The 113,326-nt window shown below is 72.8% G+C and carries 108 protein-coding genes (2 of these 108 only partly in view); 34 read left to right on the top strand and 74 right to left on the bottom strand.

Going from position 1 to position 113,326, the window contains the following annotated elements:
* Positions 1 to 1,732: the 5' portion of an AAA family ATPase gene (locus tag QJ852_01065; protein ID WGX97037.1), read on the bottom strand. It extends 503 nt beyond the left edge of the window; only the first 1,732 of its 2,235 coding nucleotides appear in the window; the start codon lies at positions 1,730 to 1,732; its stop codon lies off the left edge, out of view.
* Positions 1,733 to 1,911: 179 nt separating this feature from the next.
* Here QJ852_01065 and QJ852_01060 point away from each other — a divergent pair, with 179 nt between their 5' ends.
* Positions 1,912 to 2,535, top strand: a complete 624-nt coding sequence (locus tag QJ852_01060) for a TetR/AcrR family transcriptional regulator (protein WGX97036.1) — start codon at positions 1,912 to 1,914, stop codon at positions 2,533 to 2,535.
* Positions 2,536 to 2,547: 12 nt separating this feature from the next.
* On the opposite strand, the gene QJ852_01055 is transcribed toward QJ852_01060, so the two are convergent.
* Positions 2,548 to 3,429, bottom strand: coding sequence for a TIGR03619 family F420-dependent LLM class oxidoreductase (locus QJ852_01055; GenBank protein ID WGX97035.1), 882 nt, complete (start codon positions 3,427 to 3,429; stop codon positions 2,548 to 2,550).
* A gap of 51 nt (positions 3,430 to 3,480) precedes the next feature.
* Positions 3,481 to 6,003, bottom strand: a complete 2,523-nt coding sequence (locus QJ852_01050) for a LuxR C-terminal-related transcriptional regulator (protein ID WGX97034.1) — start codon at positions 6,001 to 6,003, stop codon at positions 3,481 to 3,483.
* A 196-nt stretch (positions 6,004 to 6,199) separates the two neighbouring features.
* Here QJ852_01050 and QJ852_01045 point away from each other — a divergent pair, with 196 nt between their 5' ends.
* From QJ852_01045 to QJ852_01030, 4 genes are all read left to right on the top strand, one after another.
* The gene (locus QJ852_01045; GenBank protein WGX97033.1) at positions 6,200 to 8,179 is read left to right on the top strand and encodes a sigma-70 family RNA polymerase sigma factor; all 1,980 of its coding nucleotides are present in this window, start codon (positions 6,200 to 6,202) and stop codon (positions 8,177 to 8,179) included.
* Between the two features lie 32 nt (positions 8,180 to 8,211).
* Positions 8,212 to 10,143: an FAD-dependent oxidoreductase gene (locus QJ852_01040; protein ID WGX97032.1), complete on the top strand. Its 1,932-nt coding sequence runs from the start codon at positions 8,212 to 8,214 to the stop codon at positions 10,141 to 10,143.
* 100 nt (positions 10,144 to 10,243) lie between these two features.
* On the top strand, positions 10,244 to 10,807 hold the full coding sequence (locus QJ852_01035) for a SigE family RNA polymerase sigma factor (protein ID WGX97031.1): 564 nt from the start codon (positions 10,244 to 10,246) through the stop codon (positions 10,805 to 10,807).
* Entirely contained in the window at positions 10,804 to 11,451 is a 648-nt protein-coding gene (locus QJ852_01030; protein ID WGX97030.1) for a hypothetical protein, read from the top strand. Before QJ852_01035 ends, QJ852_01030 begins: the two co-directional genes overlap by 4 nt.
* Here QJ852_01030 and QJ852_01025 read toward each other — a convergent pair.
* Complete coding sequence (locus QJ852_01025; GenBank protein WGX97029.1) at positions 11,448 to 12,083, bottom strand: hypothetical protein; 636 nt, start codon at positions 12,081 to 12,083, stop codon at positions 11,448 to 11,450. The genes QJ852_01030 and QJ852_01025 overlap by 4 nt on opposite strands.
* Positions 12,084 to 12,222: 139 nt before the next feature.
* On the opposite strand from QJ852_01025, the gene QJ852_01020 reads away from it, so the two are divergent.
* Positions 12,223 to 12,816 (top strand): hypothetical protein, encoded by a 594-nt coding sequence (locus QJ852_01020; GenBank protein ID WGX97028.1) that lies wholly within the window; start codon positions 12,223 to 12,225, stop codon positions 12,814 to 12,816.
* Positions 12,817 to 12,902: 86 nt separating this feature from the next.
* Here the strand turns inward: QJ852_01020 and QJ852_01015 are convergent, their stop codons facing one another.
* Positions 12,903 to 13,664: an enoyl-CoA hydratase-related protein gene (locus QJ852_01015; protein WGX97027.1), complete on the bottom strand. Its 762-nt coding sequence runs from the start codon at positions 13,662 to 13,664 to the stop codon at positions 12,903 to 12,905.
* Between the two features lie 207 nt (positions 13,665 to 13,871).
* Complete coding sequence (locus tag QJ852_01010) at positions 13,872 to 15,062, bottom strand: RimK family alpha-L-glutamate ligase (protein ID WGX97026.1); 1,191 nt, start codon at positions 15,060 to 15,062, stop codon at positions 13,872 to 13,874.
* Positions 15,063 to 15,098: 36 nt separating this feature from the next.
* On the opposite strand from QJ852_01010, the gene QJ852_01005 reads away from it, so the two are divergent.
* The 11 genes from QJ852_01005 to QJ852_00955 all read left to right on the top strand — a co-directional run bounded on the left by QJ852_01005 (position 15,099) and on the right by QJ852_00955 (position 26,485).
* Positions 15,099 to 15,596 (top strand): RimK/LysX family protein, encoded by a 498-nt coding sequence (locus QJ852_01005; GenBank protein ID WGX97025.1) that lies wholly within the window; start codon positions 15,099 to 15,101, stop codon positions 15,594 to 15,596.
* Entirely contained in the window at positions 15,583 to 16,548 is a 966-nt protein-coding gene (locus QJ852_01000) for a succinylglutamate desuccinylase/aspartoacylase family protein (GenBank protein ID WGX97024.1), read from the top strand. Before QJ852_01005 ends, QJ852_01000 begins: the two co-directional genes overlap by 14 nt.
* Positions 16,549 to 16,688: 140 nt before the next feature.
* Positions 16,689 to 18,203 (top strand): molybdopterin-dependent oxidoreductase, encoded by a 1,515-nt coding sequence (locus QJ852_00995; protein ID WGX97023.1) that lies wholly within the window; start codon positions 16,689 to 16,691, stop codon positions 18,201 to 18,203.
* A gap of 62 nt (positions 18,204 to 18,265) precedes the next feature.
* Positions 18,266 to 18,961 (top strand): fasciclin domain-containing protein, encoded by a 696-nt coding sequence (locus QJ852_00990; GenBank protein WGX97022.1) that lies wholly within the window; start codon positions 18,266 to 18,268, stop codon positions 18,959 to 18,961.
* Positions 18,962 to 19,011: 50 nt separating this feature from the next.
* A complete protein-coding gene (gene sigK / locus QJ852_00985; GenBank protein ID WGX97021.1) occupies positions 19,012 to 19,620 on the top strand; it encodes an ECF RNA polymerase sigma factor SigK in 609 nt (202 codons plus the stop codon).
* On the top strand, positions 19,617 to 20,351 hold the full coding sequence (locus QJ852_00980; protein ID WGX97020.1) for an anti-sigma factor: 735 nt from the start codon (positions 19,617 to 19,619) through the stop codon (positions 20,349 to 20,351). The genes sigK and QJ852_00980 overlap by 4 nt, the downstream gene beginning before the upstream one ends.
* Positions 20,351 to 22,366 carry a DUF1365 family protein gene (locus QJ852_00975; protein ID WGX97019.1) on the top strand — a complete coding sequence of 672 codons (2,016 nt, stop codon included), beginning with the start codon at positions 20,351 to 20,353 and terminating at the stop codon, positions 22,364 to 22,366. Before QJ852_00980 ends, QJ852_00975 begins: the two co-directional genes overlap by 1 nt.
* Complete coding sequence (locus tag QJ852_00970; protein ID WGX97018.1) at positions 22,363 to 23,643, top strand: class I SAM-dependent methyltransferase; 1,281 nt, start codon at positions 22,363 to 22,365, stop codon at positions 23,641 to 23,643. Before QJ852_00975 ends, QJ852_00970 begins: the two co-directional genes overlap by 4 nt.
* Positions 23,640 to 24,881: a cyclopropane-fatty-acyl-phospholipid synthase family protein gene (locus QJ852_00965; protein WGX97017.1), complete on the top strand. Its 1,242-nt coding sequence runs from the start codon at positions 23,640 to 23,642 to the stop codon at positions 24,879 to 24,881. Before QJ852_00970 ends, QJ852_00965 begins: the two co-directional genes overlap by 4 nt.
* Entirely contained in the window at positions 24,878 to 25,714 is an 837-nt protein-coding gene (locus QJ852_00960) for a DUF1295 domain-containing protein (GenBank protein WGX97016.1), read from the top strand. Before QJ852_00965 ends, QJ852_00960 begins: the two co-directional genes overlap by 4 nt.
* 9 nt (positions 25,715 to 25,723) lie before the next feature.
* Positions 25,724 to 26,485 carry a tyrosine-protein phosphatase gene (locus QJ852_00955; protein ID WGX97015.1) on the top strand — a complete coding sequence of 254 codons (762 nt, stop codon included), beginning with the start codon at positions 25,724 to 25,726 and terminating at the stop codon, positions 26,483 to 26,485.
* Between the two features lie 110 nt (positions 26,486 to 26,595).
* Here the strand turns inward: QJ852_00955 and QJ852_00950 are convergent, their stop codons facing one another.
* The 18 genes from QJ852_00950 to QJ852_00865 form a co-directional block, all read right to left on the bottom strand.
* Positions 26,596 to 27,219, bottom strand: coding sequence for an MBL fold metallo-hydrolase (locus QJ852_00950; GenBank protein WGX97014.1), 624 nt, complete (start codon positions 27,217 to 27,219; stop codon positions 26,596 to 26,598).
* The gene (locus QJ852_00945) at positions 27,216 to 28,319 is read right to left on the bottom strand and encodes an S-(hydroxymethyl)mycothiol dehydrogenase (GenBank protein ID WGX97013.1); all 1,104 of its coding nucleotides are present in this window, start codon (positions 28,317 to 28,319) and stop codon (positions 27,216 to 27,218) included. Before QJ852_00945 ends, QJ852_00950 begins: the two co-directional genes overlap by 4 nt.
* On the bottom strand, positions 28,316 to 28,705 hold the full coding sequence (locus tag QJ852_00940) for a hypothetical protein (GenBank protein ID WGX97012.1): 390 nt from the start codon (positions 28,703 to 28,705) through the stop codon (positions 28,316 to 28,318). The genes QJ852_00945 and QJ852_00940 overlap by 4 nt, the downstream gene beginning before the upstream one ends.
* A gap of 238 nt (positions 28,706 to 28,943) precedes the next feature.
* Positions 28,944 to 30,071, bottom strand: coding sequence for a YihY/virulence factor BrkB family protein (locus QJ852_00935; GenBank protein ID WGX97011.1), 1,128 nt, complete (start codon positions 30,069 to 30,071; stop codon positions 28,944 to 28,946).
* Between the two features lie 44 nt (positions 30,072 to 30,115).
* Entirely contained in the window at positions 30,116 to 31,036 is a 921-nt protein-coding gene (locus tag QJ852_00930) for an AEC family transporter (GenBank protein ID WGX97010.1), read from the bottom strand.
* Between the two features lie 163 nt (positions 31,037 to 31,199).
* Positions 31,200 to 31,757, bottom strand: a complete 558-nt coding sequence (locus QJ852_00925; GenBank protein ID WGX97009.1) for a hypothetical protein — start codon at positions 31,755 to 31,757, stop codon at positions 31,200 to 31,202.
* 70 nt (positions 31,758 to 31,827) lie between these two features.
* Positions 31,828 to 32,997 carry an acyl-CoA dehydrogenase family protein gene (locus QJ852_00920; protein WGX97008.1) on the bottom strand — a complete coding sequence of 390 codons (1,170 nt, stop codon included), beginning with the start codon at positions 32,995 to 32,997 and terminating at the stop codon, positions 31,828 to 31,830.
* Positions 32,994 to 34,970, bottom strand: a complete 1,977-nt coding sequence (locus QJ852_00915) for a biotin carboxylase N-terminal domain-containing protein (GenBank protein WGX97007.1) — start codon at positions 34,968 to 34,970, stop codon at positions 32,994 to 32,996. Before QJ852_00915 ends, QJ852_00920 begins: the two co-directional genes overlap by 4 nt.
* 11 nt (positions 34,971 to 34,981) lie before the next feature.
* Entirely contained in the window at positions 34,982 to 36,580 is a 1,599-nt protein-coding gene (locus QJ852_00910) for an acyl-CoA carboxylase subunit beta (protein WGX97006.1), read from the bottom strand.
* Positions 36,577 to 37,047: an SRPBCC family protein gene (locus tag QJ852_00905; GenBank protein ID WGX97005.1), complete on the bottom strand. Its 471-nt coding sequence runs from the start codon at positions 37,045 to 37,047 to the stop codon at positions 36,577 to 36,579. The genes QJ852_00910 and QJ852_00905 overlap by 4 nt, the downstream gene beginning before the upstream one ends.
* Positions 37,047 to 38,198 (bottom strand): acyl-CoA dehydrogenase family protein, encoded by a 1,152-nt coding sequence (locus tag QJ852_00900; GenBank protein WGX97004.1) that lies wholly within the window; start codon positions 38,196 to 38,198, stop codon positions 37,047 to 37,049. Before QJ852_00900 ends, QJ852_00905 begins: the two co-directional genes overlap by 1 nt.
* A gap of 94 nt (positions 38,199 to 38,292) precedes the next feature.
* Positions 38,293 to 40,008 (bottom strand): DUF1446 domain-containing protein, encoded by a 1,716-nt coding sequence (locus tag QJ852_00895; GenBank protein ID WGX97003.1) that lies wholly within the window; start codon positions 40,006 to 40,008, stop codon positions 38,293 to 38,295.
* Positions 40,005 to 40,805: a TIGR03084 family metal-binding protein gene (locus QJ852_00890; GenBank protein ID WGX97002.1), complete on the bottom strand. Its 801-nt coding sequence runs from the start codon at positions 40,803 to 40,805 to the stop codon at positions 40,005 to 40,007. The genes QJ852_00895 and QJ852_00890 overlap by 4 nt, the downstream gene beginning before the upstream one ends.
* Positions 40,802 to 41,428 (bottom strand): TetR/AcrR family transcriptional regulator, encoded by a 627-nt coding sequence (locus tag QJ852_00885; protein ID WGX97001.1) that lies wholly within the window; start codon positions 41,426 to 41,428, stop codon positions 40,802 to 40,804. Before QJ852_00885 ends, QJ852_00890 begins: the two co-directional genes overlap by 4 nt.
* 115 nt (positions 41,429 to 41,543) lie before the next feature.
* Positions 41,544 to 44,165 (bottom strand): ABC transporter permease, encoded by a 2,622-nt coding sequence (locus QJ852_00880; GenBank protein WGX97000.1) that lies wholly within the window; start codon positions 44,163 to 44,165, stop codon positions 41,544 to 41,546.
* Positions 44,162 to 44,881, bottom strand: coding sequence for an ABC transporter ATP-binding protein (locus QJ852_00875; GenBank protein ID WGX96999.1), 720 nt, complete (start codon positions 44,879 to 44,881; stop codon positions 44,162 to 44,164). The genes QJ852_00880 and QJ852_00875 overlap by 4 nt, the downstream gene beginning before the upstream one ends.
* Positions 44,878 to 45,006 carry a hypothetical protein gene (locus tag QJ852_00870; protein WGX96998.1) on the bottom strand — a complete coding sequence of 43 codons (129 nt, stop codon included), beginning with the start codon at positions 45,004 to 45,006 and terminating at the stop codon, positions 44,878 to 44,880. The genes QJ852_00875 and QJ852_00870 overlap by 4 nt, the downstream gene beginning before the upstream one ends.
* Positions 45,003 to 45,626: a PadR family transcriptional regulator gene (locus QJ852_00865; protein ID WGX96997.1), complete on the bottom strand. Its 624-nt coding sequence runs from the start codon at positions 45,624 to 45,626 to the stop codon at positions 45,003 to 45,005. The genes QJ852_00870 and QJ852_00865 overlap by 4 nt, the downstream gene beginning before the upstream one ends.
* Positions 45,627 to 45,767: 141 nt before the next feature.
* On the opposite strand from QJ852_00865, the gene QJ852_00860 reads away from it, so the two are divergent.
* On the top strand, positions 45,768 to 46,391 hold the full coding sequence (locus tag QJ852_00860) for a hypothetical protein (protein ID WGX96996.1): 624 nt from the start codon (positions 45,768 to 45,770) through the stop codon (positions 46,389 to 46,391).
* Between the two features lie 7 nt (positions 46,392 to 46,398).
* Here the strand turns inward: QJ852_00860 and QJ852_00855 are convergent, their stop codons facing one another.
* The 3 genes from QJ852_00855 to QJ852_00845 are packed head-to-tail and all read right to left on the bottom strand — an operon-like array spanning position 46,399 to position 47,837.
* Entirely contained in the window at positions 46,399 to 47,133 is a 735-nt protein-coding gene (locus QJ852_00855) for a hypothetical protein (GenBank protein WGX96995.1), read from the bottom strand.
* A gap of 40 nt (positions 47,134 to 47,173) precedes the next feature.
* Positions 47,174 to 47,575 carry a PIN domain-containing protein gene (locus QJ852_00850; GenBank protein ID WGX96994.1) on the bottom strand — a complete coding sequence of 134 codons (402 nt, stop codon included), beginning with the start codon at positions 47,573 to 47,575 and terminating at the stop codon, positions 47,174 to 47,176.
* A complete protein-coding gene (locus tag QJ852_00845; protein WGX96993.1) occupies positions 47,559 to 47,837 on the bottom strand; it encodes a hypothetical protein in 279 nt (92 codons plus the stop codon). Before QJ852_00845 ends, QJ852_00850 begins: the two co-directional genes overlap by 17 nt.
* A gap of 54 nt (positions 47,838 to 47,891) precedes the next feature.
* Here QJ852_00845 and QJ852_00840 point away from each other — a divergent pair, with 54 nt between their 5' ends.
* A complete protein-coding gene (locus tag QJ852_00840; protein WGX96992.1) occupies positions 47,892 to 48,653 on the top strand; it encodes an SDR family oxidoreductase in 762 nt (253 codons plus the stop codon).
* Here the strand turns inward: QJ852_00840 and QJ852_00835 are convergent.
* The 8 genes from QJ852_00835 to QJ852_00800 form a co-directional block, all read right to left on the bottom strand.
* Positions 48,637 to 49,722, bottom strand: a complete 1,086-nt coding sequence (locus QJ852_00835; GenBank protein WGX96991.1) for a VanZ family protein — start codon at positions 49,720 to 49,722, stop codon at positions 48,637 to 48,639. The two genes, QJ852_00840 and QJ852_00835, sit on opposite strands and share 17 nt — an antisense overlap.
* 177 nt (positions 49,723 to 49,899) lie before the next feature.
* Positions 49,900 to 50,580: a histidine phosphatase family protein gene (locus QJ852_00830; protein WGX96990.1), complete on the bottom strand. Its 681-nt coding sequence runs from the start codon at positions 50,578 to 50,580 to the stop codon at positions 49,900 to 49,902.
* On the bottom strand, positions 50,580 to 51,653 hold the full coding sequence (locus tag QJ852_00825; GenBank protein ID WGX96989.1) for a phosphotransferase family protein: 1,074 nt from the start codon (positions 51,651 to 51,653) through the stop codon (positions 50,580 to 50,582). The genes QJ852_00830 and QJ852_00825 overlap by 1 nt, the downstream gene beginning before the upstream one ends.
* Before the next feature lie 5 nt (positions 51,654 to 51,658).
* Positions 51,659 to 52,438, bottom strand: coding sequence for an SDR family NAD(P)-dependent oxidoreductase (locus QJ852_00820; GenBank protein ID WGX96988.1), 780 nt, complete (start codon positions 52,436 to 52,438; stop codon positions 51,659 to 51,661).
* Positions 52,435 to 53,694, bottom strand: a complete 1,260-nt coding sequence (gene rocD, locus QJ852_00815) for an ornithine--oxo-acid transaminase (protein ID WGX96987.1) — start codon at positions 53,692 to 53,694, stop codon at positions 52,435 to 52,437. The genes QJ852_00820 and rocD overlap by 4 nt, the downstream gene beginning before the upstream one ends.
* A gap of 53 nt (positions 53,695 to 53,747) precedes the next feature.
* Complete coding sequence (locus tag QJ852_00810) at positions 53,748 to 54,941, bottom strand: LCP family protein (GenBank protein WGX96986.1); 1,194 nt, start codon at positions 54,939 to 54,941, stop codon at positions 53,748 to 53,750.
* A gap of 130 nt (positions 54,942 to 55,071) precedes the next feature.
* A complete protein-coding gene (locus tag QJ852_00805) occupies positions 55,072 to 57,270 on the bottom strand; it encodes a 3-hydroxyacyl-CoA dehydrogenase NAD-binding domain-containing protein (GenBank protein WGX96985.1) in 2,199 nt (732 codons plus the stop codon).
* A 185-nt stretch (positions 57,271 to 57,455) separates the two neighbouring features.
* Complete coding sequence (locus tag QJ852_00800; protein ID WGX96984.1) at positions 57,456 to 58,667, bottom strand: acetyl-CoA C-acetyltransferase; 1,212 nt, start codon at positions 58,665 to 58,667, stop codon at positions 57,456 to 57,458.
* Positions 58,668 to 58,731: 64 nt separating this feature from the next.
* Here QJ852_00800 and QJ852_00795 point away from each other — a divergent pair, with 64 nt between their 5' ends.
* Complete coding sequence (locus QJ852_00795; protein WGX96983.1) at positions 58,732 to 59,484, top strand: MerR family transcriptional regulator; 753 nt, start codon at positions 58,732 to 58,734, stop codon at positions 59,482 to 59,484.
* 129 nt (positions 59,485 to 59,613) lie between these two features.
* Here QJ852_00795 and QJ852_00790 read toward each other — a convergent pair whose 3' ends face one another.
* The 9 genes from QJ852_00790 to QJ852_00750 all read right to left on the bottom strand — a co-directional run bounded on the left by QJ852_00790 (position 59,614) and on the right by QJ852_00750 (position 69,138).
* Positions 59,614 to 60,618, bottom strand: coding sequence for an alpha/beta hydrolase fold domain-containing protein (locus tag QJ852_00790; GenBank protein ID WGX96982.1), 1,005 nt, complete (start codon positions 60,616 to 60,618; stop codon positions 59,614 to 59,616).
* Between the two features lie 68 nt (positions 60,619 to 60,686).
* Positions 60,687 to 62,150, bottom strand: coding sequence for a DEAD/DEAH box helicase (locus QJ852_00785; GenBank protein ID WGX96981.1), 1,464 nt, complete (start codon positions 62,148 to 62,150; stop codon positions 60,687 to 60,689).
* Positions 62,151 to 62,274: 124 nt separating this feature from the next.
* A complete protein-coding gene (locus tag QJ852_00780) occupies positions 62,275 to 63,438 on the bottom strand; it encodes a CaiB/BaiF CoA-transferase family protein (protein WGX96980.1) in 1,164 nt (387 codons plus the stop codon).
* A 176-nt stretch (positions 63,439 to 63,614) separates the two neighbouring features.
* The gene (locus QJ852_00775) at positions 63,615 to 64,847 is read right to left on the bottom strand and encodes a M15 family metallopeptidase (protein ID WGX96979.1); all 1,233 of its coding nucleotides are present in this window, start codon (positions 64,845 to 64,847) and stop codon (positions 63,615 to 63,617) included.
* 71 nt (positions 64,848 to 64,918) lie between these two features.
* The gene (locus tag QJ852_00770) at positions 64,919 to 65,542 is read right to left on the bottom strand and encodes a TetR family transcriptional regulator (protein ID WGX96978.1); all 624 of its coding nucleotides are present in this window, start codon (positions 65,540 to 65,542) and stop codon (positions 64,919 to 64,921) included.
* A 71-nt stretch (positions 65,543 to 65,613) separates the two neighbouring features.
* Complete coding sequence (locus QJ852_00765) at positions 65,614 to 65,808, bottom strand: ferredoxin (GenBank protein WGX96977.1); 195 nt, start codon at positions 65,806 to 65,808, stop codon at positions 65,614 to 65,616.
* Between the two features lie 4 nt (positions 65,809 to 65,812).
* Positions 65,813 to 67,312, bottom strand: coding sequence for a fatty acid desaturase (locus QJ852_00760; protein WGX96976.1), 1,500 nt, complete (start codon positions 67,310 to 67,312; stop codon positions 65,813 to 65,815).
* A gap of 160 nt (positions 67,313 to 67,472) precedes the next feature.
* Positions 67,473 to 68,810, bottom strand: a complete 1,338-nt coding sequence (locus QJ852_00755; GenBank protein WGX96975.1) for a cytochrome P450 — start codon at positions 68,808 to 68,810, stop codon at positions 67,473 to 67,475.
* Positions 68,797 to 69,138: a hypothetical protein gene (locus QJ852_00750; GenBank protein WGX96974.1), complete on the bottom strand. Its 342-nt coding sequence runs from the start codon at positions 69,136 to 69,138 to the stop codon at positions 68,797 to 68,799. Before QJ852_00750 ends, QJ852_00755 begins: the two co-directional genes overlap by 14 nt.
* A gap of 171 nt (positions 69,139 to 69,309) precedes the next feature.
* Here QJ852_00750 and QJ852_00745 point away from each other — a divergent pair, with 171 nt between their 5' ends.
* Both QJ852_00745 and QJ852_00740 read left to right on the top strand, forming a co-directional pair.
* The gene (locus QJ852_00745; GenBank protein WGX96973.1) at positions 69,310 to 70,554 is read left to right on the top strand and encodes a histidine kinase; all 1,245 of its coding nucleotides are present in this window, start codon (positions 69,310 to 69,312) and stop codon (positions 70,552 to 70,554) included.
* Positions 70,551 to 71,237, top strand: a complete 687-nt coding sequence (locus QJ852_00740) for a response regulator transcription factor (protein WGX96972.1) — start codon at positions 70,551 to 70,553, stop codon at positions 71,235 to 71,237. Before QJ852_00745 ends, QJ852_00740 begins: the two co-directional genes overlap by 4 nt.
* Positions 71,238 to 71,312: 75 nt before the next feature.
* Here QJ852_00740 and QJ852_00735 read toward each other — a convergent pair whose 3' ends face one another.
* The 3 genes from QJ852_00735 to QJ852_00725 are packed head-to-tail and all read right to left on the bottom strand — an operon-like array spanning position 71,313 to position 74,107.
* The gene (locus tag QJ852_00735; GenBank protein ID WGX96971.1) at positions 71,313 to 72,830 is read right to left on the bottom strand and encodes an SPFH domain-containing protein; all 1,518 of its coding nucleotides are present in this window, start codon (positions 72,828 to 72,830) and stop codon (positions 71,313 to 71,315) included.
* 57 nt (positions 72,831 to 72,887) lie between these two features.
* Entirely contained in the window at positions 72,888 to 73,385 is a 498-nt protein-coding gene (locus QJ852_00730; GenBank protein WGX96970.1) for an NfeD family protein, read from the bottom strand.
* Positions 73,386 to 73,441: 56 nt separating this feature from the next.
* Positions 73,442 to 74,107, bottom strand: coding sequence for a TetR/AcrR family transcriptional regulator (locus QJ852_00725; protein WGX96969.1), 666 nt, complete (start codon positions 74,105 to 74,107; stop codon positions 73,442 to 73,444).
* A gap of 43 nt (positions 74,108 to 74,150) precedes the next feature.
* On the opposite strand from QJ852_00725, the gene QJ852_00720 reads away from it, so the two are divergent.
* The 3 genes from QJ852_00720 (at position 74,151) to QJ852_00710 (ending at position 77,913) form a co-directional block, all read left to right on the top strand.
* Positions 74,151 to 74,870 carry an NAD(P)H-binding protein gene (locus QJ852_00720; GenBank protein WGX96968.1) on the top strand — a complete coding sequence of 240 codons (720 nt, stop codon included), beginning with the start codon at positions 74,151 to 74,153 and terminating at the stop codon, positions 74,868 to 74,870.
* 51 nt (positions 74,871 to 74,921) lie between these two features.
* The gene (locus QJ852_00715; GenBank protein ID WGX96967.1) at positions 74,922 to 75,512 is read left to right on the top strand and encodes a TetR family transcriptional regulator; all 591 of its coding nucleotides are present in this window, start codon (positions 74,922 to 74,924) and stop codon (positions 75,510 to 75,512) included.
* Positions 75,513 to 75,618: 106 nt separating this feature from the next.
* A complete protein-coding gene (locus QJ852_00710; protein WGX96966.1) occupies positions 75,619 to 77,913 on the top strand; it encodes an MMPL family transporter in 2,295 nt (764 codons plus the stop codon).
* A gap of 202 nt (positions 77,914 to 78,115) precedes the next feature.
* Here the strand turns inward: QJ852_00710 and QJ852_00705 are convergent, their stop codons facing one another.
* From QJ852_00705 to QJ852_00680, 6 genes are all read right to left on the bottom strand, one after another.
* Positions 78,116 to 78,595, bottom strand: coding sequence for a glutathione peroxidase (locus QJ852_00705; GenBank protein WGX96965.1), 480 nt, complete (start codon positions 78,593 to 78,595; stop codon positions 78,116 to 78,118).
* Positions 78,592 to 79,014 (bottom strand): hypothetical protein, encoded by a 423-nt coding sequence (locus QJ852_00700; protein ID WGX96964.1) that lies wholly within the window; start codon positions 79,012 to 79,014, stop codon positions 78,592 to 78,594. The genes QJ852_00705 and QJ852_00700 overlap by 4 nt, the downstream gene beginning before the upstream one ends.
* Before the next feature lie 260 nt (positions 79,015 to 79,274).
* Positions 79,275 to 79,895: a nitroreductase family protein gene (locus tag QJ852_00695; protein WGX96963.1), complete on the bottom strand. Its 621-nt coding sequence runs from the start codon at positions 79,893 to 79,895 to the stop codon at positions 79,275 to 79,277.
* A gap of 37 nt (positions 79,896 to 79,932) precedes the next feature.
* On the bottom strand, positions 79,933 to 80,673 hold the full coding sequence (locus tag QJ852_00690; GenBank protein WGX96962.1) for a hypothetical protein: 741 nt from the start codon (positions 80,671 to 80,673) through the stop codon (positions 79,933 to 79,935).
* Between the two features lie 34 nt (positions 80,674 to 80,707).
* Positions 80,708 to 81,358, bottom strand: a complete 651-nt coding sequence (locus QJ852_00685; GenBank protein WGX96961.1) for a response regulator transcription factor — start codon at positions 81,356 to 81,358, stop codon at positions 80,708 to 80,710.
* On the bottom strand, positions 81,313 to 82,500 hold the full coding sequence (locus QJ852_00680; protein ID WGX96960.1) for a sensor domain-containing protein: 1,188 nt from the start codon (positions 82,498 to 82,500) through the stop codon (positions 81,313 to 81,315). The genes QJ852_00685 and QJ852_00680 overlap by 46 nt, the downstream gene beginning before the upstream one ends.
* Positions 82,501 to 82,637: 137 nt before the next feature.
* Between QJ852_00680 and QJ852_00675 the strand changes: the two genes are divergently transcribed.
* The gene (locus tag QJ852_00675; GenBank protein WGX96959.1) at positions 82,638 to 84,797 is read left to right on the top strand and encodes an MMPL family transporter; all 2,160 of its coding nucleotides are present in this window, start codon (positions 82,638 to 82,640) and stop codon (positions 84,795 to 84,797) included.
* A gap of 44 nt (positions 84,798 to 84,841) precedes the next feature.
* Here the strand turns inward: QJ852_00675 and QJ852_00670 are convergent, their stop codons facing one another.
* From QJ852_00670 to QJ852_00625, 10 genes are all read right to left on the bottom strand, one after another.
* Positions 84,842 to 85,984, bottom strand: coding sequence for a thiolase family protein (locus QJ852_00670; protein WGX96958.1), 1,143 nt, complete (start codon positions 85,982 to 85,984; stop codon positions 84,842 to 84,844).
* 40 nt (positions 85,985 to 86,024) lie between these two features.
* Positions 86,025 to 86,966, bottom strand: a complete 942-nt coding sequence (locus tag QJ852_00665) for a cyclase family protein (GenBank protein WGX96957.1) — start codon at positions 86,964 to 86,966, stop codon at positions 86,025 to 86,027.
* A gap of 60 nt (positions 86,967 to 87,026) precedes the next feature.
* Positions 87,027 to 88,649, bottom strand: coding sequence for an amidase (locus QJ852_00660; GenBank protein ID WGX96956.1), 1,623 nt, complete (start codon positions 88,647 to 88,649; stop codon positions 87,027 to 87,029).
* A 10-nt stretch (positions 88,650 to 88,659) separates the two neighbouring features.
* Positions 88,660 to 89,844, bottom strand: a complete 1,185-nt coding sequence (locus tag QJ852_00655; protein ID WGX96955.1) for an acyl-CoA dehydrogenase family protein — start codon at positions 89,842 to 89,844, stop codon at positions 88,660 to 88,662.
* Positions 89,845 to 89,861: 17 nt separating this feature from the next.
* Positions 89,862 to 90,179, bottom strand: a complete 318-nt coding sequence (locus QJ852_00650; protein ID WGX96954.1) for a hypothetical protein — start codon at positions 90,177 to 90,179, stop codon at positions 89,862 to 89,864.
* A gap of 8 nt (positions 90,180 to 90,187) precedes the next feature.
* Positions 90,188 to 92,014, bottom strand: a complete 1,827-nt coding sequence (locus QJ852_00645; protein ID WGX96953.1) for a DUF1446 domain-containing protein — start codon at positions 92,012 to 92,014, stop codon at positions 90,188 to 90,190.
* Positions 92,015 to 92,038: 24 nt separating this feature from the next.
* Positions 92,039 to 92,503 carry a MaoC/PaaZ C-terminal domain-containing protein gene (locus QJ852_00640; GenBank protein ID WGX96952.1) on the bottom strand — a complete coding sequence of 155 codons (465 nt, stop codon included), beginning with the start codon at positions 92,501 to 92,503 and terminating at the stop codon, positions 92,039 to 92,041.
* On the bottom strand, positions 92,500 to 93,000 hold the full coding sequence (locus QJ852_00635) for a MaoC family dehydratase N-terminal domain-containing protein (protein WGX96951.1): 501 nt from the start codon (positions 92,998 to 93,000) through the stop codon (positions 92,500 to 92,502). Before QJ852_00635 ends, QJ852_00640 begins: the two co-directional genes overlap by 4 nt.
* 14 nt (positions 93,001 to 93,014) lie before the next feature.
* Positions 93,015 to 94,208, bottom strand: a complete 1,194-nt coding sequence (locus QJ852_00630; protein WGX96950.1) for a CoA transferase — start codon at positions 94,206 to 94,208, stop codon at positions 93,015 to 93,017.
* A gap of 129 nt (positions 94,209 to 94,337) precedes the next feature.
* The gene (locus QJ852_00625) at positions 94,338 to 94,928 is read right to left on the bottom strand and encodes a nuclear transport factor 2 family protein (GenBank protein ID WGX96949.1); all 591 of its coding nucleotides are present in this window, start codon (positions 94,926 to 94,928) and stop codon (positions 94,338 to 94,340) included.
* Between the two features lie 60 nt (positions 94,929 to 94,988).
* Between QJ852_00625 and QJ852_00620 the strand changes: the two genes are divergently transcribed.
* The 5 genes from QJ852_00620 to QJ852_00600 are packed head-to-tail and all read left to right on the top strand — an operon-like array spanning position 94,989 to position 99,598.
* Positions 94,989 to 95,771 (top strand): enoyl-CoA hydratase-related protein, encoded by a 783-nt coding sequence (locus QJ852_00620; protein ID WGX96948.1) that lies wholly within the window; start codon positions 94,989 to 94,991, stop codon positions 95,769 to 95,771.
* Positions 95,772 to 95,779: 8 nt separating this feature from the next.
* Positions 95,780 to 96,598 (top strand): enoyl-CoA hydratase-related protein, encoded by an 819-nt coding sequence (locus QJ852_00615; protein ID WGX96947.1) that lies wholly within the window; start codon positions 95,780 to 95,782, stop codon positions 96,596 to 96,598.
* Entirely contained in the window at positions 96,595 to 97,776 is a 1,182-nt protein-coding gene (locus tag QJ852_00610; GenBank protein ID WGX96946.1) for an acyl-CoA dehydrogenase family protein, read from the top strand. The genes QJ852_00615 and QJ852_00610 overlap by 4 nt, the downstream gene beginning before the upstream one ends.
* Positions 97,773 to 98,840: an acyl-CoA dehydrogenase family protein gene (locus tag QJ852_00605; GenBank protein ID WGX96945.1), complete on the top strand. Its 1,068-nt coding sequence runs from the start codon at positions 97,773 to 97,775 to the stop codon at positions 98,838 to 98,840. The genes QJ852_00610 and QJ852_00605 overlap by 4 nt, the downstream gene beginning before the upstream one ends.
* The gene (locus tag QJ852_00600) at positions 98,837 to 99,598 is read left to right on the top strand and encodes a crotonase/enoyl-CoA hydratase family protein (GenBank protein ID WGX96944.1); all 762 of its coding nucleotides are present in this window, start codon (positions 98,837 to 98,839) and stop codon (positions 99,596 to 99,598) included. Before QJ852_00605 ends, QJ852_00600 begins: the two co-directional genes overlap by 4 nt.
* 50 nt (positions 99,599 to 99,648) lie before the next feature.
* Here the strand turns inward: QJ852_00600 and QJ852_00595 are convergent, their stop codons facing one another.
* From QJ852_00595 to QJ852_00575, 5 genes are all read right to left on the bottom strand, one after another.
* Entirely contained in the window at positions 99,649 to 100,701 is a 1,053-nt protein-coding gene (locus QJ852_00595) for an ABC transporter permease (protein ID WGX96943.1), read from the bottom strand.
* Positions 100,691 to 102,241 (bottom strand): sugar ABC transporter ATP-binding protein, encoded by a 1,551-nt coding sequence (locus QJ852_00590; protein WGX96942.1) that lies wholly within the window; start codon positions 102,239 to 102,241, stop codon positions 100,691 to 100,693. Before QJ852_00590 ends, QJ852_00595 begins: the two co-directional genes overlap by 11 nt.
* Complete coding sequence (locus QJ852_00585) at positions 102,238 to 103,377, bottom strand: substrate-binding domain-containing protein (protein ID WGX96941.1); 1,140 nt, start codon at positions 103,375 to 103,377, stop codon at positions 102,238 to 102,240. The genes QJ852_00590 and QJ852_00585 overlap by 4 nt, the downstream gene beginning before the upstream one ends.
* A gap of 121 nt (positions 103,378 to 103,498) precedes the next feature.
* The gene (locus QJ852_00580) at positions 103,499 to 104,365 is read right to left on the bottom strand and encodes a thioesterase family protein (protein ID WGX96940.1); all 867 of its coding nucleotides are present in this window, start codon (positions 104,363 to 104,365) and stop codon (positions 103,499 to 103,501) included.
* Positions 104,366 to 104,375: 10 nt separating this feature from the next.
* Positions 104,376 to 105,272 carry an alpha/beta hydrolase gene (locus QJ852_00575; protein ID WGX96939.1) on the bottom strand — a complete coding sequence of 299 codons (897 nt, stop codon included), beginning with the start codon at positions 105,270 to 105,272 and terminating at the stop codon, positions 104,376 to 104,378.
* Positions 105,273 to 105,346: 74 nt separating this feature from the next.
* Here QJ852_00575 and QJ852_00570 point away from each other — a divergent pair, with 74 nt between their 5' ends.
* Positions 105,347 to 105,997, top strand: coding sequence for a TetR/AcrR family transcriptional regulator (locus QJ852_00570; GenBank protein ID WGX96938.1), 651 nt, complete (start codon positions 105,347 to 105,349; stop codon positions 105,995 to 105,997).
* A gap of 26 nt (positions 105,998 to 106,023) precedes the next feature.
* Here QJ852_00570 and QJ852_00565 read toward each other — a convergent pair whose 3' ends face one another.
* The 6 genes from QJ852_00565 to QJ852_00540 all read right to left on the bottom strand — a co-directional run bounded on the left by QJ852_00565 (position 106,024) and on the right by QJ852_00540 (position 112,062).
* Positions 106,024 to 107,157, bottom strand: a complete 1,134-nt coding sequence (locus QJ852_00565; protein ID WGX96937.1) for an acyl-CoA dehydrogenase family protein — start codon at positions 107,155 to 107,157, stop codon at positions 106,024 to 106,026.
* Between the two features lie 4 nt (positions 107,158 to 107,161).
* On the bottom strand, positions 107,162 to 108,310 hold the full coding sequence (locus QJ852_00560; GenBank protein WGX96936.1) for an acyl-CoA dehydrogenase family protein: 1,149 nt from the start codon (positions 108,308 to 108,310) through the stop codon (positions 107,162 to 107,164).
* A 12-nt stretch (positions 108,311 to 108,322) separates the two neighbouring features.
* Positions 108,323 to 109,087 (bottom strand): 3-oxoacyl-ACP reductase FabG, encoded by a 765-nt coding sequence (fabG, locus tag QJ852_00555; protein ID WGX96935.1) that lies wholly within the window; start codon positions 109,085 to 109,087, stop codon positions 108,323 to 108,325.
* A gap of 73 nt (positions 109,088 to 109,160) precedes the next feature.
* A complete protein-coding gene (locus QJ852_00550) occupies positions 109,161 to 109,625 on the bottom strand; it encodes a MaoC family dehydratase (protein ID WGX96934.1) in 465 nt (154 codons plus the stop codon).
* Positions 109,626 to 109,668: 43 nt separating this feature from the next.
* Positions 109,669 to 110,814 (bottom strand): acyl-CoA dehydrogenase family protein, encoded by a 1,146-nt coding sequence (locus QJ852_00545; protein WGX96933.1) that lies wholly within the window; start codon positions 110,812 to 110,814, stop codon positions 109,669 to 109,671.
* A gap of 63 nt (positions 110,815 to 110,877) precedes the next feature.
* A complete protein-coding gene (locus tag QJ852_00540) occupies positions 110,878 to 112,062 on the bottom strand; it encodes an acetyl-CoA C-acyltransferase (protein ID WGX96932.1) in 1,185 nt (394 codons plus the stop codon).
* A gap of 87 nt (positions 112,063 to 112,149) precedes the next feature.
* Between QJ852_00540 and QJ852_00535 the strand changes: the two genes are divergently transcribed.
* Positions 112,150 to 112,974, top strand: a complete 825-nt coding sequence (locus QJ852_00535; protein WGX96931.1) for an enoyl-CoA hydratase/isomerase family protein — start codon at positions 112,150 to 112,152, stop codon at positions 112,972 to 112,974.
* Between the two features lie 42 nt (positions 112,975 to 113,016).
* Positions 113,017 to 113,326, top strand: the beginning of a protein-coding gene (locus QJ852_00530) for a nitroreductase family protein (protein WGX96930.1). The gene runs 317 nt beyond the window's last position; the window shows 310 of its 627 coding nt (coding positions 1-310); it begins with the start codon at positions 113,017 to 113,019; the stop codon falls past the right edge of the window.

The raw sequence follows: 113,326 nt of genomic DNA, 5'->3' as shown, positions 1-113,326 counted from the left end.
GGTGGAAGGAGTGCACCTGCTTGCGCTCCAGCGCCGCCGACCGCGCCGCGGCGGCCTCCTCGGGCACCGGCCACGACGACTGGGCGGGGTCGCCGACGATGGTCCAGGAGGCGGTGCGGCCACGGCGGCCGACCATCCGCCACTGCATGGGGGTGAGGTCCTGCGCCTCGTCGACCAGGACGTGTGCGTAGCCGTCGTCCTCGATGCTCGAGACCGGGGGCCGCCAGGCGCGGCCCGACGGCGCGAACTCCCGGTCGGAGGCGGTCATCAGCTCCTGGATGTCGACGGCGCCCTCGATCAGGGCCATCGGGTCGTCGCGCTCGTCGTCGGCCTTCGCCGGGAGGTCGCCGAGGGCGTAGCGCAGCTCGTCGAGCAGCGGCACGTCCTCGATGGCGATCTGCGGGCTGATCGCGCGCGCGGGCTCGAGGTGGGCCCAGGTCTTGGCCAGCAGCCGCTGCTCCTCGCCGGTGAGCAGGCCCTCGCCGACCCGGGCCAGGAACTCCGGCTCGCGTAGCCAGCACAGCACCGTCGCGGCGTCGAGCGGCGGCCACCAGGCCAGCGCGAAGTCGAGGAAGTCGTCGCGCGACAGGATCTCGTCGTTGAACCTCTCGCGGCCCTGCTCGCGGCCGCGCTCACCGCGGACCTGGCGCCACAGCGCGTCGAGGAGGGCGTTCGAGACGCGCGGGAGCTGCTTGTTGCGCAGCCCCTGGGACATCAGCTGCCGCCGGATCTGCCCCAGCCTGCCGCGGTCGAGGACCAGCCGCTCGTCGCGCCAGAAGACGCGGTACTCCCGGGGGCTGCCCGGCGCCTGCTGGCGCGCGGTACGCCGCATCAGCTCGGCCATCCGCGCGGAGCCCTTGATGTCGGCGACGGCCGGCTCGTCGTGCCGGGTCGCGCGGACCTCGTCGACGACCTCGCCGAGGCTGCGCAGCGCGACGGCGGTCTCGCCGAGCGACGGCAGCACCCGCTCGATGTAGCGCATGAACACGCCGGAGGGACCGACGACGAGGACGCCACCGCGCTCGTAGCGCTGCCGGTCGGTGTAGAGGAGGTACGCCGCGCGGTGCAGCGCCACGACCGTCTTGCCGGTGCCGGGACCGCCGGAGATCGACACGACGCCGCGCGAGGGCGCCCGGATCGCCTTGTCCTGCTCGGCCTGGATGGTCGCGACGATGGAGTGCATCGACCGGTCGCGGGCACGGGAGAGCTGGGCCATCAGTGCGCCCTCGCCGACGATCGGCAGCTCGCGGCCCTGCTCCTCGGCGGCCGCGAGGCCCTCCGCGTCGAGGAGCTCGTCCTCCACGCCGACGACGCTGCGGCCGGCGCTGCGCAGCACCCGGCGGCGCAGGACGCCGTGCGGGTCGGCCGCCGTCGCCTGGTAGAACACGGCGGCCGCGGGGGCCCGCCAGTCGATCAGCAGCGACTCGTGCTCGTCGTCGCGCAGGCCGATCCGCCCGACGTAGCGCGGGGCGGCGTCGATCGCGGCGTCGAGGTCGAGCCGCCCGAAGACCAGGCCCTCGTGGGCGGCGTCGAGCTGCGCGATCCGCTTGGCCGCCTGGAACACCATCGCGTCGCGCTCCACGAGGCCACCCTCGTGGCCCAGCCGACCTCGCGAGTGCCCCTCCCTCGCCAGCTGCTGGGCGGCCTTCCCGGCCTGCTCCAGCTGCTGATAGACCCGGTCAACGAACCTCTGCTCGGCCGTGACCTCGCGCTCCACCAGCTCGTCTGCCACCGCTCGTGACCCCTGCCGTCCGCACTCGTTCTCGATCGCCGCACCCCCGGCGGCAAGCCACCAACTCTACAGGCGCCGACAGGCCGTGCCCCGACGGGACGGCGAACGCCCACCAAAGGCACTACTGTTGTCCAGATGGTCTGACGCATCGCGTGTCCAAGGGGGGTAGCACGATGAACATGACACCCAGGGCGACCTCGCCCCGCAAGCCGAATCGCCGCGGCGTCGCCGCGCGCGAGAGACTCCTGTCCACCGCGATCGAGATGCTCGGCACCGGTCGCCCCGAGACGGTGTCGATCAACATGGTCGCGAAGGAGGCCGGGCTCAGCTGGGGCTCGGTGCAGAACCTCTTCGGCGACTCCGACGGGTTCTGGTCGACCGTGGTCGACCTGATCATCGACAACGCGCCCGACCTGTGGGCCGAGCCGACGAGTACGACGGTCGCGGGACGGGTGGCCGAGGTCGCCGACCTCTACCGCACGCTGCTCGACTCGCCGTACGCCGTCACCATCGAGACCATGCGCTGGGCGCTGCCCCGGCCGCTCGACGTGCTCCAGGAGACCCATCCGCGCACGGCGGCCTCGATCCGCCGGCTCGACGAGATGACGGCGCGCGGGTTCGTCCGGTTCTTCGAGGGCATCGACGGTCCCGGGCTCGACGAGGAGCGCTCGTCCGCGATGTCGGAGGTGCTGCCCGCGATGCTGCGCAGCATGCGCAACGAGCGGCTGCTCGGCGCCGACATCGACCTCGACCGCGCCCACCGCACGATCGTGACGATGCTGACGTCGTACCTCGAGGACTGAGCCTGGCTGGGCCTAGGCGAGCAGCGCCCGGGTCGGCTCGATGATGTCGGCGCCGAACCGGGCGATGCCGTCGAGCTTGTGCTCCAACGGCGCGTCCTGCGGGTAGTAGTACATCCACGGCATCGTCATGCACATCGTCACGCCGCCCCGCGAGGCGCGGGCGAAGTCCTCGGGTGCCACCGCGTCCGTCAGCGCCGGTACGACGGCGAACGGCTCGTCGGGGTCGCGCCCCGCCTCCCGCCGCAGGCCGCGCAGCCGCTCGACGATCGCGATCGCCTCGTCGACGCTGGCCAGGTCGCCGATCCAGCCGTCGTTGCGGGCGGCGCGCCGGAAGGCCACGTCCGACAGTCCGCCGACCCACACCGGGATCGGGCCCGGCGGCTCGGGGAGCATGACCAGCCGCTCACAGCTGTAGAACTCCCCGGCGAACTCGGTCCAGCCGGGCCGCCACAGCTCACGCATCAGGTCGAGCCCCTCGTCGGTACGCCGGCCGCGGGTGGCGAAGTCCTCCTCCAGCAGCTCGAACTCCTCCCGGCACCAGCCGACGCCCACGCCGAGCGCGACCCGGCCGCCGGACAGTGCGGCCGCCGTCCCGATCGCCTTGGCGACCATGAACGGGTTGCGCATCGCGGCGACGTAGATCGAGGTGAAGAAGCGCAGCTCGGTGGTCACCTGCGAGAGCGCGCCGATCGTCACCCACGGGTCCGGCCAGTCGACCTCGGGCTTCCAGCGCCGCCCGCCGTCGCGGGTGTAGGGGTACGGCGTCGCGATCGACTCCAGGTCGACGACGTGGTCGGCGAGGCTGAGCGCCGCGAACCCGGCCTGCTCGGCGGCCCTCGCCAGCGCGACGAGCTGGTCGGTCGGGTGGTAGGCGGTCACCATCGCGAAGTCCACGGCTGCACCCTAGGCGAAGAACTAGAACATGTTCTAGAGCCGAGGGTGGACCTACCCCCGCGGACCACCGAGGACGGAGAGCTTGATCCCGCGCTCGATGGCCGCCTCCCGCGAGTTCACCCCCCACTTGCGGTAGATGCTGCGCATGTGGGACTTGACCGTCTCCGGCGACAGGTGCAGCGCCGCCGCGACCTGGCTGCGCCGCGGGTGGTCCAGGGACGCGCGCAGGACGGCGATCTCCTGACCGGTGAGCGGCACCGCGTCGGAGACGGGATCGAGGGCCCCTGCCCGGCCGCGGGCGCCGACCGCGGCGAGCACGTCGGCATCGAGGTACGCCGCCGCTGCGGCGTCGTGGCGCAGCGCGAGCTCACGCAGCGCGGCGAGGTCGTCGGCCGGCACGTGCAGCAGGTGCGCCCGGGCCCCGTGCTCGGCGTACAGGGCCGCGGCCTGGTCGAGCAACGCTCCGGCCGCCTCCCGGCAGCCCGCCCGCAGGGCGGCCGCGGCGCCGAGGGTGGCGACGGCGGCCCGGGAGCGGACGGTGTGGCCCGCCTGGACCTGGAGCCGCGGGACCAGGTCCAGCGCACCCTCCGGGTCCCCGGCGGCGAGCCGGTCGAGCAGCCGGGCCGGGGCCAGCTGAGCCGCCCAGCGGGTGGTGCCGTGCAGCAGCGGCTCGGCGCTGCGCGCCCGACCCTGCTCGATGAGCACGGCCGCGACCAGGCCGTGCAGGGCGGTGGTCCCGAGGTTCTCGCCGACCCCCGGCGGCGCCGGCCGGGCACGCAGGGCCGCCGAGGTCCGCTCCAGCTCCGCCCCGACGTCACCGAGACCGACGTGCGCCTGCAGCCGGGTCCAGGCGAGGAAGGGCCACAGCTCCCCGATCCCGTCGTAGGTCGCCCCCTCGTGCTCGGCGAGGGCCTCGCGTGCCTCGAAGCGGTCCAGTCGAAGCAGCGCCCGGCCGACCGCGGCCAGCCCGCGCGTGGCCTCCACCCCCGGACCCAGCAGGCGGCGCGCCGTCCGGGTCCGGCCGTCGATCGCCGCGAGACCGGCCGCGTACGCCGTCGTGTCGGCGCGTGACCACGGCTGCCGCGCGAGCGACAGCGCCCGCCCGGCGAGCACGTGGGCCCGATCCAGGTCGCCGACCTGGAACAGGGAGTAGGCCAGGTGGCGCCACGCTCCCGCCCGGACGTCGGAGGGGGTCGCCGCACCGGCTCCGGTGTCGAGGGTGTCGAGGGTGTCGAGGGTGTCGAGGGTGTCGCGAGTGTCGAGGGTGTCGAGCGCGGCCCGGGCGGCGGCCCCGGCGTCGACGTACCGGCCGACGTGGCGCAGGGCGACCGACCGGGCCACGTGCTGGAGGAACCGGCCCTCCCGGGCGGCGGCCCGGTCGCCCGGCGTCACGTCGACGGGCTGCTCGGCGGGCACCTCGACGACCCGCGCGAAGTACTCCTGCGCCGCCTGCCGGGTGGTCGGGTTGCTGCTCAGGACCAGGCCGCGGGCGAGAGCGAGCCGCGGGTTCTGGACGACCGCCGCGCGCGGGATCCGGCTGAGCTGGTGGTCGAGACGCCGCGCCACCTCGCTCTCCGGGACGGCCGCGAGCGCGGCGCACACGATCCGGCCCGCGAGCTCGAGCCGACCGGCGGCCACCGCGAGCTCGAACCCCGACAGGTGGTCGCCGCGGCCGTGCAGCCAGGTCGCGGCGACGCCGGCGCCCCAGCGGTACCGGTCGGCGTCGGTGGCGACCAGGGCGCCGCGGGCCGCGGCGCGCAGCGAGTCGACGACCCGGAACACCCGGCCTCCGGTCGCGTCGACCTCCCAGCCCCCGTTGCCGTCGACCGCGAGCCCGGCCAGCAGCGCGCTCACCTGCGCCGGCGTACGCCCGCTCAGGGTGCCCGCGAGCTCCGGGTCCAGGTACGGCGCCGCGCAGGTGTCCTGCACGAAGCGCCAGGCCCCGGGCCCGTCGAGCTGGCCGGCCAGGTCCTGGGCGACGATGCTCCACCAGCCGGCCGGGCCCCGTGACGGCAGGCCGCGCCGCGCCGCCAGGGTCAGGCCGGCCGCGCGCACGGCCAGCGGGAACCCGCCGGTGTCGGCGTGCACCCCGGCAGCCTCGACCCGGTGATCCGCCGAGCCGTCCTGGGTCAGGAAGCGCACCGTCTCCTCCGCGGTGAAGGCCAGGTCGCCGACGCCGATGACCGTCGTCGCGCCGGGCGGCTCGGTCAGCCCGGTGGCCGCCCGGGTCGTGACGACGATGCGCGTCCCGGGCCGGTCGGCGACGTGCATGCGGACCAGGGCGTCGACGGTGGCGGTGGCCGCACCGAGGCGCTCGTAGCCGTCGAGGACGACGACGGGCGCGTCGGGCAGCGCGCGCAGCTCCGCGGTGTCCGCGGCGACCGCCACCCAGCGGGCCGCGGGCGCCGTACCGGAGCGCAGCCACTGCCGGACCACGGTGCTCTTGCCGAAGCCCGAAGGCGCCTGCAGCACCGTCACCGGCGCCGCACGGTCCAGGAGGTCGAGGAGGCGCTCGCGCCGGAGGGTCGCGAACGGTCGGGAAGGGGCGCTGGTCACGCCGGGGGAATGCGCCATCGGTGAGCCCTGTCGTCCTAGCGGTGCACGCGTCCCCCCCGGTTCGCGCTCTGCGGTCGGGGAAGCAAGACGCACGGGCGGACACGCTCATGACGCGATTTCCGAGGAGATTTCGCACAGCGGCATCCGGCCCCTTCCACGCCCGTCCGGCGGTAGCCTCCTGGCACCCCTTCACCAACAGATCGACTCCGGGAAGATGCCGACCGACCTGCCCGACGACAACGCCCTGCTGCGCCGCGCCCACGACGGCGACGCCGCGGCGCTGGAGGCGTTGTACGCCGACAACGTGGCCTCCGCGCGCCGCCTGGCAGTGATCCTCGCGGGCCCGTCCGCCGCCGAGGACCTGGTCGCCGACGCGTTCGCGCGCGTGCTGGCGCGGATCCGCGCGGGCGAGGGGCCGGTCACCAACTTCCGCGGCTACCTGTTCGCGACGATCCGCAACCGGCACCGCGACCTGCTGCGCCGCTCCGGTCGCGAGGCCCCGGTCTCCGACGAGCCGTGGCTGCTGGAGAGCCCGACGGAGAGCGTGGAGGAGCAGGTCCAGGAGCTCGACGAGGGGGCCGCGGTCGCCGCGCTCGGCAGCCTGCCCGACCGCTGGCAGCGGGTGCTGTGGCATCTGGAGGTGGAGGGCCACCAGGTGCCCGAGGTCGCGACCATGCTCAGCATGTCGCCGGCAGCGGTGTCCTCGCTGGCCTACCGCGCCCGCGAGGGGCTCAAGGTCGCCTACCTCGAGCACCACCTGCCCACGGCCGCCGGCACCCGGCCGTGCGCCTGGGTCCGCGAGCGTCTCGGCACCTATGTCCGCGGCGGTCTCGGCACCCGCGCCGGCGCCCGCCTCGACGCGCACCTGACGACCTGCGCCGCCTGCTCCGCCGCGGCCGCGGACCTGCAGCACGTGAACCGGAAGCTGGCCGGCCTGGTCCTGCCCGTCCTGCTGCTCGGCGGCGCCGGAGCCGGCCTGCTCGACGCGGTCGGTGCCGCGGGCGGCGGCAGCGGCCCGGGCGAGACGGCCGGTACGACGACGGCCGCGGGCGGTGCCGGAGCGGCGGGAGCCGCCGCGGCGGCGGGCGCGGTGGCGGCCGGAGCGGGCGCGGGTGGCGGCGCCGGCCGGGGAGCCGCGCGCGGCACGTCCGGTCCGGGTCGGCTGGTCCGGCTGCTCACGGGGCGCGGCGCCGCCGTGACCGGCGCCGGAGCGGGCGGCAGCACCCTCGTCGCCCTCGCCGCGGCGGCGCTCGTCCTGGTCCTGGTCGCGGTGACCTGGTGGGCCGTCGCGGGCTCCGACGACGCCACCGACCCGACCGCCGATCACCCGGACGCGGCCACCGGCCGGCCGACCGCGCCCGCGGACACCGGAGCCGGCCCGGACGCCACCGACCCGGCCACGGCGGGGACCACGGACCCGGCGACGGACCCGGCCACGGACGGGACGAGCGACGGCACGACCCCTGCGGCCGGCCCCCGGGAGTCCACCGGCCAGACGACCGGGGCCACGGCGGCCGCCGCCCCCGGGCCGCGGACGGGGTCCGCACCGGCGACCGACCCCGCGAAGCTGGGCGTGACCCGCGCGGCACCGCCGGTCGCCGTACGCCCGTCGGCGCCGAGTGCCACCGCGATCGGCGCGTGCGGCAGCTACGGCGCACTCACCCTGCCGCAGACCGAGGGCGTCGACTACGTCCTCACCCAGGGGGATGGGAAGCAGGGGGCCTGGGAGGTGACCGGGACGCCGCGCCGTGGCTACGTCCTCGCCGCCGACGCCCAGCAGCGCTTCGACGGGGACCTCGGCACGTACTACGCCTGCCCCGCACTCGGCACCCTCACCGTCACCGACCTCGGGGGCGGCGACTGGCGGCTGACCGCGCCGGTGAGCGCCACCGGCCCCGGCAGCTACCGGCTGACCGCGGCCGTGTCGGTGGGCTCCGACACCTACGTCCCGGCGGGCGGGGTGAGCGGGGCCGGGTGGACCTGCTGGGGCCCCAACCCGGGCGACCCGCAGATCGGCGCGGGCAGCGGATTCATGCTCCCGGCCGGCTTCACGATGGACTGCCGGTTCGACTACACCGGCGCCGCGCCCCCCGACCTCGCTGTCGTGATGACCCCGGTCACCGTCGGCCCGCCACCGGCCGGCTCGGTCGCGCTCACCGCCGACGGCACCTCACGGGGCAGCGCGAGCTACTGACGCGGGCCCCGATCCCGGGTAGAACATGTTCCATGTTTCCGCATCTGCTGGCGCCCGGGCGGATCGGCTCGATGGAGCTGCGCAACCGGATCGTGATGTCGCCGATGGAGACGATGTACGGCACTCCCGACGGCCATCCCTCCGACCGGACGGTCGCGCACTTCGCGACCCGCGCGGCCGGCGGCGTCGCACTGGTCACTGTCGGCGCGACCGGCATCGACCCCCAGCACCCGGAGACGCCGGGCGGGCTGCAGCTCGGTGAGGACACGGCGATCCCTGCGCACCGCCGGCTGGTCGAGGCGGTCCACGCGCACGGAGCCCGGATCCAGCCGCAGCTCGTGCACGCGGGCCCTGACGGGCTCGGCCCCGAGATGTTCGGCGTGACGTCCCTCGGACCGTCCGTGATCGGGTCGTACCTCACCGGACGGCCCTCGGCCGAGGCCACGAAGGAGCAGGTCGCGGCGATCCTCGACCAGTTCCGGTCGGCCGCGGGGCGGGTCCGCGCCGCCGGGTACGACGGCATCGAGCTGCATGCCGCGCACGGCTACATGTTCCTCGGCTCCTTCCTCGCGCCCCAGCGCAACCGGCGCGGCGACCGGTACCGCGGCACGTCGGTCGAGGGCCGGATCCGGGTGGTGCTGGAGGCGCTGGCGGCGATCCGCGCGGAGGTGGGCGCGGACTTCCCCGTCACGCTGCGGGTCTCGGGCTACGAGCGGGTGGCCGCCGGCCGGCCGGTGCACGACACGGCCACGATGGCGCCGCTGCTCGTCGAGGCCGGGGTCGACGCCTTCCACGTCAGCGGCGGTGTGATCGACCGGCTGGTCACCGGCATGGTCAACGCCGCCGACGACGGCGACGGGCTCAACGTCGGCGGGGCGGCGGCGGTGCGCGAGGTCGTCGACGTCCCCGTCATCGCGGTCGGCCGGCTGCACGACCCCGCGCTCGCGGAGCAGGTGCTGGCCGACGGGCGGGCCGACTTCGTCGCGCTCGGCCGCCCCCTGCTGGCCGACCCGGACCTGCCCCGCAAGCTCACCGGAGCGCTCGGCGGACCGGCGCGGGTGCGCCGCTGCATCTCGTGCGAGAACTGCATCGACACGCTCGAGGAGAAGCTGGCCGCCGAGTGCGCCGTGAACCCCCTCACCGGTCACGAGCTCACCCTGGCGCGCTCGACACCGGCCGCGCCACGCCGGGTCGTCGTCGCCGGTGGAGGACCGGCGGGGCTGGAGACCGCGTGGCGCGCCGCCGACGCCGGGCTCGACGTGGTCCTGCTGGAGCGCTCGCCCACACTCGGCGGGGCCCTCGTGGCCGCGTGCGCGGTCCATCCCGAGAACCGGGGCTATCTCGACTGGCTGCTGGGCCGGGTCGCGGACGCGGACGTCGACGTCCGGTTGGGCACCGCGGCCGACCCGGAGCTGGTCCGGGCACTCGCCCCGGACCTGGTGGTGGTCGCCACCGGCGGGCGGGTCTCCGTCCCGGAGCTGCCCGGAGCGGACCTGCCGCACGTCGTCGCCGGCATCGACCCCGCCCGCCCTCCCGCCGGACGCCGGGTGGTGGTCATCGGCGGCCGGCTGGCCGCCGTCGAGTGGTGCGAGGTGCTCGCCGCGCCCGGTCGGCTGGTCGCCCTGCTGCACTCCGGCGCCGAGATCGCGCCGGAGTTCGGCGCCAAGCGGCGCGGCGAGCACATGGACCGCCTCGACCGGCTCGGCGTCACCGTGCACGTCGGGGCCGACGTGGGCGCGATCACCGCGGCGGGGGTGCGCTGGACGCCCGCCCACGGCGAGCCGCGGGTCCTGCCGGCCGACGCGGTCGTCCTCGCGGGCGAGGTGGGTGCCGACCCGACGGTGCGAGACCGGCTGGTCGCAGCGCTGCCCGGCGTCGACGTCCGCGTCGTCGGGGACGCGGGCGGCCTCGGCCTGATCCGCGGTGCCACCGCGGACGCGGCTCGCCTCGTCGCGACCCTGTGACCCACGAATCAGGGCGATGATGCAACCCTCGGGGGTACGAACGGCCTTGGGTAGTCATGGAAACGACGTCTCGGGAGTCGCGTGAGGAGGTGAGCGGCGCGTGGATGCCGATTTCGCCGACTTCGTGGCGGCGAAGCAGAGCGGCCTCCTGCGCTACGGCATGCTGCTGACCGGAGGCGACCCGCACACGGCCGCCGACCTCGCCCAGGAGACCTTCCTCAGGCTCGGCCGGCGGTGGCGCCACGTCCGCGACGTCGAGCACCAGGACGCCTACGCCCGGCGCACGATGACCCGCCTGTGGTGGAGCCGCAGCAAGCGCGACCGGCGCGAGTTCCTCCTGGCCGAGCCCGAGGACCGGGCCACCAGCGACGACGATCCCGCCTGGACCTCCGATCTCTGGGCGGCACTGCAGCAGCTGCCGCCCCGTCAGCGCGCGGTCCTCGTGCTGCGCTACTACGAGGACTGCTCCGAGAAGGAGATCGCCGAGGTCCTCGGCTGTCGGCCCGGCACCGTCAAGAGCCAGGCCAGCCGCGGTATGGCGACCCTGCGGCGGCTGCTCGGCGTCGCTGCCGACGACCCCCTCGGGAACGGCCTCGCCGACGGTGCCGCTGACCGTGCCGCCGACCGTGCCGCCGATCCGGCCCGGGGGGAGGTCGGCCCATGAGCGACCTCGAGCGACAGCTGCGCGCATTCGTCCGCGAGGGCGACATCCCCGTCCCCGACGTCCCCGACCTCGCCGCACGGATCGCCGGCGCCCAGCGCCGCCACCGGCAGCGCCGCGTGGCCGGTGTCGTCGGCGCGGCCGGCGTCGTCGCCGTCGCGGCCGTCGCGGGTGTCGTGCTGCGCGGGGGCGACACGACACCCCAGCCGGCCGGGTCGGGACCGAGCTGCACGGGCGTCACGCTGCGTTCCGCGGGCGTGAGCACTGACGCCGCCGCCGGCCCCTCCCTCGCCCTGGCGCTCGGCGGCGGCACCGGCGGGCACGGCCGGTGCCCGATCGGCCCGGGCACCCGGATCGACGTCGGCACCGGCGTCGACGCCCTGAGCACCACACTGCCCCCCGGCGCCCCGCGGGTCCGGCTGCGCCCCGGCGAGGACGCTGTCCTCGAGCTGACCTGGGCGACCTGGTGCGGCGACGGCCCGCCTCAGGTCCGGGTGACCTTCTCCACCGGCGACACCACGACCCTCGACCTCCCGGCCGACACCGCGCTGCCGGCCTGCGGTGACCCGAGCGCCCCGGCGTCGCTGGGCTTCGTGGCGCTCCACACGGTCGATGTGCACCCCGGCGGCACGCCCGGGACGGGCTAGCGCATCTTCACCGAGTTGGCCGCCGCGTCGAGGGCGCCGAAGTGACCGGAGCTCGCGACGTAGCCGTACGACGCGCCGCCGTAGGACGCGTTGTTCCAGACCTTGAAGTCACAGCGGGCGTAGCCCGTGCCGGAGCGGATCCGGTTGCGCCAGCTCGACGTCAGCGTCGGCCAGGCCCATTCGACGTCGGGGTCGTCGTCGCACCCGCTGGGCGCCTCCATGACCAGCGCGGCACCACTGCCGTACGTGCCGTCGTAGAAGATGGCGGTCACGACCGACGCGAGCGGTGCGGGGGCGGCGCCGGGCTCGTCGAGGCCGGTGCGCACGGTCCGCGTCGCGCGTGCGGCGGCCGCCCGGTCCTGACGGGCCAGGCCTGCCTCGATCGACGCGACCGTGGGCCGATCGGCGAGGTCGGCGGTCGTCAGCCCCTCGGCGGGGGCGCCGGTCACCGCCTCGACCAGCGCGTCGGCGCTGGGGTAGCAGTGCAACTCCCCGGTCGTGGCGCGCAGGAGGCAGGCCTCGTCGCTGCCGCCCTCCCGCTCGGCCGCGGCCCGGGCGGCCGGTCCCGTGGGCAGCACCAGAGCTGCCGCCGCGAGGCCGGCCAGGGCCAGCCCGACGATCTTCTTCTCCATCATTCCACTACCTCCCACGAGGCTCATGCTCCGGATCGGTCCGACGCAAACCCCTCGGCCCGTTGGACGGCGCCCGCGCCACACCGGTTCCGGGCACCGGCACCGGACCGGAGACCACCCGCGGCCTAGGGTCCCGGACATGGTCCTCCTGCTCACCCCCGCCCTGCCCGACACCCCGGTCGGCGGTCGGCTCGGCGGTGCCCCGCCGCGGACGGTCGAGGACCACCCCTGGCTCGCGACCCACCGCTACGTGCTGACCCTGCCCGCCGGCTGCGCGCCCTGGGCCGCCGGGCGTGAGGTGTCGGTCCTGCTGCGCGACGGCTTCGACATCGGCGACGAGGACCTCACCTACCCCGGCCTGGCGATGCGCGCCCTCGTCCACCCGCCCTCCCCGCGCGGCGGGCGCCCGGACCGGGGCTGGCCCGGCCTGCGGGCCGCCGCCCTCACCCCGCTCGCCGCCGGTCACGACGGACCGGGACACGACGGACCGGGACTCGTGCGGATCGCGGACACGCCGCAGCTGATCCAGCACGAGCCGTCGTACGCCGCCGCGGTGGAGGCCGACGGCCACCGGTTCCTGTTCCAGGTGGACGAGGAGGGGTGGCCGGTCGACGGGGAGCTCGAGGACGTCGTCGAGGAGTACCTCTGGGGCTACGGCTCGGTGTACTTCTACGGCACGCCCGGCCCGGACGGGCTCGTCGACGAGGTGGTCGCCGGGTTCATCGACTTCTGAGCCGCGCCGGTGTTCTCCCGCTCACCTACCGGAATTGTCGTCAAACCCACGCCGGGGCGACGAAATCGGTAGGTGAACGGTTCCGGTCAGCCCTTCTTGCGGGTGAGGAAGGCGGTCATCGCCTCGCGGGCCTCGTCGGAGCCGAACAGCCGGGCGCTGAGCTCGACCAGCTGCTCCCCCTGCGTGTCGATCCGCGCGAGCAGATCGGCGGCGAGCAGGCCCTTGGTCTCGCGCAGGCCCTGGGCCGCGCCGGTGGCGAGCTTGCCGACCACGTCGTCGACCGTGGCCCCGAGGTCTGCGGCGGGGACGGCGAAGGTCGCCAGGCCGTAGTCGGCGGCCTCCGCCCCGCTGAACACCTCCCCGCCGAGCGCGGTCCAGGCGAGACCGCGCGGGGTGAGCCGCGGGAACACGGTCAGCGAGATGACCGCGGGGGTCAGCCCCAGCTTGACCTCGGTGAGCGCGAAGGTGGCGTCCTCGGCGACCACGACCACGTCGGAGGCGGCGACGATGCCGATGCCCCCCGCCCGGGCCGCGCCCTCGACCACGGTCACCACCGGCTTGGCGAGCGCGACGATCTGGCGCTGGAGCGCGACGATGGCCCGCGCGCCCTCCTGCATCGGGACCGTCGAGGCCTCCGAGAGGTCGGCGCCGGAGCAGAACACCCGGCCCGACGACCTCAGCACCACGACCCGTACGTCGTCCGCCGCGTCCGCCGTCGCCAGGTGGCCGACCAGCTCGGTGACCAGCTGCCGCGAGAGGGCGTTGCGGTTGTGGGGCGAGTCGAGGGTGATCGTCGCGATGCCGTCGGCGACGTCGAGGTGGACCAGCTCGGCGGGTGCGTCAGTCATGCAACCATCTAACCGGAGTCCCGCCGCGCCTTGCCGGCAACCGCTGGTCGCGCGCCTCGACCGCGGCGCCGGCAGCGTGGCGTCCCGCGCGGAGCGCAGCGTCGGCAAGGGCGGCCCGAGCGCAGCGTCGGCAAGGGCGTCCCGAGCGCAGCGTCGGCAAGGGCGTCCCGAGCGCAGCGAGCGCCGTCGATCGGACGACACGCTCGGCTAGTCAGAATGAATGGGCTGCTTGGGCAGCTTCTTGACCCGGGCGCGCCGCTTGGGGCGGGCGGGGATCATCGAGCGCATCTCCTCGAGTTTGCCGAAGCAGAGCAACCGATCCTCGGCCTCGAGCACGTGGTGGGGGAACGGGTTGGGGATGACCAGGGTGCCGCGGTGCAGGGTGAGCACCGTGATGTCGCGGTCGCGCAGCCCCGAGTCACCGATCGACTTGCCGACGAGATCGGCGTCGCCGTGGACGACCAGCTCCGCGACGCCGTACCCGGTGGAGACGGAGAGCCGCTCGCGGACGTCGATCTGGGGGAAGGCGACCTGGTTGTCGATGTGGTCGATGATCGCGCCGGCGACGTCGAGCTTGGTGGCGGTCTCGATGCCCTCCAGGCCCGGCGAGGAGTTGACCTCCATGACGAGCGGGCCGGAGGTGGCCTCCAGCATGTCGACGCCGGCGACCTTGAGGCCCATGATCTGCGCGGCACGGACGGCGACCTGCTCGTACGCCGGGTCGAGGTCGACGCGCTCGACGGTGCCGCCGCGGTGCACGTTGGAGCGGAACTCGTCGCCCTGCGCGACCCGCCGCATCGCGGCGACGACCCGGTCGCCGACGACGAGGGCCCGTACGTCGCGCCCGCGCGACTCCTTGACGAAGCGCTGGATGAGCACCTGCTGCTTGGTGCTCTGCAGGGTCTCGATGATGGCCTCGGCGACCTTGATGCTGGGCGCCAGGATGACGCCGATGCCCTGGGTGCCCTCGAGCAGCTTGATGACGACCGGCGCGCCGCCGACCCGTTCGATCGCGGGGATCACGTCGGCGCGGTCACGGACGAAGGTCGTGGCCGGCATGCCGATGTTGTGGCGCGAGAGGATCTGGGTGGCGCGCAGCTTGTCGCGCGAGTTGGCGATCCCGTTGGCGGTGTTGGGCGTGTAGACGTCCATCTGCTCGAACTGCCGCACGACCGCCGTACCGAAGTAGGTGATCGAGTTGCCGATCCGCGGCAGTACGGCGTCGTAGTCCGAGAGCTGCTTGCCGCGGAACTGCAGGTCCGGCTCGTCGCCCGACAGGTCGATGGCGAAGCGGAGCGTGTTGAGCACCTTGACCTGATGCCCCCGGTCGAGCGCGGCGGTGCGCAGCCGCTGGGTGCTGTAGGAGCGCGGTGCGCGGGAGAGGATCGCGAGCTTCATACCCGACCTGGTGGGATCGCCTGCTTGGATGGATGCGTGGTCAGTGCCCATTCAAGCAGCCCGCCGGTGGTCGCCGGCTGGCGCGAGTGGGTGCGTCTGCCCGGCCTGGGGGTGGGACCGGTGAAGGCCAAGCTCGACACCGGTGCCCGCACCTCCGCCCTGCATGCCTTCGACCTCACCACCGTCGAGCGCGACGGCGCCGACTGGGTCCGGTTCTCGGTCCACCCGTGGCAGCGCTCCGCCGACGACGCCGTGTACGTCGAGTGCCCGGTCCACGACCGCCGGACCGTCCGCAGCTCGACCGGCCACACCCAGGAGCGGTTCGTCGTCCTCACCGAGCTGGAGCTGCTCGGCCGCACCATCACCACCGAGGTGACGCTCACCCGCCGCGACGAGATGGGCTTCCGGATGCTCGTCGGACGCGAGGCACTGCGCCAGGGCTTCCTCGTCGACTCCGGCCGCTCGTACGTCGGCGGCCGGCCGCCGCGCCGGGTACGCCGCAAGAACCGCGGGCGGGCCGATGGCCCTGCGTGAGTCCTTCGCGATCGGCAGCGTCCGGGTCCGGGCCGGGTCGACCAAGGAGGTCGAGCTGCCGATCACCCGACTGGTCACCGGCGGTGACGTGAGCCTGCCGGTGCGGGTGGTGCACGGGCGCGAGCACGGCCCGACGATCTGGGTCAACGCCGCCATCCACGGCGACGAGGTGATGGGCGTCGAGGTGATCCGGCAGGCGCTGGCCACGCTGTCGGCCCGCACCTTCCGCGGCACCCTCGTCGCCGTACCCGTGGTCAACGTCCTCGGCTTCATGACCGGCGACCGCTACCTGCCGGACCGACGCGATCTCAACCGCTCCTTCCCGGGCTCCGCGCGCGGGTCGCTGGCCAGCCGGATCGCGCACCTGCTCATGACCGAGGTGGTCAGCAAGTGCGACGTCGGCATCGATCTGCACACGGCCGCGGACCGGCGGACCAATCTGCCGCAGATCCGCGCCGACCTCGACGACCCCCGCACCCGCGCCCTCGCCGAGGCGTTCGGCGCTCCCGTCATGCTGCACGCCCGGCTCCGCGACGGCTCGCTGCGCCAGGCCGGGCGCGACCACGGCGCGGCGGTGCTGCTCTACGAGGCCGGCGAGGCGCTGCGCTTCGAGGAGGAGCCGATCGCCGTCGGCGTCGCCGGCGTACGCCGGGTGCTGGCGTCGCTCGGCATGATCGACGCCGACCCGGCCTGGGCGGACGCACCCGCGCCGGTCGAGTGCCGCAGCAGCACGTGGGTCCGGGCCCGCGGCACGGGGATCCTGCACCTCGACGTCCACCTCGGGGAGTACGTCGAGGAGGGTCGCCGGCTCGGCGGCCTCTCCGACACCTTCGGCCGCCGGGTCCGGCTGGTCCACGCCGACCGGGCCGGCATCGTGATCGGGCTGACCCGGGCGCCGATCGTCAACGCGGGGGATGCGCTCGTCCACATCGCCACGCCGGCTGCGCCGTAGCCGCACCGTCGCCGCGGGCGGACTTGTCGGGCAGTTCCTGCACTTGTCCGGCGTTGCAACGCCCGACAAGTTCCGGAACAACCGGTCGACCGGCGATTCCTGCACCCGATCCGCCGGGCGGCCCGCAACGAACCACCCCCATGAGGATCCGACTGCTCGGGACACTGCTCTGGGCCGGGTACGGCGTGCTCGCCACCCTGACCGGCATCGGCCTGGCCCACCTGGCGGCCGCGCTGAGCGACCCGGCCGCGTCCCCGGTGCTGGCCGTGGGCTCCACCGTGATCGACCTGACGCCCACCCCGATGAAGGAGTGGGCGATCCGCACCTTCGGGAGCGCGGACAAGGCGATCCTGGTCGGCTCCGTCCTGGCCGGGGTGCTCGTGCTGGCCGCTCTGGCCGGGGTGCTCGCCCGGCGCCGGTACGCCGCCGGGGCGGGCGTGCTGGTCGCGCTGGTGGCCGTCGCGGCCGTGGCCGTGCTGACCCGGCCGGAGGCGGAGGCCCTCGACCTGCTCCCCTCCCTGGTCGCGGCGGTCGCGGCACCGGCCGCGCTGCGGCTGCTCGGCCGGACCGACGCGCGGACGAGCGGGGCCGACGGCGGGCGCCGTACCGTGCTGCTGACGATGACCGCCGTCGCCGCGGTCGCCGCGGCCGGCGGGCTCGCCGGCCGCCTGGTGTCCGGCCTGCGCGCCCGCCCCGAGGACGTGGCGCTGCCGGCCCCGGCCGATCCCGCCCCGCCGTTGCCGCGCGGGCTCGACGACCAGGTCCCGGGCATCACCCGGTTCCGCACGCCGAACGCCGACTTCTACCGGGTCGACACCCGGCTCGACGTCCCCGTGATCGGCGCCGACGACTGGACCCTCACGATCGACGGCGACGTGGACCGGAAGGTCACGCTCGGCTTCGACGAGCTGCTCGCGATGCCGATGGTCGAACGCGACATCACGCTGACCTGCGTGTCCAACAGCGTCGGTGGCCCGTACGTCGGCGGCGCCCGTTGGCTCGGCGTCCCCCTCACCGATGTGCTCGACCTGGCGGGCATCGGGAGCACCGAGGCCGACCAGATCCTCTCCACCGACTTCGCCGGGATGACGATCAGTACCCCGCTGGCCCTCGCCACCGACGGCCGCGACGCCCTCGTCGCCGTGGGCATGAACGGCAAGGCACTCCCTCGCGAGCACGGCTTCCCCGTCCGCCTGGTCATTCCCGGCCTGTACGGCTTCATCAGCGCCACCAAGTGGCTGACCCGGCTCACCTTGACGACCTACGACAAGAAGCAGGCGTACTGGACCGAGCGCGGCTGGGCGACCGACGCGCCCATCAAGATCTCGGCGCGGATCGACACCCCGAAGGCGCTGGCCGAGCTCGATGCCGGGGACGTCGTGGTCGGCGGCGTGGCCTGGGCGCAGGAGCGCGGGGGCATCGCGGGCGTCCAGGTCCGGGTCGACGGCGGCCCCTGGGTCGACGCGCAGCTCGGCCCGGACGGCGGGGACGACTACTGGCGCCAGTGGTTCCACCGCTGGTCCGCCGAGCCGGGCTCGCACCGGATCGCCGTCCGCGCGGTCGCCGGCAACGGCGAGCCGCAGACCCCCGTCCGGGCCGAGCCGTTCCCCGACGGCGCGAGCGGACTGCACGAGCTCCTGGTCCGCGTCTCCTGACCCATCCGGTCCGGCCACGGCTCCGAATCACCTGCACACGACCTCCTACGGAAGGCACCAACATGTTGCTCCACCGACTCACCCGCACCGCCGGCGCCACCGCCGCCGTCCTCGCCCTGTCCGTCTCCCTCGCCGCCTGCGGCGACGACGGCGACGCGAAGGACACCGACTCCGGCAGCGCCCCGAGCTCCGACAGCGGGATGACCAGCGACGCGCCCAGCGACGACGCAGGGGACACGGAGGGCGCGGCCGCGCAGACCTTCGGCCCCGGCTGCTCCGCCATCCCGACCTCGGGCGCCGGCTCCTTCGACGGCATGGTCAAGGACCCGGTCGCCACCGCGGCCAGCAACAACCCGCTGCTGAGCACCCTGGTCACCGCCGTCACGAGCATCGACGGCCTCGCCGACACCCTCAACGGAGCGGCCGCCCTCACCGTGTTCGCGCCGTACAACGACGCCTTCGCCGCCATCCCGGAGAAGGACCTCAACGGCATGGTCATGGAGGGCAAGGAGAAGGGCCAGGACAGCGCGCTCTACAAGGTGCTCGCCCACCACGTGCTCGGCGCGAACGACGACCCGACGGCCGTCGTCGGCGACCAGGAGACCCTCGCGGGCGACCAGCTCACCATCGAGGGCGACGCCGAGAGCGGTATGACCGTCAGCGACGGCACCGTCACCGCCCAGGTCCTCTGCGGCAACATCCCGACGGCCAACGCGACCGTCTATGTGATCGACAAGGTCCTCACCGGGGTGAAGTGACCCCGTTCGGGCACTTCTCGCACACCACCTGACCCGGAAGGATCACGTTCATGGATCCGGTCCCCGGCGACCCGGCCGGCGCTCCCCACGCGGGGGCGCCGGCCGGCGGTCACGGCCCCGACCTCGGCCCGCTGCTCCAGCGCGCCGCGCGCGGCGACAGCGCCGCCTTCGCCACCCTGTACGACGCCACGGCGGCCCGCGTCCACGGCCTCGTCCTGCGGGTGGTCCGTGACCCGGCCCAGGCCGAGGAGGTCACCCAGGAGGTGTTCCTCGAGGTCTGGCGCCAGGCGAGCAGGTACGACGCCGCGCGGGGCAGTGCACTGGCCTGGCTGATGACGATCACCCACCGCAAGGCGGTGGACCGGGTCCGCAGCGCCGAGGCGGCGACCCGCCGCGACGTCACCTACGAGCAGAGCAACCGGGCGGTGGAGCACGACACCACCGTCGAGGCGGCGCATGCGTCCCTCGAGGCCCACCGGGTCCGGGCGGCGCTGACTCAGCTCACCGAGGTGCAGCGCGAGGCGATCGAGCTCGCGTACTTCGGCGGCTACACCCACACCGAGGTGGCCGCCCTCCTCGACCTGCCGGTCGGGACCGCGAAGACCAGGATCCGCGACGGCCTCATCCGGCTGCGCGACACGATCGGAGTAGAGCGATGACCGGTCACGACCAGACCCCGGGATGGGACGTGCACGCGCTCTCGGGCGCGTACGCCGTCGATGCGCTCGACGACCTCGAGCGGGCCCGGTTCGAGGCCCATCTCGCCCAGTGCGCCGACTGCCGCGCGGAGGTCGACGGCCTCCGCGAGACCGCCGCCCTGCTCGGCACCGCCGACCTCGTCGAGCCGCCGGACGCCGTCCGCGCCCAGGTGCTCGCCGGCATCGAGCGGATCCGCCCGCTGCCCCCGCAGCCGCGCCGGGCGACGGTCACCGCCCTGCGCCGTCGTACCTCGCTGCTGATCACGGTCGCCGCCGCGGTCGTGCTGCTGCTCGGCGTCGGCGTGGCCTGGCTGCGGCCCTGGCAGAGCGAGACGCCCGGCGAGCTGACCGCCGCCGAGCGGATCCTGGCCGCGCCCGACGCCAGCACCGTCGAGAAGTCGTTCCCGGACGGGTCGACCGCCACCATCGTCATCTCGCGCAGCGAGGGCAGGGCGCTGATCCGGACGACCGACATGGCGAGCGCGCCCAAGGGCAAGGCCTACGAGCTGTGGCTGCAGTCGCCGGCCGGCGAGATGGTGCCGGCCGGGCTGATGCCCGACGAGCCGGATACGACCTACGTCCTCGACGGCGATGCGTCCGAGGCCACCGGCGTCGGCATCACCGTCGAGCCCGACGGCGGATCGCCGCAGCCGACCAGCGACCCGATCGCGCTCTTCGCCCTGGACTCGTGATGACCACCTCCACCCCGCGGCGGATCGCCGTGGTGGGCTCCGGCGTCGCCGGACTCACCGCGGCGTACCTCGCCGCGCGCGCCGACGGCACCCAGATCACGCTGTTCGAGGCCGACGACCGGCTCGGCGGCCATGCCGACACCCATGTCGTCACCGACCCGACCGGGCGGGAGCTGAGCATCGACAGCGGGTTCATCGTCCACAACCGCCGGACCTACCCGGTGCTCGTCCGGATCCTCGACGAGCTCGGCGTGCCGACCCAGGAGTCGGAGATGTCGATGTCGACCAGCGACGAGGTGACCGGCCTGGAGTGGGCGGGCGCGCTGGGACCTCGTGGGCTGTTCCCCGCCGGCGCGGGCAACCACCGCAACCCGGCCTACCTGCGGATGCTGGCCGAGATCCCCCGCTTCCACCGGGCCGCGCGCCGGCTGCTGGAGACCTCCGCCGACGGCGACCTGACCACGCTGGCCGCCTTCCTCGACCAGCACGGCTTCTCGCCGTACTTCCGCCGGCACTTCCTGGAGCCGCTCGTGGCGGCGGTGTGGTCGTGCGACCCGGAGGCGGCGCTGGACTACCCGGCGGCGTACCTCTTCGCGTTCCTGCGGCACCACGGCATGCTCGCGGTCTTCGGCTCCCCGGCATGGCGCACGGTGACCGGCGGCTCGGCGACCTATGTCTCCGCGATCGCCGCGGCGGTCGAGGCCGCGGGCGGGCGGATCCGTACCGCCAGCCCGGTGCTGGCCGTCGAGGAGACCGACGACGGGGTGGAGGTCGCGACGCCCGCCGGCCGGGAGACGTACGACGCCGTGGTGATCGCGACGCATCCCGACCAGGCGCTCGGGATGCTGGCCGCCCCGACCGCCACGCAGAAGGAGGTCCTCGACGCGATCCCCTACGCCACCAACACCGCACTGCTGCACACCGACACCCGGCTGCTGCCGCGGGCCCGCGATGCCTGGGCGTCGTGGAACTTCCGCCGCCCCCGGGTCGCCCAGGAGCAGGTACGGGTCACCTACGACCTCACCCGGCTGCAGCGGCTGCCCACCGCCACCCGCTACCTGGTCACCCTGGGCGGCGACGAGGTCGTGGACCCCGCGACCGTGCTGGTGCGCCGCACCTATGCCCACCCGCTCTACACGCCCGCGTCCGTGGCCGCGCAGGCCCGGCTGTCGGAGATCGACACCGACCGCGTCGTGTTCGCCGGCGCCTACCACGGCTGGGGGTTCCACGAGGACGGCGCACGCTCCGGCCGACGGGCGGTCGAGCGACTCGGCCTCCTCACCGCGGAGCGGCCCGCCGCGACGACCTACGCCACGACCCTGACCCACCGCCGCCGCGCGCCGATCGACCACGTCTTCACCCACCGCTCGCACCTGACCGTGGTCGACCTCGACCGGGTCGCGGCGGACGGCACCGTGGACGGCGCGAGCGGCCGGTTCGAGGGGCGCGACCACTTCGCCGGCGACACCCGCTCCGTGCGCGACGGACTCGACCGGTTCCTGGCGACGCACGCCATCGACCTGCGGGGCGGCCGCGCCCTGATGGCCGCCCAACCACGGGCCTTCGGGCACTGCTTCAACCCGATCTCGGTCCACTGGTGCTGGGCCCCGGGCGAGGAGGACGGCCGCCCCGCAGCCACCGTCGTCGAGGTCCACAACACCTACGGCGACCGGCACGCCTACCTGCTCGACCCCGACCGGACGGCCCCGGCCGGGCGCACGGTCGTCGACAAGGCGATGTACGTCTCGCCCTTCCACGGCACCGACGGGCACTACGAGGTGCTGGCGCCGCCTCCGGACCCGGAGTCGGGCCGGCTCCGGGTCGGCGTCCGTCTCGTCACCGACGACGGCGCGCGCTTCGACGCCAGCCTGAGCGGCCGGCCGACGGCACCGCCCCGGCTGCCGCTGGCGGGCCTGCGCGGGGCCGCGCTCATCCGGGCGCACGGCGTCGCGCTGTGGGCACGCCGCCTCCCCGTCCAGCCCCGCCCCCACGCCCCGGAAGGAACGCAGCGATGACCCTCACCGCCTCACCCGCCTACGCGTGGCCCGACCTGGCACCGATCCCCGAGCGGGGTCTGTCCGCCCGGGTCGCCGAGCGACTGTTCCGGTCGGCGATCGCGCGGCGGCAGGTCACCGTGCGCCTGCACCACCCGGACGGCACGGTCGAGGACCTGGGCCGGGGCGGCCCGGCGATCGTCGTCCACCGTCCGGCGGAGCTCTTCGCCCGCATCGGCAGGGACAAGCTGATCGGCTTCGGCGAGGCGTACCTGACGGGCGCCTGGGCGGAGGACGGCATCCCCGGGGACGGGGTGCTCGGGGACTTCCTGACGGTGCTCGCCGCGGACATGGCCCAGCTCGTCCCGCGCGGTCTGCAGCGCCTGCGCTCGGTCGTCTCCCCGCGGCTCCCCCGCAGCCACCGCGGCACCCGGGAGAACACCCGGGCGAACGTGGCCCACCACTACGACCTGTCCAACGACCTCTTCACCGCCTTCCTCGACCCGACCCTGTCCTACTCCAGCGCGCTGTTCGCCGATCTCGGCACCGCGGCGACCGAGGATCTCGGCACCGCCCAGCACCGCAAGATCGACCGGCTACTGGACCGCGCCGGGGTAGGCCCGGGCTCCCGGCTGCTGGAGATCGGCACCGGTTGGGGCGAGCTGGCGATCCGCGCCGCGGCGCGGGGCGCGAGCGTCCGGTCGATCACGCTGTCGGTCGAGCAGCAGGCCCTGGCCCGCGAGCGGATCGCCGACGCCGGGCACACCGACCGGGTCCGGGTGGACCTGTGCGACTACCGCGCGCTGCTCGACGAACCGCCGGGCGGCTACGACGCGGTGGTGTCGGTGGAGATGATCGAGGCGGTCGGGCAGGACTTCTGGGCGACGTACTTCGAGACCCTCGACCACGTCCTCGCCCCCGGCGGGAAGGTCGCCCTGCAGGCGATCACGATGCCGCACGACCGGATGCTCGCCACGCGCTCGACCCACACCTTCATCACCAAGTACATCTTCCCCGGTGGGGCGCTCCCCTCGATCCGCGCGATCGACCAGGTGACCCGCGAGCACACGGCCCTGCGGATCGTCGACGACCTCGCCCTGGGCCGGCACTACGCGCAGACCCTCCAACGCTGGGACCGGGCCTTCCTCGACTCCCGGCAGCAGGTGGCGGAGCTCGGCTTCGACGCCACCTTCCGGCGGATGTGGCACTTCTACCTGGAGTACTGCCGGGCCGGTTTCGCCGCCGACTACATCGACGTCCACCAGCTGCTGCTGGCCCGTCCGGAGGACGAGCGATGACGACCACGGTGGCGCGCGACCTCGAACAGGCGCTGCGTCCCTTCGTCGGCGGCGACCTGCCCGTGCGCCTGGTCGCCTGGGACGGTACGACGGCCGGCCCGGTCGACGCGCCGGTGGTGGAGCTGCGCTCGCCCGACGCCCTGCGCCGGCTGCTCTGGCATCCCGGCGAGCTGGGCGCCGCGCAGGCCTACGTGACCGGCGAGCTCGACGTACCCGGTGACCTGGACGCGGCGCTGACCCACGCGTTCGCCGTCGCCACCGAGCGCGACCTCGGCGGTCGCCGGCCGTCGCTGCGAGCGCTGGCCGGAGCTCTGCGGTCGGCGGCGGGGCTGGACCTCCTCGGCCGGCCACCCGCCCCACCGGCGACCCAGGCCCGGGTCCGCGGCCGGCTGCACAGCAAGGACCGTGACCGGCGTTCGATCAGCCACCACTACGACACCACCGCCGACTTCTACGCGCTGATCCTCGACGAACGGACCATGGCGTACTCCTGCGGCTACCACTCCTCGCCCGAGCAGTCGCTGGCCGATGCCCAGGAGGCCAAGCTCGACCTGGTCTGCCGCAAGCTCGGCCTGGGGGGTGGGATGCGGCTGCTCGACGTCGGCTGCGGCTGGGGCTCGCTCTCGCTGCATGCCGCCGAGCACTTCGGCGCACACGTCGTGGGGGTGACCATCTCGGCCGAGCAGCGGCGCTACGCGGAGGCGGCGGCCCGACGGCGCGGGGTGGCCGACCGCGTGGAGTTCCGGCTGTGCGACTACCGCGACGCGGTCCCGCTGCCCGGCGCGGAGTACGACGCCGTGGCCTCGCTGGAGATGGGCGAGCACGTCGGCGAGCGCAACTACCCGGCCTACGCCCGGGTGCTGCGGGACTCCGTCCGGCCGGGCGGCCGGGTGCTGGTCCAGCAGATGTCGCGCGGCGCGAGCCACCCCGGCGGCGGGCCGTTCATCGAGTCCTTCATCGCGCCGGACATGCACATGCGCCCGGTCGGCGCGACGATCGGGCTGCTCGAGGAGGCCGGCCTGGAGCTGCGCGGCGTGGAGGCGCTGCGCGAGCACTACGTGCTGACCGTCGCGGGGTGGCTGCGGCGGTTCGAGGAGAACCTCGACGCGATCACGGCGCTCGTCGGCGAGGAGCTGGTCCGGGTCTGGCGGCTCTACCTCGTCGGTGGGTCGATGGCCTTCCGGGACGGCCGGATGGGCGTCGACCAGCTGCTGCTGCGTCGGAGGGATCAGCGGTGACCGCAGTCGCGGCCAGCATCGGCCTGTCCGTCATCGCCGCCGCCGCGGTGATGACGGTGACCGCGCTGGTGGCGCGGCGGCAGGGCCGCGTGGCCGTCGTCGACGTCGCCTGGGGGGCGGCGTTCGGCGTAGCGGCGCTCGCGTGTGGGGCGGGAGCGGCGGTCGGGGACGCGGGCTCGGGCCCGCGGACCTGGCTGCTGGTCGCTCTCGTCGCGGCCTGGGGAGGCCGGCTCGCGTGGCACATCGGGCGGCGTGCGGCGCAGCACGCCGGGGAGGACCCGCGCTACGAGAAGCTGCTCGGCGGACCGCTGCGCGAGGTCGGGATGGCGCGGGCGGTGCGCAAGGTGTTCGCGCTGCAGGGCGCGCTCGTCCCGGTCATCGCGCTGCCCGTCTCCGTCGGCGTGGTGCTCGAGGTGCGCTCGTGGCCGGTCGTGGTGGTGGGCGTGGCGGTGTGGGCGGTCGGGCTCTTCTTCGAGGCGGTCGGGGACGCCCAGCTGGCGGCGTACCGCTCCCGGCCGCGGGATCACCGCCCGGCGGTGCTGGACACCGGGCTGTGGGCCTGGACGCGGCACCCGAACTACTTCGGCGACGCCTGCGTGTGGTGGGGCCTGTGGCTCGCCGGCGGGCTCGCCTCAGGCTGGGTCGCGGGTCTGGCCACGGTCGTCGCACCGCTCGCGATGACCTGGTTCCTGACCTCGGTCAGTGGGGCGAGGCTGCTGGAGGAGACGATGATGCAGCGGCCGGGGTACGCCGCGTACGCCGCGCGGACGCCGCGGCTGCTCCCCCGGCCGCCGCGCCGCACCGGCGGGCACCGGGCTGGGGGCACCTCCTAGAGTCTCCTCGTGACCACGGACGAGGAGCTCCTGCGCCTGGCGTCGGCCGACAACTTCCGCGACGTCGCGGGCTCGGGCTACGCCACCACGGACGGCGGCCGGGTCCGCACCGGCGTCTTCTACCGCTCCAACGACCTGCGCCTGACCGACGACGACCACGGGCGGTTGGGCGCGATCGGCCTGCGGGCGGTCATCGACCTCCGCTCGCCCACCGAGGTCGCGCTCCATCCCGACCCCGCCGTGCCCGGTGCCGAAGCACTGCACTTCGACGCCATCGGCATCCCGATGGAGCGGATGTCCGGGCTGCGGCGGCGCGAGGACGCCGTCGCCCTGATGGACGACGTCTACCGCACCTTCGTGACCGAGGACCGCTCCCGCACGGCGTTCGGCGGCGTCCTGCGCCAGCTCGCCACCGGCGGGCCCCAGCTCTTCCACTGCTCGGCCGGGAAGGACCGCACCGGGTGGGTCTCCGCGCTCCTGCTGCACATCGCCGGCGTCGACGACCCGACGATCGAGAGCGACTACCTGCTCACCAACGCCCGCAGCGCCTCCAGCCGGGCCAGGGTGGAGGCGGAGATCGCCGACCACCTGGGCCCGGACGCGGTCGCGGCCTACGAGCCGACCCTGGTCGTCGCGACCGAGTACCTCGACGCCGCGTGGACGGCCGTCGACCGGCACTTCGGCGACCGCACGTCGTACCTGCGCGACGGGCTGGGCCTCGACGACGACGTCCTCGGCGAGCTGCGGGCCATGCTGCGGGGCACTCCGTAGGACGCTGTAACACGCCGTCCACCCGACTACCCGGCGATCGTCAGCGCGACTACGGCGTGTCGTACGGCGTGTCGTCACGTGGACGGCGTGTTACAGCATGGCTGCGCTGATCAGGCGCCGAGCAGCTCCCGCTCCGCGGCGATCGTGGTGTCCTCACCGTGGCCGGTGTGGACCACGGTGTCGCCGGGCAGGTCGAACAGCCGGGCCCGGATGGAGGCTTCCAGGGTGGGCCGGTCGCTGTAGGAGCGGCCGGTCGCGCCGGGGCCGCCGTGGAACAGCGTGTCGCCGGTGAACACGCACCCGAGGTCGGGGGCGTAGAGGCACACCGCGCCCGGGGCGTGGCCCGGGGTGTGGAGCACCCGCAGCGTCGTACCCGCGACCTCGATGCTCTGGTCGTCGGTCAGGTCGACGTCCCAGAGGTGGTCGGCATGGGTGAGCTCCCACAGCGGCCTGTCGTCGGGGTGCAGCAGGATCGGCGCCCCTTGCCCATCATTGACCTTCTCCCGCAGCTCCGGCGCCACCCGGACGTGGTCGTCGTGGGCATGGGTGCAGATGATCGCCTTCACCTTCCGCCCGCCGACCACCGCGAGGATGTCCTCGACCGAGTGGGGCGCGTCGATGACCACGCACTCCACGTCGTCGCCGACCACCCACACGTTGTTGTCGACGTCGAACGTCTCCCCGTCCAGGGAGAACGTGCCGCTGGTGACGGCGTGGTCGACGCGAGCGGTCACAGGATCACGACCGAGCGGAGTACGTCGCCGTGGTGCATCTTGGCGAACGCGGCCTCGATGTCGCCGATCCCGATCTCCTCGGTGACGAACGCGTCCAGGTCGAGGCGACCCTGCTGGTAGAGGTCGACCAGCATCGGGAAGTCTCGGCTGGGCAGGCAGTCGCCGTACCAGGACGACTTGAGCGCGCCACCGCGACCGAACACGTCGATCAGCGGCAGCTCGGGGACCTTCATGTCCGGGGTCGGGACGCCGACCAGGACCACGGTGCCGGCCAGGTCGCGGGCGTAGAACGCCTGCTTCCACGTCTCGGGACGACCCACGGCCTCGACGACCACGTCGGCGCCGTCGGCGCCCTCGTAGGTCTCGCCGCAGATCCGCTTGATCTCCTCGACCGGGTCGACCTGGCTCGAGTCGACCGTGTGGGTCGCGCCCATCTCCTTGGCCGTGGCGAGCTTCTTGGCGTCGATGTCGACGGCGATGATCGGGCTGGCGCCGGCCAGCGCGGCACCCGCGATCGCGGCCACGCCGACCCCGCCGCAGCCGATGACCGCGATCGACTTCCCGCGGGTGATCTGCCCGGTGTTGATCGCGGCGCCGATGCCGGCCATCACGCCGCAGCCCAGCAGCCCGACCGCGGCGGGACGGGCCTTCGGGTCGACCTTGGTGCACTGCCCGGCCGCGACCAGGGTCTTCTCGGCGAACGCGCCGATGCCCAGCGCGGGGGACAGCTCGGTCCCGTCCTCCAACGTCATCTTCTGCTTGGCGTTGTGGGTGTTGAAGCAGTACTGCGCCTCACCGCGCTTGCAGGCGCGGCACTCGCCGCACACCGCCCTCCAGTTGAGCACCACGAAGTCACCGGGCACCACGCCCGTGACATCGGGGCCGACGGCCTCGACGATGCCCGAGGCCTCGTGGCCCAGCAGGAACGGGAACTCGTCGTTGATCCCACCCTCGCGGTAGTGCAGATCGGTGTGGCACACCCCGCACGACAGCACCTTCACCACCGCCTCACCCGGTCCCGGGTCCGGCACATTGATCGTCACGACCTCGACCGGCGCACCCTTGACCCGCGCCACCACGGCCTTGACCTGCTGCGTCATCTGCACTGCTCCCTGCTCTCGACTGCCGGGGTCGTGCACCCCGTCGACGACATCATGTCGGTTCCATGGTTGGGTCCCGATTGGTCCCCGGCCCGGTGCTCGGATCGAGAGCGGTCCGGGTCCGAGCAGCCCGGGCACGAGGTCGGCCTTCCTTCCCGACCGCGGAGCTGGAACAGCCGGACCAGCTTGACCGCCGTGGCGCACGGCCGGGCGAGGACCTGCCCGTAGCCGAGGCGCACCGTGTCGGTGCCGCCGAGGGCCGTGTCCAGGTCCCGCTCCAGGTCCCGGTCACGCGCGGCGGACGAGTCGTGGAAGAGCCGCCCGTCGACCTCGACGACCTGACGCCAGCGGGGGCGGCAGCCGCCATGGACCACATCGCGGAACATCCGCCGGCCCTCGCCCACCACCAGCGCGATCGGCGCGTCGTCAGGAGCACCGCTGCCCAGGCCCGCTGCTGCCGGGTCAGCGGTCCCGTGTGGTTCACGTAGCCGCCCGGGTGGACCGGAGTCCGCTCTCGGCGGCGCAGCATCCGAGCGACCTGGGTGCGTGTCCATCCCTCGGCCAGCGCCTGGCGCCGCGCGATGACGCCGTCCTGATCCGCGAGCAACGCGGCGATCCGGGACCTCAGATCGAGGGCGGCAGGGAGTCGTGGAGGTTGACCGGCTGGGTCGGCTCGTCGGCGGCCTCCGGTCGCGGCGGACGACCGGGGATGTGCTGCTTGTGGACCTCTTCGGTGCGCGGATCGAGCACGATCTCGTGGGAGTCGCCGTCGCGGCCGTCGAAGCGGACGGCGACCGTCTCGAAGCCCTTGTGCCGCTGCATCTGGGCGTACATGGCGTACGCGCGCCGATCCGCCTCGGTGAGGTCGACGGAGTCGGTGAACGGCGTCAGCAGGGCACGCGGCCACAGCTTGCGGGCGAGCACGACGTTGACCTCGATGCCGAGGACACCCATGATCGCGCCGATGTAGAGCAGGCCCATCAGGCCGAGGACGACCCCGAAGGTGGCCATGCCGTTGCGGTCGGCGCTGGCGATGACATTGGTGACGTACGCCGTGCCGATGTACTGCAGGAACTGCCACAGCACCGCGACCGTGAACCCGCCCGGCGCGGCCCGGATCCCGCGGTCCCGGATCGCGCGGGCGGCGGCCACCCGCAGCAGCACGGTCATCGCCGAACCGAGGATCGCCACCGTCAGCAGCCGCACCAGCCAGTGGAACCAGCCGTGCCGCGAGAGCGAGCCGACCAGGTCGGTCTCGGTGAGGACCGCCGAGCCGATCGAGATCGTGAAGATGAAGGTACCTGCGACGAAGAGCAAGAAGAGGCTGTTGACCCGGGTCATCACCGGGTGCGGGCGACTGTTGCGCGGCACCGCCCAGGCAGCGGACTGCACGTTCTGCAGCGCCAGACCGAGCCCGAGCGCGCCGTACAGAGCGGTCAGCGAGCCGACGATGATGCCGCCGGTGGATCCCGTGATGCCGTCCGGCCGGCCGAGCTGGTCGCCGATGATGGGGAACTGGCCGAGCGCCGAGTCGAGGACCTGCTCCTGCAGCCGTGGGTTGCCGTCGAGGAAGAAGCCGAGGATCGAGGTGGCCAGCAGCAGGAGCGGGAAGATCGAGAGGAAGGCGTAGAAGGTCAGGATCGCCGCGAGGTAGTTGCCCTGGTCGTCGAAGAACTTGTAGATGACCGCGAGCGGGAAGCCGATGACGGATCTCCGCCTCTGCCCGCGATCGATGTTGCCGACGACACCCACGGCCAGAACCTACGGCATCGACCCGACCACGCTGGGGAGGGTGGTCAGGCGAGGAGCGCCGAGATCAGGATCGCCACCGGCGCGGAAGCCATGGTGGAGACGAAGATGGCGTCGCGGGCGAGCAGCACGCCGCGCTCGTAGCGCATCGCGACCACGAAGACGTTCTGCGCCGTCGGCAGCGCCGAGAGCAGGGTGACCGCGAACAGCTCGGTCCCCTCCAGCCCGACCCCGAACCGCCCGACGACGTACGCCGCCGCCGGCTGCACCACCATCTTCAGCGACGTCACGGTGGCGAGCGCTCGCGGCGTCACCCCGCGCCCGGGCAACGGGCCGAGACGCAGCGCGACGCCGTACGCGATGAGCATCGCGGGCACCGCCATCCCCGCCACCAGCTCCAGCGGGGCGTGCACCGGCTGCGGCAGCGTGGTGTCGGTCGCGGCGAGCAGCAGACCGGCGACGGAGGCGATCGTGAGCGGGTTGGTCACCGGCCGGGACAGGATCCGCAGCACCGACGGCCGCTCCGGGCTGGTCACCACGTCGAGCACGGTCAGCGCCAGCGGCTGGAGCACCAGCAGCTGCATCAGCAGCGCCGGGACGACCAGCGCCGCGTCGCCCAGGGCATAGGCCGCGATCGGGATGCCGAGGTTGCCCGCGTTGACGTACGCCGCGCACAGGGTGGCCACCACCGAGGTCCCGGGATCGAGGCGACGCACCCGAGCGACCGCGAGCATGATGCCCGCGCTGACCACCACCCCGGCCGCGGTCGCGACCAGCGGCCCGGACAGCACCCGCGACGGGTCGGTGTCCTCGAGCACCGTCACCAGCAGCGCCGGGCTGGCGAGGTAGAAGGAGGCCAGCGACAGGCTGCGCTGGCCGTGGGCGTCGACGATCCCCCGGTCGGCCAGCAGGGCGCCGAGGGCGATCACGATCGCGATCGTCGCGAACCCCTCCAGCACCCCGGTCACGGGACGATCCCATCACCCGCCGGCGCGGCGGGCGCGTCAGGGGTGCAGCGGCGGCATCCCGGACCCGGCGGACGCGGTCGTGCGCGGTTCACCTACCAGAATTGTCGTCGCCCGCCCTGCCCGACGACGAATTCGGTAGGTGAACCGCGGGCCCGCGCCGACCTCAGGACACGATCCGACGGCGCGCCGTGGTGAGGTGGAGCCGGCCCAGGGTCTCCAACTGCCGGTCGGAACGACCGACCAGGTCGTCGAGCAGCGCCGCGTCGAGTCGCGGGTCGTCGTCCGCCACCGCGCGCAGGACCTGCCACCCGCTGCGCTTGCCGAACACCGCGATCCGCAGCGCCTCGATCTCGACCAGGTCGGTGAGGGGCGAGCGGGTGAGGATCCGGCCGTTCGGCTTGAGCCGGCCCAGCTCGGCGCCCACCCGGGCCGCGACGGTGCCGAGCGCGCTGGGCCGCGTGCCCACGTCGTGCATGATCCGTCGCTGGGTCTCGCGCTCCTCGGTCACCTCCTCGGCGAGCTCGCCGACCGCGACGGCGACCTCCGCGATGCCGTGGGTCCCGGCGACGCGCCGGAACAGGGCCACCCCCGCCGTCGAACCGGCCCAGTGGTGCTGCAGGTAGCCGTGGAGTACCTCGTCGTCCATCCCTCCGGCGTACCCGTTCCGCTCGGCGGCAGACGCCGGCTCCGGCGACAGGTGGATGCGCGGGGTGCGGTTCAACTACCGGAATTGTCGTCGCCGACGCCGGCGGACAACGAATTCAGTAGTTGAACCGCGCACCCCACCGACCTCAGTACGACTTGGGCAGCCCCAGCGAGTGCATGGCGACGAAGTTGAGGATCATCTCCCGGCTGACCGGGGCGATCCGGCCCAGGCGGGCGGCGACGAGCATGTTGCCGAGGCCGTACTCCTGGGTCAGGCCGTTGCCGCCGTGGGTGTGGACGGCGACGTCGGTGGCGTTGCAGGCGACCTCGCCCCCGGCGTACTTGGCCATGTTGGCGTACTCACCGGCGGTGAAGTCGTCGCCGGCGTCGTAGAGGGCGGCGGCCTTCTGCCAGAGCAGGCGGGCCTGCTCGAGCTCGATCTTCACCTTGGCCAGCGGGTGCGCGATGCCCTGGTGGGCGCCGATGGGCTGGTCCTTCCAGACCGAGCGCTCCTTGGCGTACGTCGTCGCCTTCTCCAGCGCGTAGCGGGCGATACCGCAGGAGAACGCGCCGCCCATGATCCGCTCCGGGTTGAGCCCGGCGAAGAGCTGCCAGAGGCCGCCGTCCTCGTCGCCGACCAGCGCGTCGACGGGGACCCGGACGTCGTCGAGGAAGAGGGTGAACTGCTTCTCCGGCGCCTGCCACGACATCGGGATCGGCTGCTTGGTGAACCCCGGAGCGTCCGTCGGTACGACGAACAGCGCCGGCTTCAGCTTGCCGGTCTTGGCGTCCTCGGTGCGCGAGACGATGAGCACCGACTGGGCCTCGTCGACACCGGAGATGAACGTCTTCTGGCCGGAGATGACCCAGTGGTCGCCGTCGCGGGTGGCGGTCGTGGTGATCTGGTGCGAGTTGGAGCCCGCGTCGGCCTCGGTGATGCCGAAGGCCATCAGGTGGGTGCCGTCGGCGATCTTCGGGAGCCACCGCTCCTTCTGCGCTGGCGTGCCGCAGCGGCTGATGATCGAGCCGCAGATCGCGGGCGACACGACCATCATCAACAGCGGGGCGCCGGCCGCCGCCGACTCCTCCAGGACGGCGGCCAGGTCGGCCATGCCGCCGCCCCCGCCGCCGTACTGCTCGGCGATGTTGACGCCGAGGAAGCCGTTGCGGCCCATCTCGAGCCACATGTCGGTCATCTTGCCGCCCTCGCGGGCCTGCTTCTCGACGTACTCGCGGCCGTACTTGCTGGCGAGCTTCTTGACCGCCTCGCGCAGCGCGACGCGCTCCTCCGGCTCGGTGAACATGGTCTGCGTCATGCGTCCTCTCCTTCGGACTCGGCGGGCTCCACGACGGCGAGCACGGCGCCCGCCTCGACCTGCTGACCGGCGCTCGCCGACAGCTCGGTGACGGTGCCCGCATAGGGCGCCGCGATGGTGTGCTGCATCTTCATGGCCTCCATCACGAGGATGGGCTGACCCTCGGCGACGACGTCACCGACCGCCGCGCGGACCGCGATCACGCTGCCGGGCATCGGCGCGAGCATCGAGCCCGCGGCGACCTGGGTGGACGGGTCGACGAAACGGGGCTTGCGGCGCAGCGCGACGTGGCCGAGCGAGGACTCGACGTCGACCCGGTCGCCGCTGGTGAACACCCGGAACGTGCGGACCACCCCGTCGACCTCGATCTCGACGACATCGGGCCCGACCGCCGTGACCACGACACACTCCAGGTCGGCGGAGCGGAACGAGCGGCCGCCGTACCAGTGCACGGGCAGCTCGTCGTCGCCGTGCAGGAACGTGGTGACCTGCGGACCGGCGACGACATTGCGCCAGCCGGACGGGATCCGGGTCTGCACCGGCCGGGCGAGACGGGCCGCCTCGGCCAGCGCGACGGCGGCCGCGAACGCCGAGAGCTGCGCGGTGCCCGCGCCGCCCGGGGACGTCGCGAGGGCGGCCAGGTCGGCGCTGTCGAGCCAGGTCGTGTGCATCGCGCCGCCGGTGAAGACCGGGTCGCGGAGCAGGTTGACGAGCAGGTCCCGGTTGGTGACCAGGCCGTGCAGCTCGGCCTTGGCCAGGACGCCGGCGAGCTGGCGCAGGGCCTGCTCGCGGGTCGGGGCGTGCACGATCACCTTGGCGATCATCGCGTCGTAGAACGTGCCGATCTCGTCACCCGAGCCGACACCCGAGTCGAGCCGGACGCCGTACGACGAAGGGCCCTCGAACGCGCTGACCACGCCGGGCACCTCGAACCGGGCGATCCGCCCGCTCTGCGGCTGGTAGTCGTGCGCCGGGTCCTCGGCGTAGAGCCGGACCTCGACCGCGTGCCCGTCGGGCTCCCCCACGTCGACGCGAGGCGAGTGCCCCTCGGCGACGGCGATCTGCAACGCGACCAGGTCGACGCCGTAGATCGCCTCGGTGACCGGGTGCTCCACCTGGAGGCGGGTGTTCATCTCCAGGAAGTAGAAGCGGTCCTTGGCCGGGTCGTAGAGGAACTCGACGGTGCCGGCACCGCGGTAGTCGATCGCCTCGGCCGCGGCCCGCGCCGCCGCGTGCAGCGCCTCGCGCGTCGACGAGGGCAGCCCCGGCGCGGGCGCCTCCTCGATCACCTTCTGGTGGCGGCGCTGCACCGAGCAGTCGCGCTCACCGAAGACGAGCGTGCCGTCGGCGGTGCCGAGCACCTGGACCTCGATGTGGCGGCCGTTCTCGACGTACGGCTCGACGAAGACGGTACCGTCGCCGAAGGCCGACTCGGCCTCCGACTGGGCCGTCTCGATCTCGCCGGGCAGGGCGTCGAGGGCGCGGACGATCCGCATGCCGCGGCCACCACCACCGGCGGACGCCTTGACCAGAAGCGGCAGGTCGTCGTCGCTCGCCGCCTCGGCGGTGAAGTTGCCGAGCACCGGGACGCCGGCCGCCTCCATCAGCTTCTTGGACTCGATCTTCGAGCCCATCCGCTCGATGGACGACGGGGCCGGGCCGACCCAGGTCAGCCCGGCCTCGGCGACCTGGCGGGCGAAGGCGGCGTTCTCCGACAGGAAGCCGTAGCCGGGGTGGATCGCGTCCGCACCCGCGCGCCGCGCGGCCTCGATCACGAGGTCGCCGCGCAGGTAGGTCTCGGCCGGCGTGCTCCCCGGCAGCCGTACGGCGGCGTCCGCGTCGCGGACGAACGGCATCCCCGCGTCGGCGTCCGAGTGCACGGCGACGGTCTCGATGCCGAGGTCGCGGCAGGTGCGGAAGACCCGGCGGGCGATCTCGCCGCGGTTGGCGACGAGCAGTCTGGTGATGGTCAAAGGAACGGCCCTCACATGCGGAAGACGCCGAAGTTCATGGCGCCCTCGATCGGCTGGTTGTCGATGACGGACAGGCAGATGCCCAGCACCGTCCGGGTGTCGCGCGGGTCGATGACGCCGTCGTCGTAGACCATCCCCGACAGGACGTAGGGCAGCGACTGCTCCTCGATCTGCTGCTCGACCATCTCCTTGATGGCGACGAATCCCTCGGCGTCGAAGGGCTGGCCCTTCTTCTCCGCCGACTCACGCGCGACGATCTCGAGCACGCCGGCGAGCTGGGCCGGGCCCATCACCGACGACTTGGCCGAGGGCCAGGTGAACAGGAAGCGCGGGTCGTAGGCACGGCCGTTCATGCCGTAGTTGCCGGCACCGTAGGACGCGCCCATGATCACGGTCAGGTGCGGCACCTTCGAGTTGGAGACCGCGTTGATCATCATCGCGCCGTGCTTGATGATGCCGCCCTGCTCGTACTCCGCGCCGACCATGTAGCCGGTGGTGTTGTGCAGGAACAGCAGCGGCGTGTCCTTCTGGTTGGCGAGCTGGATGAACTGCGCGGCCTTCTGGGCCTCCTCGCTCATCAGTACGCCGCGCGCGTTGGCCAAGATGCCGATCGGGTGACCGTGCAGCTGCGCCCAGCCGACGCACAGCGCCGAGCCGTAGAGCGGCTTGAACTCGTCGAAGGCGACCTCGTTGCCGGGGCCGGTGCCGTCGACGATGCGCAGGATCGCCTCGCGCGGGTCGAACGGCTCCTTGAGGTCGGTCGGGATCAGGTCGAGCAGGTCCTCGGGGTCGAGGTCGGGCTCGGCGAACGGCGCGGTCGGGACGTCGCCCTGCTTGCGCCAGTTGAGCCGGGCGACCGTACGGCGGGCGAGCCGGATCGCGTCGTGCTCGTCGACGGCGAGGAAGTCGGAGGAGCCGGAGATCCGCGAGTGCATCTCGGCGCCGCCGAGGGTCTCGTCGTCGGACTCCTCACCGGTCGCCATCTTGACCAGCGGCGGGCCGGCCAGGAACACCTTGGCCTGCTCCTTGACCATGATCACGTAGTCGCTCATGCCGGGGACGTAGGCGCCGCCCGCGGTGGAGTTGCCGAAGACCACCGAGATCGTGGGCTGCTTGCGCGCACTGGACCGCGTGAGGTCGCGGAAGCCGCGGCCGCCCGGGATGAAGATCTCCTTCTGGGTGGGGAGATCCGCGCCGCCGGACTCGGTGAGGTTGATCGTCGGGAGGAAGTTCTTCTCGGCGATCTCGGCCGCCCGGAAGGACTTCTTGAGTGACCACGGGTTGAGCGCGCCACCCTTGACGGTCGGATCGTTGGCGACGATGAGGCACTCGACGCCCTCGACCACGCCGATGCCGGTGACGAGCGAGGCGCCGACCGCGAAGTCGCTGCCCCAACCGGCCAGCGGCATCAGCTCAAGGAAGGCGGAGCCCTCGTCGACGAGCAGGTCGATCCGCTCGCGCGCGGTGAGCTTGCCGCGGTCCTTGTGCCGGGCGATGTACTTGCCGCCGGCTTCGACCGCCTTGGCCTGCTCGGCGTGCAGGTCGGCCAGCTTGGCCTCCATCGCCGTACGACGGGCCTGCTCGGCAGTCTCGGTCTCCGTCGTGGTCATGCCTCCACCACCGCCTTCATCCTCTCCAGGGTCGTGCGCATGCCGCGCTCGTTGGTCTTGCCGCGCAGCCGGCCGAGGACCAGCCAGTAGCCGCGCATGAACCACGCCGGCGTGAGCCGGAAGTACTCCGTGACGCTGGTGCCGCCGCCGTCCGGCCGCATCCGGTAGCCCCACGTGTTGAGGGGGTTCTTGTCCAGGCCGACAGCGAACTCGAACACCTCGTTGGGCTCGGCCTTGGTGACCGTGCACGGCGTCCAGTAGACGGGGCCGACGCCGTTGCGCTTGACGTGGCCGCGGAAGCGGGCGCCGGCGACCGGTCCGGTCGCGCCGTGGGTCCACTCGGCCTCGAAGGTCTCGGGCGAGAACTCACCGATCCGGGTGACATCGCTGACCAGCGCCCAGACGTCCTCGACCGGAGCCTTCATGTGCACCGTGACCTCGCCGCCGAGCGGCTTCAGGAGCCCCATCAGCTGTATCCAAGGAGCTTGGCGGCCAGGTCGGTGAGGACCTCGGTGGCGCCGCCGCCGATCGGCAGCAGCCGGACGTCGCGGTAGTGCCGCTCGACCTCGGACTCGCGCATGTAGCCCATCCCTCCGTGCAATTGGACCGCCTGGTCGGCGACCCACACCGCCGTGTCGACGGCGGTCTGCTTGGCCAGGCAGGCCTCGGCGATGACGTTCTCGCCGGCGACGTAGCGCTGGGCGACCTCGAGCGTGTAGGTGCGGGCGATCGCGACCTGGCGGTGCATCTCGACGAGCTTGGCGCGCACCACCTGGTTCTTGACCAGCGGCTTGCCGAAGGTCTCGCGGTCCTTGCAGTACTGGACGCTGAGGTTGAGGCAGCGGAGCGCGTGGCCGTAGCCCATCAGCGCGAGGAAGATCCGCTCGGTGACGAAGTTCTCGGCGATGTAGTAGAAGCCGTGGTTCTCCTGGCCTACCAGGTTGCCGACCGGCACGCGCACGTCGACGTACGACAGCTCGCCGGTGTCGGAGGCGAGCCAGCCCATCTTGTCGAGCTTGCGCGAGACGGTGAAGCCGGGCGTCCCCTTCGGGACGACGATCATCGAGATGCCGTGTGCGCCGGCCTCACCCGTGCGGACCGCGGTGGTGACGAAGTCGCCGCGGACGCTGGAGGTGATGAACGTCTTGGCGCCGTTGATCACCCAGTGGTCGCCGTCGCGGACGGCGCGGGTGCTGATGCTCGCGACGTCGGAGCCGGTGCCCGGCTCGGTGACCGCCATCGAGCCGATCAGGTCGCCGGACAGCGTCGGGCGGACCCAGGCGTCGATGAGCTCCGGGCTGCCGTTCTGGATGATGTGCGGGATCGCGATGCCGTGCGTGAACGCCGACGCCATCGCGCCGCCGGACCAGCCGGCCTCCATGAAGCCCTCTTGGGCGGCACAGATGTCCATGAGCGTGCCGCCGTCGCCGCCGACCTCCTCGCTGACGCCGACGCCGAGCAGGCCTGCGTGGGCGAGCTTCTTCTGCAGCTCGCGCGGCAGCTCGCCGTCCCTCTCCCACTGGTCGAGGTGGGGCGTCACCTCGCGCTCGGTGAACGCGATGGCGCTCTGCTTGAGCGCGCGCTGCTCGGGAGTCCAGCCGTGGTCGAACGAGGTCATCGGGGTCCCCGCGAACTTGTTCGGAGGATTGATTCCTGCGGTGAGGAGGACGGTCCCACCGTCCGTACGGGAGAGAAGAAGTTCGTGGGGTGATTCATACGAGGTCCTCCTGGATGTGGACGATCCGGCTGCGGACCCACTCGCCGAGGCCTTTGGCCTGGGGGTCGAACCGGGTGGACGCGGCGACGCCGTCGCCGAGCAGGCCGTGGATGACGACGTTCACCGCACCCAGGTTGGGCAGCACGTAGACGTCGACGTCGAGGTCGCGTGCCTCGGGGATCAGCTCGCGGATCTTGCGGTCCTTGACGATCTTGGCGAGCCACTGGACGCGCGCCTCGTAGCGCTGCGAGCCGTCGTTCTTGACCCACAGGCCGAGGTTGGCGTTGCCCCCCTTGTCACCCGAGCGGGCGTGCACGAAGGTGCCCAGCGGCATCCGGCGGGTGATCGTGTCGGCCGGGGCCGGGTACGGCGAGGGCCGCTTGCCGACCTCGGGGTCGAGCTCCGCGGGGTCGGCGAAGGTGGTCGGGTCGGCGATCACCTCGCGGGTCCCGTCGTGGTGCACGACGGTGTGCTCCACCGCAGCCCTGTCGACGTACTCGGGGCGGTAGATGCCGAACGGACTGGGCTTCTGGGGCGGCGTGGTCATCGTGAAGCCGGGGTAGCTGGCCAGCGCGAGCTCGACCGCCGGGCCGGTGAACGGCTTGCCGAGCGGGCCCGCCTCGGGGTCCTTGCCGATGCAGCGCAGGATGACCGAGGCACCCTCCTCGGTGTCCGCATCGCCCGTACGTGCGGGGGTCTGGGTCCAGGTGACGTCGGCCGCGGTGAGCTGCGGGTCGAGCTGGCTGCGCAGCCAGTCTGCCTTGGCGTCGATGTCGAGGCCGGTGAGCACGAACTCCACCTGGTTGCGGTAGCCGCCGAGCGTGTTGACCGCGACCTTGAGCTGCTCGGCGGGCGCGGTGCCGGTGACGCCGGTGATCTCGACCCGGTCGGGAGCCTGCTGGTGCAGCCGGATCGAGTCGAGCCGGGTGGTGACGTCGGGGTTGAGGTAGCGCGTCGTCTGGATCTCGTAGAGCAGCTGCGCGGTGACGGTGTCGACCGTGACCGCGCCGCCGGTGCCGGCGTGCTTGGTGATCACGCTGCTGCCGTCGGCGGCGATCTCGGCGATCGGGAAGCCGAGCGGCGTCGTCATCGGGGCACCGGCCCGGAACAGGTCGGTGAAGCCGGAGAAGTTGCCGCCCGTGGCCTGGGTCCCGCACTCGATGACGTGGCCCGCGACGACCGCTCCGGCGAGCGCGTCGTGGTCGGTGGGCGTCCAGCCGTGGTGGGCGATCGCGGGTCCGACGACGACGCTCGCGTCGGTGACCCGTCCGGTGACGACGACGTCGGCGCCGTTGCTCAGCGCGGACGCGATGCCGAAGGCGCCCAGGTAGGCGTTGGCGGTGAGCGCGCCCTCGAACAGGCCGGCCGAGCGGAGGTCGTCCCCCTCGACGTACGCGACCTTGGCAGCGGTGCCGAGCCCCTGGATCCTCCGCGCCAGCCCCGCGGGATTGAGCCCGCCGGCATTGCTGACGATCTTCACGCCCTTGTCGAGCGCGAGGCCGAGCGTGTCCTCGAGCTGCTTGAGGAAGGTCCGCGCGTAGCCGAGGTCGGCGTCGCGCAGCGTGTCCATGCCGAGGATGAGCATGGTCAGCTCGGCGAGGTAGTCGCCGGTGATGACGTCGACGTCTCCTCCCTCGAGCTGCTCGCGCAGCGCGGAGAGGCGGTCGCCGTAGAAGCCGCTGCAGTTCGCGATCCTCAGCGCCGAGGTCATCGGGGATCCCGCCCGCCGCCGGCCGGGCCGGCGAAGGCCTGGGCGATGGTCAGCCACTTCTCGGCGTCGTCGCCGACCGCCTTCAGCTCGGTGTCGTCGCGGTGGATGCGCTGGGTGACGAGCTGGCAGAACTCGTAGGCGTCGCCGGTGACGCGCTGCGCGGCGTCTTCGGGCCCCCAGGTCCAGACCTCGCCGCTGGGAGCGGTGAGCTCGACCCGGAACTCCTCGGCCGGGGCGTCGAGGCCGTTGTTGGCGTAGGCGAAGTCGCGGGTGCGGACACCGATGTGGGCGACGTGCTTGATCCGGTCGGTCACCGCGGGCCGGACGCCGATCGCGTCGTAGACGTCGAGCGCGTGGGCCCAGGTCTCCATGAACCGCGCCGTCGCCATCGAGGTCGGCGACATCGGCGGGCCGAACCAGGGCAGCTTCTGGCCGTCGGGGTGCTCGCGGAGGGCCGCGATGAGCGCGGGGCGGGCGGCGTCCCACCGGGCGAGGAGCTCGTCGGGACCGGCCGCGCCGATGCGGAGGGCCTCGGTGTCGACGAAGCCGGTCGGGTCCTCGATGGCGGTGAGGACGACCGCGTCCCAGGCCTCCTTGCCCGCGTCGTCGCGGAGCGCGCCGGCGGCGAGGACCGCGACCTCGTCGGTCCACAGCAGGTGGGCGATCGTGGTCGCGACGTCCCAGCCCGCGGCGGGCGTCGTCGTCCGCCAGGCGTCGGCGTCGAGAGCGGCGACCGTCGTACGGAGCTGGTCGCCCTCGGCGCTCAGGTCGGCGATCACGTCGTCGAGGACACTCATGCGTCGTCTCCTTGCGGGTTGCGGAGCGCGGCGTCGAGCGTGCGCGCCCACTCGGTGAGGATCCGGCGGCGACGGCGGGCGTCGTCGCCGAGCGTGTTGGCCAGCCCCAGACCGCGCACCAGGTCGAGCGTGGCCTGCACCAGCTCGCGCGCACCCGGCTGCGACTCGTCGATGTCGAGCAGCTCGACGGTGAGCCGGTGGGTCTCGCGGCCGAGGTGCTGCTCGAGCGGCGCGACCGCCTCGTGCAGGTGGGCGTCGGTCCGGGCCGCGACCCAGAGCTCGAGCGCCGCGGTGAACACCGTGGACGCGAAGTGCTCGCCCAGCATCTGCACCACGGCCTCGGTGCGCCCCCGGCCTCGCGGCAGCCTGGCCACGGCCGCCTCCAGGTCGGAGCCGCGGATCGCGGTCAGGTGCGCGACCGCCGCGACGACCAGGTCGTTCTTGGTCGGGAAGTGGTGCAGCTGCGCGCCCCGGCTCACGCCGGCGCGCTCGGAGACCAGCGTGGTCGTCGTCCCCCCGAAGCCCTTCTCGACCAGCAGCTCGACGGTCGCGTCCATCAGCCGCTGCCGCATCACCCGGGTGCGCTCCTCCTGGGGGACGCGGGTGGCGGCCGGCGTGCTCATGCCCGTCAGCATGCCGCCGGACAAACAAACAGTCAAGCCTGACTTTAAGTTCCTCCTAGGGTGGGGTTGGGTGAGTGAGAGTGACGTCCGGGTCACGCTCACCCACCCGACTCGGTCAGTCGATCCGCGCCACCAACGGCAGCCGGCCCCGTGCGCACAGCCCGACCGCGGCCGCGGTGAGCAGCGGCAGCCCGACCACCACGACCGCGAGCAGCGGCCACGGCACAGCGAGCAGGGTCGCGCCGTCGCCGTCGCGCGAGAGCGGTCGGCTCACGGCGATGCCCGGGATGAAGCCGATCGGCGCGCCGAGCAGGGCGCCGACCAGTCCGACGACGAGGGCGTACGCCGCCGCGACCCGGCGGCGGGTCCGCGGCCGCGCGCCGACCGCGGCCATGGTGGCGAGGTCCGGACGGGCGTCGGAGAGGGCGAGGAAGGTGGCGGTCACCGTGCCGCCGAGCATCATCACGCCGCCGAGGACGGCGAGCACCCATTGCAGGATCCGCACGGCCGGGTCGGGCTCGAAGCCGCGCTCGACGTAGAGCTCACCCGTGCCGGGCACGGTCGCCAGGGTCTCGGCGAGGTCCTCCTCGGCGGCTTCGCCGACGGTCGGCGCCACGACCAGCGCGGTCGTGGCTGTCGTCAGGCCGAGCTCCTCGGCGAGCGCCGGGGGCACGATGCCGGCGGCCGCCGGGAGCGCGGCGGGCGAGCGCACCAGGGTGACGTCCACGTCGCGGGACCGCTCGTCGAGGATCTTCTCGGTGACGTCCTCGGTCACCCGGACCACGGCGCGCAGCCGGTCGGGAGATGCCTCGGAGCGGCCCAGCACGACCAGGCGACCCGCGGCGAGCGCGTCCTCGGCCGCCGCCTGCTCGGTCGGCGCGAGGCCGACGGCCGACGGCACGGTCGTGCCGACGAGGAAGGAGGAACCGAAGCTGCCGAACGTCGGCAGCACGAACGGCTCACCGTCCGACTCGAACGACAGCTCCGTCCAGGCCCCCTCACCGGCACCGCGGACACCCGCGATCTCGTCGATCTCGGCACCCGGAAGGCGCTGGGCGAGCACCCCACGGACCGTGGCGGGGTCGGCGCTGCCGTCGACCGGCAGGGCGGCGTACCCGTGGGCGAGCTGCGGGTCGTAGTCCCGCTCGTCGGCCGCCTGCTGGCTGCTGAGGGCGATGCCGAGGGCGACCACGCCGGCGACGGTCGCCCCGACGGCGGCCACGGCGGGGACCGTCCGGGTCCGGTGCCGGGCCGCGTCGCGGGCGGCGAAGCGCAGGGCCAGTGGGAACCGGCGGGCCACCCTGCCCACCGTCACCACGGTGGTCGCGACGAGCAGGATCATGCCGACCACCGACAACAGGGCCGACGCGCCGACCAGCGCCGGCGAGGCGCCGCTCGCCCGGGAGCCGGCCAGGCCCGCGAGCAGGCCCGCGGCGATGAGGACGAGCCCCAGCAGCGGCGAGCGCCGCGACGCCCGGCCCTCTCCGCGCCGGCCGGCGAGCACCGCGACGACGTCGTTGCGGGACGCGGAGTACGCCGGGACCACGGCGGCGAGCACGGCGGCCGCGAGACCGAAGCCCGCGACCCCGAGCAGCACCACCCACGGCACCTCGAACGGCCCGAACCAGGTGCCCTGGAAGCGCTGGGCCACCGGGACCAGCAACGCACCGACCCCGATGCCGAGCACGGTGCCGAGAGCGCCGCCCAGCAGGCCCACCACGACCCCCGAGGCGAGCACGGTACGCCGGGCCTGCGCCGGGGTGCCGCCGGCCGCGGCGACGAGCGCCAGGGTGCGGGCCTGGGCCCGCGCCCGGACGGCGAAGGCCGGCCCCGCGAGGAGAACCACCTCGAGCAGCACCATGGTCACGACCAGCACCAGTGCGGTCAGCGCGGTCTCGTCGGCCGGCTCGTCGCTGACCACCTCCGGCGGCAGGGCGCTGGCGGGCGGCGGGTCGGAGAGCACCTGGCGGGAGGCCGCGAGGAGACCCACGGCGTTGAGCGCGCGGACGTCGTCCCAGCTCACCGGGGCGCCACCGACCAGCCACTGCGGTGGGGCGTCGGGCATGCCGATCGCCCCCGGGAGCACCGCCGCGACGGCGTCGTCGCGGGTCGTGGCGCTCTCGACGATCCCCACGATCCGCAGCTCCGTGCGGGTCTCGCCGTCGGCGCTGCGACGCAGCGCGGTGAGGGTCTCGCCGAGTGCGGGTCCGCGGCGGACCAGGGCGGGGTTGACGACGACCTCGCCGGTGGTGCGCGGCAGCCGGCCGTCCTCGAGCCGGAACAGGCCACGGGCCAGAGGATCGGCGAGGTCGGTCTGGGTGACGACGACATCGCCGACGCCGCGGTCGGTGGCATAGGAGAGGTACTCCCGGTCGATCGGGAGGAGCGGCCGGCCGGCGCCCAGCACCTGCTGGACCTCCGCCGCTGTCGAGACGTGCTCCTCCTCGCCGACCCAGGAGGTCGTGCCGTCGGGGTCGAACGACTGCAGCACCTCCGTCGTGCCGCTGCCGTAGACCAGCGCGGCCGCCGTACCCATCCGGCGCTCGACGCCCTCGGCGCCGGTGACGTTCGCGGTCCGCCACACGACCGCGGCCGCCGCGACGGCCAGCACGGGCAGGCAGACCAGGACCAGCATCAGGGCGGTCTGCGCACGGCGGCGCAGCGCCTCGCGGCGGGCCAGGCGCAGCGCGATCCGCCAGCCGGCGACGCGCGCACCGCCGCGGGTGGGACGGCTCATGCGTCGGCCCGCTCGGTCAGGACCTCGACCCGGTCGGTGCCGGTCTCGTCGACGACGACCCCGTCGCGCAGGAAGACGACCCGGTCCGCCCACGCCGCGTGCCGCGCCTCGTGGGTGACCAGCACCCCGGCGGCGCCCGCGTCGCACCGGGCTCGCAGCAGCCCGAGGATCCCCTCGCCGGTCTCGGTGTCGAGGGCACCGGTCGGCTCGTCGGCCAGGATCAGCCGCCGCTCGCCGACGACGGCGCGGGCGATCGCCACGCGCTGCTGCTGGCCGCCCGACATGTCGTCGGGGAAGCGCTCGGCCAGATCGGCGATGCCGACCTCCTCCAGCGCCCGCAACGCCTCCTCGCGGGCGGTCCGGACCGACACCCCGTCGAGCTCGCGGGGCAGGGCGACGTTCTCGGCCGCGGTCAGCGCCGGGATCAGGTTGAAGCCCTGGAAGACGTAGCCGATCGACGTACGCCGCATCCGGGCGCGCTCCTGCTGGCCGAGGCCGACCAGGTCGGTGCCCTCGACCAGGACCGCTCCCGAGGTCGGCTGATCGAGGCCGCCGGCGATGGTCAGCAGGGTGGACTTGCCGGAGCCGGACGGGCCCATCACCGCGACCAGCTCGCCCGCGTGGGCGGCGAAGGAGATCCCGCGCAGCGCGTGGACCTCCCCGGCACCGCTCCCGTGGACCCGGGTGACGTCGGTGAGCTGCAGGACGGCGTTCATCTAGATTCCTTCGGGGAGAGTCGTCGGTCGTCGCGGATGCGCTCCAGGCGGGCCCGCGCGTCGGCGAGCCAGCGCCGCTCGGCGCGGTCGAGGCGGCGGACCTGGTCCTCGTCGCGGGCGTTCATCGGGTTCCTCGCGCGGGCGCCTCGCCGACCGGCAGGGTCCCGGCGTCGGTCGGGCGGGCGGCGTCGCGGCCCTGCTCGACCGCGGCCCGCCGCAGCCGGGCCTCGCAGTGGTCGAGCCAGCGGATCTCGGCCTCGGCACCGAACACCAGCGAGTCGAGGACCAAGCTCCACGCGAGGTCCGCTCGCTCGGCCCCGTCAGCACCGGCGGTGCCGTCGGCCGCGCGGCGCTTGAGCCGGGTGTAGTCCTGGAGCGCCGCCATGGTCGCGCTGCGCTGCTGCTGGATCACGGTGCCGACGTCGACGCCGGGGACCGTGACCGCGAGCGCCAGCTTGATGGCGAGCTCGTCGCGCGGCGGCTGGGTGCGGGCGACCGGCGTGGTGAACCAGCTCGCGACCTCGTCCCGGCCGCCGTCGGTGATCCGGTAGACGAGGTGGCCCTCCCCGTCCTCCCCCTCGGCGACGGCGAGGCCGTCGCGCTCCAGGCGGGTCAGGGTCGTGTAGACCTGCCCGACGTTGAGCGGCCAGGTGGTGCCGGTACGACGCTCGAACTCGGCGCGCAGCTGGTAGCCGTACATCGGCTCCTGCTCGAGCAGCGCCAGCAGCGCGTGCTTGACGGACATGCGGGACTCCTTGGGTGACTACATACCGGGTATACGAACTATATACCCGGTATAGCCAAGGCAGGGAACCGGCGCTGCCTCGTTTGCCGGAGCCGTCCACGGGGTAGCGGGCTGACGATGTCGGCCTCCGGAAGGGATCCCATGCTCCGCCTTCGCCTCGCCACCCTCCTCGCCCTCGTGACACTGACCGCGACCGGCCTGCTGACCGCCGTCGTCCCGGCCGGCCAGGCAGCGGCGCCCCGGGTGGACGGCACCGACGTGCCGAACCGCACCGACGTCGTCCGAGCGATCCCGGGCCTCAAGGGCGTCGCCCTGGGACGGTTCGCGAACCGGACGCTCTCCTACTACGACGGCGTCTGCTCGACCTGGGAACGGGTCGACGGGACCTCGGGCAAGGAGTTCGGTGGCGTCAGCACCACCGGTGACCGCGCGGTGAGCGCACGCGTGATCCAGTTCCCGAGCAAGGCGGCGGCCCGGCGGCTCCTCGCGACGTTCCGGGCCTTCGTGCGCGAGTGCGGCCAGCACTGGGCCGGCGTCGACACGGCGGTCCAGGCGGTGAGGCTGCCGAAGCTCGGCGACCAGCGCGTCGCCTTCCGCACCACCGAGACCTTCGCCCCGGAGAAGAACCTGCCGAACCGCAACCACCTCACCGCGGCGGTGCGCCAGGGCAAGCGCCTGCTCGTCCTCACCGTCGAGCTTCCGGACCGGGTCCGCACGGCCCCGTTCGTGCGGCTCGCGCGGGTCGCCGCCCGCAAGATGGGCTGACCCTCCGCTACCGCTCGCACCCCTGGCGGACCTCGCCGGTGCAGGAGTCCTTGCCCCGGCCGCCGACCACGGTGTCGTAGCCACCACGTCCGTTGAGCACGTCGTTGCCGGCACCGCCACGCAGTACGTTGTCGAAGGCGTCGCCGAGGATGAGATCGTCGTCGGGCGTGCCCCGGACCTCCTCGACCCCGGCGAGCGCGGTCCGGAGCCGCAGTCCCCCGATCTCGGTCTCGGCGCTGGCCAGGCCGGTGGCGAGGTTGACGTAGACGCCGGAGGTCAGGCCGGGTACGTACCCGTCGTAGAAGGTCGCCCGGTCGTAGCCCGGCCCTCCGTCGAACGAGCCGGTCCCCAGGGGCGCCCAGTACCGGTCGGCGCCCTTCCCGCCGCGGGCGGTGCCGACGCTGTAGAACCGGTCCGCGCCCTTGCCTCCGTCGGCGCTCCCGGCGCCGTAGATCGTGTCGTCGCCCCGGCCACCGAGCACCCGGGTCCGCGCGTCGCCGCAGATCAGGTCGTCGCCGTCGAGCCCGAGGACCACGTCGCGGCCCTTGCCCCGCCCGGCCACGATCACGTCGCGCCCCCGGGTGCCGACGATCCGGTCGTCGCCCTTCGACGGGTCGACGATCGTCGCGCGCTTGCCGGCGCACGTCGGCACCGGCGCCTGCGCCGGGGAGGGCGCCGCGCCGGCCAGTCCGCCACCGGCCGCCAGCACCGCGGCCGCTGCCGTGACCCGAGCCCTCCGCATCCCTGCCCCCTGTCGCACCAAGGCAGGATGTCATCGACGCTCAGATCAGTCGGTAGCGCACCCCCAGCGCGTCGTACGTCGACCGGGCCCGGCGGTCGCGGGTGATCAGCTCGACGTCGTGGTGCAGGGCGGTCGATCCGACCAGCCCGTCGTAGACAGCGCCGCCGTCGACATCCGCGGCGGCGAAGGTGGCGACCAACGCGACCTGGCGCGACTCGGGCAGGCCGATCACCTCGAGCCCGAGGCCGTCGAGCGCACGGGCCACGTCTGCCCCCTGCATCCGATAGCTGTCGTGCACGCGGGTCAGCACGCTGTAGGTCTCGAGCAGCACGTGGACCGGGACGGCGCTGAGCAGGGGCCACACCTCCAGGGCGGCGGCGTGATCGGGATGGCGCGGGTTGAGCGTGGGGACCAGGAGACTGGTGTCACAGGCGGCGCTCACGCACGGCCTCCAGCGTCTCGCGGATCATCTCGTCGGTGAGCGGCGGCGCGTCGGGCGGGAGGTTCTTGTAGACGATCCGGGGCGGCCCACCCTCGGGGAACTCGATCTCGACCTCGGCGCGCGGCAGCTCGATCTGCAGCCGTCCGTTGTCGAAGAACAGGTCGACCCGGGTGCCGCCGGTCAGCCCCATGGCCTCCCGGATCGCCTTGGGCACGACGATGCGCCCGGCACCGTCGATGGTGGCCTGCATGGCAACACTCATGGTTGGAATCCTACCATGTCTCCTGCCATCGAAGGGGTGCGCGAGACTGCCGCCATGGCATCGACGATCCTGATCACCGGCGCGTCCAGTGGCCTGGGGGCCGAGATGGCCCGTCAGTTCGCGGACCGCGGCTACGACCTGGCCCTGGCCGCGCGGCGCACCGAGCGGCTGACGGAGCTGTCCGCCGAGATCCGGGCGGCGCACCCCGGCCGCCGGGTCGCGGTGCGGGCGCTCGACGTGACCGACCACGCAGCGGTCTTCCGCGTCTTCGGCGAGCTGCGCGACGAGCTCGGCCGGCTCGACCGGGTCGTCGTCAACGCCGGCCTCGGCAAGGGTGCGCGGCTCGGCACCGGCCGGTTCGACGCCAACCTCGAGACCGCGATGACCAACGCCGTCGGCGCGCTGGCCCAGACCGAGGCCGCAATGGAGGTGTTCCGCGCCCAGGAGGCCGGGCACCTGGTGATGGTCTCGTCGATGTCGGCCCTGCGCGGCATGCCCGGCTCGATGACGACCTACGCCGCCACCAAGGCCTGCGTCGCGCACCTGGCCGAGGGGCTGCGGACCGAGCTGCACGGCACCCGGCTGCAGCACCGGATCAAGGTGACCGTGCTCTACCCGGGCTACATCCGGTCCGAGATGAACGACCAGGTCGCCCAGCGCACGCCGCTGATGTCCTCGACCGCGAAGGGCGTGCGGGCGATGGTCGCGGCCATCGAGACGGAGGTCGCCGACGCCTGCGTGCCCCGGTGGCCGTGGGCCGCGCTGGCGCCGGTGATGAGGCACGCCCCGCTCGCGGTCCTCAAGAGGCTGGTCTGACCCGGTCGCCGGCCGAGCGCGGCAGCACGATCTCCAGGTCCAGGCCCGCGGCCGCGTGCGCGAGTCCGCGGTGCCCGCCCGTGCGTGGGATCGCCGCGAGGGCGGTGGCGGCCACGAAGAGCAGCAGCACCGGCCCCGTCCATGTACCCGGGACGGCGAGCAGCACGATCATCGGGCCCACGCCGACGGCGAGCTTGACCAACCGGGCGAGCGGGACCGGGCCGCGGCGGGCGATGGTGCGCACGGACACCACCCACTCGCCGACGGTCCGGCCGCCGAGGAGTACGGCGGCCGCCTCGATCAGGCCCGGGACGCCCCACTGCAGCAGGCGCTCGGGCGTGGTGGGCAGGTCCTCGAAGGGGACCTCCACGACGTACAGCTGCACGGCCCGCCAGGCCACGGACAGGGCGGAGCCGAGCAGCACCACGAAGAGGACGTCGCAGACCATCCCGACCAGCCGTCGGCCCAGCGTGATCGTCGTCGGCCACACCACCTCCGGTCGCCTCCGGCGGATGAAGATCGCCGACACCAGCGAGCCGAGGGTGGCGCCGAGGGTGTTGAGCATCAGGTCGTCGACGTCGAAGAGCCGGTAGGCGCAGTCGTAGAGATGCCACACGCCGGTGGCCTGGGTGGTCTCGATGAGCAGCGAGACCCCGAATCCGAGGAGGGTGGCCACCACGACGCCGCGCCGCGCGATCCGTCGGACGAACCAGCCGAGCGGCACGAACAGCAGCACGTTGAGCGCCACCTGCAGGAACGCCGCGTCGTGCACCAGCGCGGACAGCCCGGCCCGCGACCCGAGGTCGCCCCAGTCGATCCCGCGCATCGTGTCGAACGGGACCGTCTGCCGCCCGACACAGGTGAAGTCGTCCCCCGCGGGCATGGGCAGCAGGGTGTAGGTCCACAGGGCCAGCGCATAGACCGCGCCGGAGAGCAGCACCAGCAGGTCGCGCAGCCCGAGCCGGCCGTCACGGCGGTACTCCACCGCCGCCACCGGCAGCAGCAGCACGACCGCGACCACGCTGCCGAGGGCCGTCGCGATGACCGCGTTCATCAGCTGGTCGGACATGCCGCTCCCCCTCCGTCAGCCTCGATCCGTGGATGGGCGCCGTAGCGAGCGGCACTCCAGGGGTGCGATCGCAAGGCGCGGTCGCGAGGGCAGTCTGGTTGCACTGGTGAGCGTCCGCAACGCCGCGAGGGCGCCGCTGGGGTGTCGCGTAGTAGGTGGCCATCCACGGATCGAGGCTCAGCGGTAGGTCACCAGCGGACGCGGCAGGTGCGGGTGCTCGTTGAACGTCAGCAGGCGCGCGCCGGTGGCGCCGACGATCACCCGGGTGACCGAGGTGTTGGCGATGACGGTGTTGAACCGCGCCCACACCGGGCCCACCGCTCCCGGCTCCGGTACGACGAGCAGCGCGGCCAGCGCGGCGATCACGCCACCCGACGTGACGACCAGGGTGGGGCCGGGGCGAGCGGCCGCGGCGTCGAGCGCGGCGCGGGCCCGGCCGACGAAGTCGTCGTACGGCTCGGGGTAGCCGCCGCCGGGGCCGGCGGCGGCCCAGTGCGCCGTCGAGACCTCGAACTGCTCCTGGAAGGCGCGTCGGTCGGTGGTGTGGTCGACGACTGCTCCGGTCGCTTCCGCGAAGCGCGCCAGGACGGCGAGATGGTCGAACTCGGCCCAGTCCTCGTCGACCTCGGCCCGCGGGGAGCCCGGGAGCCCGGTCCAGCCGGCACCCTCCGCGATCGCCTCCCACGTCTCCCGGTGGCGGCGCATGCCGCCGTGCACGACGCAGAGCGGCTCAGGCCCCTCCTTGGCGAGCCAGCGGCCGAGCACGCGCCCCTGCTCCCAGCCGTTCTCGGAGAGCACGTCGTAGTCGTCGGCGCCGAACGACGCCTGGCCGTGGCGGACGAGCAGCAGCACGCCCATCAGGCGTCCTCCTCGGGGGTCAGGGCGGCGATGACCTGCCGGCAGCGCGCCTCGAGATAGCCGACGGCCGGCCCGAACGCGGCGTACGCCTCGTTGGTGGTCTGGCCGTGGAAGTAGCGGTACCAGATCTGCTGGGCGATGACCGCGAGCCGGAACAGGCCGAACACCTCGTAGAAGCTCCATTGCGCGGCGGTCAGCTCGAGGCCGGTGCGGGCGCAGTAGGCGTCGACGACCTGGCGGCGGGTCCACATGCCCGGGGCGGTCGTGGGCTGGCGCCGGAAGAGGAGGAAGAACTCGTCGTCGCCGGCCTCCACCCAGTACGCCAGCGCGCAGCCGAGGTCCATCAGCGGGTCGCCGACGGTGGCGAGCTCCCAGTCGAGGAGACCGACGATCCGGCTCGGGTCGTCGGGCGCGAGCACCATGTTGTCGAAGCGGAAGTCGTTGTGGATCATCCGCTGTCCGACATCGGCGGGCCGGTGCGCCTCGAGCCAGCCGGTGATGTCGGACCAGTCGCCGGTGTCGTCGGTGCGCGCGTCGTCCAGCCGCCGGGTCCAGCCGCCGAGCTGCCGCGCGACGTACCCCTCGCCCTTGGCGAGCGCGGCCAGGCCCGGCACGGCGGCGACGTCGACCGCGTGCAGTGCGACCAGCAGGTCGACGGCGGCGTCACACAGCGCCGACGCCTGCTCGGGCGTGACGGGGAAGCCGAAGTCGCGCCGCGGGATCAGGCCGTCGAGCCGCTCCATCACGTAGAGCTCGCTGCCGATCGGGCTCTCCTCGGCCGTGCAGTACGCCGCCATCGCCGGCACCTGGTCGAAGACCGGCTTCAGCGCGGCCTGGATCCGGTACTCGCGACCCATGTCGTGGGCGCCCTTCGCCTTGGTGCCGACGGGAGGGCGGCGCAGGATCAGGTCCGGGCCGTCCTGCATCCGCAGCAGGTAGGTCAGGTTGGACGCACCGCCGGGGAACTGCCGCACCTCGGCGATCGGGCCACGGTCCAGCCAGGTCTCGACGGCGGCGACGTCGAAGGCGTCCTCCGCGCGGACCGGTCGCGACTCGTCGCCCACTCCGCTCACCCTGGTCACTCGGCCACCGCGTCCAGCTTGCGCGCCTGGGCCCGCATGACCGCGTCGTACGACGCCCGGTCGGTCAGCTTCAGCTGGTACGCCGCGCGCGCGGCGTCGTCGGGCACGATCAGCTCGCTGCCGGCGTCGACCCCGGCGAGCACGGCGGCCGCGATGTCGTCGGCGCTGGTGGGGCTGTCCTCGACCAGCTTCGTCATCACGGTCTGCAGCGCCGCGTCCCGACCCTCGACGGCGACCATCAGGTTGGTGCGGAAGTACGACGGGCACACGACGTGGGCGCGCACGCCGTGCGCGGCCAGCTCGTGGCCGGTGGTCTCGGTGAGCGCGACGACCGCGGCCTTGGTGGCGTTGTAGCCGGCCATCCCGGCCGGGTGCACGAGCCCGGCGAGTGAGGCGATGTTGACGATCCGGCCGCCCCCCTGGCGCTTGAACACCGGGGTGAAGGTCGCGGTGCCGCGGACCGCCCCGAGGAGGTTGATGTCGACCAGCCGCTGCCACTCGTCGATGCCCGCGACGTCGAGCCGCCCGCCGCCGGCGATGCCGGCGTTGTTGACGAGGACGTCGATTCCGCCCCAGCTCCGCTCGACGTGGTCGCGAACCGCGATCCAGTCGGCGTCGCTGGTGATGTCGAGCGGGTGGATCCCCTCGGCCGGTACGCGGTCGGTGCGGAGCACGTCGGCGCCCCGCTCCTCCCAGGCCCGGGCGAGGGCGGCGCCGAGGCCGGAGGCCGCGCCGGTGATCAGGACACGCTGGTGCTGCTGCGGCTGGTCGGTCACCCGGCCGACATTAGTGCGTCGGCCAGCACCGCTCGCAGGGCGCTCACGAGCAGGTCGACGTCGGCCTCCGTGCACACGAGGGGCGGTGCGAAGCGCACGGTGGAGCCGTGGGTGTCCTTGGCGAGGATGCCGTGCTCCATCAGCGCCTCGCAGACCTCGCGGCCGGTGCGCAGCCCCGGGTCGACGTCGACACCGGCCCACAGGCCGCGCACCCGGACGGCGACCAGCCCGCGTCCGACCAGACCGCGCAGGCCCTCCTCGAGCCGCGCCCCGAGCACCCGCGCCCGCTCCTGGAACTCCCCGGTCGCGAGCATCCGGACCACCTCGTGGCCGATCGCCGCGGCGAGGGGGTTGCCGCCGAAGGTCGAGCCGTGGGTGCCCGGCCGGATCACGTCGAGCACCGCGCGGTCCGCGGCGATGGCCGAGACGGGGTAGATCCCGCCGCCGAGCGCCTTGCCGAGCACGTAGACATCGGGGACGACGTCCTCGTGGTCGCACGCGAAGGTGCGGCCGGTCCGGGCCAGGCCGGACTGGATCTCGTCGGCCACCAGGAGGACGCCGCGCTCGGTGCACAGCTCACGCAGCGCGCGCAGGAAGCCCGCGGGCGGGATCACGACGCCACCCTCGCCCTGGATCGGCTCGACGAGCACGGCGACCGTCGCGTCGTCGATCGCGGCGGCGACGGCATCGAGGTCGCCGTACGGGACGCCGACGAAGCCCGGGGTGAACGGGCCGTAGTCCACCGTCGCCTCGTCGTCGTCGGAGAAGCTGACGATGGTCGTGGTCCGGCCGTGGAAATTGCCCCGCATCGTGATGATCCTCGCCGTGCCCGGCGCGACGCCCTTGACCCGGTAGCCCCACTTCCGGCTGACCTTGATCGCGGTCTCGACCGCCTCGGCGCCGGAGTTCATCGGCAGCACCAGGTCCTTGCCGGTCAGCTCGGCCAGGGCCTGCGCGAACGGCCCGAGCTGATCGTTGTAGAACGCCCGGCTGGTGAGGGTCAGCCGCTCCAGCTGCGCCGCCGCGCACGCGACCAGCCGCGGGTTGCCGTGGCCGAAGTTGAGGGCGGAGTAGCCCGCGAGGCAGTCCAGGTAGCGACGTCCGTCGACGTCGGTCACCCAGGCACCCTCGCCGGAGGCGAGGACCACCGGGAGCGGGTGGTAGTTGTGCGCGGCGTACGTCTCGGTCAGCTCGATGTGGCGGCGCGTGGCGTCGGCGGCCCCCGGGTCGTGCGTGGCCCGCGTGGTGGTGGTCATGGTGCTCCCTTCCGGTTCGGTCGCGATGACTCCAGGATGCGCCTCCGCGCGGGTCAGCTGCAGAGGCCCGCCGCGGCGCGGTCGTCCTCCGACAGGCCGCCGGAGGGGGGCGGGGTCGGCGTACCGCCGGGGGTGGCGCCCGGGGAGCCCGACGGGGAGCCCGACGGGGAGCCGGACGGGGAGCCGGAGGCGGAGCCCGATGCCGCACCGCTGCCGTCCGGGCTGTCGTCGGCGCTGATCGCCTGGTCGAGGAACTCCTTGGTGAGCGGCCGGTCGGCGATCACCAGCTGCCACAGCTTCTCGACCGACGGCAGCCACTCCACGCCGCCGCTGACCTTGTCCGTGTCCAGGGTCCACGGCGTCGTGATGAATTTGATGTCGGCGGCGTCGATGCCCTGGGCACTGGCGGCGACCTTGGCCATCTCCGCGACCGTCTCGAAGTTGGTCGCCAGCTCGGTGGTCGCGGCGCTGATGAAACGCGCGAGCCGGTCCGGGCGGGCGAGCATGCCGCGGGTGAGCGCCTTGTCGATCATCGCGCCGATGAGGGCCTGCTGGCGCCGGGTCCGGTAGGGGTCGATGCCCTGGCTGACGCCGTAGCGCACCCGCGCGTAGTCCAGCGCCTCCTCGCCGTCGGCTTCGCGGGTCCCGGCGTCGAGATGGATGTTGCCGGTGGTGTCGTCGATCTCCTCCGGGACGCAGATCTCGACACCGTCGAGGGCGTCGACCATGTCCTTGAACTGGTTGAAGTCGACGACGACGAACTTGTCGACGCGGATCCCGGTCAGCTGCTCGAGCTGCTGGCGGGTGCAACCGGGTCCGCCGACCTGGAAGGCGACGTTCCACTTGTCGTACGCCGTCGCGGCGGGGATCTCGGTGCCGTCGGCCTCATAGCAGGCCGGTCGCATCACCGCCGTGTCGCGCGGGATCGAGATGCCGTAGGCGAACTCCCGGTCGGCGGAGAGGTGGAACAGGATGGTGGTGTCGGACAGGCCGCCGCCGGCCTCGCCGTCGATCTTGCATCCCTCGCAGCCACGGCTGTCGGTGCCCATCACCAGGATGTTGAGCGCCTCGGTCTTCTTGTCGGGCCGGTTCTTGCCGACGACCGTCGGGTGCTCGAGGTTGTCGTTCCAGTTCTGGTAGACGAGCACGACGCCCAGGCCGGTCAGCAGACCGAGCGCGACCAGGCTCGCCACGATGACCCGGAGCACCGTCCGCCCCGGCCGCGCCACGCGTCGCCGCCCTCCCATGACGGGAAACCTACAGGCACACCCACGCCGACCCGGCGCGTTCAAACGCGCCGGGTCGGCGTGCTCAGGGCGTTCAGATGCGCCGGGTCGGCGGGGATCAGGCGGGGATCAGGCGGGGATCAGGCGGGGATCAGGCCGGGAAGCCCTTGCCCGAGGCAGCCAGCTCCCGCAGCCACGGGGTGGCCTGGAAGCGGTCGCCGTACGTCGCGGCGAGCTCGTCGGCGCGCGCGAGGAAGGCGTTCAGGCCGATCTCGCCGGTCACCTTGTTCTCGTAGCCGGTCATGAACTGCGCGGCACCGCCGGTGTTGGGCGGGAAGCCGATGCCCATGATCGAGCCGATGTTGGCGGCGGCCGCCGAGGTGATGACGCCCTCCTCGAAGGTCTTCGCGGTCTCCAGTGCCTCGGCGAAGAGCATCCGGTCGCGGATGTCCTCGATCGGCGGCTGCTCCTCGGCGACCGGGAAGAGGTCGGCGAGGCCGGCCCAGATCGAGCCGCGCTTGCCGTCGACGTAGTCGTAGAAGCCGGCACCGCGCAGGCGACCGGCCCGACCGGCCTCGAGCATCTTGCCGACCACGGCCTGGCCCGGGTGCACCGGCAGGTCGGGGTTGGCGTCGGCCGTCGCCTTGGCGATCTTGGCCATCAGCTCGAGGTTGAGCTCGTCGGAGAGCTGTAGCACCGGCGCCGGGTAGCCGGCCGAGGTGGTGGCCCGCTCGATGGAGTACGGCGCGACGCCCTCGGCGAGCATCGCCATGCCCTCGTTGACCATGTAGCCGATCACCCGCGAGGTGTAGAAGCCGCGGCTGTCGTTGACCACGATCGGGGTCTTGCGGATCTGCAGCACGACGTCGTAGGCCTTGGCGAGCGCCTCGTCGGAGGTCTCCTTGCCGGCGATGATCTCGACCAGCGGCATCTTGTCGACCGGGCTGAAGAAGTGCAGGCCGATGAACCGCTTCTGGTCCGCGGCGTTCTCCAGGCCCGCGGCCAGCTCGGTGATCGGCAGCGTCGAGGTGTTCGAGCACAGCACGGCGTCGGGTGCCAGGTGCGGCAGGATCTCGGCGAACACCTTGGCCTTGAGCGAGGGGTCCTCGAAGACCGCCTCGACCACGAGGTCGGCACCCGCCGCGGCGGCGGGGTCGTCGGTCGCGGTGATCCGGCCCAGCAGCTCGGCCTTCTTCTCCTCCGTGGACCGTCCCCGCGAGATCGCCTTGTCGAGCAGGCCCGTGGAGTAGGACTTGCCCTTCTCGGCCGCCTCGACGGAGATGTCCTTGAGGACGACCTCGACTCCCGACTTGGCCAGCACGTAGGCGATACCGGCGCCCATCATGCCGGCGCCGAGGACGACGGCCTTCTTGGCCCGGTAGGGCTCGATGCCCTGCGGACGCAGCGAGCCGGAGTTGATGGCCTGCAGGTCGAAGAAGAACGCCTGGATCATGTTCTTCGAGCCCTGGTTGACGACCAGGTTGGCGAGATAGCGCGACTCGATCCGCGAGGCGGTGTCGAAGTCGACCGACGCACCCTCGACCGCGGCCGAGAGGATGGCGCGGGGGGCCGGGTAGTCGGCGCCCTTCAGCTGCTTGCGGAGCAGGGCCGGGAAGGCGGGGAGGAAGCCCGCGAGTGCCGGCGACTTCGGCGTGCCGCCGGGCATCTTGTAGCCGGGGGCGTCCCACGGCGACAGGGCCGCGTCGGGGTTGGCCTTGATCCACGCCTTGGCTGCCGGGACCAGCTCCTCGCGGGTCGCGACGAGCTCGTCGACGACGCCCTTCTCGAGCGCCTTCTCCGGGTTGAACTGGGTGCCCTGGAGCAGCACGTCCATCAGCGCGGTCTGCAGGCCCCACTTGCGTACGGCGCGGGTGACGCCGCCGCCACCGGGCAGCAGGCCCAGGGTCGCCTCGGGCAGGCCGACCTTGACCTTCGGGTCGTTGACCAGGATCCGGTGCTGGGTGGCGAGGGTGATCTCGTAGCCGCCGCCGAGCGCGGCACCGTTGATGGCGGCCACGACCGGCCTCGGGAAGAGCTCGAGACGGCGCAGCGACGCCTTGATGCTCTCGCACTGGGCGAAGACGTCGCCGGCGTTCTCCTTGGTGGTCTGGACCATCAGCTTGAGGTCGCCGCCCGCGAAGAAGGTCTTCTTAGCGGAGGCGATGACCACGCCGGTGATGTCGTCCTGCTCGGCGTACAGGCGCTCGACCGCGGCCGCCATGGACTCGCGGTAGAGCTCGTTCATCGTGTTCGCGCTCTGGTTCGGGTCATCGAGGGTGAGGGTGACGATGCCGTCGGCGTCGCGGTCGTAGCGGACCGCGGTCCCAGATGTTGCAGTGTCGGTGCTCAATGTCGTTCCTTGAGAGTTCGAGAGGTTCGAGAGGTGTAGTGGGGCTCGGCCGGCAGCGTGTCGCTCGCGGCGTCAGGCCGGCAGCGTGGCGCAGGGCGGCGAAGCCGCACGGCGTGAAGCCCGTGGGGCCGAGCTTGCGGGGCCCCGGGCGGCGAACGCCGTCTGCGACACGCTCGGCCCATCAATCAGACGCGCTCGACGATCGTGGCGATGCCCATGCCGCCGCCGACGCACAGCGTGGCGAGGCCGCGGCGCAGGTCACGCCGCTCGAGCTCGTCGATCAGGGTGCCGAGGATCATCGCTCCCGTGGCGCCGAGCGGATGGCCCATGGCGATGGCGCCGCCGTTGACGTTGGTGATGTCGTGACCGATGCCCATGTCGCGCATGAACCGCATCGCGACCGCGGCGAACGCCTCGTTGATCTCGAACAGGTCGATGTCGCCGACCTCGAGGCCGGCCTTGGCCAGCGCCTTGCGGGCGGCGGGAGCCGGGCCGGTCAGCATGATGATCGGGTCCGCACCGGAGACCGCGGTCGCGATGATGCGGGCCCGCGGGGTGAGGCCGAGGTCCTGACCGACCTGCTCGTTGCCGATCAGGGTCAGCGCGGCGCCGTCGACGATGCCCGAGCTGTTGCCGGCGTGGTGGACGTGGTTGATCTTCTCGACCCAGTGGTACTTCTCCAGCGCCACGTCGTCGAAGCCGGCGTCGGCGCCGAGCTGGGCGAAGGACGGCTTGAGGCCGGCGAGACCCTCGACGGAGGTGTCGGGGCGGACGGTCTCGTCGCGGTCGAGGATGGTCAGGCCGCTGATGTCCTTGACCGGCACGATCGCGCCGTCGAAGTAGCCGTTGGCCTGCGCCTTGGCGGCGCGGTGGTGCGACTCGGCGGCGTAGGCGTCGACGTCCTCGCGGTTCCAGCCCTCGAGGGTCGCGATCAGGTCGGCACCGATGCCCTGCGGCACGAAGCCCGCCTTGAAGGCCGTGGCGGGGTCGGACGCCCAGGCGCCGCCGTCGGAGCCCATCGGCACCCGACTCATCGACTCGACGCCACCGGCGACGATCAGGTCCTCGAACCCGCCGCGGACCCGGCCGGCGGCCTGGTTGACGGCCTCCAGCCCGGAGGCGCAGAAGCGGTTGAGCTGGACGCCGGCGACGGTGTCCGGCAGGCCGGCGGCGATGGCCGCGGTCTTGGCGATGTCGCCACCCTGGTCGCCGATCGGCGAGACGACACCGAGGATCACGTCGTCGATGCGGTGGGTGTCGAGTCCGGGATTGCGCTCCTGCACGGCGCCGAGCAGTCCGACGGCGAGGTCGACGGGCTTCACCTCGTGGAGAGAGCCGTTGGCCTTGCCCCGGCCGCGCGGCGTGCGGAGGTGGTCGTACACGAATGCTTCTGCCATGACCGTCCTTGATTCTTCGGGCGTGAAGGGTGTTCCTGGGATCGATTGTGACACTATTACTGTCATGGTCAAGAGCGAGGGGCCGGCGGACGGTGTGACCCACGACGCATCCGCCGAGGACCCGGCGGCCGACCTCCTCACCCTCGAGGAGCTCACCGTCCGGGTCGGACTGACGGTGCGCACGGTGCGGTTCTACACCTCGCGCGGGCTGGTCCCGCCGCCGATCCGGCGCGGCCGGTCCGGCTACTACTCGGCGGTCCACATCGCCCGGATCGAGCTGGTGCTGGAGCTGCAGAGCCACGGCTTCACGCTCTCCGCGATCGAGCGCTATGTCGCCGGCATCCCCGAGGACGCAACCCCCGAGGACATCGCGCTGGCCCGCACCATGCTCGCGCCCTGGCAGTCCGACCTCCCCGTCGAGATGGACCGCGCCCAGCTGGAGCGGAAGGCCGGGCGGACCCTGTCGGCCGAGGACGTCGCCACCCTGCAGGCCCTCGGTGTGCTGCGCGTGCGCGGGGCGTCGTACCTCGTGGCGAGCAACCAGCTCGCGATCGGTGTGCGGCTCCTGGAGCTCGGCTTCCCCCGCGAGGTCGCGGTCGCTGCCGCGGCGGTCTACCAGGAGCACGGCGAGCAGATGGCCAAGGAGCTCTACGAGGTCATCAACGACAAGCTCGCGCCGCTGTACGACGACGCCGCGACCTCCGGACACTTCCGCGAGATCATGGAGCGGCTCAAGCCGCTCTCGGTGGGCGGGCTGGTGACGGCGTACGAGGCCGCGGTGGCCCGCGCCGCGCGGAGTCCGCGTCGTCCGTCCTGACGGTTCGCCCGGGCGGCCTGCTCCCGCCTCCGTCCCCTTCCCGCTGTAACACGCCGTCCACCCGGCTTCCCGGCGGTTGTCAGCGCGTTCACGGCGTGTCGTACGGCGCGTCGCGACGTCAACGACGTGTTACTGCGCCGGTGTGACCGGGTCGGCCGCCAGCGCCTCCGCCAGCGTGGTGACCATCCGCGACCGGAAGCGCCGCGCGCCCGGGTGGTCCGGGAAGGCCAGGTCGGCTCCGTGGAACATCCGCGGCTCGACGTGGACCTCGACCGGTACGCCGGCCGCGGCGAGCCGCCGTCCGTAGTCGGCGACCTCGTCGCGGAAGAGGTCCAACGCCCCCACGCCGAGCCACGCCGGGGGCAGGCCGGCGAGGTCGGCGCGCCGGGCCGCCGCGGCGTACGGCGGAGCATCGGCCGGCCGCGGCGACCGGCCGAGATAGGCCCGCCACGCGAACCGGTTGGAGCGGGGTGTCCAGCCCAGCCGGCCGACTCCGGCCGCCGGACGGCGCAGGGTGGTGCGGTCGTCGAGCATCGGATAGACCAGCAGCTGGAAGGCGAGGGGCGGCTCGCCGCGGTCGTGGGACCGCTGGGCCAGCGACGCCGCGAGGCCGCCACCCGCGCTGGCACCGCCCACCGCGATCCGCGCCGGGTCGACACCCAGCCGATCAGCCGCGGAGCGCAGGAACGCGAGCGCGGTCGCGCCGTCGTCGAGCGCCGCCGGGAACGGGTGCTCGGGCGCCAGCCGGTAGTCCACGGCCACCACCACGACCTCCAACTCCACGGCCAGCCGCCCGCACAGGGCGTGGTCGGCGACCGCGGTCCCCGCGATCAGTCCCCCGCCGTGGAACCACAGCAGAGCGGGGCGCGGTCCCGAGGCCGGGCCGGAGGGGCGGTGGACGAAGACCGGTACGCCGTCGGGCCGGTGCGTCTCGACGTCGACTCCGGGCGCCGGCTCGGCCGCGTCCGGGTAGAGCCGGCGCAGGAGGGCCAGCTCCCGGGTGCTGCCGATGGAGTACGGCACGAGCGCGTTCCACGGACGCATCCCCGGTGCCGCCGCCAGGATCGACCGGCAGCGCCGCGCCGTCACCACGGCAGACGCGAGCGCCGCACCACCGGCCAGCCATCGCCGCATCCCGATCTCCTCGACCCGTCGCGCCCCCGGTGCATTGTGCCAGCCCGGACGGGCGTGCGGGCCAGGCCTCAGCGGCGGCCGGAGCTGAAGCTCGCCGCGCTGTGGCCGCCGCCCGAACCCGAGCCGGCACCACGCGAGCGCGAGCGGGACCGATTGCGGTTGCCGCCACCGGACTTCGCGCCGGCCGACTGGGCCGTGCTCTGCCCCTGCCCCGAGCGCTGGCCGCCGGACTTCTTGGCCGCCGGCTTCTTGCCCGCGGGGCGACGGCGACCGCCGCCCTTGCTCCCGTTGCCACCGCCGCCGTTGCCGCCGCCGTTGCCCTGGGGGGCGGCGGGGGTGAGGTCGATGCCGCCGGGGCGGTTGCGCTCGCCGGGGGCGAGGTCCTGCAGCACCGGGTGGTCGGGGCCCTGGATCCGGGTGGTGGTCGGCGTGATGCCGGCCGCGCGGGTCAGCGCCCGGACGTCGCCGCGCTGCTCGCTGGTCATCAGGGTGATCACCGTGCCGGCGGCACCGGCGCGCGCCGTACGGCCGGAACGGTGCAGGTAGGCCTTGTGCTCGGCCGGCGGGTCGGCGTGCACGACGAGGGAGACGTCGTCGACGTGGATGCCGCGGGCGGCGATGTCGGTCGCGACCAGCGTGGTCGCCGTACCGCTGTGGAAGGCCTCCATGTTGCGGGTACGCGCGCCCTGGCTGAGGTTGCCGTGCAGGTCGACCGCGGGGACGCCGTTCTTGTTCAGCTGGCGGGCCAGGGCCTTGGCGCCGTGCTTGGTGCGGGTGAAGACCACGGTGCGCCCGGGCGCGCTGACCAGGTCCAGCAGGACGGGCAGACGCTGCTCGCGCTCGAGGTGCAGCACGTGGTGGTCCATCTTGGCCACCGGCGACTGCGCGGAGTCGGCCTCGTGCACGGCCGGGTCGCGCAGGTAGCGCTTGACCAGGACGTCGATCGCGTTGTCGAGCGTCGCGGAGAACAGCATCCGCTGGCCGTCCTTCGGCGTCCGGTCGAGCAGCCGGCGGACGGCGGGCAGGAAGCCCAGATCCGCCATGTGGTCGGCCTCGTCGAGCACGGTGACCTGGACGTCGGCGAGGCTGCAGTGGCCCTGACCGATGAGGTCCTCGAGCCGGCCGGGGCAGGCGATCAGGATGTCGACGCCGTCGCGCAGGGCGTTGACCTGGGGGCCCTGGCCGACGCCGCCGAAGACGGTGGTCGTGCGCAGGCCCGCGGCCTTGGCGAGCGGGGCGACGGTCGCCGCGATCTGGGACGCGAGCTCGCGGGTCGGCGCCAGCACGAGGGCGCGCGGACGCTTCGGTGCCGGGCGCCGCGGCGTACCGCCGGCGATCAGCCGGGACACCAGCGGCAGGCCGAAGGCGTAGGTCTTGCCGGAGCCGGTGCGGCCGCGGCCGAGGACGTCGCGGCCCTTCAGCGAGTCCGGCAGGGTGGCGGCCTGGATCGGCGTGGGGACGACGATCTGGTCGGCCGCCAGGACGTCGAGCAGGGCAGTGGGCACGCCGAGATCGGCGAAGGTGGTGGTCACGGGAACTCTTCCGGGAGTGTCTCGCCGTACGTGAGGTGACTCCCGGGTCCGGGGCAAGACTGGCCGGACCGAAGTCACCACCCTAGGGGCGCGGCCCGCCCGGGCAGGAATCCGCGCCGCCGGATCAGGACGTGATCTGCACCGCAGCGCCGCGCTCGATCAGCCCGTCGACGTCCTGCACCCCCCAGGCCGCGAGCGCCTCGCGGGTGTGCGCGCCGGCGCCGGCGGCGGGCGGGTGCGAGAGGGTGGCGCGGGTGCGGGAGAACCGCGGCGCGGGCTGCGGCTGCACGATCCCCTCGTGCTCGACGAACACCTCGCGGCCCTTGATGTGCGGGTGTTCCGGGGCCTCGCTCATCCGCAGCACCGGCGCGACGCAGGCGTCGGTGCCGTCGAAGATCGCGCACCACTCGTCGCGGGTCCTGGTCTTGAACGTCGAGGTGATCAGCTCGCGCAGCTCGTCGGTCTTCGCGACGTCCCAGCGGTCGGGGACGGTGTCCTTGATGCCGAGCAGCTCGACGAACAGGTCGTAGAACTGCGGCTCCAGCGCACCGACCGACATGTGCTCGCCGTCGGCCGTCTCGTAGATGTCGTAGTACGGCGCGCCGCCGTCGAGCAGGTTCGCGGCCCGCTCCTCCTTGAACCCGCCACCGGCGAGGAAGGCCGACGTCATCGCGTTGAGGCTGGCGGTGCCGTCGACGATCGCGGCGTCGACGACCTGGCCTTCGCCCGACGTCCGCGCCTCGAGGACCGCGGCCAGGATGCCGATGACGAGGTACGTCGAGCCGCCGCCGAAGTCGCCCACCAGGTTGGTCGGGAACTGCGGCCGGTCCTTGACCTGCCCCAGCCCGTGGAGGGTGCCGGTGATGGCGATGTAGTTCATGTCATGGCCGGCGGCCTGTGACCACGGCCCGTCCTGGCCCCAGCCGGTCATCCGTCCGTAGACCAGTCGCGGGTTGCGTGCGTGGCACTCCTCCGGCCCGAACCCGAGCCGCTCCGCCACGCCCGGCCGCATCCCCTCGACCAGCACATCGGCCTGCTCGACGAGATCGAGCACGGTCGCGACCGCGTCGGGGTCCTTGAGGTTCAGCGCCACGCTCGGGCGGCCGCGGTTGAGCAGATCGTGGGAGCCGCCGGTCAGCATCTGCCCGCCGGGCCGCTCAACCCGGATCACGTCGGCCCCCAGGTCGGCCAGGATCATGCAGGCGTGCGGGCTCGGCCCGATCCCCGCGATCTCGACGACCTTGAGGCCCTGGAGCGGACCGGTTCCCTGACCCAGCGCGAACGTCATGCGCGCATCATGGCACGGATCGTGACAGCAGTGGTGTCACGGTTGGCTACCGTCCAGTAGCCCCGGCGCGGATTCATCACGGTATGTGGGTCAGTCGGAGCTTCTGCAGTGGAACTCCGCTACAGAAGCGACAGTTCATCTACATACCGTGATGAATCCGCCCCGCCGAGCCCAACTCACCCCGGATTGACGATCCGCGCCAGCTCGAAGTGCATGGGGTCGGTGTAGGCCCAGTCACCACCCCAGGCGAAGCCCCACTTCTTGAAGATCGCGACCACGACCCGGTCCATCTGGCCGACGGTGCCACGCTGGTTGCCGGGCACGTTGAGGTCGAGCGCCAGCCCGAACGAGTGGTTCGACAGCTGGGTGGAGCCGGCGATGAAGCGCGGGTAGTAGCAGCCGGCGTACTGGCGCGGGTCGATCTTGTCGCCCAGACCGCTGGTCTGGATCTCACCGAGGGCCGCCTTGAGCTGCGGCATCATGTACTTGTTGCAGGTGACCGTGCCGAGGATCGGCACCGCCTCGGTCACGATGTGGGCCGCCACCCACGCCGGGTCGGGCGCGATCCGGCCGCCGCCGATGGGCGTGTAGCGGAAGACGCCCACCGCGTCGCTGAACGCGCCGACGGGGATCGCCTGCTGGTAGGTGCCGGGGTCGATGCCGCTCTGGGCGACGATGTCGAGGGCGTTGATGGAGAAGCGGGTCTCGCCGAAGGCCTTCTCGATCTTGTCCCGCACCACCTGCGGGGACGAGATCCCGGTGTTGATCAGCACCGCGTTGTCCTCGGGGAGGCCGAGCTCCTGGCCCCACCTGCCGTTGACGACCGCGTCGATGCCGTCGACCCCGCCGGGCGACCACGAGCCGACGTGGACCTTCTGCCCCTCGACGTCGAGGTAGCCGTTGCCGTCGATGGGCAGGTCCTTCTGCAGCCGGTCGGCGACCGCGATCTCGCCGCCGGCCACGCGGTCCCACTGCGGCTGGAAGGGGGCCGCGTCGGGGCCCGTGAACCGGCGGTACTCACCCGGGTCGACGGCCGCGATGTTGAAGAGCTTGTTCTCCACCGAGAACTGGCCGTAGGAGAGCTGGGTGTACGCCGCCACGCCAGGCCTGCCACGCACCGTCACGCCGGTGATGATGGCGAGATCCTCGGGCGAGATCGTGTCCTCCGCGACGAGGAGCAGGTCGTCGCCGTACTGCTTGCCGTCGAAGGCGCCCGGCGGGTCGACCGCGTGCTCGGGGTCGGCGACCGCGGCGGTGGGGGCGTCGGAGGTGCTGGCCGCGGCCTCGCTGGGATCGGCGGTGGCGTCCTTCTCGGCACCCTTCTCCGGCGTGCCGCAGGCGGTGAGGGCGAGGAGGGCAGCGCCGGCCGCGAGCCCGACCGTCGGCCGGGTCGTCAGGGCGCGTCGCACCAACCCCATGGTCCCTTCCCTCCACCGGTCCGCCCGGCAGTCCTCCCGAGGCGAGGGTAATACGTCGCCGTTCAGCCGCGGTCGAATCCGGCGGATCCCACCTGCTGCGCGACATTGGGATCCGTCGGATCCGACCGTAGGACGTGTTCGGCGATCCAGGCGATGTCGTCGGCGGTACGCGCGGGAGCGGCCGAGGGCTGCATGACGTGACTCAGCACCAGGCGCACCACCATGTCGATGCTGGCCTCCAGACGGTCGGGCTCCAGGTTGACGTCGTACGCCGCGACCCGGTCCGCGACGACCAGCTTGGCGCCGTCGAGGAGATGGTCGGCGTGGGTGGTCAGCAGCGGCAGCAGCTCGGTGTCGGCGCCGTGGGTGGCGGACACGACGGCGTGCAGCAGGGCATTGTCCTCGGCGTACTTGAGCACGCGGCGCGCCGAGTCGCGGATCGCCGAGATCAGGTCGTCGGGATTCTCGTCGAAGGAGCGGGTCACGCCGGCGAGGAAGCGGTCGAGCTCGCGCAGCACCATCGCCTCGGCGAGGTCGCCCTTGGTGCCGATCTCGTTGTAGACGGTCTGCCGGCTCACCCCCACCTCGTCGGCCAGCCGCGCCATCGTCACCTTCGCCCACCCGGCTGTGGTGGTGAGCCCCACCGCCGCCTCGATCAGGCGATCGCGCAGGGTCGGGGTGGCCACGCCGGTCAGCGTAGCCACCCGCTCCATCAGCGCTCGCGACCGATCGGCGAGGAGGGACCTGGCCGCGCCCCTCACCCCTCGAGCGTGAGCGCGAGCACCGGGCAGGCCTGCACGGCGGCGTACACGTGGGCCCGGTCGTCCTCGGGCGGGGCCTCGTCGAGGATGACGACCTTGTCCTCGTCCTCGTCCACCTCGAAGTAGTCGTTGGCCATCGCCTCGCACATGCCGAGGCCCTCGCACTTGTCGATGTCGACGGTGATCTTCACGTCTCTAGGCTCCGATCTTCTCGGGGTCGAAGGGGATGAAGTCGATCTTCTCGCGGACCCCGCAGTCGGGACAGCACCAGTCGTCCGGGATGTCGGCCCAGGCCGTGCCCGCGGCGAAGCCCTCGTGCTCGTCGCCCGCGGCGACCTCGTAGACGTAGCTGCAGCCGGGGCAGCGCGCGGCGAGCACCTCGCCGACGTACTGCTGGGCGAAGAGGTCGTCGGTCTTCAGCCGGTGCTGGTCCGGCGGCGGGAACTTCGCGAGGTACGCCGCCTCCTTGCCCGGCTTGATGTTGGCGAGGGTTACGTCGCCGTCGAGGTGGTCGACGACCCGGCGGTCCATCACCCGGCGCCACAGCGGGGGGATGAGGGCGAGGTCGATCATGCCGGCGTACCCGGTCGGCAGGGCGGGGGACTCCTTGAAGTCGCGCAGCGTCTGGTAGCGGCGGGTGGGGTTGGCGTGGTGGTCGCTGTGGCGCTGCAGGTGGTAGAGGAAGACGTTGGTCACGATGTTGTTGGAGTTCCACGAGTGCATCGGCAGGACCCGCTCGTAGCGCTGCTTCTCACCGACCTTCTGTCGCTTCATGCCGTAATGCTCGAGGTAGTTGACGATCTCCAGCAGGGAGAAGCCGAGCACCATCTGGATGAGCAGGTAGGGGATGGTCGCCGGGCCGAGGAGCGCGATCACCGCGCCGAAGAGGACCAGCGACATCAACCAGGCGTTGAGGACGTCGTTGCCGAGGTGGAAGGGGTGCGTCTTCTTGCGCTGGTAGCGCTTCGCCTCCAGGCTCCAGGCGCTCTTCAGCGAGCCCGAGACCGTGCGGAACCAGAAGGTGTAGAAGCTCTCGCCCAGCCGGCTGGACGCCGGGTCCTCGGGCGTGGCGACCCGGACGTGGTGGCCGCGGTTGTGCTCGATGTAGAAGTGGCCGTAGAAGGACGGCGCGAGCGCGATCTTGGACAGCCAGCGCTCGACCGACTCCTTCTTGTGGCCCAGCTCGTGCGCGGTGTTGATGCCGATGCCGCTGATCATGCCGAGCGAGATCGCGATGCCGATCTTGTCCACGACCGACAGGTCGAAGTCACGGACCAGGTCGGCGCTGATGTTGGTGGCGAGCCAGTCCTTGATCCCGAACAGGTCGGCCGTGGCGGCGATCGGGTTGACGTCGACCACCATCGCCATCACGCCGAAGAAGGCGAAGTACTGGATCGGCAGGTACATGAAGACGACCCACCGGTAGTACCTGTCGTTCTCGAGCTCCTCGAGCACGTCGTCGGGCGGATTGGTCGGGTCGAGCCCGGCGAGCAGGTCCAGCAACGGGATGATTCCGAAGACCAGGATCGGGCCGATCCACAGCACCCACTGCCAGCCGAGCTCGGCGTACACGACGAACGCGATGATCGCGAAGCCCGGGATCAGCAGTCCCAGCAGCCACAGATAGCGCTTCTTGTCCTTCCACCGCTCGGTCGATCCCTCGGGAACGGTCGCGCCCACGGTCGGTCCGGTCATCGTCCTGCCTCCTCGCGATCGGCATCACTGCCGTTTGACAAGAAGGTAGGACTTGTCAAGACATTTGACAAGAGGGGCAGACTTGTAAAGTGCTCGGCGCCACACTTGACGGGCTTCTCCTGCACTTGTCGGGTGTTGCAACGCCCGACAAGTGCAGGAATCACCGGTCGACCGGCGATTCCTGCAGCGTCCGCACCGGCAGCCGTTCGAACCCCCGCAGCACCCGGGTCCCCCGGCGCTCGGGCCGACCGGCGACATGGAGGTCGGGATAGCGCTCGTAGAGCGCCCGCAGCGCGACCGCGGTCTCCAGCCGAGCCAGGCTGGCGCCGAGGCAGAAGTGCACCCCGGCGGAGAAGCCGAGGTGCTGGTCGGCGTTGGGGCGGGTGACGTCGAACGCGCCCGGGTCGGCGAAGACCGCGGGGTCGCGGTTGGCACCGCCGAGGTAGAGCAGGATGCCGTGGCCGGGCAGGAACCTCTTGCCCGCGACCTCGGTCTCGCGCAACGCGATGCGCATGGTCAGCTGCACCGGCGACTGGTGCCGCAGCACCTCGTCGACCGCATTGCCCCAGCCGTCGGGGTTCTCCTGCAGCCAGCGCAGCTGGTCGGGGTGCTGATCGAGCAGCGCGACGGCGTTGCCGATCAGGTTGACCGTGGTCTCGAAGCCGGCCGCCAGGACCAGCAGGCCGACCTGGTGCAGCTCGACCGGGTCGAGGCGGTCCTCCCCCTCGAGCAGGGTGAGCTGACTGATCAGGTCGTCGCCGGGATCGGCGGAGATCCGCGCCACGTGACCGCGGAACCAGGTGTGCATCTCGCGCAGCGCCCGCTCGGCGCGGCGGAACTCCCGCCAGGAGAGGCCGGGGTCGAGGGTCACCGCGGCCTCGTTGCCGAGCTCGAGGAGCCGGCCGCGGTCCTCCTCGGGTACGCCGAGGAGGTCGGCGATCACCGTGACCGGCAACTGGGAGGCGTAGCGCTCGATGAGGTCGAAGTCCTCGGCCCCGGCCAGGTCGGCCAGCAGGTCCCCGGCGACGTCGGCGACCCGGTCGCCCATCCGGCCGACCTTGCGGGCGGTGAAGGCGCGGGCGACCTGCTTGCGGTAGCGGGTGTGCAGCGGCGGGTCGACCGCCAGCATCGACGGTGGGTCCACGGGCCCGAGGGTGTCGGGATCGATCACCTTGTGGTGTAGCCACTGCAGCGGCTTGGGCAGCTCCCCCTGGCCACCGGCGGTGCCGAACGCGTCGCTGCGCAGCACCTCGTTGCACACCGCATGGTCGACGCTCGCGGAGATCAGGTCGTTGGCGCCGATCGGGCCCCGGGCGCGCAGCTGCTCGTACGCCGGGAACGGATCGACCCGCAGGCCCGGGTCCATCACCATCCGGCTGATCAGGTCGCCCCGGCGGGCGCCGCGCCGGATCAGCGCGCGCTGGAGGCCGTGCGCCAGCACCCAGGAGGCGAAGGAGCGCGGCAGGTCGACGGGGCGGGCGAGGTCAGGCGACCGCATGCGACGTACCCAACCCGTCGGCGGAGCCGGTGTCCAGCGAGACGTCCACGGCTTCGGCCGGCTCGTCCAGGACCAGCAGCACCCCGCGGGCGCGCTCCGCGAGCAGCCGGCGCTGCTCCTCGAGCACCCGTTCCGGGAGGTGCGTGTCGAGCTGGGTGCTCACCGCGAGGCGCCAGCGGTAGCGCAGTGCGGCCCGCAGTCCCGCGCGGTCGCCGAAGATCTCGGCGAGCTCGTCGGTCCAGGGCAGCTCGGGCCGCTCGGCGGCCCACAGCTCCTGTTCGACGGCCCGCAGGGCCTGCCAGCGGCGGTGGGTCTCGGTCCAGGTCATCGTCCTCACCGACCTCTCTGTCGTGGAGTGCGAGGGGATGCCTCGACGGTAGGCGGCCGGCCGGCGCCGGACATCGGCCGACGGCAGGCACCCGGACTCCTACCAGGGGAGGAGACCGCGGACCTCCCGCCGCGGGATGACCGGCCGCGCCGTGCTCCCTAGGCTGGTGGCATGCTGCGCTGGCTGCGCGCCGGGATCGAGGCGAACCTCGACCGGCACCAGATCCTCTACCCCTGGTGGGTGCCGCTGGCCTCCCACCTCGGGCAGGTCGCGGCGGTGCTGATCAGCCTCGCCCTGCGCGAGGCGATCTGGCCGCTCGACCCACTGCTGATCTGCCTGCCGCTGGTGATGGTCTCGCCGCTCGTCCAGTTCCGCACCAACCGCTGGCTGCCCTGGTGGGCCGACAGTGCCGGCAGCGTGCTGGCCGCGCTGCTGCTGCTCTCCCGGCCACAGGAGGGCGTCCTCGACCTCGCCCCCGCGCTGCTCGCCCTCGCCACCGCCGAGATCACCGCCCGCGACGGCGTCCGCGAGGGGCTCGCGGTGGCCGCCGTCGGCCAGCTGGTGCTGATCAAGGCGGCGATCCGGCCGGGCCTGCCCGGGGCGCCGCTCTACACCTTCGAGCTGCTGCTGGGCTTCGTCATCGGCGCGATGCTGCTGTGGCAGATGCGGGCCCTGATCGCCGAGCGGCAAGCCCGGGAGCAGGCCTGGGACCGGGCCACCACCGCCGAGCGGGAGCGGATCGCCCGCGAGATCCACGACCTGGTCGCACACTCCCTGAGCGTCTCCCTGCTCCAGATCACCGGCGCGCGGCACGCCCTGCGCGACGTACGCGAGGCGACCGGGCCGGAGGACACCGCGGAGGCGGTCGCCGAGGTCGACGCCGCGCTCGCCGACGCCGAACAGGTCGGCCGCCGCGCCATGGGCGACATCCGCCGGGCCGTCGGCGCCATGGCCGACGGCACCTCCGAGCGCCACGCCCTGCCCGGCGGCGGCGACATCGCCGCCCTGGTGCGGGAGCTGGCCGACGCCGGCCTCGCCGTGGAGTACGACGAGCAGGGTGATCCCGCCGCACTCCCGGCCGCCGCCGGGCTCGGTCTCTACCGGATCGCGCAGGAGTCGCTGGCCAATGTGGTCAAGCATGCCGGCGCCGACGCACAGGTCCGGGTCCGGTTCTCGGCGACCGGCGCCCGCGCCCGGCTGCGGATCACCAACCCGCTGCCTGCGGGGCGGCCACGCCCCGACGGACTCGGCTCGGGCCTCGCCGGCATGCAGGCCCGGGCCGCCCAGCTCGGCGCCCGGCTCGACGCCGGCCCGCTGGGCGGCGACTGGGTCGTCGACGTACGACTGGGCGGACCGGCGCGGTCCGGCCTCGAGCTGCCCTGCGGGCACACCCTGTGGAAGGCGGAGACCGCGTGAACGCTCAGGCCGACACCGTGCTGAAGGTCGTGCTGGTCGACGACCAGGAACTGGTCCGCTCCGGGCTGCGCCGGATCCTGCGCCGGCGCGACGGCTTCGAGATCGTCGCCGAGTGCGCGGACGGCGGCGAGGTGCCCGCCACCCTCGCCGGCCTCGGTCCGGCAGGCGTGGATGTGATCGTGATGGACCTGCGGATGCGGACGGTCGACGGGATCACCGCCACCCGGGCCGTGGTCGCGGCCGACGGGCCGCCGGTGCTCGTGCTGACCACGTTCGACGACGACGAGATGCTGTCCGGTGCGCTGCGCGCCGGTGCGGCTGGCTTCCTGCTCAAGGACTCCTCGGCCGACGACCTGATCCGCGGGGTCCGCACCGTCGCCCAGGGCGGCAGCTGGCTCGACCCCGCGGTCACCGGCCGGGTCCTCGACCGGTTCCGCAGCTTCGCCCCGGCTCCGGTCGCCGTGACCCCAGGTGCCGTCGACCCGCTCACCGCCCGCGAGCTGGAGGTGCTCCGGGCGATCGCGGTGGGGCGCAGCAACGGCGAGATCGCGGCCGAGCTGGTCATCTCCGAGCTGACCGTGAAGAGCCACGTCGGCCGGATCTTCACCAAGCTCGGCCTGCGCGACCGGCCGGCCGCCATCGTGTACGCGTACGACCACGGGCTGGTCCGGCCGGGCTCCTGAGCGACGGTTCAACTACCGAATTCGTCGCGCTGACGCGGGCTGGACGACAATTCCGGTAGTTGAACCGCGACGAGATCAGGCCGGGGCGGAGCCGTCCAGCTCGCCAGCGACCGTGCCGTCGGCGGCCTTGCCGACCGACTTCTTGATCAGCGCCTCCAGGTCGAGACCGGTGGAGGTCTTGAGCATCTGCAGGGTCTGGGTGACATTGTCGGTGACCTGCTTGGGCAGCGCACCGGCGCCGTCGGTCGACAGCACGGTGAGCTGGTCGATGGCGCTGATCGGGGCGGCGACCTCCTTGGCGATCTGCGGGAGCACCTCGATCAGCATCTGCAGCACCGCGGCGTCGTTGTAGTGGGCGAACGCCTCGGCGCGCTTGTCCATCGCCTCCGCCTCGGCCTGGCCGATCGCGAGGGTCGCCGCGGCCTGCGCCTCACCCTCGGCCCGGGTGGCGTCGGCCTCGGCCAGACGACGGCCCTTCTCGGCCTCACCGCGCTTGAGACCCTCGATCGCCTCGGCCTCGGCGAGCGCCGCACGCCGCGCCTTCTCGGCCTCACCGCTGAGCTTGGTCTCCTCCGCCTTGGCCTGCGCGGCCGCGATGGTGGCGGCCTTGCGCGCGTCGGCGCCCGCGATCTCGGCGGTACGACGACCCTCGGCCTCCTGCTCGACGCGGTAGCGCTCGGCGTCGGCCGGCTTGCGGACCTGGGTCTCGAGCTGACGCTCGGTCAGCGCCGCCTGCTGGACGGCGACCTTCTCCTGCTCGGCGAGGATCGCCTGGTCCCGCTCGGCCTGGGCGAGCGGGCCGGACGCGGCGGCCTGCGCGGAGGCGGCGTCGGTCTCGGCCTTGATCTCGGCCTGCTTGAGCGCCAGCGTGCGCTGGGCGATGGCGATCTCCTGCTCGGCGGCGATCTGCGCCTGCTCGGCGGCCTGGCGCGCGTTGGCCTCGGCGATGGCCGCGGCCTGCTGGATCCGCGCGGCCTCGGGCCGGCCGAGGTCGGCGAGGTAGGTGCCGTCGTCGGTCACGTCCTGGATCTGGAAGGCGTCGAGGATCAGGCCCTGGCCGGTCAGCGAGGACTCCGACTCGTCGGCCACGCGCTGCGCGAAGGCGGCGCGGTCGCGGATGATCTGCTCGACGGTCAGGCCGCCGACGATGGAGCGCAGCGCACCGGCGAGCACCTCCTGGGTGAAGGTCTCGATGTCGCCCTGCTGGCTGAGGAAGCGCTGGGCGCCGAGGCGGATCTGGTCGGCGTTGCCGCCGACCTTGACGATCGCGACGCCGTCGAGGTTGAGCTTGATGCCCTGTCCCGACACGGCGCCGCGGATCTGCACGGAGATGCGGCGGCTGGACAGGTCCATCGTGGCGAGCTTCTGCACGAAGGGGATGACGAAGACGCCGCCGCCGAGCACGACCTTCTGGCCGGACAGGTCGGTGGTGAGCTCACCGGTCTCGGGGTTGATCACCGCCTTGCCCTTGCGGCCGGTGACGATGAACGCCTGGTTGGGACCGGCCACCTTGTAGCGGCTGGTGACCAGCAGGACGAGGAGGACCAGCAGGACCACGATGCCGGCGACCGGCACCAGGACGTCGGTGTTCACAGCGATGACTTCCGTTCTTCCGTGGGGAATGGGGAGGGAGGGACGTGGGCGCCGCGCTCACGGCTGCCAGATCTCGGTGACGCTCACCGCGGTCGGGGAGAGGACGCCGGTGACGTTGACCTCGGTGCCGGCCTCGATGGGCTGGTGGGCGGTGGCGTTGAGGCGCAGGGTGTGACCGCCCACGAGGACCCGCACCACGCCGTACCCCTCGCCGGGGATGTCGGTGACGACCGTGGCGACCCGGCCGACGCTGTCGGTGATCGACACCGTGCCGTCGCTGGGGCTGTCCTTGAGCATCCGGGTCAGCCACCAGGCGAACCAGCCGACGACCAGGCCGCTGCCCGCGCCGATGGCGAGCGAGACCGGGAGCGGCAGGCCGGCCCCGTCGGACGCCGCGCCGCCGAACCCGAAGGCGGACACGAAGCCGCCGATGACCGCCGAGGAGATCCAGTCGGCCTCGAGCGCGTCGAGGACGCCGTCGAGGAGGTCCCCGGCGACGAGCGACACCGCGAGCAGGAGGAGCCCGGCGATGCCGAGGACGAGGAAGACGGTCACGAGCTCTCCGGGGAAACGCGGGGACGGGTCCTGGATCGTATCCGGCGAGCCCTCCGTCAAACCGCCGGTCCGTCGCCCTCCACCAGCCGGGCCAGGCCGTCGAGGACCAGGTCGAGCCCGAAGGCGAACTCCTCGCGGTAGTCGTAGCCCGGACGGAGGGCGTGCTCCACGATCAGCTCGGTGAGGTGCGGGTACGCACCCTCCGCGAGGTCGGCCATCATCCCGGTCGCCACGTCCTCGACACCCTCCTGGGAGTCGAACGGCAGGTTCACCTCGGTCACCACGAAGCCGTAGACGTAGGCGTCGATCACCGAGAACGCGTGCGCGGCGTCCGCGACACCGAAGCCGCCCGCGCGCAGGCTGCCGAGCACGGCGTCGTGGTGGCGCAGCAGCGCCGGCCCCGGCGTACGACGGGACTCGATCAGGCCCACGGCCCACGGATGCGCGGCCAGCCGGTCGCGCGCGGAGGCAGCCCGGCGACGCATGGCCGGGCGCCACGGCTCGCCGGGCCCCGGCAGGTCGATCCCGCCGAACACCCAGTCGACGAGGGCGTCGAGCAGCGCCTCCTTGTTGGCGATGTGGTGGTAGAGCGACATCGCCTCGACGCCGAGCTCCTTGCCCACGTTGCGCATGCTCACCGCGCCCAGACCGCTGCGGTCCGCGACGGCGACGGCCGCCCCGAGGATCCGCTCGGGCGTGAGGGGGACGCGGGGGCCGGCCATGGCGGCACTTTACAGCCGTAAGGCAGCCGGTTACCCTCCTTACATGCGTAAGGCTGATCATCAGGAGGGCGCCGCCGGACGGCGCGTGTGCATCGTCGGCGGCTCCGGCAAGCTGGGCCGCTACCTGATCTCCCACTGCCTCGAACGCGGGTACGACGTGGTCGCGGTCTGTCGCGAGCGCAGCGTCGGCAAGCTCGCCGATCTGGCCGACCGGATCACGATCGTGCCCGGGCCCACCGACGACCCGGAGGTCATCGCCCGCGCCGTCGCCGGCTGCGACGGCGTGCTCGCGATCCTGGTGCCGTTCGGCCTGCGCGGCTACGCGAGCGGCACCGCCCAGGCGGTGCTCGACCACGCCGAGTCCGGTGCCCGGCTGGTCTTCTCCTGCGGCTGGCACGTCGCGCGCGACAGCGGCGACCGCTACACCCGGCGGTTCCGGGTCATGGTGCGCACGCTCACCGTCGCCGCCCGGCTGATCCGGTTCGCCGACATCGACGACCAGGTCGAGGCCGGCCGGCGGATCTTCGCCAGCGACACCCGCTGGACCCTGGTCCGGGGCAGCGACCTGGAGGAGGGACCGTCCGAGGGACTGCCGGTGTGGGCCCGCCACGTCGGCGACCCGCTCCTGGAGAGCAACCTGACCCGGCGTACCGACTTCGCGCTGTTCATGGTCGCGGCCCTCGACGACGAGGAGCTGGTCCGCGAGGCGCCCGCGATCGTCGGCTGCCGGACGCCGTCCGCGCTGCGCCACCGCGCGGCGTGACGGTCGTCACAAAGTTGCACCGGTAGCCACGGAAGTGCAAAGATGCACTCCATGCCCGAGCTGTGCACACCCAACCGCCGCGAGGCGAAGCGCATCCAGACCGCGCTCCGGCTCCAGCAGTGCGGGCTGCAGCTGACGCTCGACAAGGGCTTCGACGGCTGGACGATCGACGACCTCGCCGGAGCGGCCGACGTCTCCCGCCGGACCGTGTTCAACTACTTCGACGGCAAGGCCGATGTCGTCCTCGGGCCCGGCATCGAGGTGGACCAGACGAAGGTGGACGCCTTCGTCGCGGGCGGCCCGACCGGGCGGCTCTTCGAGGACCTGATCGTGCTCGCGCACGAAGCGGTCCGCGACCGCGGCGACGAGCGGCAGATCGCGCTGCTCCGTGAGGCCGTGGTCACCGACCACCGGCTCGTGGCTCTCGTCCATGCTCGCCTCGAGGAGGCCGCCACCGGCTTCGTCGAGTGCGTGCGCCAGCGCGAGGGGGACGACTTCCCGCCGCAGCAGTCCCGGCTGCTGCTGAAGCTGCTGCTCACCTTCTTCGACAACGCCCTGGACCGGGTCGCCGCGGACCCGGACCGGACCTTCACCGAGCACTTCGACGCCGCGATCGCCGACGCCCGCAGCGCTCTCGCCTGACCGTCCCACCCTCGGCTCCACCCTCCGCTCCACCCGCAGCACCCTTCCCCACCCCTGACCTGTGCCGGAGACCCCGGTCGCAGTCCATCCCACCAGGAGACCTGACATGGCCCGCCTGCTCTACCGCATCGGCTCGACCGCCTACCGGCGGTGGCCGTTCTTCATCGCCGGATGGCTGCTGCTCGCGGTCGTCGTCGGCAGTCTCGCCGCTGCCTTCTCCAAGCCGATGTCCGACTCCTTCTCCATCCCGGGCATCCCGTCGGAGAAGGCGGCCGACATCCAGCAGGAGCTGTTCCCGCAGTCCGGGGACGCCTTCGACGACGCCTCCGTCAACGTCGTGCTCGCGGCACCCGAGGGCCACACCCTCGAGGAGCCGCGCTACCAGGCGGCGGTCCAGCAACTGATCGAGAAGGTCCCGTCGCTGCCGCAGACCGGCACCGAGAACCCGGGCCTCGTCGCCCCGGCCGCGGCGCCCGAGGGCATGCCCGCGGCGTTCGCGACCCTCTCCGACGACGGCCGGATCGGCACGATGACGTTCGAGTGGGACGTCGACTCCCCCGCCGACCTGAAGACCACGTCGGTCGACGAACTCGAGGAGCTGTTGACCGACACGACCGAGGAGACCGGTCTGATCGCCGAGGCCAACGGTCCCGGCATGGCCGTGATGGCACCGCCCGGCGGCACTGCCGAGCTGATCGGTCTCGGCATCGCGCTGATCGTCCTCGTGCTCACCTTCGGCTCGCTGATGGCCGCCGGCATGCCGCTGCTCAACGCGGTCTTCGGTGTCGGCCTCGGCATGGTCGGCATCACCGCGATGACCGCGGTGATGGACATCGGCTCCAGCACCCCGATGCTGGCCACGATGATCGGCCTCGCGGTCGGCATCGACTACACGCTGTTCATCCTGGCCCGCTACCGCACCGAGCTGCACCACACCGCCGACCGGGCGCACGCCGCCGGCATCGCCGTCGGTACGGCGGGCTCGGCGGTCGTCTTCGCCGGCCTGACCGTGCTCATCGCGCTCTCCGCGCTGGCCGTCGTCCAGATCCCGTTCCTCACCGCCATGGGTCTCGCGGCCGCGGCCACCGTGCTGATCGCGGTGCTGGTCGCGCTGACCCTGCTGCCGGCGCTGCTCGGCCTGACCAAGTCGAAGGCCTTCGCCGGGCGGGTGCGCAAGTACGACCCGAAGCGCGACGAGCACGGCCGGATCCACAACAACGGCGTCCGCTGGGCGCGGATGCTCGCCAAGGCGCCGGTCGCCTGGGTGCTCGGCGTCGTCGTCCTGCTGGGTGCGCTGGCCGCGCCGATCACGCAGATGTACCTCGCGTTCCCGACCGACAGCACCGCCCCGACCGACACCACGCAGCGCCAGGCGTCGGACCTGATGACCGAGGCCTTCGGCCCCGGCCGTGAGGGCCCGCTGCTGGTCGTCGTCGACGGCCGTGGCATCGCGAACGACGACAGCCGGCAGGCCGCCTTCGACGAGGTGGTCGCCTGGGCGGCGGGCCAGGACGACGTCGAGAGCGCCGACCTGGTCGCGACCAACGCCGAGTTGGACGCGAACGGCGTCCCGACGGGGACCGGCACCGGCGCGATGATCCAGATCGTCCCGTCGTCCGGACCGGACGAGCCGGAGACCCTCGACCTGCTCGAGGCACTGCGCGACGGCCAGGGCGCGGTCGAGGACCGGACCGACACCGTCGTCGGCGTCACCGGCCTGACCGCCATCACCACCGACGTCTCGGACCGGCTCAACGGCGCCCTGCCGATCTACCTCGCCGTGGTCATCGGCCTCGCGTTCGTCCTGCTGGTGCTGGTGTTCCGCTCGATCCTGGTGCCGCTGACCGCCACCCTGGGCTTCCTGCTCTCGGTGCTCGCGACGCTGGGCGCGACGGTCGCGATCTTCCAGGAGGGCGCGTTCGGGATCTTCGAGGGCCAGCCGATCGTGAGCTTCATGCCGATCTTCCTGATCGGCGTGGTCTTCGGCCTCGCGATGGACTACCAGGTCTTCCTGGTCACCCGGATGCGGGAGGCCCACGTGCACGGGCTGCCCATGCACGAGGCGGTCGTCGACGGCTTCCGCAACAGCGCCCGGGTGGTCACCGCGGCCGCCTCGATCATGATCGCGGTGTTCTCGGGCTTCATCCTGGAGGACGACGCGGTGGTCAAGTCGATGGGCTTCGCGCTGGCGGCGTCGATCGTCTTCGACGCCTTCATCGTCCGGATGGTGCTCATCCCGTCGGTGCTCTACCTGCTCGGCGACAAGGCCTGGTGGCTGCCCGCCTGGCTGGACCGGATCCTGCCGAACGTCGACGTCGAGGGCGAGTCGCTCGAGCGCGACTCCGCTCCGGTCCACATCGGCGGCGACCTGGACGAGGACAAGCAGCTGGCCGGCGTCTGACCGACCCGTCGCATCTGAACATCCCACAGCCACCGACCCGGCGCGTTTGAACGCGCCGGGTCGGTGGCTTCCGGGGATGGCGCGGGCGGTTGGCCGGCGCGGCTTCATCACGGTATGTAGGTGGACCGCCACTTCTGTAGCGGAGCTCCGCTACAGAAGTGACAGCTGGCCTACATACCGTGACGAAACCGCACCCAGGGAGTCAGCCGAGAGCCTTCTCGATGTCGCCGGACATCTTGGCGGGCTCGGTCGTGGGGGCGTAGCGGTCGAGCACCTGCCCGTCACGGCCCAGCAGGAACTTCGTGAAGTTCCACTTGATGGCGCCGCCGATCAGCCCGCCCTGCTCCTTCTTCAGCCACTGGTAGAGCGGGTGCGCCTCCTTGCCGTTGACGTCGACCTTGGCGAACATCGGGAACGAGACGCCGTAGTTGCGCTCGCAGAAGGCGGCGATCTCGTCGTCGGTGCCGGGCTCCTGGTGGGCGAACTGGTCGCAGGGGAAGCCCAGCACGGTGAAGCCGCGCTCGCCGTAGGTGTCGTACAGCTCCTGCAGGCCCTGGTACTGCGGCGTGAAGCCGCACTTGGAAGCCGTGTTGACGACCAGGACGACCGAGCCGTCGTACGACGACAGGTCGATCTCCCGGCCGTCGATCGCGGTGGCCTTGAAGTCGTGGAGGGACGTCATGCCTGCAGTCTGGCACGCAGCACCCGGGCCTGCAGGAGGACGAACGAGGCCACGACGACCGCCTGGGCGACGACCCAGCCGCGACCGACCGGGTCGAGGTCGAGCGCCCCGGTGACCGCCACGTCGAGGGAGGCGACCACCCACAGGGTGTTGGCGACCACGATCGCCCATCCTGCGCGCGCCGAGCGCGGGGACCGCGCGTAGAGGGCGACGCCGGCGGCGTAGACCAGCAGGAAGGCGCCGACGGCGCGCCAGGTGCCGGCGTCGCCACCGAGCAGGTCGACGAGTGCGCCGGCGGCCGCGAGGTAGACGAGGCCGTTGGTGCCGGTGACCACGGCGTCGGCCCCGAACCAGAAGCGGCGGGACGCGAGGGCGGAGCGGGCGGCGGGGTGGTCCGGGCGGGTGAGCGTGGTGGTCATGGTGATCCTCCTCGGTGGGTTCGTACCCGAACCCTCGCCCCGCCGAGGGTCAGTGGGCCATGACCTGTGAGGTCATGCCGGTGCCGACCACGCCTAGTAACACGCCGTCCACCCGACTACCCCACCGTTGTCAGCAGATCGCTGGGCGAGCAGACGGCGTGTCGCGACGTGAACGGCGTGTTGCTGCCGCGGACGGCGTGTTGCTGCCGCGGACGGCGTGTTACTGCCGCGGACGGCGTGTTACTGCCGCGGACGGCGTGTTACTCGGCCTGCGGCGCGACCGTCGGGCCCGACGGCACCAGCCCCGGCCAGGCCTCGCCCCAGCGGGTGAACGCGGTCTCCTCCAGCGGCCGGCGGCGGCGGATGCGGTGGTCCCGCTCGGCGTCCCGCTCGGGTACGTCGGCCGGGTCGCCCCGCCGGCCGACGGCGATCGCCGCGACCACCCGCGCGTGGGGCGGTACGCCGAGCGCGGCCGCGACACCGTCGTGGTCGAAGCCGGCGAACTGGTGGGCGTGCAGGCCCATCGCGCGGGCCTGCAGGGTGAGATGGGCGGAGGCCTGGCCGACATCGTGGGCCGGGATGGTCGGGTCGCCCGCCTCCTCGCCCTCCTCGGCGAGGACGGCAACCGAGACGAGCACCACCGAGGCCCGCGGCACCCAGCCCGAGTTGCCCCGCGACAAGTGCCGCACCAGGACGTCGTGCGTGGCACTGCCCCGGACCGCGACGAGATAGCGCCAGGGCTGCCGGTTGCCGGCACTGGGCGCCCACTGGGCCGCCTCCAGCAGTCGGGTGAGCTGCTCGTCGTCGAGCACGTGGCGGTCGTCGAAGACGCTCGGGCTCCAGCGGGAGTGCAGCGGCTCGGCGATGTCGACCGGGTTCATGGGGTCGAGTATCGCGGCCGGTCCGATCGGCCGCGGGTCAGCCCCAGGCCACCGAGCCGCGCACCCGGATCGCGCTGACCGCCGAGCGCAGGGGCAGCTCGAAGCGCACCTCGGCGGCATCGACCTCGATCCAGGCCGACCCGGCCGCGAGGTCGACGTACCAGACGGTGTCGTCGGCCTCGACGCTCGGCGCGAGGTAGAGGTCCAGGACCTCCCAGCCCTCGATCTCGCCGGCGTCGCCACGGCGCATCAGCTCGACCAGGTCGTAGCGTCCGGGTCCGGTGTGGGCGGGTACGGCGAGCGACAGCTCGCTCAGCGTGGTGCCGCCGAGCGCGACCGGCTCCGCGGACTCGACCCGCACGAGCAGCCAGCCGATCGGGTCCGGCCCGCCCTCCCACGGCTCGCCAGCGGGGCGCTCCTCGACCGTCACCGGCAGATCGAGGTCGAGGGTGCCCTGCTCCTCACCGCTGACCGCGAGGCGGACCCGACCGCTCGGCTGCGAGGTGAGCCGCTCCCGGCGATCCGCGGACGCCTGTGCCTGCGCGGCCGCTTCGCGCGCGGCGACGTTCTCGGGGCGCGCGGCGGTGATGTGGCGCGACCACTCCTCGGGGAGCACACCCTCGAGGAAGGAGGTGACGGTCTCCTGCTGCGAGGCGCGGCCGATCTCCTCAAGGTCGCCCTGGGCCTGCTCCCGCCGCTGGTTGTCGGTGGTCAACAGCTCGGTCTTCTTCGCCTCGGCCCAGTCCCGGCCCAGCTTGGCGATGTCCTTCCAACCCATCGCGACACCCTAGAGCAGCAGACCGACGCTCGTCTCAGATCCGCAGCCACTCGAGGACCGCCCGCACCCGCCGGTGGTCGTCGGTGTCGGTGGGCAGGTCGAGCTTCGCGAAGATGCTGTTGATGTGCTTGGCGACGGCCTTCTCGGTGACGACGAGCGCCTGCGCGATGCCGGCGTTGGCGCGCCCCTCCGCCATCAGCGCGAGCACCTCACGCTCCCGCTCGGTCAGCCGGTCGACGGGGGTGTCGCGCCGGCGGTCGAGCACCGCCGCCACGACCGACGGGTCGAGGACGGTACCGCCGTCGGCCACCCGGCGCAGCGCGTCGACGAACTCGGCGACGTCGGACACCCGGTCCTTGAGGAGGTAGCCGACCGCGCCCTCGCCGCTCGCGAGCAGCTCGCGCGCGTAGAGCTGCTCGACGTACTGCGACAGCACCAGGACCGGGAAGCCCGGCCGGCGCGCACGCACCGAGATCGCGGCCCGCAGGCCCTCGTCGGTGAAGGTCGGCGGCATCCGTACGTCGACCACGGCCGCCTCGGCCGACGGGTCGTCGAGTGCCCGCTCGAGCTCGGCCAGGTTGTCGACCGCCGCGACGACGGTGAAGTCCTTCGCCTCGAGGAGCTGGGTGAGCCCCGCTCTCAGGAGCGCATGGTCCTCGGCGAGGACGACGCGGAGGGGCTGCACGGAACCTCCCAGGTGACGACGGTGGGCCCGCCGGGCGGGCTCGACACCGACAGGGTTCCGTCGAAGGCTGCCAGACGCGCGGCGATCCCGGGGAGTCCGGTCCCCTTCCTCAGGTCCGCGCCGCCGCGGCCGTCGTCACCGATCCGGCCCCGGAGGACGGACCCGTCGTGCTGCAGACTCACCCACGAGTTGGCCGCACCGGAGTGCTTCGCGGTATTGGCCAGGCACTCGGCGACGGCGAAGTAGACCGCCGACTCGACCGGCGCCGGCAGCCGCCCGGGTACGTCGAGGGCGAGCTCCACCGGTACCGCCATGTCGAGCGCCAGCGCCGACACCGCGCCGGCCAGGCCGCGGTCGGCGAGCACCGGCGGGTGGATGCCCCGCACCACGTCGCGCAGCTCGCCGAGCGCGGTCGACGACGTACCGCGGGCCTCGTTGATCAGCCGGCGGGCGGCCTCGGGGTCGGACTCGAAGAGGTCGTCGGCCAGGCCCAGGCTGAGCGACACGGCCGCCAGCCGGGCCTGCGGCCCGTCGTGGAGGTCGCGCTCGATCCGGCGCAGCTCGGCGGCGGAGTGGTCGACGACGACGGCTCGCGACGCGGTCAGCGCCTCGACCCGCTGCTCGAGCCGCTCCGTGCGGCCGGTCGTCAGGATCGCGCGGTCGACGGCGGCGCGGCCGCGGAGCAGCGGGATGACGCCGTACCACCAGATCGGCAGGGTCACGACGCCGAGGAAGAGCACGACCGCCAGCAGCGAGACCACGAACCCGAAGGTCATCGCCCACAGCATCCACAGCAGGTCGCGCCAGGTCATCGGGTCGGACGCGCGGGTGCGGAGGTCGGCGAGGGGCCCACCGGTCAGGGGCAGATAGGGCGCCGGCAGCGAGGTGCCGAGGATCCGGCCCGCCATCGAGCGGTGCAGCCCGGCCAGCCCGCGCATCGCCGGCAGCAGGCCCGCCAGGAGCAGGATCCCGACCCAGACCACGACCAGCACCGAGCTGACCGCGACCAGCACGAAGGTCACCACGATCGGGACGAAGAGCAGCACCTGGAGCAGGGCGTAGCCGGTCACCGCCCAGCGGCCGGAACGCACCGCACCGTCGGGACGGACGTCGTCGGGACGGACGGCGGGACTACTGCTCACCGCACCAGTCTCCCCGAGTCGGCCGGTCCCGACAGTGGTGCAGGCACCACAACCGGACGGGACGTTCCACCCCTGACCGCGCGCACGCGCGCCGCGACGCTGGACCCATCTCCCCTTCTCACCTCCCAGGAGCTCTCATGTCCCTCTCCCTGAGCGCGCTGCCCACGCGGGCCGCCCGCTGGAGCGCCACCCATCCGTGGCGCGCGATCGGCGCCTGGCTGGCGTTCGTGGTGATCGCCGTCGGCCTCGCGGCGACGATCCCCACCAACGACGTCGAGGACGCCGACTACCGGATCGGCGAGTCCGGCCGGGCCGGCGCGATGATCGAGGAGGCCGGCCTCGACGAGCCGCCGTCGGAGAGCGTCCTGGTGCGCGCCCGGGCCGGCGAGCTCGACCTCGCCGACGGCGGCGCTGCGGCGGCCGAGCTGGCCGACCGGATGCGCACGACGCCGGGGGTCGCCGGGGTCGGCGACGCCGTGCCCAGCGCCGACGGTACGGCGCTGCTCGTCCCCGTCGAGCTGACCGCCGACGACGTCGACGCCGCACCGCTGCTCGACGTCACCGCCGCCGTCCAGGACGCCCACCCCGATCTGGAGATCACCCAGGCCGGAGACGTCACCATCGACGAGGCGATCAACGAGCGGGTCGGCGAGGACCTGCGCGCCGCCGAGTTCATCAGCCTCCCGATCACGCTGGTGCTGATGCTGCTGGCCTTCGGCGCGCTGATCGCGGCCGGCTTACCGGTGCTGCTCGCCGCCACGAGCGTCGCGGCCACCATCGGCATCAGCGCGCCGATCTCGTGGCTGGTGCCGGCGGAGTCGACCGTGCTCAGCATGATCGTGCTGATCGGCATGGCGGTCGGCGTCGACTACTCGCTCTTCTATCTCAAGCGAGAGCGCCAGGAGCGGGCCGCCGGCCGGTCGACCCTCGACGCGGTCGCCATCGCGGCCGAGACCTCCGGGCACGCGATCCTGGTATCCGGTGGCGCCGTGATCGCCTCGCTGGCCGGGCTCTTCGTGCTCTCCGACGTCACCTTCAACTCGCTCGCCACCGGCGCGATCCTCGTCGTCGCGGTCGCCGTCCTCGGTTCGATCACGGTGCTGCCGGCGCTCCTGGTCAAGCTCGGCCGCTGGGTCGACCGGCCGCGACTGCCGCTGCTGTGGCGGATGACCCGCCGGGTCCGCACCGGCTCGATCAGCGGCCGGATCCTCGGCCCGGTGGTCCGGCACCCCGTCGCGGCGCTCATCGTGTCGTCGCTCGGCATCGTCGCGCTCGCCGTACCGGCGTTCGGGATGAAGACCCACCAGGCCAGCATCGAGACGCTGCCCGCCGACATCCCGGCCGTGCAGACGCTCCGCTCGATCACGAAGGCGTTCCCGGCCGAGGGCACCGCCGCCCAGGTCGTCGTCGCCGGCGCCGAGCCCGCCGCGGCCCGATCCGCTCTCGAGGAGCTCGCTGCTGCAGCCGGTGCCGGCGACGACTTCGCGACCGCGGGGGCCGAGGTGCGCACCTCCGAGGACGGCGGTACGTCGGTCGTGGACCTTCCGCTGCCCTACGAGGAGGCCGACGACCGCGCCACCGAAGCGATCGAACGGCTCCGCGCCGACCTCGCGCCCGCCGCCCTCGACGGCCTCGGCGCCGGCAGCTCGTGGGCCGTCGGCGGCGGCGCCGCCGAGTCGCTCGACCGCCTCGACCTGCGCACCGAGCGGATGCCGATCCTGCTGGGGTTCGTGCTCCTGCTGACGATGGTGATGATGATGCTCGCGTTCCGCAGTGTCCTGCTGGGCCTGGTCTCGACCGTGCTCAACCTGGCGTCGGTGGGCGTCGCCTTCGGCCTGCTGTCGATCGTCTTCCAGCACGGGGTCGGCGAGGGGCTGCTCGACTTCACCAGCCCCGGCTTCGTGATCGAGTGGATCCCGATCTTCGTCCTCGTCGTCCTGGTCGGCCTCTCGATGGACTATCACGTGTTCGTCCTCAGCCGGATCCGCGAGCTGATCGACCGCGGGCTGCCCGCCCGGGACGCCGTCCACCGCGGCATCGCCGACACCGCCGGCGTGATCACCAGCGCCGCCGCGGTCATGGTGTCCGTGTTCGCCATCTTCGCGACCCTGTCGATGATGGAGATGAAGATGATGGGCGTCGGCCTCGCCGCCGCGATCCTCATCGACGCCACGGTGATCCGGCTGGTCGTGCTGCCCGCCGTGCTGATGCTGCTCGGCGAGCGGGCCTGGCCGCGGCGCTCGCGCCGGTCGACGATGGACGTGGCCGCGGCGCCCGCGCCCGCGCTGGTCCGGTGAGCAGCCGGCGCCCGGGCCCGAGTCCGGGCCCGGGCGCCGGGGCGTCACACCCGTTCGAAGATCGTGGCGTTGGCCTGACCGCCGCCCTCGCACATGGTCTGCAGCCCGTAGCGGATGCCGCGGTCCCTCATGTGGTGGACCAGGGTCGTCGCGAGACGCGCGCCCGAGCCGCCCAGCGGGTGACCGAGGGCGATCGCGCCCCCGACCGGGTTGAGCGACTCGATCGGGGCGTCGTACGTCGCCTGCCAGGCGAGGGGAACGGAGGCGAAGGCCTCGTTGACCTCGAACGCGCCGATGTCGGCCAGGCCGAGGCCCGACCTCGCCAGCGCCTTGGCGGTGGCGGGGATCGGGCCGGTGAGCATGACGTTCGGCTCGCTGCCGACGACCACGGCGGTGTGGATCCGCGCGAGCGGCTTCCAGCCGCGCGTCGCCGCGATCTCCGAGGTCGTGATCAGCAGCGCCGCGGACCCGTCGCTGATCTGGGAGCTGTTGCCCGCGCTGACGACGCCGTCGGCGAGGAAGGGGGTGCGCAGCCCGGCCAGCGTGTCGAGGGAGCAGTCCGCACGGACACCCTCGTCGACGGTCACGGTGCCGTCCGGGGTCTCGATGGCCGCGATCTGGCCGGCGAAGGACCCCGCGGCCACGGCGGCGGCGGCGCGCTGGTGCGACCGCTGCGCGTAGGCGTCGAGCACCGCCCGGTCCAGCGACCACTCCCGGGCGATCTGCTCGGCGCCGAGGCCCTGGTTGGGCATCCCGTCGCCGTACCGCTTCGTGTACAGCTCACCGAGCGGCGACCGGTCACCGACCGCCGACCCCATGGGGATCCGCGACATCGACTCCACGCCACCGGCCACGACGAGGTCGTAGTGGCCGGCCACCACTCCCGCGGCGGCGAAGTGGATCGCCTGCTGGGACGAACCGCATTGCCGGTCCACGGTCGTGCCCGGGACGGACTCGGGCCAGCCGGCCGACAGGACGGCGGTGCGCGCGATGTCGAAGGTCTGCTCGCCGACCTGGCTGACGCATCCCCAGATCACGTCGTCGACCTCCACCGGGTCGAGGCCGGCGTCGGTCACCAACGCGGACAGCACCTGCGCCGAGAGGTCGGCGGGATGGACCGTGGAGAGGACACCGGCTCGCCTGCCGACGGGGGAACGGACGGCCGCGACGACGACTGCGTCTCGCATGGGAACTCCTTCTCGAGGGGGATCTGCGGATGGGGTGGGCTCAGCCCTGGGTCAGCGGGAAGACCCACGGGCGCAGCGGCGAGCCCGTCGCTCCGCGCAGCCGCAGACAGGCTGCGAAGAACGCGAACTCGTGCACCCCCGCCTCCGCCAGCTCCTCGAGGTTGAGCGCCTCGATCAACGGCGCTCCGGCCTCGGCCAGCAGATAGGTGTGCACGGGCGTGTAGTTGTCGTCGTCGTGGGCGGGGCCCTGCTCGACGCAGATCGTGTCGGCGCCCACGATCATGGCGCCCTTGTCCACGAGGTACACCGCGGCGGCGCGGTTGATGCCCGGCGGGTTCCCGCCCCACGCCTCGTGGTCGGGCCAGGCCCGCATCCGCCCCGTGCGGATCAGGACGACATCGCCGGGCCGGATCTCGCTGCCCTGGGCGGTGAGGCACTCGTCGACGTCCTCCGGCGTGATGCCGTAGTTGTCCGGGAGCATGTCGACACCCCGCAGCGTCGCGAAGTCGAGCAGGACGCCGCGCGCGATGATCGGCGGCATCTGGTCGGCACCGGACTTGTACCAGTGCCGGCTGCCGAGGTGCTCGGCCTCGGTGAAGTTGTTGTAGATCCGGCCGTTGTAGCCGTAGTGGTTCAGGGTGTCGATGTGGGTGCCGGTGTGCGTGTACATCAGGATCGAGTCGCCGGAGTAGCCGACGTACTCGGTCAGCTCCTTGGAGATGCCCGGGAGCCCGTCGTTGACGGTGCCGTGCGGCGTGTGCGTCATCCAGATCTGGTACGCCGGGTCGCCCACCATCTGCCACGACGGCATCCCGATGAAGTAGTCCACCGAGAGGTCGAACATCCGGGTGGGGTCGATCCGGCTCATCACAGACGCACGCGACTCGGGCGTCATCAGGTTGAGTCGACCGATCTGGTCGTCGGGACCGAACGGGCTGGTCGCCACCTGGCGCCGCGCGCCGGATGCGGGGTTCTCGGACATGGTCTCTCCTTGGTCGCGGAGGCGGGATCGCTCCGGGTGGGTGATGATCGCGAGCTCGGCCTAGCGGCCGGGCTCGGCGGGCTCGGCGGGGGCGGCGAGATGGAAGGTGGTCAGGCGCTGGAAGGCATCGGCGGCCCGCAGGACGGTGGCCTCGCCGAGATGGCGGCCGACGAGCTGCATCGAGACCGGCATGCCGTTGCCGTCGTACCCGACGGGGAGTGCGCACGCCGGCAGCCCGACCAGGTTCCACTGGGACATGAAGGACGCTCCCGACCAGCGGTCCATCATCGTCGGGTCCGTCTCGTCGAGCAGCCGCGCTCCGGTCGGCATCGTCGGCAGGGCGATCACGTCGCACTCGCGCAGCACCCGGGCGACCTGCGCCGCGAACAGATCGCGGACCTTCATCGCCTGCACGTAGTCGGCCGCGCCGAACAGGGCCCCGCGAGCCAGCAGTCCGCGGTGATAGACGCCGTACGCCGACCACTGCGCCGCCAGCTCGTCACGGTGGTAGGCGAGCGCCTCGCTCAACAGCACCACCTGGCAGGCGATCTTGGCGATGTCCGCATGCGGGAGCTCGATCTCGACGATCGAGGCGCCGGCCTCCCGCAGCGTCGCGACAGCGGCGACGACACCCGCGCGGACCGGCTCGGCGACATTGCCCTCGTCGAGGAAGTAGGCCGCCGGCCAGCCGATGCGCAGTCCCTCCACCGAGCCGTCCAGCGCATCGGCGTAGTCGGGGACCGGGTCGACGTACGAGGCACCGTCCGACGGATCGTGTCCTGCCATCGCCCCCAGCAGATGGGCGCAGTCGCGAGCCGAGCGCGCGATGGGGCCCACCGTGTCCAGGGACGGCGAGAGCGGGACGACGCCCGTGAGCGGAACCCGTCCGCGGCTGACCTTGAGGCCCGTGACGCCGTTGAGCGCGGAGGGATGCCGCACCGAGCCGGCGGTGTCGGTCGCGACGGAGCCGAGGACCATGCCGGTCGCCACCGCGATGGCCGATCCCGAGCTGGAGCCGCCGGCGTAGCGACGGGGATCCCAGGCGTTGCGCGGCATCGGGAAGCCCTTGCTCGGGTCGTTGAGCCCGAGGGCGAACTCGTTCGTCGTCGTCTTCCCGGTGATGATCGCGCCCGCGTCCCGCAGGCGCGCGATCACGGTCGCGTCGGCGTCGCCGTCCCATCGGGGCGGAGCGACCAGGCTGTTCGCGGTCGTGGCGCCCTCCGCGGTCGCGACGATGTCCTTGACCGCGATCGGGATGCCCTGCAGCGGCCCCCGGTCGCGACCCGCCGCGAGTTCCCGATCGGCACTCTCCGCCGCGGCCATCGCCGCGTCCCGGAAGGTGCGGACGAAGGCGCCCAGACCGGCGTCGAGACGGTCGACGCGGTCGAAGCAGGCGGCCACGAGGGACATCGAGGTGATCGCACCCGAGCGCAGGTCGGCGGCGGTCTCCTCGATCGTGCACCCCACCCCGGCGGACGGGACGGCGGACCGGGCCGCACCCGCGGCGAACGCCTTGGGCACCGACGTGTCGCGCGGCCGGCCGTCGACGGCGGTCCGGTGCATCTCGTCGGCCTGCGCGCGCAGCGTGGCGTAGTCGCGCGCCACCGAGGCGATCTCCGCACGGTCCACCTCGAGTCCGAACAGGTCCAGCAGGACCCGGACCCGGTCCTCCGCCGATGTCATGTCGCCGGCCTCAGCGGTCCATCAGGCCCGCGTAGCGCCCACGCAGCAGGTCCCGGCTGACGATCATCTTCTGGGTCTCGGTCGTGCCCTCGCCGATGCGGCGGATGCGCAGTTCGCGGTACCACCGCTCGAGGGGGAGATCCTTGGTCACGCCGTAGCCGCCGTGGATCTGGATGGCCCGGTCGACGACCCGGCCGGACGACTCGGTGGCGACGATCTTCGCCAGCGCCACCTCGGTCCGGAACGGCTCCCCGCTGTCGGCGCGCTCGGCGGCGTCGAGCGTGACCAGCGCGGCCGAGCGGATGTCGATCTCGTTCTCGACCAGCATCCACTGGATGCCCTCGTGGTCGGCGAGCTTCTGCCCGAAGACCGAGCGGATGCCGGCGTACTCGATCGCGAGGCGGTGCGCGGCCATCGCGACACCGATGCACCCCGCCGCGTAGGGGATCCGGTTCTTGGTGAGCCGCTCGCTCGCCATCGCGAAGCCCTGGCCCACCTCGCCGAGGACCGCGCTGCCGGGGACCCGGACGTCCTCGAACACCAGCTCCGTCGGGTAGTGGCCGGACCGGAGCGTGTGGATCACCCGACGCACGGTGAATCCCGGCGTGTCCGCGTCGACGATGAAGCAGGTGATCCCCTCACGTCCGGACTCCCGGTCACCCGTGCGCGCGAAGACCAGGCCGAAGTCGGCGGAGTCGGCGCCGCTGATGAACACCTTGGTGCCGTTGATGATCCAGTCGTCCCCGTCCTGCTTGGCGCGGGTCTGGATCGATCGGGCCGGGTCGCTGCCGCCGGCGGGCTCGGTGAGCGCGAAGAACGAGCTCTTCTCCCCCCGCAGCACCGGATGGAGATAGCGCTCCTTCTGCTCGTCGGTCGCCTCGTACAGCTGAGCCATGTCGGGCTGCCCGAAGGCGCCGTAGCAGGCCGAGTACAGCCCGGCGCGGTGCTGCGACATCTCCATCGCGAGCAGGGTCCGGGTCACCGTGTCGAGCCCGGGGCCGCCGAACTCCTCCGGCGCATCCAGGTTGTAGAGGCCCATCTGCTTCGTCTTGACGCGGAGCCCGTCGAGGACCGAGGGCCTCAGCTCGCTCTCGTCCGGGTCGAGCTCGAGCTCCAGGGGGACGATCTCGTTGCGGACGAAGCTCCGGACGTTGTGGATCAGCGCGCGCTGGACGTCGTTGAAGGCGAATCCCATGGTCTGTGCTCCAGTCTCTAGTTCTGCCGGATGCGTCCGGTCGGGAGGTTCTCGGTGTCGGCGAGGTTGGACGGCGGCTCCCCGGTGTCGTTGACGAACACCTGGACGACCTCACGGAAGCGGGAGAGGTAGGCGTTCGTGCGCTCGTACCTGAAGGAGAGACCCGGCCCGCGATCGAGCCAGACCTGCAGCGCCCCGCGCAGGCCGAAGGGGCTGTGCCCACCGGCGTAGTCGATGCCGATCACCCCGGAGGCGTCGGCGACCTCGAAGACGCCGACCGTGGCCGGGACCTCCGCCAGCGTCTCCGCGGTGAGCGGAGACCACGCCTTGGTCATCGAGACGCTCATCGGGCGGGCACCGCCGTCCGGGAGGAGTCGGTGGCCGCCGGCGTACCGAGGTCGGCCAGCAGGGTCCGGGGAACATCCACATGTCGCGAGCGCACGTACTCACCTAGTCCTTTGGCTTGGGGATCGGGTCGGGTCGTCGCGGCGACGCCGTCGCCGAGAAGTCCGTGGACGACGAAGTTCAGCGCTCGCAGGCGCGGGAGCTCGTAGCGATCGACGGTCAGGTCGGACGCCTCGACCAGCAGGAGACGCAGCCGGTCGACGTCGAGGTAGTCGCGCAGCCAGGCGAACGCGTCGTCGGAGCGGGCCCAGAGGCCGATGTTGGCGTCGCCGCCCTTGTCGCCCGAGCGGGCGCCGACGAGTCGACCGAGCGGTACCGAGACGGTCTCGCCAACGATCCGGTGCCCGAGGGAGGACGCCGGCGACGCGGCCGGAAAGCCCGGGTACGGCGCCACCGGCGGGACCGGCGCCGGCAGCCGGCGCCCGTCGGCGAAGACCACCTCCGGAGCGAGCTCGGCGGTCGGGATCAGCGCCGGCCAGTAGACGCCGAAGGCACTCGCCCGGCGCTCGGCCCGCTCGACCCACATCCCGGGGTAGCCGCCCATCCCGATGTCGCCGATGGCGTCGAAGAACCGCCGTCCGACCCTGCTCTCGTCCGGGTCCTTGAGGGTGACCCGGAGCCGCGACTCCGCGGCGGCACTCGCCGACGGGTCGGGGACATCGGTGCGGAGCAGTCGGACGTCGGCCTCGGCGAAGGTGTCGAGGCCGCCGAGCGCGTCGTCGAGCGCGCGCACGGTGTGGTCGGCCTTGGCCTCGATGTCGAGTCCGGTGAGGACGAAGGTCGCGCTGTTGCGGAATCCGCCGGCGTAGTTCACGCACACCTTCGCGGTGTCCGGTGCCGGGCGTCCGCGGACGCCGCTGATCCGGACACGGTCCGCCGCCTCCTGGCTCAGCTCGATCGTGTCGAAGCGCGCGACCACGTCGGGATTGAGGTAGTCGGGCGTCGCGGTCTCGTAGAGGACCTGGGCCGTCACCGTCTCGACGGTCACGGCACCGCCCGTGCCGGGGTGCTTGGTGATCACCGCGGAGCCGTCCGGTGCGATCTCGGCGATCGGGTAGCCCGGCCGGCTGCCGGCCGGGAGCTCGGTGAAGAACGAGTAGTTGCCCCCGGTGGCCTGCGGCCCGCACTCGATGACGTGGCCGGCGACGACCGCGCCGGCGAGCGCATCCCAGTCGTCGAGCCGCCAGTCGAAGGCCCACGCGGCGGGGCCGACGACGAGGGAGGCGTCCGTGACCCGGGGACAGACCACGATGTCGGCACCGCCCCGGAGCGCTTCGGCGATGCCCCAGCCGCCGAGATAGGCGTTGGCCGTGACCGGCGCGACGCCTGCCTCGTGCAGGGTGCGCCCGGTGCCGAGGTGCGCGAGCGGGTGCCCGGCGGCCTGCAGCGAGGGCAGGCGGTCGAGGAGATCGTCGCCCTCGACGTGGGCGATCGTCGGCTGCAGGCCCAGCCGGGCGGCCAGCAGCTCGATCTCACGGGCCAGGCCGCCCGGGTTGAGGCCGCCCGCGTTGCTGACGATCCGGATCCCCCGGTCGAGGCAGGTGCCCAGCACCTCCTCGACCTGCGTGAGGAACGTCGTGGCGTAGCCCGCGTCCGGGTTGCGCTGACGGCTCTTCCAGAGGATGAGCATCGTCAGCTCGGCCAGATAGTCGCCCGTCAGGACGTCGATCGGGCCGCCCTCGACCATCTCGCGGGCAGCGGAGAGCCGGTCTCCGTAGAAGCCGGAGCAGTTCCCGATCCTCAGGACCTGGCGTGACGTGGTCATCTCACCCTTTCTCACAGGTGGTGTTCAGAGCGGAAGCGCGACGGTCGCCGAGGCGATCGCGCACACCGCGTCGTCGGACTCCCGGATCTCCTGCAGGTCCAGGTGGACCAGGCCGAGACCGTCGTCGGAGCGTTCGGTGCCGACGACCTCGCCGCCACAGGTCAGGACGTCGCCGGGAACGGCGAACCGGCGCACCGACACCGCCAGCCGGCGCAGCCGCCCGGCGGATCCGATCCAGCCCGTGCAGAGACTGGTGAGGAAGGCGCCGTGCAGATGGGACTGGACGAGGACGTCGGGGTAGCCCTCGGCTGCCGCGTAGTCCGGGTCGAAGTGGATGCGGTGGCTGTTCCAGGTCACCGCGCTGTAGCGATAGACCTGCAGCCTCGTCGGCACCCGGCGCAGCTCGGGCAGCCGGTCACCGACCTGGACGTCCCCGAAGCGGAGGTGGCGCTCGACGGCGGAGGTGACGGCGGAGGTGCGGTGGCTCATCGCAGGAGCAGCTTTCGGGTCGTGGTCACCAGGAGGCGACCGGCGGCGTCGGTGAACTCGTGGCAGTAGCTGACGACGATGACCGGTCCCGAGCGACCGGCGCGCAACTCGACGTCGGTCATGGTCGACCGCTCCTCGACGGTGGTGCCGGCGGTGATCGGCCGATGGAACTCCATGTCCTCACCGCCGCCCATCACCCGGACGCCGTCGGGCGCCAGGTCCTCGAGCGCGGCGGCGGGCGTGCCGTCCTCGCGCAGGTCCTCGGTCGGCGGACCCTCGTCCCAGACCGACACCGCGGTCACGAGATTGGCGGGCGCGACGACGTCGGCGTACCCCTGCCGACGGGCGTAGGCGGTGTCGTAGTGGATCGGGTCGGTCTCGCCGATCGCCCGCGCGTAGCGACGGATCAGGACCCCGGTGACCTCCCCGAGCTGGTGGGTCCGCTGGGTGCCGATCCGGGTGTGGATGGTCTCGAACAGCGTCTGGTCGACGGCCATGTCCCTTGTCTCTCCTAGATCACGTTCTCGTCGTGGAGCCGGCGGAGCTGCTCCGGCGTCAGGTCCAGGCGCTCGGCGAGCACCTGGTCGGTGTCGGCCCCGAGCGCGGGTGCGCCCCGGGAGGCCACCGGTGCGGAGTCGGTCAGGTTCAGCGGGCTGCCGAAGACGTAGCCGGGCCGTCCGTCCGCGGTCGTGACGGGACGGATCATCGAGTCCTCGCCGACCATCGGGCCGGCCAGCACGTCGGCGAGGGAGAGCACCGGCGCACAGGGCACGCCCGCGGCCTGGAGATCGGCGACGATCAGGTCGCGGGACCGGCCCGCGGTCCACCCGCCGACGATCTCGTCCAGCTTCTCCATCTGCGCGACCCGGCCCGGCGGGCTCGCGAGCTCCGGTGCCGCGGCCAGGTCGTCCCGCTCCATCAGTCGGCACAGCGTCTGCCAGTGGGTGTCGGTCATGCACAGGATCGCGACCCAGCCGTCGGCGGCGGGATAGACGTTGTACGGGCTCACCGCCATGCCACCGTGACGGTTGCCGGTCCGCTCCGGGAGGGCGCCGTCGTTGTCCAGGTGGCCGGCGATGCTGGACGTGAGCGAGGGGATGACCGCGTCCTGCATCGCGACCTCGACGTGCTGGCCACGCCCGGTCACGGTGCGTTGGAGGAGGGCGGCGAGGATCGCGCCGAACAGGTGCGTGCCGCCGAAGAAGTCCGCGACGGCCGGACCCGCCTTGGTGGGAGGCAGCTCAGGCTGTCCGGTCGTGGCCATCACCCCGGACACGGCCTGGATCGTCAGGTCCATGGCCCGCTGCTCGGCCTGGGGCGTGTGGACGCCGTAGCCTCGCCCCGAGGCCAGGATGATCCGGCTGTTGGCCTCCGCCAGGGTGTCGTAGCCCAGCCCCAGGCGCTGGAGCGCTCCGGGACTGAAGTTCTCGACGACGACGTCGGCCTGCGCGACCAGCTCCAGGAGGAGCGCCCGGCCGCGGGGGTCCTTGAGGTTGAGCCGCAGGCTCTTCTTGCCCCCGTTGAGCAGGCCGAAGGCCGCCGTCTCCTGATCGCCCGCGAGCCGCCAGCGCACGGGCTCGCCGCCGAAGGGCTCGACCTTGATGATCTCGGCGCCGAGCTGGGCCAACAGCAGCGTGCAGTAGGGGCCGTTGTAGACCTGGCTGAGGTCCAAGACGGTCACGCCGTCCAGCGCCCGACTCGTCATCTGGTGCTCCCTTCCGCGGGTCGGCGCGATCGGCCGACCGAGAAAAACATACTACTGCGTAGGTCGTTCTTGCAACGGTCTCTTCACGCGCTCTCCAGCATCGCGCGAAGAGAGCGGGCGCGCCGCGACTCACGCGCCCGCGAGCTCCCGGAACGCGAGCACGGCCGGGTCGCGCTCGTCCCGCGACCCCTGGGCGAAGGTGCGCGCCCCCCGGCCCGGGGACGCCGGCGACAGCGCGCGACTCCAGTCCATGACGCAGATCCGCCGCTCGACCCGCCAGGCACCCTCGCGACGCGCGAGGCGGTCGACGTAGCGTCCGGCGAACACGCCCGTCGACACGGGGTCGCCCGCCGGATCCAGATCCTGGAGATAGCAGAGGAAGTAGGACTCGCAGACCGCGACGTCCCCCCGGACCTCGATCAGCAGGTTCCCGATCAGATGATGCCGCGACCCCAGCGGACCGTCGGTCTGCCGGAGCCTCGCGGCGAACTCCTCGACCGTGCCGCTGGCGTACCCGTGCTCGTCGTAGGCGCCGGGGTGGTAACAGCTCTCGACCATGTCGACATCACCCCGATCGACCCCGTGGGCGTAGCGCAGCACGGTCCGGGAGATCTCCCGCTCATCCAGCAACAGCTGGATGCCCGCGCGGAGTCGATCGCCCGCCAGCAGTCCGCCCGCCGCCGTCCCCGCCACCTCAGCGACCTCCGCCACCTCGTCCATCACTCCTCCTCGCCGGGCTCACGCGCCCTCTCAAAAAAACCTACGTGGTAGTATGTCATGGTGACAGACCTCGAATACTCGGTCGCGGACGGGATCGGCACGATCCTGCTCAACCGGCCCCACCTGAAGAACGCGTTCACCCTCGAGATGGTCGACGAGTGGAGCGATGCGCTCCGGTCGGCGCGCACCGATCCCGCGGTGCGCGCCGTCGTCGTGACCGGCGCGGGCGACGCGTTCTGCTCCGGCATCGACCTGAGCACGTTCGATCGCGAGGCGACAGGACCACTGGCGCTCAAGACCCTCCTGCACGAGCGGATCCATCGGGTGGCGATGGCGGTCGAGGATCTCGACAAGCCCCTGATCGCGGCCGTGAACGGCCTCGCCGTCGGCGCCGGGATGGACATGGCCCTGATGTGCGACATCCGGCTGGTCGCCGCGTCGGCCCGCTTCTCCCAGGCCTACATCCGGCTCGGTCTCGTCCCCGGGGACGGCGGCTGCTACTACCTCCCCCGCCTGGTCGGCATGGCCCGCGCGCTGGAGCTGATGTGGACCGGCGACTTCGTCGGGGCCGAGGAGGCCCACCGCCTGGGCATCGCGGACCACGTGTACGCCGACAGCGACTTCCCCCGCGCGTCGCGCTCCTTCTTGGAGCGACTCGCGGCCCAGCCGCCGCTCAACGTGCGGCTCATCAAGCGCGCGGCCCACCAGTCGGCCCGGACCGACGCCCGAACCGCGCTCGACCTGATCTCCTCGCACATGGCCCTCGTGCACAGCACCGAGGACTCGGCCGAGGCCATGACCGCCTTCCGCGAGGGCCGGGCGGCCCACTTCACGGGGAGCTGAGGCGGTCGATGAGCAACCCGACGACCGCCGCCCACGATCCCCTCGCGCCTTCGATCAGCGTCTCCCGCGAGGGCGCCACGGCCACCGTCCTCCTCGACCGGCCGGAGCGCAGGAACGCCATCGACAGCGAGGGCTGGGACCGGCTCCGCGCGATCTTCGACGACCTCGCCCGGGACGACTCCGTGCGCGCCGTCGTCCTGACCGGCGCCGGCGGGAACTTCTGCGCGGGCGCCGACCTCGGGGGCACTCGACGCGAGGAGCATCCCCTCGCCCGGATGCGGCGCGTCGGCGACGTCGCGCTGGCCCTCGTCGAGATGCCCAAGCCGGTGATCGCCCAGGTGGCCGGGAGCGCCATCGGCGCCGGGTGGAACCTGGCGCTGGCCTGCGACCTGGTCGTGGCCGACACCAGCGCCCGCTTCTCTCAGATCTTCGCGCGGCGTGGCCTCTCGGTCGACTTCGGCGGAACGTGGCTCCTTCCCCGGCTGGTCGGCCTCCAGCAGGCCAAGCGGCTGACCATGCTCGCCGAGACCATCGGCGCGGAGGAGGCCCGGCAGCTCGGTCTGGTGACCTGGGTGTGCGCCGAGGGAGATCTCCCGGCCTTCGTCTCCGACCTGGCCGGCCGCTTGGCCGCCCAGCCGCCCCTGGCCGTGGCACAGACGAAGAGCCTGCTCCACCAGGGGACCCGGCAGAGCCTGGCCGACGCACTCGAGGGCGAGGCCCGGGCCCAGGCGGTCAACCTCGCGACCGAGGACGCCCCCGCCGCCTTCCGCGCCTTCCTGGACAAGTCCGCCCCACCCGCGTTCACCGGCCGCTGGGCGGTGCGATGACGACCGCGGCCGTCGGCCGGGAGCAGCCGGACCTGTGGCGGCTGCGACCCGCCGCCCTGCCCCCCGAGCTCGACCGGCTACGCGCGCAGGTGCGTGCCTTCCTCGCGCAGGAGGTCTCATCCGGGCGGATCACGACCCGCTGCGACCAGTGGCTCGGTGGCTGGGACGAGGCGTTCAGTCGTCGCCTGGGCGAGCACGGCTGGCTGGGCATGACCTTCCCCGCGGCGTACGGCGGCGCGGCGGCCGGTGCGCTCGCCCGGTTCGTCGTCACCGAGGAGCTGCTGGCGGCCGGCGCTCCCGTCGCCGCGCACTGGATCGCCGACCGCCAGTCGGGCCCGGGTCTCCTGCGGTTCGGCACGGAGGAGCAGAAACAGACCTACCTGCCCCGCATCGCGCGCGGCGAGTGCTTCTTCGCCGCGGGGATGAGTGAGCCGGACACCGGATCCGACCTCGCCTCCGTGCGGACCCGCGGCACGCGGGTCGAGGGCGGCTGGCGGATCAGCGGGACCAAGGTCTGGGCGAGCGGCGCCCACCGCGCCCACGCGATGATCGCGCTCGTGCGCACCGAGGCACGCACCGCGGATCGACACGCCGGCCTGACCCAGGTGATCGTCGACCTGCCCGACCCCGACGTGCACATCCGGCCGATCCTGCTGCTCTCCGGCGAGCACCACTTCAACGAGGTCGTGTTCGACGACGTCTTCGTCCCCGACGATCGGGTGCTCGGCGCTCCCGGTGCGGGCTGGCAGCAGGTGACCAGCGAGCTGGCGATGGAGCGCAGCGGTCCCGAGCGCGTCCTGTCCACCTTCCCCCTGCTCAGCGCACTGGTGGACCGGCTGGCGAGCGCCGGGAGCGAGGCGAGCGCCGCGCGCCTGGGCGCCCTCGTCGCCCGGCTCTGGACGCTGCGCCAGATGTCCCTGGCCGTCGCGGGTCGACTCCAGGCCGGCGCGGCTCCCGCCGTCGAGGCGGCGCTGGTGAAGGACCTCGGGACCCGGTACGAGGGCGTGGTGATCGAGGCGGCCCGCGAGCTCGGCGGCGCCGTCCCCGACCTGGGATCGGCCGATCCCGTGGCGTCGCTCCTCGCCGAGTCGATCCTGCACAGTCCGGGCTTCACCCTGCGGGGTGGGACCAACGAGATCCTGCGTGGCGTGGTCGCCAAGGAGTTGGGGGTTCGATGAACGACGTACACGACACACTGACCGCGGTGGTCCGGGAGGTCTGCGCCAAGCTGTCCGACGCGGAGATCCGGGACCGCGCCGACGACGGCGGCTGGAACGCCCCGCTCTGGGCGGCGCTGGAGGAGCTGGGCATGACGACCATCGCCGTGCCGGAGGAGGCCGGGGGGTCGGGGGGCACGATCAGCGACGCCGTCGCCGTCCTCCAGGTGCTCGGTGAGCACGCGGCCGCGATCCCCTTCGCCGAGTCCTGCCTCCTCGGCGGGTGGCTGCTCGCCCGGTGCGGAGCGCCGGTCCCGCGAGGTCCGCTCACGGCGACCGTTGCCGGCGACGGACTCCACGTCGTCCGACACGGGGACGAGGTCGAGATCCGCGGATCGATCCCCCGGGTCCCCTGGGCCCGTCAGGCCGAGCATCTCCTCGTCGTGCACGACGCCGGCATCGTGCTGCTGAGGGCCGGGGAGTTCGAGGTGCTGCCCCGGACGAACCTCGCCGGCGAGCCCCGGGACGACGTCCTCGTCGATCGGGTGCTCACGGCGGACCATGATCTCGGACCCTGCCTCGCCGAGCGTTCCTCGATCCGCGACGAGTTCCAGCAGCGCGCCGCGCTGTCCCGGGCGGCACTGCTGGCCGGAGCCGCCCGACGCGCCCTGGCGCTGGCCGTCGACTACGCGGGCGAACGCGAGCAGTTCGGCCGGCCGATCGCCAGGTTCCAGGCCGTGCAGCAGTACCTCGCCGCCATGGCCGGCGAGGTACTGGCGATGCGGATCGCCGTGGACGCCGCCGCCGTCGCCGTCGCCGAAGGGCACGGCGCCCTCGCCGTCGCGGCCGCCAAGACGACGACCAGCGGCTCGGCCGGTGTCGTGGCCTCGCTGGCCCACCAGGTCCACGGCGCTCTCGGCTACACCGCCGAACATCCGCTGCACCGGACGACGACGCGGCTGTGGGCCTGGCGTGACGAAGGCGGGAGCGAGCACGCCTGGGCCGCTGACCTCGGTCGGCGGGCGCTCCGGGCCGGCCCCGGTGGCCTGTGGGCGCTGATCACGGCGACGGAGGCGGGCCGATGAGTGCCGTGCGCTTCGAGGACGCGGACGGCATCGCCGTCATCACGATCGACCGTCCCGCGCGGCGCAACGCGGTCGACCTCGAGGTCGCCCACGGCATCGCCCGGGCGATCGATGCCTTCGAGGCGCGTGCCGACCTCGCCGTCGCGATCCTCACCGGCGCCGGAGGCACGTTCTGCGCGGGCCTCGACCTGGCGGCCTTCACGCGCGGAGAGATCCCGATCCTGCCGGGACGCGGCTTCGGTGGCCTCACCGAGAGCCCTCCCGGCAAGCCGTTGATCGCGGCCGTCGAGGGGTGGGCTCTCGCCGGTGGCTTCGAGCTCGCCCTGGCGGCGGACCTCATCGTCGCCGCGCGGGATGCCCGGTTCGGCCTGCCCGAGACCAAGCGCGGCCTGGTCGCCGGGGCCGGTGGCCTGCTCCGGTTGCCCAAGACCCTTCCCTACCGGCTGGCGATGCAGCTCGCCCTGACGGGCGAGCCGATCGGGGCCGAGGCGGCCCATGACCACGGGTTGGTGAACATCCTCACCGAGCCGGGAGGCGCCCTGACCGCGGCGCGCGAGCTCGCCGCCTCCATCGCCGCCAACGGGCCGCTCGCGGTCCGGGCCAGCAAGGAGATCGTGGCGATGTCGGTCGACTATCCGAGCACCGGCGGCTTCGACGCCCAGCGTCCACTCGTCGAGCGGATCCTCGCGTCCCGCGACGCCCTCGAGGGCGCCCTCGCGTTCACCGAGCGGAGAGCGCCCGTCTGGGCGGGTGAGTAGAGGTGGCGCAGCGCCGGTCCGCGGCTCGACCGCGGACCGGCGCGGGCGGCTCAGCTCGCCCGGCGCCGCCGACGGCGCGTGCGACGACCACTCAGCACGGCCGCACCGACGGCGACCAGGAGCGCGAGCCCGTTGAACAGGTCGGTGACCCAGAGCTGGTTGCCCATCAGCTGGAGCCCCTTGACCCCGGTCGCCAGCAGGACGACGGCGATCACCGTGCCCCAGACGTTGAACCGTCCGGGCTTCACCTGGGTGGTCGCCAGGAAGCAGGCCGCGAAGCTCGGCAGCAGGTACGCCGGCCCCAAGGTCGGCGCCACACTCCCGATCTTGGCCGTGACCAGCACGCCGGCCACGGAGGCGAAGAGCGCTGTGACCACGAAGGAGCCGGCGACGTAGCGGACCGTGCGGACGCCGGCCAGGCGAGCCGCGTCCGGGCTCGCCCCGACGGCATACGCCCGCCGTCCCACGGGGCTGTGCTCGAGCGCGTACCACACCAGGAAGCACAGTCCGATCGCGTAGACGGCGACCACCGGCAGCCCGAGGAGCTCCGCGTTGGCGATCTCCTGGAAGCCCTCCGGCACCGGTCCCACGAACTGGTAGTTCGAGACGAGCGAGGTGACGGCCAGCAGGACCGAGCTCATGCCCAGGGTCGCGATCAGGCTGTCGATCCCGACGCCGGCGACCAGGATCGCGTTGACGACGCCGACCGACACGCCCACCAGCAGGGTGATGGTCACGGCGAGCACGGGGCTCAGGTCCTGCTTGACCATGAGGGCACCGCAGAGCACGGCGCTCATGCCGAGGTTCTGGGCGGCCGACAGATCGAACTGACCGACCGCCAGGGTCACCAGCAGCCCGAGGGCCAGGATCAGCGTCACCGACTGGTCGCCGGCGATGCTCGTGATCGTCGAGCTCGTCGGGAAGGTCTCCGGGAGCCGGATCGAGAAGAAGGCCACGAAGACGGCCAGGAGCAGGAGGCCGCTGTAGCGGGCCGGGCGCAAGGCACCCAGGATCCGGCTCGGGGACCTCCTCCCCTCGCGGTCGTCGGCGTCGAGCGCGGGTACGTCGTCCGCGCGGCTCTCGGTCTGCGCATCAATCGTCATCTGAGGTGGGCCCTTCCAAGCTGTCGGCGACCGAGTCGCGGATGGTCTCGCTCACGATGCGGGCGACGGAGAGCTCGTCCTTGCCGAGCACGGAGGTCACCGCACCGTTGCGCATGATGAGGACGCGGTCGCACACGGCGCACAGCTCCTCCGCGTCCGAGGAGGAGAGGACGACGGCACGTCCCTGGCTCGCGATCTCGGCGAGAGCCCGGTAGATCGACGCCTTGGCGCCCGCGTCGACCCCACCGGTCGGCTCGTCGAGGAGCAGGACCTGCGCGTCGACCCGGAGCCAGCGCGCCAGCACCACCTTCTGCTGGTTGCCGCCGGACAGCAGCGACAGCAGGCGGTCGGGATCGTCGGGTACGACGTCCAGCCGCTTCAACCACGGCTCAACCTCGCGACGCTCCCGGCGCTGTCCGAGCCAGCGTGCCGGACCGGCGGACGGCAGCCGGGGCAGGGTGAGGTTCTCCCCGATCGTCCAGGACTGGATGGTGGAGAGGCGCTTCCGGTCGGCCGGCGCGTAGGCGACGCCCGAGGCGATCGCCCGGTCGGGACGTCCCGGGTCCAGTCGGCGGCCGGCGACCTCCACCTCGCCCGACGTCCGCGGCCTCGCCCCGTAGACGATGCCCAGGGCCTGGTCGTATCCGGACCCGATGAGGCCCGTGATGCCGACGATCTCGCCGGCGCGCACATCGATGGAGAAGTCGTCCACCTGCTCGCCGACGACCTCGTCGGCGCGCAGGAGCACGTCGACGCCCGCCGTCGGCACCGAGGGCGCGAACGCTGTCGGCCTGCGGCCGATGATGAGCTCGACCAGGCCGTCACCGGTGACGTCGGCGACCGGCCGGGTCGCGATCCGGCGCCCGTCGCGCAGCACGGTCACCCGATCACCGATGTCGAAGACCTCGCGCAGCCGGTGGGTCACGTAGAGGACCGCGGTGCCCTGGTCGCGCAGGCGCCGCACCAGGCCGAACAGCTGCTCGACCTGGTGCTGGGGGAGCGACGCCGTGGGCTCGTCGAGCACGAGGACCGCCGGCGCCGTGGCGGCGCCCGCGACGGCGCGGACGATGGCGACCATCGTCTGCTCGCCGGGGGTGGCGGCGGACAGGGGGGCGGCCGGATCGAGGTCGAGGTTGAACCGGTCGAGGAGCCTGGTCGCGGCCGCTCGCTCGGTCCGCTCCGAGACCCACCACCGGCCGGCGTACCTGTTGCCCAGGGCGAGGTTGTCGACGACGTCCAGGTCCGGGACGAGGCCGAGGTCCTGGTGGATGAAGGCGACGCCGTGATCACGGATCGTCGGGCTGCCGAGGACGACGGACCGCCCGTCGAGCACCGCGGCCGATCCCGGGTCGGGCGCGTGGTAGCCCGCCAGGATCTTGATCAGCGTGGACTTCCCGGACCCGTTCTGTCCGAGCAGGCAGTGCACCTCGCCGGCTCGCAGCTCCAGGTCGACGTCGTCGAGCGCCTTCTGCGCCGGGAACGTCTTGGACAACGACTCGATGTGCAGCACGACCCGCCCGGAGGCGTCCGGCGAGCTCATCCCACGTGCCAGGCGTCGTAGTAGGCCTGCGCGTACTCCGGCGGCTCGACCTGGTTGTCGGCGTCCGACACGTTGTCCTCGACGTAGACCTGCTGCCAGCCGATCGGGTCCGCCCGGTCCTCGAGCGGGACGTCGGTCATCAGCCGGATCAGCTGGTCGACGACGCGATAGCCCGCGGCGGCGAGCTCCAGCCCGATCGACGCCCACTGCTTGCCGGCCTGGATCGCCTCCAGCGCGGCCGCGTCCGCGGCCCTGCTGATGATCTTGACCCGGTCCTGGAGGCCGGCCGCCTGGAGCGCGGCGGCGAGACCGGCGTTGTAGTCGACGACCGCGAGGGCGACGTACGCCGTGTCGGGATGGGCCTGCAGATAGCTGACGATCTGGGAGGGGACCGTCTTGCCGATGTTGGCGTTGGAGACCTCGAGGATGCCGGGCTCGGCACCGGCGCTCTTCATCGTGGCCTCGAACCCCGCCTTGATCGGGCCCCAGGAGCCCTCGAAGGACGGGTCCCAGACGAACACGGACTCCACCGGACCCTCCGCGTCGGCGAGGATCGACTGCGCCATCAGGGTGCCGGTGAAGCGGGCGTCCCGCTGGCCGAACACCACGCCCCCGATGGGGGTGTCGGCCTCCGCGAGCGGATCGCCGAGGGGCGAGATGGCGACGATCCGGGTGCCGGCCGCGTGGATCTTCGCCAGCTGCTTGGCGACCGACGAGTCGGGCAGCGCCGAGATGTAGGCGAGGGCGTCCGGCGGATCGGCGGCCACCTGGTTCATCGCGGAGGTGTAGCCCTCGGGGGTGCTGTTGGTCTGCAGGGTGGAGACCGTCCAGCCGAGCTTCTCCGCGGCCTCCCGAGCACCGTCCGAGAGCGTGACGCACACCGGGATCGAGCAGGTCACCATGACGAGCCGCTTGCCGGTGGGAGCGGGCGCCGGAAGCTCCGGCACCGCCGCGGCCTCCTGGATCTGCGTGTACCGGTCGAAGGCCGCCCCGGCGTCGTCGACCACCTGCTGCTGGGCGGAGGTCAGCTCGGCGCTGCCGTCGCCCCCGTCGCCGTCGTCTCCGCCGCACGCCGTCGCCAGGCCGAGCACACCGACGAGGACGGCCGCCATCGAGGCCCTGAACTTTTTCGACATCGCTTCACTTTCGGGTCGTCGAGCGCCGAATCGCTCGGGAGGGGTGGGCACTGCGGCCGCCCCTCGGTCGAGGGTGATGCGCACCACAGAGAAAACATCCTACGGAGTAGGTTTCTCTGGGTCAACGGGTCGCGCCCGCTCCGTCGCCCTCCGGCGAGGCGACGCGGAGCAGTCCCTCCTGCGAGGTGCTCGCACACAGGCGTCCCGCACGGTCGAACAGGCGCCCGGCGACCAGGCACCGGCCCGCCCCCGCCCAGTCGCTCCGGCCCTCGTAGAGCAGCCAGTCGTCCGCGCGCCACGGCGCGTGCATCACCACGGAGTGGCCGATGGTCGCGAACCAGACGTCGCCGTCCTCGATCCGATGGGGGTGCGGTTCGAGCGCGGCGGTCAGCAGGAGCAGGTCGGAGAGGTACACCAGAGCCGCGTCCCGGCGCCCCTCGCCGTCACCGACCGGGCCCCGCGCGCGGATCCAGACCCGGAGGACCGGCTCGCCCACCCGGGCGCCCTCGCGATGCAGCCCCGCGTCGGGGAACCGGATCTCGACCCGGAGCCGCTGCATCACCTCGCAGATCCACGCGACCAGGGCGGGCTCGCCGGCGAGGGCCCGCTCGACGGGCAGCAGGCGCTCCGGAGCAGGGACGTCGGGCGCCGCGACCTGGTGCCGCAGGCCACGCTCCTCGGCCTGGAACGAGGCCGTGAGGAGCAGGATCGGCCTCTCCCCCTGGGACGCCTCGACGGTCCGCGCACTGAAGACGCCACCGTCCCGAGCGACCCCGACCCGATAGTCGACCGGGACCGCCGTGTCGCCCGCCCGGAGGAAGGACGCCGTCATCGAGTTGAGCTCCCGGCCGGGCGGCACCGTGGCGCGGGCGGCCAGCATCGCCTGGGCAGCCACCTCGCCGCCGTACAGACGCGTCCGAGGGCGGTCGGACGGCACGCAGCGGAAGGTCAGCGACGAGAGTCGACGGAGGCTGAGGAGCTCGTCCACCGCGACGGCCTCACCAGGTGGCGAGCAGGGCCCGCAGGGTCGCGACCAGGGTGAGCGGCCGATCGAGCATCACGTGGTGGCCGGCGTCGGGGATCTCCACCGTCGGAACGGATCGGACGGCCGGGTCGAGCCGGGACAGGTCGGCCGCGGGCATGCCGTGCTCGGCCCGCACCATGCGGAGCCGGCCGGCCAGGCGTCCCAGATCCAGGGGGTCGAAGTCCCGTTGGCCGGCGAAGATCCGCGGGTCGAACTTCCAGCTCCACCCCGCCGGAGTCCGACGGATCGACGTCGCGGCGACGTGCTCGAACACGTACGGGACCGCGCGCTGGTCGGGGATCAGGCGGAACCGCGCGAGCGCGTCAGCCGGGTCCGGATAGACCGGGGCCGGCCGAAGCGCCCGCTCCTCGTTGGCGGCGCGCTCGGCATCGCTGTAGGGGACCGTCCGGCAGTCGACGAGGATCGTGCCGCGGACGGCCCGGCCGTGTCGCAGCCCGTGCCGCAGGGCCACCAGCCCGCCCATGCTGTGGCCGACGACCACCGGTGGCCCGCCGAAGCCACCGGTGGCCACGCCGGCCGCCACCTCGGCGGCCCAGTCGTCGAGCTCGTAGCGGACCCGGTGACCGCTGTCGCCGTGGCCCGAGAGATCGAGCGCGACGACGCGCCGGCCGCCGTCGGCGAGCAGCGGCGCGACGTGGTCCCACCAGCCGGCGTGGGCGCCGCCGCCATGGACCAGCAGCACACCCTCGGCCGCGCCGGCGCGACCCCACGCGCGAAGGCGGATCCGCACCCCGTCCACTGCGCACTCGGCCGCCTCCGGCCGATGCGCGAGTGCTCGTGCGAACCAGTCGGGGCGCGCGTCGAGCACCGCGCTGGGGGTGGGTGTCGAGGCAGGGAGGTCGAACGGCACAAGCAACATACTACCACGTAGGTTTTTTCCTATGGCCGCCCTCGTCCGACATTCCGCCGAGTAGTATGTTGCCCATGCGACAAGGTGCCGCCTCCGACAGCGACCGCGAACTCCGCCCCAAGCAGAAGGCCAGCGCTCGCGAGATCCTGGACGCCGCCGCGACCGCGTTCTCCGAGCGCGGCTACGCGGCCACCTCGATCGACGACGTCGCCGACGTGCTCGGCTGCACCAAGGGCCGGATCTACCACTACTACCGGACCAAGGGCGATCTGTTCATCGGCATCCACCACCAGGCCCTCGAATGGGCGCTGGAGGCCGTGGGTCCGCCGGCCGAGCGCGTCGACCTCGATCCCGCGGAGCGGCTGCGCCAGATGGTCCATCAGCATGCCCTGCACCTGATGAACCGGTCCAGCTACATGGGCCCCGCCCAGTACCAGATCGAGATGAACCTCGCGAGCGAGGGCCGCAACAAGGAAGCACAGATGCAGAAGATCCTGAGCATGCGACGCCAGTTCGAGGATCTCTACCTCTCCGTGGTCAAGGAGGGCGTCGCCGCGAAGGCCTTCCGCGACGCGGACGTCAACCTGCTGGTGAAGGCCGTGCTGGGCGCGGTCAACTGGATGCACGCCTGGTTCAGTCCGACCGAGCCGAAGGACTCCCCGGCCGAGCGCGAGCGCATCGCCGCGGAGATCGCCGAGTTCGCGGTGCGCGGGGTCGTCGCCTGACCCGACCCGTCCGCGGTCCGGCCGGGTCAGCCCTGCTGACGCGGGAGCCCCAGCATCCGCTCGGCGAGGATGTTGCGCTGGACCTGTGCCGAGCCGCCGTAGATGCTGCCGGCCCGCCCGTACAGATAGCGGTCGAACCACTCCGCCCGCCCGGGACTGCCGACGTCGGTGACCAGCTCGATGCTGAGATCCATCAGCTCCTGCTCCACCGCGGTCATCAGCAGCTTGTCGACCGAGCTCTCGGGGCCCGGCGGCGCGCCCGAGACCCGCGCGCTGAGGGTGCGCAGGCAGTGCATGCGCAGGACCTCGAGGTGGGCCGCGACCCGGCCGAGCCGGAGCCGGGCGGCCCGGTCCGCACCAAGACCGCTGGCCGTCAGCACCTCCCCGAGCTCGGAGAGGTAGCGCGCGAACTTCGGGAGATAGCCGGTCTCGACCGCTCCCCGCTCGTAGTTGACCACGTCCATCGCGATCCGCCAGCCGTCGCTCGGCTCGCCGAGCATGTTCTCCGCCGGGATGCGCACCCCGTCCAGGAAGATCTCGGCGAACTCCTCCTCGCCGTTGGCCAGCACGATCGGCCGGACCGTCACTCCCGCGGTGTCGAGCGGCACGATGAACGCGGAGATCCCGCGGTGCCGGACAGCGTCCGGGTCGGTCCGGGCCAGCAGCAGGCAGTAGTCGGCGAAGGCGCCGTAGCTGGTCCAGATCTTGTGCCCGTCGATCACCCACTCGTCGCCCTCCCGGACGGCGCGCGTCCGCAGCGACGCCAGGTCGGAGCCGGCCTCGGGCTCGGAGAAGCCCTGGCACCAGATCTCCTCGACCGCCAGCAGCGGGCGGAGGTACCGCCGGCGCTGCTCCGCGCTCCCGTAGCGGTGGAGCGGCCGCCCCAGATGACCGAGCGGCAGCAGCGTGGGGGCGTTCGCGCGTCCGAGCTCCTCGCTCAGGATCGCCTCCTCCATCGGGCCCAGACCCTGGCCGCCGACGTCGGTCGGGTACGACAGCGCGACCCACCCGGCCCGGTAGAGACGCTCCTGGAAGGCACGCATGTAGGGCCAGCGCTCGGCCAGCACGGCCGGCTCGGGCTCGGCGGGGACGTTCTCGGCCAGCCAGGTCCGCAGCCGCGCGCGGAAGCGCGCCTCCTCGGCGGAATCGCGGAGATCCATGTCGTCAGTTCCCTTCCAGGATGCGGTCGGCGAGCAAGAGCATCGGGGCGTCCGGGCCGCCGAAGGCGGCGTGGTGCAGGTGCGCGGTGCGCAGGCGCAGATGAGCGTCGTGCTCCTCGGTGACGCCGATGCCGCCGAGCACCTGGATCGACGTCTCGCAGACCCGGACGGCGGCGGCTCCGGCGTAGGCCTTGGCCGCCGCGGCGACCCGCATCGCCTCGTCGATCGGAGCGTGCTCGGCGGCCCAGGAGGCGCCGTAGGTCATCGACCTCGAGGTCTCCACGTCGACGAGCATGTCGGCACACAGGTGCTGCACGGCCTGGAAGGAGCCGATCGGGCGCTGATACTGATGCCGCTGCCGGGCGTACTCCGTGGCGGTCGCGAGGGCGCCGTCGGCCAGCCCCGTCAGCAGGGCGGCGGCACCGGTCCAGGTCATCGCCCGCGCCCGCCGCGCGGCGTCGCCGCGCGGCGCGGCCGCCGGGACCGGATCGAAGCGCCGGAGCCGGTGCAACAGGTCCACGTCGTCCACCTCCTCACCCGCGGCGAGCTCGTAGGTCGTCGCGACCCCGTCGGGGGAGAGCGCGACGCCGCGTGCGCCCGCGACCCAGTCGAAGGCGATGCTCGCGGAGCCGCCAGAGCCGCCAGAGCCGCCAGAGCCGCCAGAGCCGCCAGAGCCGCCAGAGCCGCCAGAGCCGCCAGAGCCGCCAGAGCCGCCAGAGCCGCCAGAGCCGCCAGAGCCGCCAGAGCCGCCAGAGCCGCCAGAGCCGTCAGGGTCGGCGAGGTGCTGGTCGAGCAGGACGGAGTACGGCTCCCCGGCGGCGAGACCGGCCAGCGCCTCCGGCGGGCCGCCGGCGAAGCGGAGCAGCGCCGCCGCCGCGATCGCCGTCCCGACGTACGGCACCGGAGCCAGGTGTCGCCCGAGCACCTCGGCGACGACACACGCGTCGGTGAGCGAGCCGCCGGGGCCGCCGTGCTCGGCGGGCACGAGCAGGGCGACGAGGTCGAGCTCGACCAGCGTGGACCACAGCGCGGCGCGCAGCTCACCCCCGTCCGTGGCGGCGCTGCGTGCGGGGGTGGCGGTGAGGGCCTGACCGACCACCTCGTCGGTGACCTTCTGCAGGAACTGCTGGTCGTCAGAGAGCGCGAATCGCATGGGTGTCCGTCCTCAGAGCTTCGAGCCGCCGTCGACGTACAGCGTCTGACCGGTCACATAGGAGGCCTCGTCGCTGCACAGGAACGCCGCGGCCGCGGCGATGTCGTCCGGCGAGCCGACCCGCCGGACCGGGTTCCGCTCCGCGCGGGCCTTGCGGAACTCCTCGACGCTCAGGCCGAGCCGCGCGGCGGTGGCATCGGTCATCTCGGTGGTGACGAAGCCGGGGGCGACCGCGTTGACATTGACGCCGAACGGCCCGAGCTCGATCGCCAGCGCGCGGGTGAACCCCTGGACGCCCATCTTCGCCGTGGAGTAGTTCGCCTGACCGCGGGTGCCGAGGGCCGACGTGCTGGAGAGATTGAGGATCCTTCCGTACCTCTGCTCGACGAAGTGTCGTTGCGCGGCCCTGCTCATCAGGAAGGCGCCCTTGAGATGCACGCCCAAGACCAGGTCCCACTCGTCCTCGGACATCTTGTGGATCAGGTTGTCGCGGGTGACCCCGGCGTTGTTGACCAGAACGTGGAGCCCACCGAGGTCGCCGACGACGGTGCCGATCGCCGCCTCCACGGCCGCGGCGCTGCTGACGTCGGCGACCACGGCCGTGGCAGTGGCGCCCGGCCGCAGCGGCAACCGGTCCGCCGCCTCGGCCACCGCCGCGGCGTCGAGGTCGACGAGGGCGACCGATGCACCCTCCTCCGCGAACCGGGAGGCGATCGCCCACCCGATGCCGCGAGCGGCGCCCGTCACGACGGCGACCCGTCCCTGATAGCGACCCAATGTTCTCTCCTTGCTGTCAACGGTGCGAGGGCGAGGACGTCGGTCCGGTCGCCGGGAAAGGTGGACGAGGTCGTCAGACCACGAGGAGCCGGATGCTGTCAGCGACACACGCCGGCCGGTCCCGACCCTCGACCTCGACGGTGAAGCGCACGACGGCACGGGTGCCCGACGCGACGTCCTCGACACCGAGGAGCTGGGCGCGGGCCCGGATGCGGGACCCGGATCGCACCGGCTCGGGGAATCGGACCCGGTCCAGCCCGTAGTTGACCGACATGCGGGCGCCGCCCACCGTGAACGCCGTGCGCCCCAGCACGGGCAACAGCGACACGGTCAGATAGCCGTGCGCCACGGTCGCGCCGTACGGCCCGGAGCCGGCCCGCTCCGCGTCGACGTGGATCCACTGCCGGTCCCCGGTCGCCTCGGCGAACGCGTCGATGCGCTCCTGGTCGACGACGAGCCACTCGCCGGTGCCGAGGTCCTCGCCCACGGCGGCGCGGAGGCCGGCGATGTCGGCGAAGTGACGCGGGGCTGACCTCATGAGAGAAACATACTACTGCGTAGGTTTTTGTCAATGCTCATCGTCACAGGGCGCGGGCGATGAGCTCCTTCTGGATCTCGTTGGCGCCGCCGTAGATCCGCTGGGCCCGGGCGTCGGCGTACAGCCGCGCGATCGGGTACTCGGTCATGTAGCCGTAGCCGCCGTGCAGTTGCAGGCACTTGTCGATCACCTGGCCCTGGACGTCGGTCAGCCACCACTTGCACATCGCCGAGGTCGGCAGGTCGAGCCCGGTCGCCAGGTGGGTGGTCATGCAGTCGTTGAGGAAGGAGCGCGCGACCGTCGCCAGGGTCGCGCACTCCGCGAGCTCGAAGCGCACGTGCTGCTTGTCGAACAGGGGACCGCCGAACGCCTCGCGCTGCTTGACGTAGTCGGTGGTGACGGCGACCGCCAGCTCCATCGCCGTGACCGCCGTGATCCCGACGATCAGCCGCTCCTGGGGCAGCTTGCGCATCATGATCGCGAAGCCGCCGCCCTCCTCGCCGAGCAGGTTCTCCGCGGGGACCAGGACGTCGTCGAAGAACAGCTCCGTGGTGTCTGCCCCGTGCTGGCCGATCTTGTCCAGCGGGCGGCCGCGGGAGAAGCCCGCCGCACCGGCGGTCTCCACCACGAGGAGCGAGATGCCCCTGGCGCCCAGGGACGGATCCGTCGAGCAGGCGACGACGACGAGGTCCGCACTCCCCCCGTTGGTGATGAAGATCTTCGATCCGTTGAGACGCCAGCCGTCCGCCGTCCGCTCGGCCCGGGTGCGGATCGCCTTGAGGTCCGACCCGGCCGCCGGCTCGGTCATCGCCAGCGCGGCGACGTACTCACCGGTGGCCATCCTCGGCAGCCACCGTTGCTTCTGCTCCTCGGTGCCGTGCTGGAGGAGGTAGTCGGCGACCACACCGCTGTGCATGGCGTTGCCCCAGGAGCGGTCGCCGTGCCGGGCATAGGCCTCCTGGACGGTCGCCTGGTGCAGGAAGCTGCCGCCGCCCCCGCCGTACTCGGTCGGGACGGCGACGCAGAGCAGGCCGAGCTCGCCGCACCGGAGCCAGAAGTCGCGGTCGACCTGCCGGCGGGTCTCCCACCCCTCGCGACGGGCGGGAATCTCGCGGTCGAAGAAGTCCGAGGCCATCGCGAACAGGTCCGCGGCCTCACCGGTCAGCCACGGGCGGGGGATCGAGTCCATCGTCAGGGTTCTCCTTCTCAGCTCTGGTGGTCGAAGCAGGGAGGCGGCGCGGGGCCGGGCGCCTCAGAGGCGTTCGATGACCGTCGCGGTGCCGAGACCGCCGCCGCAGCACATCGTGATGAGCCCGAACCGCCCGCCGGTGCGCTCCAACTCGTGCAGCGCCTTGGTGACGAGGACACCGCCGGTGGCGCCGAGCGGGTGACCGAGCGCGATCGCGCCGCCATTGACGTTGACCCGCCCGTGGTCGGCGCCGAGCTCCTTCATCCAGGCGCAGGCGACGGAGGCGAACGCCTCGTTGATCTCGACGACGTCGAGGGCGTCGACCGTCAGCCCGGTCCGGCGCAGGATCGCCTCGGTCGCGGGGATCGGACCGGTGAGCATGAGGACCGGGTCGGAGCCGACCAGCACCGAGTCGACGATCCGCGCGCGGGCGCGCAGCCCGAGGGCGTCGGCCCGCTGCGCGCTCATCAGGAGCACCGCGCTCGCACCGTCGGAGACCTGCGAGGAGTTGCCGGCGGTGTGCCGGCTCGACGGCTCCCGGTCGGGCTGGTTGAGCCGCAGCGTCGCGAGTCCCTCGAGCGTCGTCGGGCGCATCCCCTCGTCCCGGCCGATGAGGGCGGTGCCGGAGACGACGCCGTACTCGTCGACGACCGGTGCCTCCACGGGCACCACCTGGGTGTCGAACCGACCCTCGTCCCAGGCCCGGGCCGCTCGATCCTGGGACGCCTTGGCGAACCGGTCGAGCTCCTCGCGGGAGAGGTCCCATCGCTCGGCGATGCGGTCGGCGCCCTCGAACTGGATCGTCGGCTCGTGGACCTCGGCGTACCGGCCACCGCGCGGGTTGCCGAACGGACCGTCCGGGGGCATGTTGCTGCCCAACGGGATCCTGCTCATCACCTCGACGCCGCAGGCGATGGCGACCTCGCCCAGTCCGCCGGCGATGTGGGCGTGCGCCATCAGCAGCGCCTCCTGGGCCGAGCCGCACTGGGCGTTGACCGTGGCCGCCGGCACCTCCAGGGGGAGTCCCGCGGTCAGCCAGGCGTTGCGGGTGACGTTCGCCGCCTGCATGCCCAACTGGACGACGCATCCGCCGATGACGTGATCAACCTCCGCGCCGGTCAGTCCGGAGCGGGCGACGAGCGCGGCGAGCAGGTCGCCCAACAGCTCGTTCGCGTGCTGGTGGGCCAGCCCACCGTTGCGCCGGCCGACCGGCGTCCTGACGGCATCGACCACGACGACGTCGCGCATGCGCCCACCCACTTTCCACGTACGGAGGGTCCGTATCTGGTGCTAACATACTACCACGTAGGTTTTTTTCGACTGATGGAGGCGCAGATGGACTACTCGAACCTGGGACCGGAGCTGCTGGTGGAGGCGGAGGGTCCGTTGCGGATCGTGACGCTCAACCGGCCCGACGAGCTGAACTCGTTCAACGGCGCCATGCACACCGCGATGCGGCGGGTCTGGGACCAGCTCGTCGACGACGAGGGCGCCCGTGCCGTCGTCCTGGCCGGGGCGGGCCGGGTGTTCAGCGCGGGTGGCTATGTGCCCGACTTCATCCGCAACCACCACGACCTCGCGGCCCGACGCCGCGACATCCGCGAGGGCGAGCGCCTCGTGCGCGCCATGCTGTCGTGCGAGCTGCCGGTCATCGCGGCGGTCCACGGTCCGGCCGTCGGGCTGGGCTGCAGCCTCGCCTCCATGTCGGACTTCGTCGTGATGGGCGAGGACGCCTTCCTCAGCGACCCGCATGTCGCGATCGGCCTCGCCGCCGGCGACGGCGGCACCGTCACCTGGCCCTGGCAGACCAGCATGCTCGTCGCCAAGGAGTACATCCTCCTCGGCGACCGGATGCCCGCCGCGGACGCGGCGCGGCTGGGTCTGTGCAACCGCGTCGTCCCCACCGACCAGGTCCTCGCGACCGCGAAGGAGTACGCCCTGCGGTTCGCGGAGCTGCCCGCCCAGTCCACGCGCGACACCAAGCGCGCCCTGAACATGCACCTACTGGACTCGGCCAACACCGTTCTGAACTTCGCCCTCGCGGCGGAGTACGAGTCCTTCGGGACAGAGGACATCAAGATCCGCGTCGCGGAGTTCCTCGGGACCGTGGACGACGGCTCGGGTGACGTCGCCGCGGCCGGCGCGCCGGCGACGGCATGATCAGCGCCGATCCGTCTGCGCCCGGTGAGGAGGGAGATCACGATGGACACCACGGTCACTGACGAGCTGCTGAGCACCACCCGGGCCGTACGCCGCCGGCTCGACCTGGAGCGTCCGGTCGGCCGGGAGGTGATCCTCGACTGCCTCCGGCTGGCGATCCAGGCGCCGACGGGCGGCAACAAGCAGAACTGGCGCTGGATCGTCGTCGACGACCCCGCCGTGCGGGGCCGGATCGCCGAGACCTACGCCGCGCACACGCTGCCCGTCATCGAACGCCGCTACGACGCCCTCGACGAGCAGACCAAGCGGGTCTACGACAGCGCCCGCCACCTGACCGAGATCCTCCACCGGG

This window comes from Nocardioides sp. L-11A, from assembly GCA_029961745.1.
GTDB lineage: Bacteria > Actinomycetota > Actinomycetes > Propionibacteriales > Nocardioidaceae > Nocardioides.
The sequence above is the reverse complement of the archived record's forward strand: the minus strand, read 5'-3'. Positions and strand labels throughout refer to the sequence as shown.

Bases quoted from the DNA above. Each gene is read 5' to 3' on its own strand.
- QJ852_01060 (WGX97036.1), top strand. From the start codon at position 1,912: ATGACACCCAGGGCGACCTCGCCCCGCAAGCCGAATCGCCGCGGCGTC.
- QJ852_01050 (WGX97034.1), bottom strand. From the start codon at position 6,003: ATGGCGCATTCCCCCGGCGTGACCAGCGCCCCTTCCCGACCGTTCGCG.
- QJ852_01045 (WGX97033.1), top strand. From the start codon at position 6,200: ATGCCGACCGACCTGCCCGACGACAACGCCCTGCTGCGCCGCGCCCAC.
- QJ852_01040 (WGX97032.1), top strand. From the start codon at position 8,212: ATGTTTCCGCATCTGCTGGCGCCCGGGCGGATCGGCTCGATGGAGCTG.
- QJ852_01030 (WGX97030.1), top strand. From the start codon at position 10,804: ATGAGCGACCTCGAGCGACAGCTGCGCGCATTCGTCCGCGAGGGCGAC.
- QJ852_01025 (WGX97029.1), bottom strand. From the start codon at position 12,083: ATGGAGAAGAAGATCGTCGGGCTGGCCCTGGCCGGCCTCGCGGCGGCA.
- QJ852_01020 (WGX97028.1), top strand. From the start codon at position 12,223: ATGGTCCTCCTGCTCACCCCCGCCCTGCCCGACACCCCGGTCGGCGGT.
- QJ852_01015 (WGX97027.1), bottom strand. From the start codon at position 13,664: ATGACTGACGCACCCGCCGAGCTGGTCCACCTCGACGTCGCCGACGGC.
- QJ852_01010 (WGX97026.1), bottom strand. From the start codon at position 15,062: ATGAAGCTCGCGATCCTCTCCCGCGCACCGCGCTCCTACAGCACCCAG.
- QJ852_01000 (WGX97024.1), top strand. From the start codon at position 15,583: ATGGCCCTGCGTGAGTCCTTCGCGATCGGCAGCGTCCGGGTCCGGGCC.
- QJ852_00995 (WGX97023.1), top strand. From the start codon at position 16,689: ATGAGGATCCGACTGCTCGGGACACTGCTCTGGGCCGGGTACGGCGTG.
- QJ852_00990 (WGX97022.1), top strand. From the start codon at position 18,266: ATGTTGCTCCACCGACTCACCCGCACCGCCGGCGCCACCGCCGCCGTC.
- sigK (WGX97021.1), top strand. From the start codon at position 19,012: ATGGATCCGGTCCCCGGCGACCCGGCCGGCGCTCCCCACGCGGGGGCG.
- QJ852_00980 (WGX97020.1), top strand. From the start codon at position 19,617: ATGACCGGTCACGACCAGACCCCGGGATGGGACGTGCACGCGCTCTCG.
- QJ852_00975 (WGX97019.1), top strand. From the start codon at position 20,351: ATGACCACCTCCACCCCGCGGCGGATCGCCGTGGTGGGCTCCGGCGTC.
- QJ852_00970 (WGX97018.1), top strand. From the start codon at position 22,363: ATGACCCTCACCGCCTCACCCGCCTACGCGTGGCCCGACCTGGCACCG.
- QJ852_00965 (WGX97017.1), top strand. From the start codon at position 23,640: ATGACGACCACGGTGGCGCGCGACCTCGAACAGGCGCTGCGTCCCTTC.
- QJ852_00945 (WGX97013.1), bottom strand. From the start codon at position 28,319: ATGACGCAGCAGGTCAAGGCCGTGGTGGCGCGGGTCAAGGGTGCGCCG.
- QJ852_00940 (WGX97012.1), bottom strand. From the start codon at position 28,705: ATGTTCCGCGATGTGGTCCATGGCGGCTGCCGCCCCCGCTGGCGTCAG.
- QJ852_00920 (WGX97008.1), bottom strand. From the start codon at position 32,997: ATGACGCAGACCATGTTCACCGAGCCGGAGGAGCGCGTCGCGCTGCGC.
- QJ852_00910 (WGX97006.1), bottom strand. From the start codon at position 36,580: ATGACCACGACGGAGACCGAGACTGCCGAGCAGGCCCGTCGTACGGCG.
- QJ852_00905 (WGX97005.1), bottom strand. From the start codon at position 37,047: ATGGGGCTCCTGAAGCCGCTCGGCGGCGAGGTCACGGTGCACATGAAG.
- QJ852_00900 (WGX97004.1), bottom strand. From the start codon at position 38,198: ATGACCTCGTTCGACCACGGCTGGACTCCCGAGCAGCGCGCGCTCAAG.
- QJ852_00895 (WGX97003.1), bottom strand. From the start codon at position 40,008: ATGACCTCGGCGCTGAGGATCGCGAACTGCAGCGGCTTCTACGGCGAC.
- QJ852_00890 (WGX97002.1), bottom strand. From the start codon at position 40,805: ATGAGTGTCCTCGACGACGTGATCGCCGACCTGAGCGCCGAGGGCGAC.
- QJ852_00885 (WGX97001.1), bottom strand. From the start codon at position 41,428: ATGAGCACGCCGGCCGCCACCCGCGTCCCCCAGGAGGAGCGCACCCGG.
- QJ852_00880 (WGX97000.1), bottom strand. From the start codon at position 44,165: ATGAGCCGTCCCACCCGCGGCGGTGCGCGCGTCGCCGGCTGGCGGATC.
- QJ852_00875 (WGX96999.1), bottom strand. From the start codon at position 44,881: ATGAACGCCGTCCTGCAGCTCACCGACGTCACCCGGGTCCACGGGAGC.
- QJ852_00870 (WGX96998.1), bottom strand. From the start codon at position 45,006: ATGAACGCCCGCGACGAGGACCAGGTCCGCCGCCTCGACCGCGCCGAG.
- QJ852_00865 (WGX96997.1), bottom strand. From the start codon at position 45,626: ATGTCCGTCAAGCACGCGCTGCTGGCGCTGCTCGAGCAGGAGCCGATG.
- QJ852_00860 (WGX96996.1), top strand. From the start codon at position 45,768: ATGCTCCGCCTTCGCCTCGCCACCCTCCTCGCCCTCGTGACACTGACC.
- QJ852_00855 (WGX96995.1), bottom strand. From the start codon at position 47,133: ATGCGGAGGGCTCGGGTCACGGCAGCGGCCGCGGTGCTGGCGGCCGGT.
- QJ852_00845 (WGX96993.1), bottom strand. From the start codon at position 47,837: ATGAGTGTTGCCATGCAGGCCACCATCGACGGTGCCGGGCGCATCGTC.
- QJ852_00840 (WGX96992.1), top strand. From the start codon at position 47,892: ATGGCATCGACGATCCTGATCACCGGCGCGTCCAGTGGCCTGGGGGCC.
- QJ852_00835 (WGX96991.1), bottom strand. From the start codon at position 49,722: ATGTCCGACCAGCTGATGAACGCGGTCATCGCGACGGCCCTCGGCAGC.
- QJ852_00830 (WGX96990.1), bottom strand. From the start codon at position 50,580: ATGGGCGTGCTGCTGCTCGTCCGCCACGGCCAGGCGTCGTTCGGCGCC.
- rocD (WGX96987.1), bottom strand. From the start codon at position 53,694: ATGACCACCACCACGCGGGCCACGCACGACCCGGGGGCCGCCGACGCC.
- QJ852_00810 (WGX96986.1), bottom strand. From the start codon at position 54,941: ATGGGAGGGCGGCGACGCGTGGCGCGGCCGGGGCGGACGGTGCTCCGG.
- QJ852_00800 (WGX96984.1), bottom strand. From the start codon at position 58,667: ATGGCAGAAGCATTCGTGTACGACCACCTCCGCACGCCGCGCGGCCGG.
- QJ852_00795 (WGX96983.1), top strand. From the start codon at position 58,732: ATGGTCAAGAGCGAGGGGCCGGCGGACGGTGTGACCCACGACGCATCC.
- QJ852_00790 (WGX96982.1), bottom strand. From the start codon at position 60,618: ATGCGGCGATGGCTGGCCGGTGGTGCGGCGCTCGCGTCTGCCGTGGTG.
- QJ852_00780 (WGX96980.1), bottom strand. From the start codon at position 63,438: ATGACGTTCGCGCTGGGTCAGGGAACCGGTCCGCTCCAGGGCCTCAAG.
- QJ852_00760 (WGX96976.1), bottom strand. From the start codon at position 67,312: ATGACCGGACCGACCGTGGGCGCGACCGTTCCCGAGGGATCGACCGAG.
- QJ852_00755 (WGX96975.1), bottom strand. From the start codon at position 68,810: ATGCGGTCGCCTGACCTCGCCCGCCCCGTCGACCTGCCGCGCTCCTTC.
- QJ852_00750 (WGX96974.1), bottom strand. From the start codon at position 69,138: ATGACCTGGACCGAGACCCACCGCCGCTGGCAGGCCCTGCGGGCCGTC.
- QJ852_00745 (WGX96973.1), top strand. From the start codon at position 69,310: ATGCTGCGCTGGCTGCGCGCCGGGATCGAGGCGAACCTCGACCGGCAC.
- QJ852_00725 (WGX96969.1), bottom strand. From the start codon at position 74,107: ATGGCCGGCCCCCGCGTCCCCCTCACGCCCGAGCGGATCCTCGGGGCG.
- QJ852_00720 (WGX96968.1), top strand. From the start codon at position 74,151: ATGCGTAAGGCTGATCATCAGGAGGGCGCCGCCGGACGGCGCGTGTGC.
- QJ852_00715 (WGX96967.1), top strand. From the start codon at position 74,922: ATGCCCGAGCTGTGCACACCCAACCGCCGCGAGGCGAAGCGCATCCAG.
- QJ852_00710 (WGX96966.1), top strand. From the start codon at position 75,619: ATGGCCCGCCTGCTCTACCGCATCGGCTCGACCGCCTACCGGCGGTGG.
- QJ852_00705 (WGX96965.1), bottom strand. From the start codon at position 78,595: ATGACGTCCCTCCACGACTTCAAGGCCACCGCGATCGACGGCCGGGAG.
- QJ852_00700 (WGX96964.1), bottom strand. From the start codon at position 79,014: ATGACCACCACGCTCACCCGCCCGGACCACCCCGCCGCCCGCTCCGCC.
- QJ852_00695 (WGX96963.1), bottom strand. From the start codon at position 79,895: ATGAACCCGGTCGACATCGCCGAGCCGCTGCACTCCCGCTGGAGCCCG.
- QJ852_00690 (WGX96962.1), bottom strand. From the start codon at position 80,673: ATGGGTTGGAAGGACATCGCCAAGCTGGGCCGGGACTGGGCCGAGGCG.
- QJ852_00675 (WGX96959.1), top strand. From the start codon at position 82,638: ATGTCCCTCTCCCTGAGCGCGCTGCCCACGCGGGCCGCCCGCTGGAGC.
- QJ852_00670 (WGX96958.1), bottom strand. From the start codon at position 85,984: ATGCGAGACGCAGTCGTCGTCGCGGCCGTCCGTTCCCCCGTCGGCAGG.
- QJ852_00665 (WGX96957.1), bottom strand. From the start codon at position 86,966: ATGTCCGAGAACCCCGCATCCGGCGCGCGGCGCCAGGTGGCGACCAGC.
- QJ852_00660 (WGX96956.1), bottom strand. From the start codon at position 88,649: ATGACATCGGCGGAGGACCGGGTCCGGGTCCTGCTGGACCTGTTCGGA.
- QJ852_00655 (WGX96955.1), bottom strand. From the start codon at position 89,844: ATGGGATTCGCCTTCAACGACGTCCAGCGCGCGCTGATCCACAACGTC.
- QJ852_00650 (WGX96954.1), bottom strand. From the start codon at position 90,179: ATGACCAAGGCGTGGTCTCCGCTCACCGCGGAGACGCTGGCGGAGGTC.
- QJ852_00645 (WGX96953.1), bottom strand. From the start codon at position 92,014: ATGACCACGTCACGCCAGGTCCTGAGGATCGGGAACTGCTCCGGCTTC.
- QJ852_00640 (WGX96952.1), bottom strand. From the start codon at position 92,503: ATGAGCCACCGCACCTCCGCCGTCACCTCCGCCGTCGAGCGCCACCTC.
- QJ852_00635 (WGX96951.1), bottom strand. From the start codon at position 93,000: ATGGCCGTCGACCAGACGCTGTTCGAGACCATCCACACCCGGATCGGC.
- QJ852_00630 (WGX96950.1), bottom strand. From the start codon at position 94,208: ATGACGAGTCGGGCGCTGGACGGCGTGACCGTCTTGGACCTCAGCCAG.
- QJ852_00625 (WGX96949.1), bottom strand. From the start codon at position 94,928: ATGGACGAGGTGGCGGAGGTCGCTGAGGTGGCGGGGACGGCGGCGGGC.
- QJ852_00615 (WGX96947.1), top strand. From the start codon at position 95,780: ATGAGCAACCCGACGACCGCCGCCCACGATCCCCTCGCGCCTTCGATC.
- QJ852_00610 (WGX96946.1), top strand. From the start codon at position 96,595: ATGACGACCGCGGCCGTCGGCCGGGAGCAGCCGGACCTGTGGCGGCTG.
- QJ852_00605 (WGX96945.1), top strand. From the start codon at position 97,773: ATGAACGACGTACACGACACACTGACCGCGGTGGTCCGGGAGGTCTGC.
- QJ852_00600 (WGX96944.1), top strand. From the start codon at position 98,837: ATGAGTGCCGTGCGCTTCGAGGACGCGGACGGCATCGCCGTCATCACG.
- QJ852_00595 (WGX96943.1), bottom strand. From the start codon at position 100,701: ATGACGATTGATGCGCAGACCGAGAGCCGCGCGGACGACGTACCCGCG.
- QJ852_00590 (WGX96942.1), bottom strand. From the start codon at position 102,241: ATGAGCTCGCCGGACGCCTCCGGGCGGGTCGTGCTGCACATCGAGTCG.
- QJ852_00585 (WGX96941.1), bottom strand. From the start codon at position 103,377: ATGTCGAAAAAGTTCAGGGCCTCGATGGCGGCCGTCCTCGTCGGTGTG.
- QJ852_00570 (WGX96938.1), top strand. From the start codon at position 105,347: ATGCGACAAGGTGCCGCCTCCGACAGCGACCGCGAACTCCGCCCCAAG.
- QJ852_00565 (WGX96937.1), bottom strand. From the start codon at position 107,157: ATGGATCTCCGCGATTCCGCCGAGGAGGCGCGCTTCCGCGCGCGGCTG.
- QJ852_00560 (WGX96936.1), bottom strand. From the start codon at position 108,310: ATGCGATTCGCGCTCTCTGACGACCAGCAGTTCCTGCAGAAGGTCACC.
- QJ852_00550 (WGX96934.1), bottom strand. From the start codon at position 109,625: ATGAGGTCAGCCCCGCGTCACTTCGCCGACATCGCCGGCCTCCGCGCC.
- QJ852_00545 (WGX96933.1), bottom strand. From the start codon at position 110,814: ATGGACTCGATCCCCCGCCCGTGGCTGACCGGTGAGGCCGCGGACCTG.
- QJ852_00540 (WGX96932.1), bottom strand. From the start codon at position 112,062: ATGCGCGACGTCGTCGTGGTCGATGCCGTCAGGACGCCGGTCGGCCGG.
- QJ852_00535 (WGX96931.1), top strand. From the start codon at position 112,150: ATGGACTACTCGAACCTGGGACCGGAGCTGCTGGTGGAGGCGGAGGGT.